The organism is Zobellella sp. An-6 (assembly GCF_052487945.1).
Genome location: NZ_CP199259.1, coordinates 392,028 through 506,488 on the forward strand (window position 1 = coordinate 392,028; position 114,461 = coordinate 506,488).

Here is a 114,461-nt window from a genome sequence, read left to right on the forward strand (position 1 = left end):
GAACTGCGCAGCGGCGTGCTGGAATACCGGCTGGAAGGGGCCCTGGTGGGGGGCGAGCTGGATCACCCTGAGCTGGTGCAGCAGGTGCTGTTCGCCGAGGAGATGGTGCTGGTGGCGCCGGAAGGCTGTTGCGGGCTGGAGGACGAGCGCATCCGCGCCCTGCTCGGCTTTCGCCAGGGTTGCTCCTACCAGGCCCGGCTCGACGCCTGGATGAGGGAGCTGGGGCGGCCGCCGCTGCGGCTGATGGAGTTCGGCTCGCTCGAGGCCATCCTCGGCTGCGTGGCCGCCGGCATGGGGGTGAGCCTGATGCCCAGGGCGGTGGTGGAGCACCGGGACTATGGCCGGGGAGTGCGGCAACTGCCGGTACCGGAGCGCCTGGCCCGGATCAACACCTGCTTTATCCGCCGCAGGGACATGCCGCCCAGCGCGGCGCTGCAGGATCTGCTGGCGCGGCTGGGCGGTGTGGCATAGTCAATATCGGGCCCGGACGCGACACCGGCGCCATCAGGTTCTGAAGCTCGACACCAGTTGCGTCAGCTGGCGGCTGAGGCCGGTCTGCTCGCCGTAGGCGCCTTCGACGTCGGTGGACATTTCCTGCAGCCGGTTGGCCGACTCGCTGATCGCGAGGATGTTCCGGTTGATGTCTTCGGTCACCAGTTGCTGCTCTTCGGCGGCGCTGGCGATCTGGGTCGTCATGTCCCGGATCTGCTCGACCGACGCCTCTATGGCTTCGAACGCCTGCCTCGTCTCATCGGACAGGGCGATGGCGGCGTCGGACTCGCCGAGGCTGCGTTCCATGGTCACGGAAACCGTCCGGGTACGGCTGACCAGCAGGCCGAGGATGTTGTTGATCTCCTCGGTCGACTGTTGGGTGCGGTTGGCCAGGGTCCGGACTTCGTCGGCGACCACCGCGAAGCCGCGGCCCTGCTCTCCGGCGCGGGCCGCCTCTATGGCGGCATTCAGGGCCAGCAGGTTGGTCTGACCGGCGATATCCTGAATGGTGGAGATGATATCGTTGATGTTCCCGGTCTCCTTCTCCAGTTCGAGGATAACGGTGTTCGCCTGGCGGATGCTTTCACCCAGCCGGCCGACGCCGGTGGCGCTGCGGTCGATGATCTCCTTGCCGTCGCGGGTCGCGTCGAGGCTCCGATTAGACACGTCGGCGGTGTCGTTGCAGTTGCGGGCGACCTCGTTGGCGGTCGAGGCCATTTCGGTCACGGCGGTGGCGATCTGCTCCAGGGAGTCGCGTTGGTGCCCGATCGCGTCGGCCATCTGGCTGGCGCTGGCGTTGGTGCGCGCCGAAACCCGGTCCATGCTGGTCGAGGTTTCCTTGATGGCGCTCACCAGGTGCTGGGTCGAGGCCACGAACTGGTTGAACCAGCGCGCCAGCTCGCCGGTTTCGTCCCGGCTGTCGACATCGAGCCGGGTGGTGAGGTCGCCTTCGCCCTCGGCGATGGTTTTCAAACGGCCCTTGACCGCATTGATCGGATTGACGATACGGCCGGCGATCACCAGTCCCAGAACCCCGAACAGCAGCACCAGCACCAGGCTGACGATCAGGGTGGTCCGCGTCAGTTGCTGCGCGCCGGCGTACACTTCGTCGCGCTGCATAAAACCGACGAACTTCCAGCCCAGTCCGGGTGATTGGTAGACATTGGCCATATAGTCGACCCCGTCGATGGAGACTTCGGCCAGGCCGGCTTGCTGCGCCCCGAGCGCCTTGAAGTTTTCGAGTTCGGCCAGGGGCTTGAAGTTGTTGGCCGGATTGCCGCCATCGACCAGGACATTGCCGTTGCCTTCGACGATCATGATAAAGCCGGTCTCGCCGAAACGGATCCGCTGCACCATGTCGGTGAGCGCCTTCAGCGAAACGTCGATCGCCACCACCCCCTCGAAGTCGCCGCGCTCGTCCTGGAAGCCTTTCAGCAGGGAGACATAGACCGAATCGTCACCCTCCCAGTAATAGCCGTCGCGCCGTACCAGCTGGTAGTTGCCGTCGCGACCCAGGTCGAACCAGGGGCGCTTGCGCGGATCCCAGTTGCCGTAGTTGTCGCTGCCGGGCCATTCCAGATAGCCGCCGTGCCGGTCGCCCATATAGACGTACCCCAGGGTCGGGTTGTTGTTGCCGATGGCGCTGAACAGTTCGAACAGCCGCTGCTCGCGGCCGCCGTTGGCCATGGCGACCTCGGCGGGCTTGCGGCCCTCGTTGAAATAGGTGCTGATGGCGCCTTCGCGCGTCTGGCTCAGGATCGGATAGTCCGCCATCATCGACACCACGTGGCCCATGGTGTCGAAGAAGTTGCCGAAGGCCTGATCGACGATGGCGATGTCGAGGCTGCTGGCTTCTGCGAAGCGCTGCTTGGCGTCCAGGTTGACGTTGCGCAGCGTCAGCGCCACGACCACGATCACCGGCAACAGGGTGGTGCAGAGAAAAGCCGCGAGCAGTTTGGTTTTAATGCTGGTCATGGAATCGAACTCCGTAAATAGAACGGCGGGAGCGGCGGGGCGCCTGCGTGCCCGAGCGGATCTTTTTTCTCTTGAGCAATTATCGTGCCTATTGTGGGGATTGATTGGGCTTTATTTGGACCCTCGTTTGCGGCGAAACGAGGCTGGCAGGGGAAGCCCGGGTGGCGAGCCCGGCAATGGGCCGCCGATGGATGTTGCGAAGCCGTTCATGCGCATTTCTCCCTGTGAATGATTCACTGCGGTGTTGAGTCAGGGCTCCTTCCCTGGCTGCCGTTCCAACGGCGAGGTGACAGCTATGACGTGGTAACGCGTGTTGCTCGAAACCGAAAATATTTTGCTTCATCACCGGATTGACAACAAGCCCTGTCCGCGATGATCGTCGATGGCCATCCGCCGGACGCATCCCTTATGCCCCCGGCGTGAACGGACCCGCGTCTTCGGGAGGGATCCCCGTTTTGTCCTTGATTGCCGCATTCTTGAGGAGTTTGGTGCCGGGTGGTTGCTTAAAAACGACATGGAAATGTCCGTCAGCCCCATCTTGGTCAAGAAACAGCCGGTGTCGGGACGGGTGAGCAAGCGCCGGCTGCCAGGTCACAGGCGAAACCGTACCGTCGGCACTCATCATGGTCGAAGCGGGGCGGGGAAGAGGCAGAAAGCGGATGAAGCCGTCCCCGCCCTGTGCCAGTATCGGAACCTGCGTTCACGACAATGGATTATCAGAGGGGATCTAAGGTGATAACAGTACATCATCTGAACAACTCCCGTTCTCAGCGCATCCTCTGGCTGCTGGAGGAACTGGGACTGGAGTACCGGGTCCAGCATCATGAGCGGGACCAAAAGACACAACTGGCACCAGATAGTCTGAAGCGGATCCATCCGCTGGGCAAGGCGCCGGTGATCACCGACGGCGACCTGACCCTGGCCGAGTCCGGCGCCATCGTCGACTACCTGGCCCAGACCTATGGCCGTGAGCTGCTGCTGCCGGCGGCGGACTCCCCCGCCTGGTGGGACTATGTGTACTGGCTGCATTACGCCGAGGGCTCGCTGATGCCGCCGCTCTTGATGCGCTACGTGTTCGACAGGGTCAAGGCGGCGCCGGTGCCCTTCTTCGTCCGGCCCGTGGTCAACCGGATAGTGGCGGAGGTGGACAAGGCCTTCCTGCGGCAACAGATCAAGACCCATCTCGACTTTGTGGAAGATCACCTGTCCTGCCACGACTGGCTGGTGGACGGCCGTTTCGGCGCCGCCGACATCCAGCTGAGCTTTCCGCTGGAGGCGGCCCTGAGCCGGACCGGCATGGGCGAGCGCTATCCCCGCATCCGGGCCTATGTGACGCAGTTGCAGGCCAGGCCCGCCTACCTGCGTGCACTCGAGGCCGGCGGCCCTTACGCCTACGGTCCGGCGGCGACGGGCTGAGCCCGGCCCGCCCTTGACGGCGGGCGTCATACCCTTAGCCTAAATAACTGATCCTAATAGTGCTACATCAACCGGGCTCCGTACGCAGACACGCCGTGAACCGATCCCTGGGGGCTCCGCCGCGGCATCCCTGGCGCGGAGGGTCTGCTTAGCGGAACCCAGTCGCTGTCGGTAGTGATCTACCATTCGGAACAGTTATTTAATTTATATATTTTTCATGCTGTTACCGGATTCTCTTAAGAGACGCCATGAGCGATATCGGCATTTCAGGCGATATGTATCAAAAATAAGACATCTTATGCGACTGCCCTCTTTATTAAACAAATCATATTACCAATTGGTTGGTTGATACTCAGATTTGGTACATCACCATTTATTTTGCTCCGCTAACCTTTGAAGCAGGGTTAGACAGAAAGACCCTGAGATCGCCCAGGATACCGGATGTATGCAGTGGCGAAACAAACTAGACACTAAATGAAGAAAGAGGGATTTTACCATGTCTATTCAAAAGAAAACCTTAGCTGCCTTGATTGCCATCTCTGTGGGTGCCTCCTTCGGTGCCGTAGCCGGTTATGACGACCATCGTGGCGGTAAAAAAGGTGGCGGCGGCGACACTGAAATAAAGAATGATGATGGTAACCAAGCTGTCGATAAGAGCGTAATTGTGGACATCGATAAAAATGTTCACGTCAAGAAAACCAATGTCACCAAAATCGATATCGATAAGACCTATGTATACGACTATACCTACAAATTCGATATCCAGAAAGCAGAGCAAAAAAACATCACCTTCCAAAGCGGAAAAACCGGTGACGTCAAGGCCGACTCTGACGTGAAGGCCGCTGCCTTTTCCTCCAGCGCCAACTTCGGCAAGGCTGATCAAGACAGCACCAACCTCGGCCTCGGCCTCGGCCTCGGCCTCGGCTTGGGCGTTGGCTTCGGTGCCGGTGCCGGTGCGGGTGCCGGTGCAGGTACCGGTACCGGTGTAGGTCTGGGCCTGCTGGGTCTGGGTCTGGGCCTGGGTGACGGCGATGGCGTGGGTATCGGCATCGGGACCGGTACTGGTACTGGTTTGGGTGCCGGTGCGGGTAATGGTGCGGGCTTTGCCATGCTGAAGCCCGACCAGGATCTGGATCAGAAGTCCGCCTCTTCTTCCTGGGTGAACGTCTACTCCGTATCCATGGTTAAGTCTGGCAATAATACCGTCGGTAACACCGCTGCTACCCACGGTATCAACGTCCAGCAGGCCATCTCCGGTCAAAGCGCTATGGGTAACCAAAGCGTGAACGTGAACGCCAGTCTGCAGTTCTAACCCTTGGGCCGGCCCTTCGGGGCCGGTTTATTGCCGGAGGGAACCATGAAGAAGATAATAATAGCGTCGGTTTTTCTCGCCTCATCTTCTTTTGCCGGTCAGGAGTTTGATATGCTGCCGGTGATAGAAACCGAGGTGCTGAGTGAAAGCCGAGGCATGATGCAGCTCTATGATCAGGAAAACGACACCGCCCAGGGCGGTATTGTGGCCGGTAACGGTGTTAATAACAGCCTGACGGGTTTTAATGCCATAGCGCCTGGTGCTTTTGTCGGAGCCAAAGGGATAATGCTGATTAACCTGAATAGTGGCAACGCCAATATCACCAATATGAGCGCCTCGGTTAACGTTATTACGGCGAAATAAACTATGAATAAAAAAATACTACTGCTAGTAGCTCTTTTTCCGGCGGCAAGCTTTGCGCTAAGCTTGCCCGGTTTTAAGGTTCCGGTAAAAAGCTATTCGGAAATACAGTTCGGTGAGGTAGTCAGGCAGCAGTATGACTTTAGTTGTGGCTCTGCCGCCCTGGCTTCGCTGTTGTCTCACCACTACGATCTTCAGTTCACGGAGGAACAGATATTCGAAGAAATGTATCGTTTGGGTGATAAGGATAAAATTGAAACACAAGGGTTTTCCATGCTGGATATGAAAAAATTTCTGGCGAGAAGAGGCTTGGATTCGGAAGGCTATAGGATGAACCGGGATGACATTATAAGCATGGGCATACCGGCAATCGCTTTGGTGAACTACGAGGGATATAACCATTTCGTAGTGGTCAAGGGCATTGACGAAGATAAAGTCTTGATTGGTGATCCCTCCTTGGGAATGCACATCATAGACGGAGAAAGTTTCGATAAAAGCAGTAATGGCGTTTTTCTCCTGATAAAAGACAAGGTGGAGCTTGCCAAGGCCAGCTTTAATAAAAAAGAAAATTGGGAGCATTCCTTACCCAATGCCCCGACAAGCATGGCGTTAAGGCAGCGATTGCCACACCTGACCGATCTGATGTTGCCGGCGGATAAGCTTTATTAAACGAGGGAATGATTATGAAATGGCTTATGGTGCTTGCTCTAATGTTACCTGCTATAGCCTTTTCGAAGAGTTATGAAGAGTATCATCTTGATAACATGGCTGTTGTACCGGAAAGTGAACTGGCACAGCAAAGAGGGGGCTTTTTGTTACCTGGCCTTAACTATTCAATAGGACTTAGGATAGAGGCGTTGGTCAATAACAAGAGTGTTTTCTTTAGTAATGTCTTCGACATGCGGGATAACAGACTGGTGTTGCCTGCGGTCACTGGTTTGCCGGCAGGGCTTAATATCACCCCCCTGGCAGATAAAGGACAGATAGGCTACATAATTAAAAACTCGGCAAATGGGATAAGGACGGATGTTAATCTTAATATCGATATCGTCACACCACGGGCGATGGAAACATTCAAGGTGAATCAAGGTGCGGCCAGCCGTATCCATTCGGCCATACAACGGCAAGGCTATTGAATATGTCGAAATCTTATAGCTTGGCTCAGCCCATATGAACCTTACCCCATGTTCATATAAGGGCTGAGCTCGGCAGCTGTTAAGTCCTTTCTCCTTTATCATGTCTCCCCTTCCCTGATCCTGATAGTGCCGCATCGACCGGATTCCGCACGCAGACACGCCGTGAGACCAGTGGCAAGTCGCAGTAGCGGCGACAAGAGCGTTTCCCCGACATCGGTGCGGTGGCCGAGCTTGCGCCGTGACAAGCGGTTTCGGCCTGATTGAGCTAGCGAATGCTCGCAGCAGACCGAAACGGCGAGTATCTGGCCACTCGGTAGCTGTGCCAGGCGCTTCGCTCCCCTGGCGCGAACTGCTTAGCAGCCCGGTTCATTATCTCCAATGACTAAATAAATAACTGATCCAAATAGTGCTACATCGACCGGATTCCGCACGCAGACACGCCGTTAACCCGTCCCTGGAGGCTCCGCCGCGTCATCCCTGGCGCGAAGGGTCTGCTTAGCGGAACCCAGTCGCTACCGGCAGTGATCTACCATTCGGACATTCGGAGCAGTTATTTATCTGTTCCGAATGGTAGCTCACTGCCGGCAATGGTTAATGCCGTTATGAATGGTCAAATGGATCAAGCTTGAGAGTGAGGCTGGATTTGCGGCGTGTCTGACATCAATAAAAACAGCCTATATTCCCTTCAACAGGAATATAGGCTGAGTGGTAAGGATTGGTTAAAACATAATGGGCATACTGAAGTTTACCTGAACATCGGGTGCATCCTCGGTCAGGCCGGCCTGGGCATTCATGTTGAGAGTGGTTCTTTCGGTCAGCGCCAATGAAAAACCCATGGTCAGGCTGTCCAGCTGCAACATCTTGCTGCCTTCCGCCTTCCTGCCGTTTATTTTCGAGGTGAACACCGTTCTGTGGTTTACCCCCAGACTAAACGACAGCCTGTTGTTAACGGCGAAGCCCATCCCCATGCCCAAAAAGAAGCTGTCCCCCAGGCGCACTTCGTCATTCGCCAGGTCGTCTCCGTTAAGATCCCTGCCGGCCGTGACCTTGAGGTTATGAGTGTAGCCGGCGGTACCAAAGATAACGGCGGGATCGCTCGGGTAGATCAAGGTCATGCTGGGTTCAATTGCCCAGGTACCGGTTCCGGTTGGCGGGCGTTTGAAGATATCATCGGCATCCAGCTCTTCATCAAATGGGGAGCGACCCGTGTCGGACTTCAACCTTAGCCCGCCAATCCAGAATGGCGCCGTGTCGAGGTTGAACTGATACCTTACTGAGCCTTCAATATCACCAAGGGCACCGCCCGATGAGGTGACCGTTCTTGGGGTGTTGGTCGGCTCGGCTTCCCTGAAGCGGTAGCTGTCATATCGGTAAACCCAAGGGGCTCTCAACTCCAGCTCTATTCTTTCGGTTAAGCCGTACCGGCCGGCCAGGCCAAAGGTAAAGGTGGCCAGGTCCTGGTCCTCTGCCTGGATCAGCCCCACCACAATGGCCGGCAATACGCTGTAACCCAGGATAGAGACGCGGGTCGAGGTATTCTGTCCGTAGCTGAACGAGGGTTCAAGTTCAAATTTTCCTTGAGGTGTCAGCAGCCCTTGACTGTCGAGGGAGCTGGCTACGGCCTCCACCACTTGCCTGTCCTGGGCATGTACTGTGCTTGCTGCAGAGAGCAGTAGGCTGGCAAAAATAATCCTTTTTTTCATCGTTATCTCCTGATTCCATACCTAGCGATAAGACGGTGTAGCGATGCTCTGGAAATACACAGCAATTCTGCAGCTCTACCAGTACTGCCGGAGACGAGGTCGAGCACTCTCTCTATGGCAAGGGCGTCGGCTTCTTCCCTTGCCTTTCGTAAGCTCAAGTTATGATGGTTGACAACCAGGCTTCCTTCCAGGCCGATGAGCTCGGCGCTCAGATAGTCTGTATTGCAGTCAGCGACGCCTTTCTTGATTCGTTCTACCAGCTCGGTGATGTTGCCCGGCCAGGAGTGTCTGTCGATGGCACTTTCCGCCTCGTTGGTGAAGCCAAGAATATATTTACCGTGCGTCCTGCTTATTTTGTACAGATAATGTTTTGCCAACACGGTTTTGTCCTGTCCCCGTTCTCTCAGTGCGGGTACCTTGATCCAGCTTTTCCTCAGCAGGATTGAGAATTCAGGGGTGAAGTGGTAGCTGTTGTCCAGTGAATCCGGATCCAGGCTACAACTGAAGATAAGTTTGAGGTTTTCGGTGATGCCGCTTTTGGTAATGTGTTTCTGAAGCTTTTCGGAAATGAAGTCTATATTCCTCAAGTACAGGCAGGTTGGCTTGGAAAGGCTGTTGGATACCGCGGCGTCGAAATGAGAGATACAGTTATCTTGATCGGTTTGGGAGATGTCTATTTCCAGGAATTGAAATCCTTTCATCTCAGACAGGCATTTAGCCAAGAGGCTTTTCCCTGTTCCTGGCTCCCCCGATATCGTTAAATGCTCGCCCTGATGATTTTGAAGATATATCAGGATGTTTTGAAATTCTTCATGGTGTCCGACCACGTTGAACTTCTTGAACGACAGGCTCAGGTTGTTTCTAATCCTGGACATGCCATAGGCCCGCCCTATGGTGATAGACAATAACTCTTCCAGCACGGGGGCGGTATGGTAGTCATAACAATGCATGGCAACGAAGAGTTGCCATGCCGGTTGCAACAACTGGCCCTGGGATACTATGGCTATCCAAAATACGCCCTGGTAATTGTCCAGCCAACGTTTCAGCTTGGTGTTGGGCGTTTTTAAATTCCTGCAATCGACGATGCCTACCGATGTTCCCGAACCATTCAGATACAAGCCGGCCGTTTCCAGGCTGCTATGCCGCACGATGAGCCAGTCTGGGCGCTGGTTGTTCCATATCCGCAGACCCGAAGACTCGGGGGAGAGTTGCAGGACCAAGACTTCCCTTTCCGAGGCCATTCCGTACCTCCATGTACACATCATCCAAATGATGCCTATCACTATAGAACAGAATGTGATGCTAGTCGGGAGATCGCAAGGTATCTTGCCTATCCTATTGAAATGTAAATAAAAATAGTAGAGTCAATAAACTATGAAGGCTGCAGTCGTCTCGCTCATGGCCGCATCATCACGCCTTGGATATAAAGCCGGTTTCTTAATGGAATGCGGCCGAATGTTGAATAATTGTTTCGTAACTTGGGGGGAGGGGGAGATGGAGTATTGTGGCTCGGTCTTGCCCCGCTAATCATCGCATCGCCCTTATCGATTATTTTTTGTATTCATTGAAGGCTTATTGCCGATGCGCAGGCGGTATTTCTGCAACTTGCGCACCACGCTCGGCTGGCTGATGGCCAGCCGCTCGGCGATGGCGTAGGTGCTGGGCAACTGAGTGCACAGCTCGGTCAGTATGGCCCTTTCGCATTCCTCCAGTGCCGCCTTCAGGCCCTGTCCCGGCGGCAGGGCGGGGGCGGGGGCCGACGGCTGGGGTGCCGGAACAGGGCCCGGCTCCCGCGCGCTCTCCGCCGGGGCGCCGATCAGCTCGCCCGAGGCCGACAGCCAAGCCCGCTCCACCCAGTTTTCCAGCTCGCGCACGTTGCCGGGCCAGTCGTTGCCCATCAGCACCGGCCAGACGCCGGCGTGCAGCATCTTGTGGCCACCGTAGCGGTGGTTGAGCCGTTGCAGCTGCAGCTCTACCAGGGCGGGGATGTCCTCCCGCCGCTCGCGCAGGGGGGGGATGGTCACCGGTATCACATTGAGCCGGTAGTAGAGATCCAGGCGGAAGGAGCCTTCCTCCACCTGCCGGGCCAGGTCCCGGTTGGTGGCCACCACCAGCCGGAAGTCCACCCGCCGGGGCCTGGTGTCGCCCAGCCGGGTGATGGTGCCGTCCTGGATCACCTTGAGCAGCTTGGTCTGCATGGCCAGGGGTAGTTCGCCGATCTCGTCGAGAAAGAGGGTGCCGCCCTCGGCCTGCTCCAGCAGCCCGGCCTTGCCCTGGCGGGCGGCGCCGCTGAAGGCGCCGGGCTGGTAGCCGAACATCTCCGACTCGAACAGGGACTCGGGAATGGCGGCGCAGTTGACGTCGATAAAGGGCCCCTGGCGGCGTTGGCTCCAGCGGTGCAGCTGGCGGGCGAAGGCGGTCTTGCCCACCCCCGATTCGCCCAGCATCAGCACGGTGGCGTCGGTCGGCGCCACCCTCTTCAGCAGTTGCGCCACCTCCCGCAACAGCTGGCTCTGGGCCTCCAACTCGTCCAGCTCCAGCTCTTCCCCCAGGGAGGGGGCGTTGCCCCGCTTGAGGTGTTCGCTGAAGCGGCGCTGCAGCAGGGCGTATTCGTCCTGCAGCAGTTGCAAGTCGGTGAGATCCCGGGAGCGGCTGACGACGCGACTCAGCCGGCCCTGCTCGAAGATGGGGTAGGCCTCGGCGATCACCCGCCGGCCGGTGGCGGTGTGCTGCATCAGCTGGGCCGGGCGACCGGTGCGGATCACCTCCAGGGTGACCGAGGGCGAGAGCACACCCCGGCGCTCCAGCTCCTGTACCGTGGTGGCGCACAGCTCCTCCGGGCTCAGGCCGTAGACGGCGGTGCTGCCGGGGCTGACCTTGAGCACCCGGCCTCCGGCGTCGGTCAGGAACAGGTGGTCCTGGGCGGTGGCGATGATGGTGTCGAGCACCAGGCGGTCGGTTTGCGACATGGTGACGTCCTGCGGGTGATGCATGAATGAATTAATGATACAAATATGTATCGAAACGGGCGAGCTGTCGATTCAATATTGCATCATTAAATTTTTAATTCCTTTAAAATCAATAAAATAAAAATTGGCACGCTAACTGCTGTATCAGGGGAAAGGAAACCACGGCCTCAGGCACAGTGCCCGGCCCGCTGCAGGAGAATCCCATGAGCAAGCGTGAACCCCCCTTCAACCAGCCCCTGGGCGGCAACGAGATGCCCCGCTTCGGCGGCCCCGCCACCATGATGCGGCTGCCCACCCAGCCGGATGCGGCCGGCCTGGACGCCGCCTTCGTCGGGGTGCCCTTCGACATCGGTACTTCCAACCGGCCCGGCGCCCGGCTGGCGCCGCGCCAGATCCGCGACGAGTCGCGCATGCTCAGGCCCTACAACATGGCCACCCGCGCCGCGCCCTTCGACAGCCTGCAGGTGGCGGACATCGGCGACGTGCCCATCAATACCTTCAACCTGCAGAAGAGCATGGGCATCATCGAATCCTTCTACGATCAGGTGCTGGAGCACGGCTGCCGGCCGCTGACCCTGGGCGGCGACCACACCATCGCCCTGCCGATACTGCGTGCCATGAAGAAGAAATACGGCCCGGTGGGATTGATCCACGTGGACGCCCACGCCGACATCAACGATCACATGTTCGGCGAGAAAATCGCCCACGGCACCCCCTTCCGGCGGGCGGTGGAAGAGGGGCTGCTCGACGGCGAGCGGGTGGTGCAGGTAGGCCTGCGCGGCACCGGCTACGCGGCGGACGACTTCGACTGGAGCCGGGAGCAGGGCTTTCGGGTGGTGCCCGCCGAGGAATGCTGGCACCGCTCCCTGGTCGGGCTGATGGAGGAGGTGCGCGCCAAGGTGGGCGGCGGCCCCGTCTACATCAGCTTCGACATCGACGGCATCGATCCCGCCTACGCGCCGGGCACCGGCACCGTGGAGATCGCCGGCCTGACCGTGCCCCAGGCGCTGGAAATCATCCGCGGCTGCTGGGGGCTGGACATCGTCGGCGGCGATCTGGTCGAGGTGTCGCCGCCCTATGATCCCAGCGGCAACACCGCCCTGCTGGCGGCCAACCTGCTGTACGAAATGCTGTGCGTGCTGCCCGGGGTCGAGCGGCGCTGAAGGATGTTGCCGCCGCGCCCGGCGGCAACCACTATAAACAAAGGAGTGTAATCTGATGTCTTCTTCTTCTCTGGAGGCCGCCGGCGGCCGTGCAACGACCAAGGGCGGCGGTGTGAGCCGCCGTGGACTGCTCAAATTCCTGCTGCCCTCGCTGCTCGGGGTCGGCATGTTCCTGGTGCCCATCAGCCAGGGGGACCAGGTCACCATCGGCCTGGGACTGATGGCCGACTGGCTCAAGGCGGCCCTGGACGACAGTCTGCCGACGGTGGCGGTGGCCATCCTCTGCCTGTCGGTGCTGCTCACCGCCCTGGTCAAGCTGGCCAAGCCCGGCTGGGCCCGGGACGGGGTCTGGCATGAGGTCTTCGACGTGGGGCCGGTCTGGTTCGGCCTGCGGGTGCTGGGTGCCCTGTTCGGGCTGATGGCCCTGTTCCAGTTCGGGCCGGAGTTTATCTGGAACCGCAATACCGGCGGCGTGGTGCTGCTGGATCTGGCGCCGGTGCTGCTCACCTTTTTCTTCTTCGCCGCCCTGCTGCTGCCCTTCCTGGTGGACTTCGGGCTGATGGAGTTCATCGGCGCCCTGGTGAGCAAGCCGTTCCGTTTTATCTTCCGCCTGCCCGGCCGCAGCGCCATCGACGCCACCGCCTCCTGGCTGGGCTCGGGCACCGTCGGGGTGCTGATCACCGCCCAGCAGTACGAGAAGGGCTTCTACACCCGGCGGGAGGCGGCGGTGATCGCCACCAACTTCTCGGTCGCCTCCATCGCCTTCAGCCTGCTGATCACCACCTTCGTCGGCCTGAACCACATGTTCATCCAGTTCTACTTCACCGTGGTGGTGGCCGGCCTGGCCGCGGCGGTGATCATCCCCCGGCTGCCGCCCCTGTCGCGCAAGCCCGACACCTACTACGAGCCGGCGGGCTGCCAGATCGCCGAAACCGCGCCCGGCGGCAAGGGCGTGCTGCGCTACAGCCTGGAGCTGGCGGTGGCCCGCGCCGAGCAGGCCCCGGGGCCGGTCCGGCTGGCCCGGAGCGCCCTGTTCAACGTGGTGGACATCTTCCTGGCGCTGCTGCCGCTGGTGATGGCCATCGGCACCGTTTCCCTGGTGCTGGCGGAATACACCCCGTTGTTCACCTGGCTGTCCTACCCCATGATCCCGCTGCTGGAGTGGCTGCGCCTGCCCGAGGCGGCGGCCGCGGCGCCGGCCACCCTGGTGGGCTTCGCCGACATGTTCCTGCCGGCGGTGCTGGCCAAGGGCATCGAGAGCGAGCTGACCCGCTTCGTGGTGGCCTGCCTGTCGCTGACCCAGCTGGTGTACATGTCGGAAGTGGGCGCCCTGCTGCTGAAGTCCAGGATACCGCTCAAACTGTGGGAGCTGCTGGTGATCTTCCTGCTGCGCACCCTGATCACCCTGCCCATCATCGCCCTGATGGCCCACCTGTTCTTCTTCTGAGGGAGTGACCATGACCCAAATCGACACCACCTGCGCCGACCTGCTGATCCGGCTGCTGCGCGACCGTTACGGGGTGGACACCCTGTTCGGCATCCCCGGCGTGCACACCATAGAGCTGTACCGGGGTCTGGCGGAGAGCGGCCTGCGCCACCTGACGCCCCGCCACGAGCAGGGAGCGGGCTTTATGGCCGACGGCTACGCCCGCGGCAGCGGCAAGCCCGGGGTCTGCCTGATCATCACCGGCCCGGGCATGACCAACATCGCCACCGCCATGGGCCAGGCCCTGGCGGACTCCGTCCCCATGCTGGTGATCTCCAGCGTCAACCGGCGCGACACCCTGGGGCTGGGCCAGGGCCGGCTGCACGAGCTGCCCGGCCAGCAACAGCTGATGGCCGGGGTGGCCCGCTTCAGCCACACCCTGCTCGACCCGGCCACCCTGCCCGAGGTGCTGGACCGGGCCTTCGCGGTGTTCAACGGCGCCCGGCCGGGGCCGGTGCACATCGAGATCCCCATCGATCTGCTGCCGGCGCCGGTGCGGGCCGCCGTGCCCCGGCCCGCGCCCGTCCTGTTCCGGGCGGCGCCGGACCCCCGCGGGCTGGCCCAGGCGGCGGCCTGGCTCGGCGAGGCGCAGCGGCCGCTGCTGCTGCTCGGTGGCGGCTGCGTCGAGGCGCCGGAAGCGGCCCGGGCCCTGGTGACGCGGCTGGATGCGCCGGCGGCGACCACCATCAACGCCAAGGGCCTGCTGGGGCGGGACCATCCGCTGGATCTGGGCGCCAACACCGCCCTGCCGGCGGTGCGCACCCTGGCCCGGGAGGCGGACGTGATCCTGGCGGTGGGCACCGAACTGGGCGAGACCGACTACGACGTGGTGTTCGACGACGGCTTCCAGCTGGACGGCCGGCTGATCCGTATCGATATCGATCCCGAGCAACTGGTGCGCAACCAGCGCCTGGCGCTGGGGCTGGTGGCCGACGCCGGCCGCAGCCTGGAACTGCTGCTCGAGCACTTTCCCGCGCCCCTGCACCGGGGCGGGGCCGAGCGGGTGCGGGCCGTGCACCAGGAACTGGCGCTGGCGGCGGAGCCGGCCTTCGCCCCCTATGTGCCGCTGTTCGACACCCTGCGCGAACTACTGCCCGAGGCGATACTGGTGGGGGATTCCACCGCCACCGTCTACGCCGGCAACCATCTGGTGAGCCAGCCCGAGCCCCGGCGCTACTTCAACGCCTCCACCGGCTACGGCACCCTGGGCTACGGCCTGCCGGCGGCGCTGGGCGCGGCCCTGGCCAAACCCGAGCTGCCGGTGGTGGCGCTGGTGGGCGACGGCGGCATCATGTTCACCCTGAGCGAGCTGGCCACGGCGGTGGAGGCGGGCATTCCGGTGGTGATACTGCTGTGGCACAACCAGGGCTACGAAGAGATCCGCCGCTACATGGACCACCACGGCGTGAACCGGGTAGGGGTGGACATCTGGGCGCCGGACTTCCAGCAGCTGGCCTCCGGCTTCGGCTGCCGTGCGACCCGGGTGGACAACCCGGCGGCGCTGGCCCGGGCCCTGGCCACGCGGCCCCTCGACGGCCCCCTGCTGGTGGAGATAGACGCCGCCGGCTGGAGCCGGGCGGTGGCGGAGTAAGGAGGACGCATGCAGACTCTGGACCGGCAGTTTATCGACAACCGTTGGCAACCGAGCCGGGGCGAGCGCCGGCTGGCGGTGGTCAACCCCTATACCGAGGAGGTGATCGCCGAGCTGACCGGCGGCCACCCGGACGACGTGGACGCGGCGGTGGCGGCGGCGCGGCGCGCCCAGCCCGGCTGGCAGGCCCTGGGCGGCGTCGGGCGGGCGCCTTATTTGGAGGCGATGGCCGACGGCCTGGCCCGGCGGCGGCAGGAACTGGCGCACTTGTCCAGCCGCAACAACGGCAAGCCCCTGGCCGAGGCCCGGCTCGATCTGGACGATGCCATCGCCTGCTACCGCTACTACGCCGGCCAGGCGCGGGCGCTGGACCAACGGCAGGGGCAGGAAGTGGCCCTGGCCCAGCCCGGGCTGCAGGCCCTGGGCTACCTGGATCCGGTGGGGGTGGTGGCGCTGATCACCCCCTGGAACTTCCCGCTGGTGACCAGCGCCTGGAAGCTGGCGCCGGCGCTGGCGGCGGGCTGCGCCGTGGTGTTCAAACCCTCGGAGGTGACACCGCTGCCGGAGCTGGCCCTGGCCGAACTCGCCCTCGAGGCGGGGCTGCCCGCCGGGGTGTTCAACCTGGTGCTGGGCGACGGCGAGGGCGTGGGGGCGGCGCTCTCCTCCCACCCGGACATCGACAAGGTGTCCTTCACCGGCAGCAACCGGGTGGGGGAGGCGATCATGGCCGCCGCCGCCCCGGCCAGCCGGGCGGTGGCCCTGGAGCTGGGCGGCAAGTCGCCGATCCTGGTGCTGGAGGACGCCGACCCGGAACGGGCCGCCGAGCTGGTGATGGCGGGCATCTACTTCAACGCCGGCCAGATCTGCTCGGCCACGTCCCGCCTGCTGGTGCACCGTTCCCTGGCGGAGCCCCTGTACCGGGCCCTGGCCGGGCGCATCGACGCCCTGCGGCTGGGGGATCCCCTGGCCGAGGGCACCGACATGGGGCCGCTGGCCAGCGCCCGCCAGCGCCGGGCGGTGCTGGACTACCTGGCCGTGGCCGAGGCGGAAGGCCTGGCGGTGGTGCGCGACGGTCGCCACCGCGCCCTGCCGGCGCACGGCTTCTTCTTGGCCCCGGTGCTGTTCCGGGACGTGCCCGCCGCCAGCCGGCTGTGGCGGGAGGAGATCTTCGGCCCCGTGCTCTGCGGCCGCAGTTTCGACGACGAGGAAGAGGCGGTGCGCCTGGCCAACGACAGCGACTTCGGCCTGGCGGCGACGGTGGTGAGCGGGGATCCGGAACGGGCCCGGCGGCTGGGTCGCCGGCTGCGGGCCGGCACCATCTGGTACAACAGCGTCCAGGTGGTGCCGTGCGAAACCAGCTGGGGCGGCTTCAAACGCAGCGGCATCGGCCGCGAGCTGGGCCCCTGGGGGCTGAACGCCTTCCTCGAGGTCAAGCACCTGCTGGGTCCGGCGGACTGAACAAAGCAACTGATGACAAAGCTCATCACCTGTTTTTCGCCAGGGACTTCCCTTTATCACCGCTGTTTAATAGTGGTCATCTCCGCGAAGGCGGAGATCCATGAAATATTGCACTGGACTCCCGCCTTCGCGGGAGTGACCGCAGAGTCACTCAATGGTTTGCCAACTGTCTGAACGGCCGGCTTGGCGGCCTTTGTCGCGAAGCCGTCGGGGTGCCTGCGCAAGCATTAGAAATGGCCGTAAACGGCGCTTCCCGCCGCCAGCAGGGCGGCGAGCTTCTCCAGCGCATGCCGATACTGGCTTTCCTCGGCGATCGACATCAAGGACAGGCGGATCGCGTTGTCCGACCGGGGCCCGACCCGGAAAAAGGAGGCGCTGCTGACCAGCATGTTTTGCTCTCGTGCCGCCAGGGCCAGGCTGTCGGCCTGCCAGCTATCGGGCAGCTGCAGCCAGAGGTGGTAGCTGGTGGGCTGGCGGCTCATGTGGCAACCCTGCAGGATGCTTCCGGCGATCCGCTGCCGGCGGCGGGCGATATCCTGTTGCGCCTTGGCCATCTGGTAGGCATCGCCGGAACGGATCAGGCCACTGGCTACCTCGAACATCAGGGGCGGAGGTAACCAGACCGTGGCGCGGATAAAGGCGGCCAGGTGCCCTGCCTGGGAGGCGGGCGCCCTGATAAAGGCGCAACGGAGGCCCGGACTGATGGCCTTGGACAGGCCACTGATATGAAATCCCTGTTGCGGTACCCGGTTGGTGATGGCTTCCATCCGGTTTTCGTTAAGGAAGCCGTAGATATCGTCTTCAACCAGCCACAGCCGGAACCGCTCGATAACGGTTGCCAGCGAGGTCCTGCGCCGTTCGGACATGGTGGCGCCGGTCGGATTCTGGTGGGAGGGGAGCACGATGACCATGGCGATTTTTTGCTGTCGGCACAAGGCTTCGAGTGCTTCCGGGAGCATCCCCTGGTCGTCCATTGTTACGCCGGCCAGCCGCCTGCCGAGCAGATGGGCGATGGACAAGATGCCGGGGTAGGTCTGGGCCTCTACGGCGATGGTGTCCCCGGGTTTGGTATACAGCTGTATCAAGGAGGAAAGGGCATGTTGGGCACCATTGGCAAGCAGCACCTGGTCCGTAGAGGCGGTCTCGAGTCCGTAGTGGCGTGCCCACGCCATGCCGCTTTCTCGATGACGCCGCAGGCCCGTATTCTCGGTGTAGCCGAAGAGATCGGGCTCCGTGATATTGCTAAGGCAGGATGATATTTTACTGGTCAGTTTGTCGATATTGTATGCAATGCAGGGTTGCAGGATCGACAGGTTCAGCACCTGGGCATCCTGCCTGGAATGGATCACCTGTTCCAGCCTGGTATCGCTGCAGACAAAAGTCCCCTTCCCGACAAAAGATTCAATTTCCTCTTGTGCTATCAATACCTTGTAGGCCTTCGCCACTGTCGCCGGGGTGGTTGCCAGTTCTAGTGCCAAGGCGCGATGAGTAGGGAGTTTGCTCCCTTTGGAATAGTCCCCGGATGTAATGCGAGCCCTGATAGTGTTTACGATATCAAGATACTTGGTGTCACTCATGGTGATGCCCTGCTGTCTGACGGCAACGGCAATCATACCGCTTCTGCACCAGCCCTTCTATGTCAATTCAATCATTGACTTATGGCTCAATCGTGAGATTGACTCAATTGACATATGTCAATTGGTGGTTGTAGTTTGGACCCATCTCTGGTTCGTTCTTTTTTCATCAATCCACCGGTTTTAAAGGGGAAAATATAATGGCTAATGTTGCCTTTATCGGTCTTGGAGTTATGGGCTATCCGATGGCGGGGTATTTGCAAGAACATGGGCATACCACCGTGGTTTATAACAGAACGGCAGACAAGGCCATCAAGTGGGTGGAGGAATATCGGGGCCGTATGGCGTCTACTCCAAGAGAGGCTGCCAAAAGCGCGGATATCGTCTTTATCTGTGTAGGCAACGATGATGACGTGCGCAGTGTGATCCATGGCGATGACGGTGTGCTGGCCGGCATGGAAAAAGGCACGACCATCGTCGACCACACCACGACCTCCGCCGATCTGGCTATCGAGCTGAGAGACGCCTGCCTGGCTGCGGGTGTCTGCTTTATGGACGCCCCCGTGTCCGGCGGACAGGCCGGAGCCGAGAATGGCTGTCTGACGGTGATGTGCGGGGGTGAAAAGAGCACATTTGAAAGCGTATTGCCGGTGCTCGAGAGTTATTCCAGGCAGGTGCAATGGATGGGAGAGCACGGCCAGGGACAACGCTGCAAGATGGTGAATCAGATCTGCATTGCCGGGGTATTGCAGGGGTTGAGCGAAGCATTACTGCTGGCACAAAGTGCGGGGCTGGATGCCCGGCTTGTGGTTGAAACCCTGAAGCATGGTGCGGCCGGATCATGGCAAATGGAAAACCGGGCGGTCACCATGTCGGATGATCGATTCGATTTTGGTTTCGCCATCGACTGGATGAGAAAAGACCTTGCCATTTGTCTGGCGGAGGCCGGTAAATACGGGCTCGAGTTATCCATGGTGAAGCGGGTCGATAACATCTATGCCGGACTGCAGAAAAATGGACTGGGCCGGATGGATACGTCTGCCTTGATCGTCGGCGTTAAGGGGTAACCCGGCAAGCTGAGGTTTTAATCTTGTTACAGACAATGCCGATATTACGGTCTCGTCAACCCCGCGACACCCACTCTCGTCATCCCCGCGAAGGCGGGGATCCATGAAAACCCGCACCGGACTCCCGCCTTCGCGGGAGCGACGGAAGGATTGGCGCCGTTCGTCACACGGCTTCAGCCGCGGGATCCCACAGACGGCATGGGATCGGCACCGCTCGCCACACTACCTGTGGCCTGATGTGCGCAGGCACAGAGGATCTTCAGGTTGAGCTTCATGCCGGGAGACAGTGCCGAGCCCAGGCACAAGCGTACGGCCGTATTCTGCCTGTCATCGGGAAAGAAAATACCACTGCCGGCGATATGGCACCCCTGCTGTTCCGCCAGGGATGCCAGGGTGGACATATCCGTGTTGGCTGGCAGCAGCACCCAGTGGATGAAACCGCCTGCGGGCGGGATATAGCTGGATCCTTCCGGAAACTCCGTGCGTACCAGAATATCGAGATAATCCCTTACCGCGGCGAGCTTGTCCTGCAACCTTGCGCTGTGCCGTTCCAGATAGCCGCGCTCCAGAAAGACGTTCAGAACCTGTTGGGCAAGGCTGGAAACCGACAGATTGCGCGCGAACATCTGTGCGAGGATGGCGTCCCGGTAGTCTCCCGGCACACACCAGCCGACCCGGTAGCCGGGAGCTATGGTTTTGGAAAAGGAGGAGCAATAGAGGGTCCGGGAGCCTGCCGCCAGGCTTTTCAGGGCGCGTGGACGTGTCTTCCCCGGTGCCAGGTCGAAGAAAATATCATCCTCGATAATGGGAATGCCGGCGGTGTGGGCCAGCCGGGACAGGCGGGCACGGGCGTCGTCCGGCATGATAAAGCCCTGCGGGTTCTGCAGGGTGGGGTTGAGGTAGATGGCCGCAATCTGTTGGTGCTTCAGCGCCTCTTCCAGATGATCTACATCCATGCCGGTACGAGGATGGGTACGGATCGGTAGGGCGCGCATGCCGAGCCGCTCGATGATTTGCAACATGCCGTAGTAGGTCGGCATTTCGATGGCGACCACGCCACCTTGGGGCGCCACGGCTTCCAGGGCCAGCTCCAGGCCGATGGTATCGCCGGAGGTGATCAGAATGTCATCCGGTCCGCAGACCACGCCGCGGGTGAGCATAAGCGCGGCGAGCCGCCGCCGCAGATCCGGCAGGCCCGGGGGCGGTATGAAACCGGTGAGCAGGCTGTCATACCTGTCGGCTACGGCGGAAAGGCACTTTTTCAACAGGGTATGGGGGATCAGATCATCATGCAGGACCGCAGAGCTCAGGGAGGCGGACTTGAGCCGCCCGGCGCGTGAGAGCATGGCCACGACGGCGTGATTGACATTGACCGCGACACTGGCAAACCCCGTTTCATCTGCTGGTACGGCCTGGGTTTTGGCGGCGACAAAGTAGCCGGTTCTGGGCTCGGCACGGATATAGCAGCTGGATTCCAGATCCCCCAGCGCACGCTGTACCGTGGTTACACTGGTATCGAACATCCGGGAAAGTGCGCGAATGGACGGCAACTTCATTGTTTCCGGCCATTCGCCACTATTTATTTGGCGAACGATCCAGTGCCTTATCGTTTTCCAGCGGGGTTCGTTCCGTTGTTCAATACAATACATGTTTTGTCATAGCCATTAAGAACTATGACATGTATAACAAAATGCTTCCGGCCGCGGCAACGATCACTATGCTGAGCACCACCAGGCCGAAGGCAAATCGGATCAGGCTGTGTTCCTCCTCTCGACTGGCGGCAGCCAGGCCGGTGATAAGGGACAGGATCGAAAGCGAACCCAGGGCGCCATGCCCGGCCGCACTGTTGACCATGGCGGCAAGCCAGGGACCCTGTGTCGTCTCCAGACCTGCAATGGAAGGCATGATCAAGGTGTTTCCTCCCACATTGGAGCCCGTGACGTAGCCGGCAATACCGGCAATGGCGGCGACCATGGGGCCCAGTGCGATGCCGGTCAGCGATTGTAACCCCTGTTGGGCTTGCAGCAGAAAACCGGCCTTGACCATGATCTGTGACATCAACAAGAAGAAAAGGATGGTGGCCACCGGACGTTTGGCACGGGCAAATAGCTGGCTCCAGGGGAATTTAACATGGAGTTCAGCTTGCTCGCGTTGCCGTATGGACATCATCAGTGCCACCAATGCTAGCGCTACTCCCGGCGACGCCAGCGGTTTCCAGGCCACGCTGTCGCCGTTGATTTCCCAGTAGCTGTCCCAGCCAGTGGCGAGGAAGAGCCCTCGCAGGGCAACGATGATGGCCAGAAGAGCCAGGTAGGGCCATGCCGCACCTGGCCAGGCAACCAGGCGCCTGGTGCTCAGGAAGGAGAAGACCAATCCCACGCAAGAGACAGCAAGGCCGGCCATGACTCCAGCGATTTCCGGTCCTGTCCACCGGCTTGTCATATAAAGCACGGCAACAAAAAGGGCTGTGACAACAAAGAGGGCGAGCCAGGGACCAAGGGTACGGATACCGGCCAGCCATAAGGCGATGGCGGCCAATACCAGGAAGACGGGGGCGCTGATCAGAGCGGAGTGGCTTGCCAGTACCTCGGATGGCTGGGCGGCGAGGAGAGCCCCTATCAGGGTTGCCAGGCCCAGGGTCCCCCAAGGCATGATGACCATACCGGACAGGGCAATGCGCAGACCAAGCTGCCGGGAAAACAGTCCCATGAAGAGCGGGACGGTGGCGATCAGGGAAACACCGAAGCCCGTCATGGCTTCAAGCAGCGGAGCCAGACCAAGCACAATAAAAATAACTTGTGCGGCGGGCGGCCACCCCAGCTCTTTCACCCAGGCGCCGATGGCTTGTGGCGCTCCCTGTTTTTCCACCAGGATGACAAAGGCCAGCCCCGGCACTATGACGCCAGCGGTGCTGAGAAACAGGACTCCCGTATCCGTGGCGATGGCCAGGGCTACGGCCCGGGATAAGGGAGCCGCGACCCCCAATCCCCACAAGAGTAGAACGAGGACCACGCCGATGAGTGCTGCCTGTACGGGCGGTCGGCGGAAAGCCAGGATCAGTGCCACCACCATGCCGATGGGGGACATCTGGAGAAGCAGTGTCGTTGCCATGAGTGTCTCCTTAGTCCTGGGTTTGCCCGGAATACACCGTGGCCAGCATGGAAGGACGTTTCCGGAATTCCCGGTACCAGTCGGTCAGACGCGGGCAGCCGGAAAAATCCGGCAGTTTGCGGAACAGGATCCAATCGATCGCCGTAGCCAGGGCGATATGGCCGATGGTCATGGGACCGTCCAGGGGAACCCTTTTTTCGATGAAGTCATAGGTCGTCATGAGCTTTCCCGCCTGCCCCTCGGCGTAAAGCGCATAGCGAAACGCTTCCGGCCGGCGTTCTGTCTCGGAGCGCAGCCGGATGCCCGCATCACAGATGCCCTGCGCCAGAGCCTCGAGGCGTAGCGCCGCCCAGCGTGCGGAGCCTTGCTCCGGGATGAGCCGGGGTCCGGCATGCAGGCTGTCGAGATAATCGCAGATCACCAAGGAGTCGAATAGCGACGAGTCATCCGGCAGTATGAGAACCGGCACCTTGCCGAGCGGATTCATCCGGTAGACTGTTTCGTTGCGACGAACGGGGCTGGTCTCGTGGTGAATAACGTCCAGCCCGGCGGCCTGGCCGGTTTCATGGGCGAAGACCAGCACCTTGCGGGCATAGGGGGAGTGTGTTTGGTACAGAAGCTTCATTGACTCGGACCCAAAGTTATTGTGGATTTACACAGAAATTTTCATTCTGTTGGAATTTGACCCGGTAAAAATCACTGCCAGACAGGATTCCCCGGGGCAGGCCGAATCAATATGCGTGATGGGGGCTAACGAAGAGATAGACAGATCATGAGTTTTTTTCAGTACAGGTGTGATTTCAGAAGAACTCCGGTTCGGCCCTGTACCGGCGTCCGCGGCCTTCTTTACAGTTTCTTTATACCCGCCCCCGCAATCTAAACACCCTTCTTATGCGCGTTTTCGTAGGCTTGGGGCATGGCTTACGGAGACTTCAAACCATGGCAAAAAAACGTATTGCGGTGATCGGCCTGGGCCGGTTCGGCTCCGCCTTCTGCCGGGCGGCGCGGGGCGCCGGCCTGGAGGTGATGGCGATGGACTCGGATCAGGAGCGGGTGCACGCCATCGCCGATGACGTGGCCGAGGCCATCATCGCCGACGGCACCGATCCCAAGGTGACCGCCAGCATCGACTGGCGGCAGTTCTTCGCGGTGGTGGTGGCCATCGGGACCGATCTGCAGAGCAGCCTGATCACCATCCTCAACCTGAAGGAGGCGGGGGTGGAGACGATCTGGTGCAAGACCCGCGACAGCTATCACCACAAGCTGGCGCAGAAGATGGGCGTGAGCCGGGCCATCAACCCGGAGCAGGCCATGGGCGAGATGGTGGCGGCCTGGCTGGGCCACCCCGAGCTGCTGACCCGCCAGGTGCTGTCCACCGGCCAGGTGATGGCGGAGCTGGAAGTCAATGCCAGCCACCTCGAACGCAACCTGGTGGGCCTGCTCGGCCGCCATCATGTCCGGCTGTTGGGCATGACCCGCTACAAGGACTACCAGCCCGAGCAGCTGATCCAGAGTGCCCGCCTGCAGCCGGGCGACAAGCTGCTGCTGCTGGCCGACGTGGAGCAACTGGAAACATGTCTGCGCAGCTTGTCCTGACCCACAAACGGCTGGGCTCGCCGGCGCTGCTGTTGTTGCAGGGCTACCTGGCGCTGGCCCTGGCCGGCAGCCTGCTGTTGCTGCTGCCCGCGGCCCGGGTCACCCCCGTGGGCTGGCTCGACACCCTCTTTACCTCGGTGTCGGCGGTCACCGTCACCGGCCTGGTGGTGGTGGATACCGGCAGTGCCTATTCGGTTCTGGGCCAGGCCATCATCGGCCTGCTGATCCAGCTCGGCGGCCTGGGCTACATGACCCTGGGGGCGGCGGCCATGCTGTCGTTCAACGCCAGCGTGGGCCTGCGCAACCAGGCCATGCTCAGCTCCTTCTGGCAGCTGGGGCCGGATCTGCGGCTGTCGGACGTGCTCCGCTTCTCCCTGCTGTTCAGCCTGGGGGTGGAATTGGTGCTGACGGTGCTGTTCGCCCTGCACTGGGTGCCGCTGCTGGGCTGGCAACGGGGCCTGGGCACCAGCCTGTTTCACGCGGTGTCGGCCTTCAACAACGCCGGTTTCGCCCTGTTCGGCGACTCGCTGATGTCGGTGTCGCCGGGCTGGATGGTACTGGCCCATGCGGCGGGCTTTATCGTCGGCGGACTGGGCTTCGCGGTGCTGTTCGAGCTGCTGGTGCTGCGCCGTTGCCGCAGCGTGCATACCCGGCTGGTGCTGTGGGCCACCCTGACCCTGCTGGCGGTGGGCACCCTGCTGCTGCTGCTGTTCGAGCACGACCACAGCCTGGCCGGGCTGGGCTGGCGGGAGCGCCTGCTGCACGCCTTCTTCCAGAACGCCTCCGCCCGCACCGCCGGCTTCAACAGCCTGGACATCGCCGCCATGAGCCCGGCCGGGCAGAGCTGGCTGATGCTCAACATGGTGATCGGCGCCGGCCCCGGCTCCACCGCCGGCGGCATCCGCGTCACCACCTTCGTGCTGCTGATCACCGGGGTGGTGGCGGCCCTGCAGGGCCGCACCGAAACCCGCATGCTGGGGCGCATGCTGGGGGTGGAGTTCATGCTGCGGGCCGCCGGCATCCTGGTGATCACCCTGAGCCTGCTGCTGCTGGTGACCCTGCTGGCCTTCTATCTGATGCCCGCGGCGGATCCCTTTGCGATGATCTTCGAGCTGATCTCGGCCCTGGGCACGGTAGGACTGTCGACGGGCATGACCGGGGAGTTGAGTCCGGGGGGCAAAGTGCTCATCATGGCAGTCATGATGATTGGCAAGCTGAGCCCGGTGTACCTGTTTACCGCCCTGGCGGGCAGCCCGGAGCGTCCGCTGCGCTACGCGGGAGGCCGTATTGCCCTGGGATAATCCACGCCTGCCGCCCTGGCTGCCGAGCCTGGGCGGCCCCTTGCTGGCGGCGTTGCTGTTGCTGCCGCTGCGGGGCTGGCTCACCACCACCGACATCGCCATGGCGCTGCTGCTGGTGGTGGCGGTGATCGCGGTGCGCCAGGGCAGCCGTTTTGCCAGCCTGGCCACGGTGCTGAGCGTGCTGCTGTTCGATGTGCTCTTCGTCGAGCCCTACTACACCCTGCACGTGCACAACCTGGACTACCTGGTCACCTTCGCCGTCATGCTGGCGGTGGGCCTGCTGATCAGCCGGCTCAGCGGCCAGTTGCGGGGCCGGCTGGAGCGGGTGCGCCAGCTGCTGCGCCAGCTCAGGGGGATGTTCCTGCTGGCCCGGGGCCTGCCCGGTCACGGCCGGCCCGAAGCCATGTACGAGTTCGTGACCCAGTTGCTGGGCCGCCGGCTGGGCTGCCCGGTCAGCGTCCGCCCCGAGCCGCCGGCAGCGGGCGAGGCGCTGCCGGTGTTCGACAAGCAGCGGCTGGTGGCCTACCTCTGCTGTGCCGCCGGCCCCTACAAGGCCAACCGTACCCTGCTGCGGGTGGCGGCCTCGTTGCTGGGCCAGTCCCTGACCCGGGCCCGCCTGGCCCGGGCCGAGCAGGAAGCGCGGCTGGAGGCGGAGCTGGCCAGCGGCCGCAACGCCCTGCTGCGTTCCCTGTCCCACGATCTGCGTACCCCGCTGGCCAGCATCATGGGCAATGCCAGCATGCTGGCGGACCCCCAGGTGCGCCTGGGCGAGGCGGAATACCGGGAGATTGCCGAGGCCATCTACCAGCAAAGCCGGGTACTGAGCAGCCATTTCGACAAGGTGATGGAACTCAACCGGGTGCAGCGCCAGGAGCAGCCGAGCCTGCAGGTGGTGATGCCGGAGGAGGTGGTCAGCGCCGCCCTGCGCCGGCGCGGCAACCTGTTCGACGCGGTGCGCTTCGACTTCGCCATCGACGACGGCACCCCGGTGCAGGGCGACGCCACCCTGCTGGAGATCGCCCTGGCCAACATGCTGGAGAACGCGGTGCGCCACGGCCGGGCGCCCTTCCGGCTGGAAGGGCACTGGCACGGCGAGCTTTACGCCTTTACCCTGAGCAACGGTTGCGGTGGCCGGGCGCCCCGGCCGCAGCGGGACGGCGGCGCCGGCCTGGGGGTACCCATCTGCCGGGCGGTGGCGGACCTGCACCAGGGCGCCTTCTACCTGACCGAGAGTGATGACGGACACACGATGACGGCCCGCCTGGTGTGGCCGGCCTGGAGAAAAGCAGCATGACGGCCAACCAGCCCCATATCCTGATCATCGAAGACGACGCCTCCATGGCCCGTTTTCTGCATACCCTGCTGCGCAGCCACCAGTACGGGGTGGAGGCGGCGGCCGGCGGCGCCGAGGGGTTGCGCTGCCTGAGTGGCCGTACCCCGGATCTGGTGCTGCTCGACCTGGGCCTGGGCGACATGGACGGAGTGGCGCTGCTGCGCGAGCTGAGAGCCTGGTCCGCGATGCCGGTGATCGTGATCTCGGCGCGGGAGCGGGAGGCGGAAAAGGTGGAGGCGCTGGACGCCGGCGCCGACGACTACCTGACCAAGCCGTTCGGCGCCCAGGAGCTGCTGGCGCGGATCCGGGTGGCCCTGCGTCGCCCGGGGCGGGACGCCGAGCTGCCCCTGCAGCTGGGGGACATCACCGTCGATCCGGTGGCGCGGCGGGTCTGCAAGGGCGGCGAACCGCTGCACCTGACCCCCACCGAATACAAGCTGCTGCTGTTCCTGTTGCGCCACGCCGAGAAGGTGGTGACCCACCGCCAGATCCTGAGCGCGGTCTGGGGCCCCGCCCACGTGGAGCACCACGAATACGTACGGGTGCACATGTCCCAGCTGCGCCAGAAGCTGGAAGCCCAGCCCGCCCATCCCCGCATCCTGCTTACCGAGCCGGGCATCGGCTACCGGCTGGTGGTGCCTTAAGCTCGCGGCGAACGGCGCCGGTTCCCAAAATCCGTCATGCCCGCGAAGGCGGGCATCCAGGAGCGGCCAGCACAGGTCTTGCTCCCGGCAGGGGTTGATGGACTCCCGCCTTCGCGGGAGTGACAGGAAGAGTGGCGAACGACGCCGTTCCTGTGTTGCCGGCGGATTCCCGCGGCTCAGGCCCCGCCCAGCAGCAATGCCAGCAGCAGGATATTGCCGAGCAGCAGCAACAGCGACAGCCCCCGCCAGAAGGCGAGGGGGTGGCGTTCCACCAGCGGCAGCTGCTCCTCGCGCAGGTAGGCCGGGTTGGGTTTCCTGAGGTCGGCCTCCAGCTCGGACAGGGCCGGGTAGCGCTGGCCGGGCGGCAGCGCCACCGCCCGGGCCAGGGCCCGATCGACCCAGTGGGGCAACTGGGGCTGGTACTGGCGCAGGGAGGTGTAGCGCAGCCGGTTGAGCTGGCCCCGGCCGCTGGCGGCGGCCAGCCGCTCGCCGTAGGGCAGCCGGCCGCTGAGCAACTGGTAAAGGATGCAGCCCAGGGCGAACTGGTCGGCGCGGGCGTCGACCGGCTCGCCCAGCAGGTATTCGGGGGCGGTGTACTGCTTGGTGCCGAGCAGGGCCTTGCGGGCGATGGGGGTGGCGATATCGGCGATGCCGGCGATGCGGGCGGAGCCGAAGTCGATGATCTTGGCCACCCCTTCCGCCGTCACCAGTATGTTGCCGGGCTTGAGGTCCTGGTGCAGCATGTCCAGCCGATGAAAGGCGCGCAGCCCGGCCACCAGCTGGGGCAGCAGCCGGCGCACCTGCTCCAGCGGCAGGGGACCCTCGTCGTCCAGCATCTGCTCCAGGGTGCGGCCCTCCAGGTACTCCAGGACATAGTAGAGAAAGTGCCGGGGCCGGCGCTGCTCCAGCACCCGCACCACATGGGGGTGGTTGATGCGCCGGCCCACCCACTCCTCCAGCTGGAACCGCTCCAGGTAGGCCGGGTCGTCCTCGAAGTTGATCGAAGGAGTCTTGAGCACCACCTGCTCGCCGCTCTCGGTATCCACTGCCAGGTAGAGCTGGCTGGTGGAGCTGGCGTGCAGCTCGCGCAGGATGCGGTAGCCGTCGAGCACCATGCCCGGCTCCAGCTCCGGCGGAAAGGGCAGGTCGGTGAGGCGGGCGACCACCTCGTCCATCTCCGGCTGCGGCAGGGCGTCGATGTACAGCAGCTGGCAGCTGAGGTTGTCGTCGCTGCCGCCGGCCAGGGCCGCCTCGCAGATGGCGGCGGCGCAGGCCTCCGGGTCCGGGTGCCGGTGCAGCAACCGCCTGATCTCGGCGTCGGCCAGGTGCTCGTAGACGCCGTCGGTCAGCAGCAGGAAGCGGTCGCCGGGCTCGGCCGGCAGCGACTTGTAGTCGATCTCCAGGCCGTAGTCCACGCCCAGGGCCCGGGCCAGGTATTCCCGGTCCGGGCCCAGGCGGATGCGGTGATCCTGGGTCAGGGGTTCCAGGTCGCCGTTGCGCCACAGGTAGATGCGGCTGTCGCCCACGTGGAACAGGTGGGCGGTGGTGGACTTGAGCACCAGGGCCGAGAAGGTGGTGGCGGCGGAGCGGGATTCGTTCAGGAACTGGCTGCCCTGGCTGCACAGCCAGAGGTTGATGGCGGTGAGCACCTTGGCGCCGGACTGCTTGACCGACCAGCTGTCCGGGGTGCTGAAGTAGTCGGAGAGAAAGCCGCGCACCGCCGACTGGCTGGCCAGGGCGGCCTGGTCACTGCTGCTGATGCCGTCGGCCAGCACGCAGGCCAGGCCCTTGGCGTCGAGCAGCCGGGGGTTGTCCGGGGCGTAGAAGCCCAGGGCGTCCTGGTTTTCGGCCTTGCGCCCGGCCAGCGAGTGCTGGCCGCAGCGCACCTTGAGGCTGTTGGTCAAAGGGTATCCCCGGTTGGGTTGCTGGGCGGTGTTTTAGTGTACATCTATCATCTGCACGGTGCCGTCGGGCAGCACTTCCGCCATCTGGCCGCGCGGCTCGTCCATCAGCTGCACCGCCACCATGGTGAAGGCGGCCACGGTGCAGATCACCCAGAAGAACACCTGGGGCGAGACGAAGGACAGCACGGTCAGGAACACCACCCCGCCCACGTTGCCGTAGGCGCCGGTCATGCCGGCGATCTGGCCGGTGAGACGGCGCTGGATCAGCGGCACCACGGCGAACACGGCACCCTGGCCGGCCTGCACGAAGAAGGAGCAGGCCATGGTGACCAGCACCGCCAGCACCAGCGACCAGCTGCTGTCCATCAGTCCCATCAGGAAAAAGCCCATGGCGGCCCCGGCCAGGCTCAGGGTCAGGGTCTTCTTGCGGCCGAGCCGGTCGCTGAACAGGCCGCCGCAGGGGCGAGATACCAGGTTCATAAAGGCGAAGGCCGAGGCCAGGATGCCCGCCTGCACCGCGCTGATGCCGAAGGTGTCGCTGAAGAACAGCGGCAGCATGGACACCACCGCCAGTTCGGCGCCGAAGGTGGCCAGGTAGCCCAGGTTGAGCACCGCCACCTGCTTGAACTTGTAGCGGTGGATGGCCGGCACCGGCTTGTGGAAGACGTCCTTGTTGACCTTGACGATGTGATACAGCTGCCAGGCGAACAGCGCGGCCAGCAGGGCGTAGATCAGCTGACTGGCGGTGGCGGACAGCAGGGACACGCCGGCCGGCGACAGCTTCCAGGTGAGCAGGGCCAGGGCGGCGTACAGGGGGATGCTCATCAGGATGTAGAGCACGAAGTCGCCCTTGCTGGTCACTTCCATGGCGCCGGTCTTCTTGGGCTTGAAGTAGGTGGAGCCCTTGGGGGTGTCGGACACGCTGAAGTAGTAGATGAAGGAATACACCAGGGCGATGGCGCCGGTCAGGCCCAGGGCGTAGCGCCAGCCGTTATCGCCGCCGAACAGCAGGGCGATGGCCGGCAGCACCATGGCGGCGGCGGCGGAGCCGAAGTTGCCCCAGCCGCCGTAGATGCCTTCGGCCAGGCCCACCTGCTTGGCGGGGAACCACTCGGAGATCATGCGGATGCCGATGACGAAACCGGCGCCGACAAAGCCCAGCATGAAGCGGGCCAGGGCCATCTGCTCGAAGCTCTGGGCCAGGGCGAAGAAGAAGCAGATCAGGCTGGACAGCCCCAGCAGCAGTGAGTACATCACCCTGGGACCGAACTTGTCCACCAGCATGCCCACCACGATGCGGGCCGGTATGGTCAGGGCCACGTTGAGGATCAGCAGGGTGGACACCTGCTGGCTGGTCAGTCCCATGCTGTCGCGGATGAACACCAGCAGGGGGGCGTGGTTAAACCAGACCACGAAGCTGATGAAAAACGCCAGCCAGGTCAGATGCAGGATGCGGCTGTTGCCGCTGAAGGAGAGTAATTTAAGTTTGGAAGCAGACATGTAGGTGTTCTCGCTAAGCCCGTTACAACAATGTTGTACGCACTTAAGCCGGAATCATGCCAAGCTGGCAATGCCTTGTTTTTCTTGATGATTGTGCTTTAAGGACAGGGGGAAGGGGCGAGCCGGTAGCACCAAATCAAGGCGCCCCGGCATCGAAATGCACGATCTCTGTGCAGAAAAAGGCTTATTGCACCAAAGTAGTACCCATAAAGTGGTAGTTTTGCGCCATGAAGGTGCTGTGCCTGGCGTGCGAGAGGTTGATTGAAATCGACGGCACGGGGCCCTGGCCAGGGTTGTAGGGTCGAATTTATTCGACCAAATCAGGGCTGGTTGCGGAAATGGTCCATTGAAATGGACCCTACCGATTACCTCCGCGGCTTCAGTCGCGTGGCCGGCAACGCAGCCCTAAGCGCTCTTCTGCCGGTCCCGCCACAGCAGCCAGAGCCGGGTGTCCAGCTCCAGCTGGTGATAGGTTGGTTCCATATGGCAGCACAGCTGGTAGAAGGCCTTGTTGTGCTCCTTCTCTTTGAAGTGGGCCAGTTCGTGGACCACGATCATGCGCAGGAATTCCGGCGGCGCCTCCTTGAACAGGGCGGCGACGGTGATGCTGTTGTGGGCCTTGAGCTTGCTGCCCTGCACCCGCGACTGGTAGGTGTGCATGCCGAGCGCCTGCTTGAGCACGTTGAGCTTGCTGTCGTAGCGCACCTGGCTGAGCGGCGGGCTCTTGCGCAAGTACTGGCTCCTGAGGCCGTTGATGTAGTCGTACAGCGCCCTGTCGCTCTGGATCTGATGGCGGGCCGGGTACTTGCGCTGCAGGTAGCCGCCGAGGCGGCCGCTGTCGAGCAGCTCGCCGGCCTGGAGTTGGATGCTTTCCGGATAACCGGCCAAATATTTGAGGGTATTCACCAGAGAAGCCCCGTACCGCATAAACCGAGGCCCATTATACGCCGAAGCCGGGCGGCTTGTCCCCGTTGCGTCAGCGCGGTGGAAAACCGTAGAGCCGGGCCGGGTTGTCGACCAGGATCTGCCGCCGGATGTGGTCGTCCGGCGCCCAGTCGGCCAGCAGGCCGAGCAGGGCGGCATCGGTGGGCATGGCCCGGCCGAAGTGGGGATGCGGCCAGTCGGAGCCCCACAGCATCCGCTCCGGGTTCGCCGCTATCAGGGCGCTGGCGAAGGGGATGACGTCGTCATAGGGCGGCAGGGGCTGGTTGGTGATGCGGTAGCTGCCCGAGAGCTTGACCCAGGCCTGTCCCTCCCGCACCAGTTCGAGCAGGCCGCAAAAGCCCGGGTCGTCCAGGCCCTTGCCGACGTTCATATGGCCCATGTGGTCGACCACCACCGGCACCGGCAGGCGACGGATCCGGGGAACCAGCTGCTCGAACCCGGACACGTCGATCAAAAACTGCAGGTGCCAGCGGCGTTCGGCCAGGCGGCGGGCCAGGGCCTCCACATCGGACCAGGCGATGCCGCCCTTGAACAGCAGGTTCATGCGCACGCCGCACACCCCGGCGCGGGCCAGTTCGTCCAGCTCGGTGTCGGACACGGCCGCGTCCACCACCGCCACCCCCTTGTAGTGCCGTCCCTGCTCCCGCAGGTAATGCAGGCTGTCCACCATCAGGCGGTTGTCGGTGCCGTAGACGCTGGGCTGGACCAGCACGCCCCGCTCGATGCCGAGGGTGCGATGCAGCTGCAGGTAGGCGCCGGGCGGTGCATCGGGCGGGGTATAGGTGCGGTGAGAAACATAGGGATAGCGTTCGGCGGGGCCGAACACATGGGCATGGGTGTCGCAGCTGCCCGCCGGGGGCGCGAAGGACGCCGGGCGGGGGAAGGGATCCGCCGCCGCGCACAGGGGAATCACATCAGACGGGCTCATACAGCCTCCTGCTGGCCGTGGAACAAAGGGGAAGGACCGGCATCCGGCCCTTCCCGGCGCGATGGCCGCGGTTTATACCCGGCGCAGCATCCAGTCGGCGATATGGCCGGAGAACCGGATGAACAGGGGGTTGTCGTCCAGCATCCACTCGGTGTGGCCGCCGCCTTCGAGCAGGAACAGTTCCTTCGGCCCCGGGTAGGCGGCATAGAGGGACTTGGGCTCGGTCACCGGGTGCAGATCGTTTTCGGCGCCGTGGGCGATGAGCAGCGGCACGCTGGCGAAGCGCTCGTCCAGGTGGGCTTCGGGCTTGAAGCTGATCAGCGAGTCGGCGAAATCGAAGTTGGAGGTCACGCCGTAGCCCGGGGCCTTGACCAGTTCGGTGAAGACGTACTCGCGGCTGACCGGATCCAGCGGATAGATGTCGAAGGGATCTATGCCTTTCGGCTCGCCGCCCAGGGCCAGGCGCTGGCGCTCTTCGGCCATGAACTGCTTGAAGGCTTTCCAGCCGTGCTCGCCGCGCAGGGCCTTCTGTACCCGCACCGCGTCGAAGAAGCCGTTCATCGCCACCAGTGCGTCCACCTGGCCTTCGACCAGGCGATAGGCGTCGAGGATCAGGCCGCCCGCCATGCCCCAGCCGGCCAGCACCACCTTGCGGCCTTCCGCGTCGGCCCGCTGGCGCACCACCGCCACGGCGGCGGCGATATCCCGCACCTGCTCTTCCAGCAGCACCTTCTCCCGGGTCCCCTCCGACTCGCCGAAGCCGCGGTAGTCGAAGCCGAACACGGTGAAGCCGCGCGGGGTGAAGGCACGGGCATAGCGTTCGGGGTGGATGTTCTTCTGGCCGGTGAAGCCGGAGCAGACGATGACGATGGGCAGGGCCGGGTTGCTGTTGTGCTCGTCGGTGAAGAAGGCGCCGTCCAGCACCAAACCATCGCTGTAAAACTTAACTTTTTGCTCGATCATGGTCTCTATCCCAAGTGAGAGTGGTAGGGTCGAGATGCATGATGCGGTAACACCCAGGTTAATTAACTGTTAATATCCGACAATGTTGCCAAAAAAAGCGACATCGGTGATTTGGGCATAATGCGTAAGGAGTACAGGGTGACAGAACCTCAGGACGTGGAGCACATCGGTTTTTTCCTGGTGCCGGAATTTTCCATGCTGTCCTTCGCCGCGGCGGTGGAGCCGCTGCGCATGGCCAACCGCATCCGGGACGAGTCCCTGTATTGCTGGCACCTGTTCAGCCGGGACGACCAGCCGGTGCCGGCCAGCAACGGCATGCCCTTCGCGCCGACCCGCCGCTTCGAGGACACCGACGGCATCGGCACCATGATAGTGGTGGCGGGCATCGGCGCCGACATGGTGAAGGACGAGGGCCTCAACCGCTGGCTGCGGCAGCTGTCCCGCAAGCAGATCACCCTGGGCTCCACCTCCACCGGCAGCCTGCTGCTGGCCCGGGCCGGGGTGCTGCGGCAGCACTCCTGCACCATCCACTGGGAGAACCAGGAGAGCCTGCAGGAAGAGTTTCCCGATCTGCGGGTCACCGGCGAGCTGTACGAGATGGACGACAGGATCATCACCTGCTCCGGCGGCCTGGCCGGGCTGGACATGATGCTGCAGCTGATCGCCCTCAAGCATGGCGAAGCCCTGGCCAACGCGGTGGCGGAGCAGTGCATCCACCCCAGCATCAGGCCCGCCCACGACAGCCAGCGCATGGCCATCCAGACCCGCCTCAACATCCACCACCCCCGCCTGATCCGGGCCATCGAAGTGATGCGCAGCCACCTGGAGGAGCTGCTGAGCTGCCACCAGGTGGCGGATCGGGTCGGCCTGTCCAGCCGGCAGCTGGAGCGACTGTTCAAGCAGCAGCTCGGCACCTCGCCCGCCAGTTTCTACCTGGAGCTGCGGCTGGAAAAGGCGCGCCACCTGCTGCTCCAGTCCAGCCTGTCCACCCTGCAGGTGGGCATGGCCTGCGGCTTTGCCTCCTCCTCCTACTTTTCCCGCTGCTACCAGCAGAAGTACGGCTGCAGCCCGCGCCAGGAACGGCAGGCCAAGCGACAGCCCAGGTCCTGACCGGGCCCTTCACGCGGTCTGCAGAGTCGCTTTTGTCGGTTAATATGTCGGATTATTGCGATTTGCCGTTGGGGTTAAGGGTTAGAGTGCTGTTAACTTAATGTTAACCCTGCCGCTGCGGCAGCCGTCCGATGGCATGGACATGCCGGAAATGATCAGGAGGTGGTTTTGGACGTTCTCGCGTTTTTCCTGGACAACTGGGGGCAGGTGCTGCGCCTGACCCTGGAGCACCTTTCCCTGGTGGGGGTGGCGGTGGGCCTGGCGATCCTCACCGGCGTGCCGCTCGGCATCGCCATCACCCAGAACGAGAAGGTGGCGAGCGCCGTGCTCTACGTCGCCTCCATCATCATCACCATACCGTCCATCGCCCTGTTCGGCATCATGATCCCCATCCTCTCGGTGATCGGCCAGGGCATCGGCTACCTGCCGGCGGTGATCGCGGTGCTGCTTTATTCCCAGTTGCCGATCATCCGCAACACCTATACCGCCATCAACAACGTCAGCCCCGCCCTGCGCGAGGCGGCCCGGGGCATCGGCATGAGTCCGCTGCAGCGGCTGCGGATGGTGGAAATCCCCCTGGCCATTCCCGTCATCATGGCCGGGGTGCGCACCGCCGTGGTGATGAACATCGGGGTCATGGCCATCGCCGCCTACATCGGGGCCGGTGGCCTGGGCACCTTCATCAGCCGCGGCATCTCCCAGAGCGATCACCGCCAGCTGATCGTCGGTGCCATCGCGGTCAGCGTGCTGGCCATCATCGCCGACTACCTGTTGCTGTGGGCGCAGAAGAAACTCACCCCCAAGGGCCTGAGCCGGGCCTGACTGGGCCGGTCCTCGTTGCCGAAGAAGAGATGACATCATGATCAAGATCGACAACCTCACCAAGATTTTCGAGACCGCCAACGGTGCCGTCACCGCCGCCGACCATATCAGCATGGAGGTGCCGACGGGGGAAATCTGCGTCCTGCTCGGCCCCTCCGGCTGCGGCAAGACCACCACCCTCAAGATGATCAACCGCATCATCGCGCCCACTTCCGGGCGGGTGTTCATCAACGGGGAAGACACCACCGGGATGGATACGGTCAGCCTGCGGCGCAACATCGGCTACGTCATCCAGCAGATCGGCCTGTTCCCCAACATGACCATAGCGGAAAACATCGCCGTGGTGCCCAAGCTGCTGGGCTGGAAGCCCGAGGCCTACCAGCGCCGGGCCAAGGAGCTGCTGGAGATGGTGGCGCTGGATCCGGGCGTCTTCCTCCGGCGCTATCCGGGCGAGCTGTCCGGCGGCCAGCAGCAGCGGGTCGGCGTGGCCCGCGCCCTGGCGGCGGATCCGCCCGTGATGCTGATGGACGAGCCCTTCGGCGCCATCGATCCCATCAACCGGGAGGTGATCCAGGACGAGTTCCTGAAGATGCAGCAGGAGCTCAACAAGACCATCATGTTCGTCAGCCACGACATCGACGAGGCGGTGAAGATGGCCAACCGCATCGCCATCTTCCGCGGCGGCAAGCTGGTGCAGTACGACACCCCGGACGATCTGCTGGCCCACCCCAAGGACGACTTCGTCGAGAGTTTCGTCGGCGATGACCGGGCCCTGAAGCGGTTGCGGCTGGTGAAGGTGGATCAGGTGCTGGTGACCGATACCCCCAGGGTCAAGGCCCGGGACTCGCTGCAGCAGGCGCTGCGGCTGATCGAGGAGCACGGCTACAGCGACGCCATCGTCATGGTCAACGACGCCGGCCAGCCCATAGGCTATGTGCCCAAGGGCATCGCCGGCACCGTCAAGGGCTACTGCGGCGACCACTATGTGGGGCTCAAGGGCACCGCCGGCATCCGGGACGACCTGCGCAAGGTGGCGTCGCTGATGTTCACCCACGACACCACCTGGCTGCCCTGCGTGGACGAGCAGGGCCGCTATGTGGGCGACGTGACCCAGCGCGGCGTGACCCATTACCTGAGCGCGACCTACAAGCCCGGACACGCCGGCGGGAGCCGCGAGGCCGCCGAGGGGATGGTGTGCAACCTGCGGAGCGTATTATGAGCAAATGGTCTGTCACCCGCACCCTGCTGCTGGCGCTGCTGGCGGCCATGTTCCTGCTGGGCGCCGTCACCGGGGGCAAGGGGTTTATCGACGAGCTGCTGTACTACCAGGACGATATCCTGTTCCTGACCGGGCAGCACCTGGAGCTGACCCTGATCTCCGGCGGCATCGCCATCCTTATCGCCCTGCCGCTGGGGGTCTGGCTCAGCCGGCCGGCCATGCGCCGCCGCGCCGAGGGGCTGATGCAGCTGCTCAACGTGGGCACCACCATTCCCACCCTGGCGATACTGGCGCTGGCGATGAGTTTTCTCGGCATCGGCACTGTACCGGCGGTGTTCGGCCTGACCATCGCCACCCTGCTGCCGATAGTGCGCAATACCTATACCGGCCTGCTGGAAGTGCCGGCCCACCTGAAGGAGGCCGCGGCCGGCATCGGCATGACGCCGGGGCAGATGCTGCGGCGGGTGGAGCTGCCCAACGCCCTCTACGTGATCTTCGCCGGCATCCGCACCGCCCTGGCGGTGAACGTCGGTACCGTGCCGCTGGCCTTTCTGATCGGCGGGGGCGGGCTGGGCGAGCTGATCTTCACCGGCATCGACCTGAACGAACCCATGATGATGCTGGCCGGCGCCATCCCCACCTCGCTGCTGGCGATACTGGTGGACATGGCGGTGGCGGCCCTGGCCTTTGTCTTTGTACCTAAGGGTGTCAATCCGCTGCGTTTGCGCACGGCCTGACTTTTGGAAAACTGAAAAGGAAATCGAGAGGAAAACCTTATGTTGAAACATCTTCGTCACTGCCTGTTGGGGGCGCTGGCCCTGGGCCTGTCCACCACCACCGCCCTGGCCAACCAGGTGGTGGTAGGGGGCAAGAACTTCACCGAGCAGCAGTTGCTGACCGCCATCACCTCCCAGTATCTCAAGGCCAAGGGCTACAGCGTGCAGGAGCGGGCCGGCATGGGCAGCTCGGTGCTGCGCTCCGCCCAGGAAAACGGCCAGGTGGACCTGTACTGGGAATACACCGGCACCTCGCTCATCACCTACAACAAGGTGGAAGAGCGGCTGAGCCCGGAAGAGACCTACAGCAGGGTCAAGGAGCTGGATGCCAATATCGGCCTGGTCTGGCTCAACCCTTCCAAGGCCAACAACACCTATGCCCTGGCGATGCGCCGGGCGGATGCCGAGCAGCGGGGCATCGGCTCCCTGTCCGAGCTGGCGGCGGCCATCAATAATGGAGAGGAGCTGCGCCTGGCGGTCAACGCCGAATGGTACGCCCGGCCCGACGGCCTGCGCCCCCTGCAGGAGGCGTACGGCTTCGAGTTCGCGCGCCGCGACGTCAAGCGCATGGACACCGGCCTGACCTATGTGGCCCTGAAGGAGGGCCAGGTGGATGTGGCCCTGGTGTTCGCCACCGACGGCCGTATCCCCGCCTTCGACTTCATGGTGCTGGAAGACGATCGCCACTATTTCCCGGCCTATGCCCTGACCCCGGTGGTGCGCGAGGAAACCCTGGCGGCCAATCCCGAGCTGGCGGATCAGCTCAACCGGTTGTCCGCCCAGCTGGATGACCAGGTGATGGCCGGGCTGAACGCCAGGGTCGATGTGGAGCGGGTCGCCATCGAGGCGGTGGCCGAGCAGTTCCTGAAGGAACGGGATCTTATCTGAACGCGGCACGGCGCCGGGGCCATCCGCCCCGGCGCCGTGGGAGTAACATCATGAGAGACGACAACCTCAGGGTCGCGGTGGCGCAAATCAACCCCGGCCTGCTGCAGATAGACGCCAACCTGGCCCTGCATGCCGACTATATCGGCCGGGCCCGCCGCCTGGGCGCCGAGTTGCTGCTCTTCCCCGAGCTGTCCCTGACCGGCTACCAGCTGGGAAGGGACACGCCGGCGGCGGCGATGGCGGCGGACGATCCCCGGCTGCGGGAGCTGGCCGGCCAGGCGCCGGAGCTGCTGGTGGTGGCGGGCTTTGTGGAAGAGGCCGGGCCGGGCGAATACTACAACGCCGCCGCCTACCTGCAAGGCGGCCGGGTGGTGGCGGTGCACCGCAAGCTCAACCTGCCGACCTATGGCGGCCTGGAAGAAGGCAAGTGGTTCCACCGCGGCGACCGCATCCCGCTGGCCGAGTGCAAGCCCGGCTGGCGGGCGGTGACCCAGATCTGCGCCGACATGTGGAACCCGGCCCTGGTGCACTGCGCCATGCTGCGCCGGCCCGAGCTGCTGCTGAGCCCGATCAACTCGGCCTCGGCCATCGTCAGCGACGAGTTTTCCAACGAGCGCAACTGGCTGACCAACGTGACCTTCTACGCCATGCTCTACGGTGTGCCGGTGCTGATGGCCAACCGTTACGGCGCCGAGCGGGACGCCTGGTTCTGGGGCGGCAGCCGCATCCTGGGCCCGCGGGGCGAGGTGCTGGCGCAGGCGGACGACCAGGAATGCCTGATCGACGCCGTGCTGGCACGGGACGCCATCGCCCGGGCACGCTTCGATCATCCGGCCATCCGCGACGCGGACAGCCCGCTGATCCGCAAGCTGCTGGAAGGCTGATCATCCTGTACCAGGGGGGCATGAAGCCCCTTTTCATTGTTTCTGTCGGAACCTCCATGGACTCCATTCTCGACTTTATACACGAACTGCGCTTCGAGGCGCTGCCGGCCACCGTGGCCGGGCAGGCCTCCCGCTGCCTGCTCGACCTGATCGGGGTGGCCGTCGCCGGCCGCGCCACCCGGCTCAGCCGGATCATGGGCGACTTCGTCTGCGGCCAGTATCCGGGCGAGGTGCCGCTGCTGTTCGACGGGCGCCGGGCCAGCACCTGCGGGGCCGCCCTGTACGGCGCCATGCTGATCGACAGCGTCGACGCCCACGACGGCCAGGTGTTGACCAAGGGTCATGTGGGCGTGGCGGTGCTGCCGGCCCTGCTGGCGGCGGCCCATGGCCGGTCGCTGGACGGGCGGGAGCTGATCACCAGCCTGGTGGTGGGCTACGAGATCGCCACCCGGGCCGGCATCGCCCTCCATGCCAGCGCCTGCGATTACCACACCTCCGGCGCCTGGAACGGCCTGGGCGCGGCGGCGGTGCTGGCCCGGCTGCATGGCCTGGACCGGCAGCAGAGCCGGGAGGCGCTCGGCATCGCCGAGTTTTACGGGCCGCGCAGCCAGATGATGCGCTGCATCGAATATCCGACCATGCTCAAGGACGGCTCCGGCTGGGGCGCCCTGGCCGGGGTCAGCGCCGGGCTGCTGGCGCAAGCCGGCTTTACCGGTGCCCCGGCCGTCACCCTGGCGCGGGATCCCGCCGGGATCTGGGCGGATCTGGGGCGGCGCTGGTATATCGAGGAGCAGTACTTCAAGGCCTATCCGGTCTGCCGCTGGGCCCAGCCGGCGGTGGAGGCGGTGCGTGAGTTGCGGCCCCGGCTGGACGCCGATGTCGGCCGGATCCGGGAAGTCCATATCCATACCTTTCTCGAGGCCACCCGCCTGCATACGCGGCAGCCGGCCACCACCGAGCAGGCCCAGTACAGCCTGCCGTTTTCGGTGGCCAGCGCCCTGCTGGACGACGACATCGGCCCCGAGGCCATCGCCGAGGACGATCACGGCCTCCGGCACCCGCTGCGGCGCGCCCTGAGCGAAAAGGTGCGGCTCCATGAAACGGCCGGCTACAGCCGGCTGTTCCCGGGCCAGCGCTGGGCCCATGCCCGCATCCTGCTGGACGATGGCCGGGAGCTGGTGTCGGAGCCGGCCGTGGCCCGGGGCAACCCCGAAAATCCCCTGAGCACGGCGGAGTTGTCGGCCAAGTTCGAGCGTATGACCCGGGGTCGGCTGCCGGCCGGGGTCGGCGAGCAACTGCGTCGGCAGGCCTTGGCGGTGGCCGGGCTGGACGGCGCGGCCCTGGCCCGCTTCATCGGGCTGCTGGCCACGCCGGTGGCTCAGGCGTAACGCCGGCCCAGGGCCACGCAGGCCACCACGGCCAGGCAGATCCAGATGGCCTGGGCCGAGATCGGCTCGCCGAGCAGCAGGGCGGCGAACCAGAGGGCGCCGAAGGGCTGCAGCAATTGCACCTGGCTGACCTGGGTCACGCCGCCCAGGGCCAGCCCCTTGTACCAGAAGAAAAAGCCCAGGAACATGCTGCAGCTGCCGAGGTAGAGGAAGCTCAGCCAGCCCGCCGGGCTGGTGAGGGCCGGCTCGGGGCGGCTCAGCCAGATCAGCGGCGTCAGCAGCGGCAACGACAGCACCAGCGCCCAGCAGATCACCTGCCAGCTGCCCAGCTCCCGGGTCAGCCGCGCCCCTTCCGCATAGCCCAGGCCACACAGCACGCAGGCCAGCAACAGCCACAGATCCGCCAGCTGCCAGTGGCCCTCGGCCTGTTGGCCGGCGTAGAGCAGCACCAGCGCCGTGCCCGCCAGGGCGCACAGCCAGAAGACGGGCTTCGGCCGGTGGCGGTGCAGCCAGGCGCCGGCCAGGGCGGTGCACAGGGGCAGCAGGGCGGTCACCAGCACGCTGTGGGTGGCCGACACCGTCTCCAGGGCGAGGGAGGAGAGGATGGGAAAGCCGAACACCACCCCCGCGGCCACCACCGCCAGCCGGGCCCACTGGCGGCCGCTGGGCAGGGACTGGCGCGTGGCCGCCAGCAGCAGCAGGGCCAGAACCCCGCCCAGGCCGGCGCGGCCGGCACCCACGAACAGCGCCGGCATTTCCTGCACCGCGATGCGGGTGGCGGGCAGGCCGGCGGAAAAGGTCATGACCCCGAGCAGGCCCCAGGCCATGCCGAGCAGGGGGCGGGTATCGAGGGACGGCGGGCTGGTGGTCTTCATGGCGGGCTCCGGTTGCTTGCTTTTGGCCAGTTTAGTCGCTTTACTACCAGACAATCAGGACACTTCCATTGAAACTGACCCAAGTGTACAGGTAGCAACACCATGACAATTACCGCCGCCGACTGGGCCTTCGACAAGGCCGACAGCCAGCCCTTCGTGGAGCAACTGGTGCGCCACGCCACCCAGGCCATCGGCGAGGGACGCTGGAAGCCGGGCGAGCGCCTGCCCTCCATCCGCGCCCTGGCCGAGCAGATTGCAGTGAGCCGCTTCACCGTGGCCGACGCCTACGAGCGGCTGGTGGCGGCCGGCCTGGTGGTCAGCCGCCAGGGCAGCGGCGTTTACGTGGCGCGCAGCCCGCAAACCCGGCGGCTGGTGCTGGAGGTGGATGCCTCCGCCAGCGCCATGGCCCAGGAGGTGGCGCTGCTGCGGCTGGTGATGGATACCGAGCGCTTCCGCTACAAGCCCGGCAGCGGTTGCCTGCCGGCGGACTGGCTGGGGGATCAGGACATCCGCTCCGCCCTGCGCGAACTGGCCCGGCAGCCGGCGCCGCTCACCGAATACGGCAGCGCCCAGGGCCATCCCGCCCTGCGCAGCCAGCTGGCGCTGCGGCTGGATCAGCACAATATCCAGGCCGAGCCGTCCCAGATCCTGATGACCGCCAGCGCCTCCCACGGCGTGGACCTGGTGCTGCGTGCCCTGGTGCGACCCGGCGATCGGGTGCTGGTGGACGATCCCGGCTTCTACAACTTCCTCGCCGCCCTGCGCCTGGCGGGGGCGGTGCCGGTGCCGGTACCGCGGCGGCTGGAGGGGCCGGATCTGGCGGTGTTGCGCCAGGCCCTGGCCGAACACCAGCCGGTGCTCTATATCACCAACTCGGTGCTGAGCAATCCGGTGGGAACCAGCGTCGGCCGCGGCCGGGCCTACAAGGTGCTGAGCCTGCTCGCCGAGCACCGCTGCTGGCTGCTGGAAGACGACATCTACGCCGACTTCGACCCCCAGCAGAGCCTGCGCTACACCAGCCTGGCCGGCTTCGAGCGTACCCTCTACCTGGGCAGCCTGTCCAAGACCCTGTCGGCGGACTTTAGGGTCGGCTTTATCGCCGGCAACCCGGCGATGATCGCCGAACTCACCGATATCAAGCTGATCTCCGGCATGTCGACGTCACCGTCGGTGGAAAACGTCGTCTACCGGCTGCTCACCGGCGGCCGCTACCGCCGCCACCTGGAGCAGCTGCGGCGGCGGCTGGACGAGGTGCGCAACCCGGTGCTGGAACGTTTCGAAAGCCTGGGATTCGGCATCGGCCACCGGCCCGCCGGCGGTTTTATCTGCTGGCTGCGGCTGCCGGACGGCATCGGCGCCGGCCGGCTCAGTCGCTACGCTGCCGAGCAGGATCTGCTGCTGGCGCCGGGCGGCCACTTCAGCCGACAGCCCGACGCGGACAGCCATATGCGCATCAATATCGCCCAGTGCCAGCATGAAGAAGTCTGGTGCAGGCTGGAGCTGGCACTGGAGCAGGCCGCTCAGTCCGCGGCCAGCTGAGCCCGCACCAGCTCGCGCAGGCGCCGGTCCCGGTTTTCCGGGTGCTCCCGGACGCAGGTGGTGCAGTAACGGCCGCCCTGGGTGGTGTAGAAGCGGCAGCAGCCGGCGCGGGTGCGGAAGCTGCGCCGGGCCGGCTCGCGGCCGGGGTGGTCCGGGTCCGGCAGGACGATGTCGATGAAGCCGGTCTTGCGGTTGTACAGCGGGGAGTCGGGATCCTTGAGCACGGTCAGGGCGAGGGCCTTGGCCCGCTCCTCGCAGCCGAGCCGCTGACCCGCGTGCAGGAAGGCCTGTGCTACCGAATCCGCCACCAGGCACCAGAGCCCGCGCTCGGGCAGGCCGCAGCGCCGGTGCAGCAGGCTCACCAGCGGTGTCATATGCGCCTCAAGCCCGAGTCGCAGCCGCCGTTCCGTCTCTTCCCCGGCGTCGGCCGGGTAGCCGGCGGCAAAGCGCAGCAGCAGGCGGCGGGCGGTGCCTTCCTGGCCTTCATGCCGCCATTGGTACTCCTCCATTTTCAGCGCCAGCTGCGCCGGGCCGAAGCCGGGCAGTCGCCCGCCCAGCAGTAGCAACCCGGCCAGGGGCAGGGCCAGGTACCAGGCATAGCGGCCGAGCAGGAAAGAGCAGCGGGTCTTGAGATCGGTGTCGGGGTAATGGCTGCCCTCGTGTTCCAGCCAGGCCTCCAGCAGCTCGGAGCCGGGCGTCATCAACGCCTCGGCCGGGGTCCAGTCCGGGCCGGCGGCGCCGCACGACCAGCCGCTTTCCCCCAGCCGGGCCGACAGCTCGGCCAGCTCCTCGGCCAGGGAAGGGAGTGCCAGGGGGATCCGGAGGGATGGGCTTGCCTGCATGGGGTCCTCGTCGGGAGAAAAGGGCGGCCGGGGCGGCCTGAATCCGGCAACAAATATTAACGATAATTGTTTTTATTTCAATGGTAGCTTTGGCAGGGATGATGACGGAGCTTGGCGGGTGCCTTGCCGGTCGTTCCGGGCCGCACCTGGGGAGCAGGGATGGGTAGATGGTGGGGCGAGGCGGTGCCGACGTTGTGGTGGGTGTTCCGCAACGCATTCACCGCCCTGGCGGCTGGACAAAACCATGCGGCGCTGTTCGCGCCGGGGGGGCTGCGAACCAGGCCGAGGCCTGTCCCTGCCTGTCAGAGGTCAATCACCCCATCTGTGACTGCAGGTAATTCTGCAGCCCGACCTTGTCGATCAAGCCCAACTGTTTTTCCAGCCAGTAGGCATGGTCTTGTTCCGTATCGGCCAGCATCTGTTCGAGGATTTCCCTGCTCTGGTAATCCTTCTGGTCCTCGCAGAGCTTGATCGCGCTTTTCAGTGCCTTGTCGACGTCGTATTCGAGTTGCAGGTCGTTCTTGAGCATCTGCGGAACATCCTTGCCTACCTTCAGGCCGGCGCGCTGGGTCATGTCCGGTATGCCTTCCAGAAACAGAATGCGTTCGATCAGCGCCGCCGCATGGCCTTTTTCGTCGTCGAATTCGTGATCGATACGTTCATACAGCTTGTTCAAGCCCCAGTCCTGATACATGCGGGAATGGATAAAATACTGATCCATGGCCGTTAACTCTCCGGCCAGCAGTTCATTCAGGGTGTCGATGACCTTCTTGTTGCCTTTCATACCCAAGTCTCCCTACATCTGTGCCTGCAGATAGTTTTCGATGCCTATGTCCCGTATCAGCCCCTGCTGGGTTTCCAGCCAGTCGACATACTCTTCCTCGTCTTCGAGGATATCCTCCAGTATTTCCCGGCTGACGAAGTCCCCCTTGGACTCGCAGTAGGCAATGGCCTCGCGCAGCAGGGTCAGCTGTTCCATCTCCAGGGCCAGATCGCATTGCAGCATCTCTTCGGCGTGCTCTCCAATCCTCAGCAGGTCGAGCTTCTGGAGGTTCGGCAAGCCCTCGAGGAACAGTACCCGCTCGATCACCGCATCCGCCTGCTTCATATCCTTGATCGATTTCTTGTATTCTTTTTCATCCAGTGCATTCAGCCCCCAGTTTTTGTACATACGGGCATGGAGAAAATACTGGTTGATGGAGGTCAGTTCCGTCGTCAGGACCTGGTTCAGATACTCGATGATTTTTTTGTCGCCTTTCATGGGAAGCCTCTCGTGGCAACTGGGGTGAAGGTGTGGTTCGGTCGCAATTAAATCCTAGGCGGGAAATCTGAATATCTCCATAAAACCTACCACCGCCGGATTTACCAGGGTAATGCATGCGGCTCCCGCATCGGGTGGGTTGCGGCTCTCATTACCGGACGACTGCCCCGTACGGAAAACTCGGGGATGGCGGCACCGTGGCTTGGCGTCCACAAAACCAGAAAAAAGTTCCCTTGCATATTGCAATAACAAGTCAAATGCAAAATAATGCCCAAACAAAAATTATTCTCATTTGATTTAAGGTTACTTTTATATGCCAGGGAACAGCGCGCCTTCATCCCCCTTCCGTCATCGTCGCCGCCTTGGTGTCCTCATCGACCGGGCTCTGTTGCCCGGCCGCACCCGTATGCCGGAAGGCTTTTTGACGTTCTGACCCATCGCAAAGGACGGGCGGAAGAGGAGGAAGGTCGCTCTTCGCCTGCCCATGGATATCGGCCTTCAGCACAGAGCAAGGATTATATGAGCAAGATAAGCAAGGTATCGCCGGTGCTGGCGATGATGGTGGCGGCCCCGCTGGCGGTGGAGGCCCAGGCGGCAGAGCCCTACGAGCTGGAAACGGTGGTGGTCAGTGCCACCCGCCAGGGGATGGAGGCGAGCGAGCTGGCCCATGCGGTGACGGTGATCGACCGCGAACAGCTGGATACCCAGCTGCAAACCGCCCGCAACCTGGGGGAAGTGCTGGCGAAAACGGTGCCGGGCATGGCACCGGCCAGCCAGACCCTGACCAACTTCAACCAGACCCTGCGCGGGCGCAACCTGCTGGTATTGATCGACGGTATTCCGCAGAACACCAGCCGTAACATCAGCCGCGACCTGATGAACATCGACCCCGCCAATATCGAGCGCATCGAGGTGCTGCGCGGCGGCAGCGCCGTCTACGGCAGCGGCGCCGCCGGTGGCGTGGTCAATATCATCACCCGGCGCAACCAGGACGAAGCCGTGACCAAGGTCGGGGTGCAGAGTTCCCTGTCCCGGGTGACGGGTGACGGCCTGGGCTATCGCGGCGAACAGTCCCTGGGGGGCGGCAACGAGACCTTCGATTACGGGTTCAACCTGGCCTGGGAGCACCAGGGCGCGGCCTTCGACGGCAATGGCGATCGCATCGCGCCCGAGCCCAGCCAGGGTGACCTGTCGGATACCGACAGCCTCAACCTGGCCGGCAAGGCCAGCTGGCACCTCGACGCCGGCACCCTGACCCTGTCCGCCAACCATCTCGACGCCAAGCAGGACACCGATTACGCCTCGGATCCGGCGGTCAATGCCGCGGCGCCGGGAGATGTCCGGGCCAGGGCCATTTCCGGGTTGCAGCTGGACGAGCAGAACCGTACCCGCAACAGCCTGGTGAACCTGGCCTGGAATGCCGACCAGACCCCGCTGGGGATGGTGGACGCCCAGCTGTACTACCGCGACTACCACGCCCGTTTCACCCCCTTCGATGCCCGCAACATCGCCAGCTGGGGCAATAACCTGGCACAGACCTACCTGGACAGCGAAACCCTCGGCAGCCGCCTGACCATCAACTCGGCGCTGAACGACAACAGCCTGCTGCGCTGGGGGCTGGATCTGAGCCGGGAAAAATCGGAAATGCCGGTGACCACCTATGATATCGCGGCCTACGACAACAGCGGCGGCCTGGTGTTCGTCGATACCGGAGACCAGTTGTTCATGCCGCCGCTGACCCAGCGCAATATCGGCGTCTTCGCCCAGCTGGAATACGACTTCAGCGAACGCCTGCGCGGCGAGGCCGGCACCCGCTACGAGCACGCCAAGGCCTCCTTCGGCGACTTCACCACCCTGGGCGGCAACGCCATCGAGGGCGGCGACGTCAGCTTCGACGACTTCCTGTTCAATGCCGGCCTGGTGTACAGCCTGACCGACAGCACTGAGCTCTACGGCAACTTCTCCCAGGGCTTCGAGCTGCCGGATCTGGGTCTGCAGCTACGCGTCGCTCCCGCCGGCTTCAACGTGAACGACTCCGAACTCAAGCCGATCAAGACCGACAACTACGAGCTGGGCTGGCGGGGCGACTGGGGCTATACCCAGGGCAGCCTGGCCCTGTTCTACAGCACCTCGGATCTGGGCCCTGTGGTGATTCAGGACTTCGCCTTTGCCCAGCGCCGGGCCAAAGAACGGATCTACGGGGTGGAAGCGACCCTGGATCACCGGCTCAACGAACAGTGGCAACTGGGCGGCCTGCTGACCTGGATGGAAGGCGAGAGCTACGACGAGGCGGCGGGCGAGTGGAAGGCGCTCAACGGCTACCGTATCCCGCCGCTGCAGGTGCGCGCCTATGTGGAGTACCACCCCCATGATCAGTGGCTGCACCGGTTGCAGGCCAACTACAGCGGCTCCCGGGACGACGCCTTCAAGGATCAGGTGGGCTTCGGCAGCCGCCAGGTCGACAGCTATACCACCCTGGATTACAGCACCCGCTACGACCTGGGCCGGCACGGCTTCAACCTGGGCGTGGAAAACCTGCTGAACAAGGATTACTACCACGTCTATGGCCAGTTGCTGCGGGACGGCAAGAACACCAGCCATATCCCCGCCAGCGGCGCGACCCTGAAGCTGGGCTACCAGTACCGGTGGTAACATGGCTCTTCCTGCCGCTGCTGGTGCTGCTGCACCCGCCGGCCTGGGGCGAAAAGGCGGCCGAGTGCCGCCTTTTGCCACATGCCATGGGCGAGAGCTGCGTGCCCGCACAGCCCCGGCGGGTGGCGGTGCTGGATACCGGCGAGCTGGACATGGCCCTGGCGCTGGGGGTGACGCCCATCGCTGCCACCACCCCCTATCAGGTCGGGCAGTTCCCCGCCTATCTGGCGCCGGCGGTGCCGCCGGTATCCTTGGGGGTGGTGCAGGAGCCGGATCTGGAACGGCTGATGCAACTGCAGCCCGATCTGATCCTGGGCAGCCGGCTGCGCCATGGCCGGCTTTATCCCCTGTTGTCCGGCATGGCGCCCACCGTCTTCAGCGAGAACGTCGGCGCCGGCTGGGCGGAGAACTTCCTCCTTTTTGCCAGGGCCCTTGGCCGCGAGCCGCAAGCGGAGCGGCGGCTCGCGGCCATCGATGCCCGCTGCCGGCGCATCGCCGCCCTCCATGCCCGCAAGGGCTATCCCACCCTGTCGCTGGTGCGCTCCATGCAGACCCACGTCCGGCTGTACCTGCGCGACTCCTTCGTCGGCAGCCTGCTGGCGCGTTGCGGGCTGGACCGGCCTGCGTTCCAGGCGGGGGGCGGCTTCGCCCGGCAACTGGCGTCGCCGCGCCATATCGCGGCCCTGGACGGCGACATCATACTGCTGAGCGAATACGCCCCCGAGAAGGGGTCCCTGATCCGGCGCTGGCGGGATTCCGCCTTCTGGCCACTGCTCGGCGGGCGGCTCTACGAGGTGGACGACGGCTACTGGATGCTGGGCATAGGCCCGCTGGCGGCGGAAAAGGTGCTGATGGATCTGGAGCGGATTATCGATGACTACTCGCCCCGTTAGTCCCTGGCGGCGTTGGCTGCCGCTGGCCGTGTTGCTGCTGTTGCCGCTGGCCCTGCTGCTCGGCGGGGATAACCTGGCCGGGTCCGGCTGGCGCTGGCTGTTGGGTGGCGGCGAGGCGATGTCGCCCGTCGATTACCTGGTGCTGACCGAACTGCGGCTGCCCCGGCTGCTGGCGGCTCTGCTGATCGGCGCGGCCCTGGGCACCGCCGGTTGCCTGCTGCAGCGGCTGACCCACAACCCCCTGGCCAGCCCCGGCCTGCTCGGGCTGAACCAGGGCGCGGCCCTGGGGCTGGTGTGCCTGCTGATCTCGCCCTTGCCCTTTACCCTGTGGCATGCCTGCCTGGCCGCCCTGGGCGGGGCCGCCCTGGCCATGGTGCTGGTGTTCGGCGTGGTCAGGCTGGCCACCGGCCGGCTGGCGGCCGACAGCCTGCTGCTGTTCGGCGCCCTGCTCAGCACCCTGCTCGGCGGCCTGGGAACCATGCTGCTGCTGCTGGATCAGCACGCGCTGGACGTGATCCGCTTCTGGTTGGCGGGCTCCCTGTCGCTGGTGGTGCCGGCCCAGCTTCCCCCCCTGGCCGCCCTGGTCTTTCCCGCCCTGCTGCTGGCGCTGCTGTGCGGCCGGCCACTGGAAATACTGGAAACCGGGGGCGACACCGCCCGCAGCCTGGGACTGAACCCGGTGCTGGTGCTGCTGGCGGTGTCGGCCGTGGTGCTGCTGCTGACGGCGGCCTCGGTGGCGGTGAGCGGCCCCATCCTGTTCGTGGGCCTGGTGGTGCCGCACATGGCCCGCTTCTGGTTGGGCGAGCGGTTGCACCGGCAACTGATCGGCAGCATGGTGCTGGGCGCCGGCCTGCTGGCGGCGGCGGATGGCCTGGTGTTGGCCGTCGACGAACAGGACCGGCTGCCGCCGGGCATGGCGCTGGCCCTGCTGGGGGTGCCCTGGTTCCTGTGGCTGGTACGACGGAGGTACCTCGAGCGGTGAAGCGACATCTGCGTCATTACGGTTATCTGTGGCTGCTGCCGCCGGTGCTGGCCTGGTGCCTGCTCAACGGCAGCGTCGACACCCTGTCGTTGCTGCTGGCGCCGGAGCATCGCGGCCTGACGTTGCAACTGATCGGCGAGCTGCGCCTGCCGCGGGTACTGACCGCGGCGCTGGTGGGGGCCGGGCTCGGGCTGGCGGGGCTGCTGCTGCAGACCCTGTCCCGCAACCCGCTGGCCGATCCCGGCATCATCGGCATCAACCAGGGCGCGGCGCTGGCGGTGGTGCTGGCGTTGCTGCTGATACCCGGCCTTTCCCCCCAGTGGCTGCCGTTGCTCGGGCTGCTGGGCGGCCTGGCCAGCACGGCCCTGCTGTGGTGGCTGAGCCGGGGCACGGCGGCGGTGGCCCTGATCCTGATGGGAATCGGCTTGAGCAGCCTGCTGAGCGCCCTGATCGGCTGCCTGCTGATCCTGGCCGACAGCCAGCAGATCGCCATGGTGATGACCTGGCTGGCGGGCAGTTTCGCCGGCAGCCACGGCGACCCGGCGCTTACCACCCTGGGCTGGGCGGCGCTGCTGCTGCCCGCCGGCTGGCTGCTGTGCCGGCAACTGGCGCCGCTGCTGCTCGATCCCCTGAGCAGCCGCATGCTGGGCACCCCCGTCGCCCTGCTGGAAAGCCTGTGCCTGCTGCTGGCCTGCGGCCTGAGCGCCATGGCGGTGGCGGCGGCCGGTACCCTCGGCTTCGTCGGCCTGCTGGCGCCCCATCTCGCCCGGGCCCTGCATCCGCCCCAGCCCGGCAAACTGGCGCTGCCGGTGATGGGCTACGGCGCCCTGCTGACCCTGCTGGCCGACTGGCTCGGCCGCAGCCTGTTCGCGCCGGTGCAACTGCCGGCCGGCCTGCTGCTGGCCTTGCTGGGGGTACCGGTGTTTGTGCTGTTGCTGCTCTGGCAACAACGTTTGCGAGGAAAATAAGAGATGAACGAGGATGCCATCAGGGCCGAGGGCCTGAGCGTCGGCTACCGTGGCCAGCCGCTGATCGAGCGGCAGGACGTGGCGATACCGGCGGGCCGCATCTCGGTGCTGCTGGGGGCCAACGGTTGCGGCAAGTCGACCCTGCTCAAGACCCTGGCCGGTTTGCAGCCCGCCCGGGAAGGGCGCATCCGGATCGGGCAGGAAGAGCTCGCCGCCATCCCGGGGCGCCGGCTGGCCCGCCGGCTGGCGTTTTTGCCCCAGCATCCCGCCGCGCCCGATACCCTGACGGTGGCGGAGCTGGTGATGATGGGCCGTTACCCTTACCGCCGTCCCCTGTTGCCGCCGGCTCCGGCGGACCATGGGGCGGTGGCCGAGGCGCTGCGGCAGACGGACATGGCACCCCTGGCGGAGCGCCGCCTTTCCGCCCTCTCCGGCGGACAGCGGCAGCGGGCCTGGCTGGCCATGGTGCTGGCCCAGCAGACCGACATCCTGATGCTGGACGAGCCGACCAGCTACCTGGATCTCAGCCACCAGTACGAACTGCTCAACCTGCTCCGGCGGCTGAACCGGGAGCAGGGCAAGACCCTGGTGCTGGTGCTGCACGATCTGAACCAGGCCTTCGAGTTCGCCGACCACCTCATCTACATGAAACAGGGTAGGCTGGTCGCCGAAGGCTCGCCGGCCGAGACCGCCACCCCCGCACTGGTCGACACCATCTTCGGCCTGCACTGCGACATCCGACCCCATCCCCGGGCTGGCTGCCCGCTGCTGATCCCCCTGGCGGGGTGCCGCTAGCCGGCTCCATTGTCACCGGGTCCGTGGCCCAAGCCGGGGAAGGGACTCAGGCTTGCCGGAGCACCATCGCCGGTTTCAGGACGGCGTATATCAGTCCGGTAACGATGGTGCCGGCGGCGATAGCCACCAGGTACATTCCAACGTTGCCGACCGCGTTCGGGATGGCCAGGACGAACAGTCCGCCGTGTGGCGCCATCAGGGTGCATCCGAACAACATGGACAGGGCGCCGGCCACGGCGCCTCCCGCCAGAGTCGCGGGGATGACGCGCATGGGGTCGCGGGCGGCGAAGGGGATGGCCCCTTCGGAGATGAAGCACAACCCCAGAATGAACGAGGCCTTGCCCGCTTCCTGCTCCGCGGCCGTGAACTTGTTGCGGGCCACACAGGTGGCCAGTCCCATTCCCAGCGCCGGTACCATACCGGCCGCCATGATGGCGGCCATCGGCAGGTAGGACTGGGAGGCCAGCAATCCCACCCCGAAGGTATATGCCGCCTTGTTCACCGGGCCGCCAAGATCGAAGCACTGCATGGCGCCAAGCAGCACGCCCAGCAGAATGGCATTGGCGGAAGTCATGCCGGAGAGGAATTCGGTCAGGCTCGCCATGACCGCCGCCACCGGGCCTCCAATCAGGTAGATCATGGCCAGGCCGGTGATCGCGCTGGAGAGCAGGGGAATGAGCAGGATGGGCTTCAGGGCTTCCATGGCGTGTGGCAGCCGGATGCGCTGCACTAGCCATTTCGCCGTGTAGCCCGCCAGAAAACCGGCGACAATACCGCCCAGAAAACCGGCTCCGCTGGTACTGGCCAGCATACCGCCGATCAGGCCCGGCGCCAGTCCGGGGCGGTCGGCGATGGAGAAGGCGATAAAGCCGGCCAGCATCGGCACCATCAGCGCAAACGCCGATGTTCCGCCGATCTGCATCAGGGCCGCCGCCAGGCTGCCTTCTTCCCTGAATGCCTCGATGCCGAAAACGAAAGAGAGCGCGATGCACAGCCCTCCCGCCACCACCAACGGCAGCATATGGGATACGCCGGTCATCAGATGCTTGTAGATGCCGGGAAGCTCTTCCTTGCCGTATGTGGAGCCCTGCCCTGGCGTCGGATCCGGTGTCGTCAGCGCTTGTTCCATGACCTGGGCCGTTTTTTTCAGGGCGGCGCCGGTGCTGGTTTTATACAGCCTCTTTCCGGCGAAACGGCTCAGGTCAAGCTCGATATCCGCCGCGATGATCACGACATCCGCCCGGGCAATCTCTTCCTCTGTCAGGGCATTGTTGGCGCCGACCGAGCCGCGGGTTTCGACCTTGATCCAGTTTCCCCGTTTCCGGGCCTCCAGCTCCAGGGCTTCGGCCGCCATAAAGGTATGGGCGACGCCGGTGGGACAGGCGGTAACAGCAACGATACGTTCACTCATAATAGGGTCCTGCGTTTTCTTGTTGGGTTTGCAAGGCCGCCGTCGCGACGGCCTGGGATGACGAGGCGGACTCGCCCGTCAGCCTCTCGCATGGCGGGCCGCCTGCCGGAACAATTCGTCGCCGGGGCGGATGCCGGTATAGAGCGCAAATTGCTCGACAGCCTGGATGGCGAACACGTCGCTGCCGGTAATGACGGTCTTGTCCCGGGCGCGCGCGTAGTGGATCAGGGGGGTGACCGCTGGCAGCGCCACCACGTCGAAGACCACGCTGGCGTGGTCGACCTCGGCTCGGGTAAAGGCCAGCGTGTCTTCCTCGGGGCCACCGGCCATGCCGATCGGGGTCGCGTTGATCAGCACGTCGGCCCGCACCCCTTCCATATTCGGAACCCACTCAAAGCCATACTGCGCCGCCAGCGCCTTGCCGGTCGTCGCATTGGTGGCGACGATATGGCCGCGGGTGAAACCGGCATCCCTGAGGGCGCAGGCCACGGCCTTGGCCATGCCACCGCTGCCGCGCAGGGCGAAGGTCCGATCGGCTGGCACCCGGTACCGTGCCAGCAAGGCGGCGATCGCGATGTAGTCGGTGTTGTAGGCCTTCAGGTAACCGTCGGTGTTGACGATGGTGTTGACGGAGTGGATCGCCTGCGCCGAGGGGGCCAGCTCATCCACCATCGGGATGACCTCCTCCTTGAACGGCATGGAGATGGCGCAACCCCGTATGCCCAGGGCCCGGACCCCCTGGATGGCCGCGGCCAGATCCCGGGTGGTGAAGGCCTTGTAGAGATAATCGAGATCCAGCGCGTCATACAGGAAGTTATGAAAACGGGTGCCGAAATTGCTTGGCCTGGCGGCGAGGGATATGCACAGGGTGGTCTCTTTATTGAGCTGTCTGGTCATCGGTTTGACTCCATGGGGTAAACAATCTTCAACGGCAGCGGCGCGCCGGTGGCAAGGTGACGGGTTGCCGCAGCACTCATCCGGTTAATTTGCAGAGCAATAACCTTTGTCGGTGAGCCAAGGGTGGCCTAAATTGAGGTAATCAAAAATTGCTGGATTTGAGAAAAATGAGTTCCTCTTTTATGCCCACTCGTCGCCTGGAGCAGCACTACCTCAAACTGCGTCGTTGCTTCGGGGCCGAGCCGGTCGCCGTCACCCTGCAGGAGCTGGCGGATCGGCTCTGTTGTACCAGGCGCCACATGCGCAACCTGCTGCTGCAGATGCAACAACGGGGCTGGATTGCCTGGCAGGCGGAAGCGGGGAGGGGGCGCCGCTCGCGGCTGGCGTTGCTGCGCGATGAGCGGCAACTGCTGAGTGACAAGGCGCAAGGATTGCTGGAGTCGGGCCGGTTCGACGAAGCGCTCGGCCTGCTGGGCGAGGAAAAACAGCTGATCGTCCCCTTGCTCGGGGCGAGGCTGGGGTTCAGCGTCCGTTCGGATCAGCAGTGCCTGCGGGTGCCCTATTACCGCACCATGTTGAACCTGTACCCGGGGACGGCGTTGCGCCGCTCGGAATGGCATCTGATCCGGCAGCTGTTCAATGGCCTGACCCGGATAAAAGAGGAAAACGGGGAAGTGGAGCCCGATCTGGCCCACCATTGGCGCATGCAGGATCCGCTGCACTGGTGCTTTTACCTCCGGCCCGCGGTGCAATTTCATGATGGTCGTGAGCTACGGGCGGCGGACGTGGTCGCCTCCTTGACCCGCGCCGCAGCCCTGCCGCTGTTTTCCCACCTCAGGGAGGTGCGCGAGGCCGGGCCGCTGAGCGTCGTCATCCGGCTCGCCGAGCCGGATCCACGCCTGCCGGTGCTGCTGGCCAGCACCTGGGCGCTGATCCTGCCGGCCGATCATGCTGCGCGTCCCGATTTCGCCTCCCATCCGGTCGGCACCGGCCCCTATCGGGTGGCCGACAACGACGAATGGCATCTCCGGCTCAGGGCCTTCGATGGCTATTTCGGACTGCGAGCGTTGCTGGATGAGGTGGACATCCTGATGTGGCCGGAACTGGCCGAATCCGCCCTGGCGGGTCCGCATGCGGTGGCTCGGCAGGAGAACGAGGCGGCGGTGCCATCCGCCGGCTCCGGACGGCAGGGCGGGGTTTCCAGCGAGACGGCCGCCTGGCTGAGCTCCAGCCTCAGTGACGCCGAATATGCCGCCGGGGTGGCGGTGGACCTGAGTGGCAGCCCCGCCGATCCCTGCAAGGAAATGTTTCTCGAACAGGGGGGCTATTTTCTGCTCTGCGACAGCCGCTCGCCCCACTGGCACGGGCTCGAACGGCGGCGCTGGCTGCGGCAGACCCTCAACCCCTATCTGCTGGCCCGGCAGTTGAGTGAGCCGATCCGTCATCTCTGGGTGCCCGCCACCAGCATGCTGCCCCATTGGTGCCACCCCATGGACGCGAGCCCGGCCACCGGCCCCTTTGCCACGCAACCGGGCGACCCCGGCAGGCAGGACTGGCCGGTATTGCGGCTGGCCTATCATGAGCAACATCCGGAATTCCCGATGCTGGCCGAGGCGATGAGCACCCTGCTGGCGGCCGAGCGGATAGCGCTGGAGCTCGTGGAGCTGGACTATGGTCGCTGGGCCGCCGGGGACGCAGAGGTGGATCTCTGGCTGGGCACGGTCAACTTCCCGGTGCCGGTCACTTGGCATGTGGGGGCCTGGCTGCTGGGCTCCCCCTTGTTGCACCACGGCCTTGCCGGTGGCGACGCCGCCCTGCTGGCACAATGGCAACAGGACTGGCGCGGTGAACGGCTCGACTCGGAGCGCCTGGCGTGGCAGGTGCTTCGCTCGGGCTGGCTGCAGCCGCTGTTCCATCACTGGATGCGGCTGAAAGGCCCCGTGCAGGCCCAGGGGATCCACCTGAACAACCTTGGCTGGTTCGACTTCCAGTCGACCTGGCTGGAGCCGGTGTAGCGGGATGGCGGCAGCCCCCGTAGCCGACGGAGGAGCGGCAAGCAAAGGGTGGAGGCGCCGCTTACCGGCGGGCAACCCGGGGGGCACCGGGTTGCCTGTTTTTTTCAGAACTCAGCTTTGTAGCAGGCTCAAGGAGATATTGCAGGTGGGCAGGGGGCCATAAAAGACATGCCTAGTGCTCTTGGGAGGAAACAAGCGCCCTTGGAGGGAAAACTCCCGTACCAGCAGGGGGGTGACCTGCATCGATGGGTGGGTGCTGATGAAATCCACCTCGTGGTAGTCCAGCAACAGGCAAGGGATACGCTTCAACTGCAGGCGTAACGCCGCCGTTCTCCGGTGATGACCATCCATGATGGACAGGCTGTCCTTGTCCAGGGTCAGGGGGATGCGCCAGATCTTTTCGTCCGCTATTTTGTCGACCAGCCAGTCGACCTGCTCGGCATAGACCTCCTCGTTGGGACGGATGGCGTCGATGTCGACCAGAGTTATCGGCTTTGCACAAAGCATGATCAGTGTTCCTCGGTGAAAAACAGTTGCCCGTTGCGGTGGTAAATGCGTGCGGGATGCGGGTGGCTCAGGAAGTCGTGATGCGAGATGTGCCAGCCATAGGCTCCCGTCTGTTCGAACAGGACGAGATCCGCCACGCGCAGCTGCTCGACCTCGACCCGGCGGGCAAGCACATCCTTGGGGGTGCACAGCTCCCCGCACAGGGTGATGTTCTGCCGGGTCACGCCGGGACGGGGGCAGGGCCATGGCCATGACTCGGTCGGCAATACCTGGAAGGGATGGTTGTGTTGCCAGGAGGAGGGCAGGCGGAACTGGTGGCTGCCGCCGCGAAGAATGGCGAAATGTTCGCCGTGGCTGCGCTTGATGTCCGTCACTTCGGTCACGTAGCAGCCGCATGTCGCCGTGACGAAACGTCCGCATTCCATCGCCAGACTGAAGGCGATGTCACCGCTCTCCAGCAGCATTGCCAGCCCGCGGCAGTAGTGCGGCCAGTCGAACTGACGGCCGTCGGGGGCGTAGTCGATGCCGATGCCGCCGCCGATATTGAGGACTTCGACCGGCAGGCCATACCGCCGCTGCCAGGACAGGGTCAGCTCGATATAGCGGCGGACCAGCATCAGGTGGCTGTGGGCATCCAGGTTGTTGGATATCGCATGGAAATGGAAGCCGACACAGCGGAGCTGTGGATACCGGCCCAGGGTGTCCAGGATTTCCTCGATCTCGTGCTGATCGATGCCGAACTGGGTGGGCTTGCCGGCCATCTGCAGGGTGGCGTCGGGCAGGGTGAAACGGGGATTGACCCGCAGCAACACCTTCACCGTTTTTCCCGCCCTGGCGGCCAGGGTATTCAGCCGGACCAGTTGGAGGCGGCTCTCGATATGGTAGAGCTCGACATCCGCGGCCAGGGCGCCTTCCAGTTCCGGCCCGGTCTTGCCCGGACCGCCGAAGGCGATGGGGCTGGCGGGCGCGGCGCGGCGGGCCTTGTGGACCTCTCCCAGCGAGGCGACTTCAAAACCATGGATGTGCGGGGCCAGGGTCTGCAGCACCGGGGTGTCGGAGTTGGCCTTGATGGCGTAGTAGAAGCGGACGTTATCCGGCAGTTCGCCGACGATCGATTCGATTCGCTGCTCCAGGTGATCGAGATCGTAATAATAGGCGCAGGCCGGCGCGTTCTGCCCCGCCAGGTAGCGCCGGAGCGGTTCGATGGAAAATGGCAGGGTCATGATATTTCCTTGTGAGTTTGAAGATGAGCCTGGTGAGCCCGGCGCAGGATGCCCCTGTCGTCACCGAGCACGAACATGGCGACGCCTTGCCGACGCCAGTGCCGGATGGCTTGCGGGTCGCGCGGCAAGGCACAGAATGCCTTGCCGGCCGACCGGGTGATGACGAACATCCGCTCGATGGCCGTGTGCACCTCGGGGTGCTGGGTTTGCCAGTGCAGGCCCAGGGACTGGGACAGATCCGCCGCGCCTTCCAGGACGACGTCGACGCCGTCGACCCCGGCGATGGCTGCAAGATGGTCGAGCCCTTGCCGGCTTTCGATCATTACCACCACCAGGGTGTCGGCCGCCGCACCCCGGGTGTATTCTGCCAGGTCGTCGGCGCCGTAACGGCTGGCCCTGGTCGAGTTCAGTCCCCTCAGCCCTCGCGGGGCATAGTGGCAGAGCTCGACGGCCTGCCTTGCCTGGTCGGCATCCTCGACGCGGGCGAAGACGATGCCCGCCGCCCCGGCGTCGAGCAGGGGCACCACCAGGTGCGGCGCCCGGGGCGGCACCCGCACCAGGACATCCAGGCGTTGCGCCCGTGCCGCCAGCAGCATCGTTTCCAGCTGTTCGGGGCTGATCAGGGTGTGTTCCAGATCGATGATGACGAAATCGTACCCCGCCACCGCCAGTTGCTCCAATGCGACGGCAGAGGGGATGGAGCAGAACAGGCCGAAACATGCCTCGCCGGCAAGGAGGCGGCTCTTGAGGGAACTAGTGGCCATGATGGTGCTCCTCCTCGCATAGCGGATTGGCGACCGGCATCACCCGCAGCCGGACTTCCGGCAGGAAACGGCGGCTGGCCAGTTGCTCGACATCGATACGGTCGGCAAAAAAGTCGAACAGCCGGAAACGCGGGGCGAGATCCGGGTGGTCCGACTGGTATTGCCGTACCACATGCCTTGCCAGGGCCCAGAACTCCTGCTCGGCAAAGTGGTAGTGCTGGGTCAGAAACCAGGCCAGTTCGGCAAGGTTGACGAAGCACAGGGCGTCCTGGGTAAAGTCCCGTAACTCGTTGGCGTCGTCCGTTTCCAGAAACGAATTCGGGTTCACCCGGGCGTGGGCCTGTGGCGCGTCGGTGAGCGCGGGAAGCCGGACGGCATCGCGGAGCAACGATTTGCTGTAACGCACGCCGTCGTGGAAATCCTTCAGCGCCACCCTGACCGGCATGCCCTGCTCATGCACCAGCAGCATATTCTGGGCATGGGACTCCAGCGCCGTGCCGTGATACCAGAGCATGTGCATGACCGGCAGATAAACGCGTTCGAGCAGGGCGGTCAGCCAGGCGCCGATGCCGTATTGCCGGATCCAGGGATCGATAAGCGGTCGTTGGTCGATGTCGAGCTGCACCAGGGCGGTCACCGGGGTGGCCGACTGCCGCTCCGACAGATGGCGGTAGACGCTTTCACGCCAGATGCAGGCGAGAGCGCCGTACTGCTTTTGCAGCGGGGCGGGAGGCGTGATGCCGATGCCGGCGATCTCGCGCAGTATGATGGGCTTTCTGTCCTCCGGCAGGCGATCGTCGGTCTGCACCAGGTGCCACAGCCAATCGCTGATCCTGGCGGCATTGCTGACGGTATGGGGCGCGAGCACCCGGGATGTGGATGTATTCAGCAGGCTCATGGCCAGTTTCAGCGAGGGTGCGCCCAGGTCGCTGATGTCGGACAGGGTCCGAATGGACTGCTGTGGCAGGTAGTCCGGGCCGGTGACATCCAGCTTGATGATCCTGGCCCGGGTGAGCATGTCCTGGTAAAAAATCCGGATGACCTTGCGCCACTGCCAGGGATGAACGGCAAGCAGCACCATGTCTTCCGGTTTGTTGCCCGCGGCGCGGATCTGGCGGTGAATGGCGCCGTATTCCTCGCACGAAAAATGCTGGCGGTACAGGGCCTCCAGGCTGGTGGAGCGGCTGACTCCCAGATGGGCCAGTGCTCTGTCGACGGCCAGCCAGACGAGGGGGAAGCCGGCCGACAGCTCCGGGCCGTAGCGCTTGTTTTCATCCAGATCGAAACCCACCCGGGATTTGAAGCTGGGGTGGTACAGGTGGCCGTTGTTGATGCGCGCTTCCTGCTCGAAATAAGGCAGCTCGCGCAGGGGGGCGACGGTGCTGTGCTGCAGCGTCTGGGCATGCTTGACCAGGGTCTCCGTGAGTTCCTGGTGGAATTGCTGCCAGCGTTCGGCATCGGCCTCCACTATCCGGCCGATATCCGTCATGAGTTGCCTGAGCGATACCGGGCCGGCCTGCCCGGATTCTAACCGCTGCACGGAGCCTGGCCGGATCCGGACCCGGGAAAAACTGGCGCTGATCCTGGCCTGGCACCGGTAGCTCAGGGTCGCCGACACGGGAATGAGCAACTCGTCCTGTTCATGCCGGCAGGGGAGGGCCTGCTCGTACAACAGGGCTTCGAGCAACTGATGGACGACACGCTGCTCCGCCTGCCGGTAGGCGGTGGCATCATCCGTTTCGGCCAAGGGGGTGAGGCCACGATAACGATAGGCACTGAGGGGGTTGGGAATATTGACCCAGGCGGGGTTTTCCCCGGTGCCGTTAAAGGTGCTCAGCATGTTGGCTTTTGCCGGCAGAGACCGGGCCAGCAGCAATTCCTGGGCGTAGCTTTGGGCCCGGCCACCGAGGTTCGCGTCGACCAGTGCCTGCCCGGTCGTCTGCCAGAGCCGGGCCTCACTGACCGGAAACGACCTGGCCAGGGCGCCGATTAGGTGGGCGATGTGGTTGACCACGAGATAGTACTTGAAGCGGAACCAGGCTTCGTCGGCGGAGTACCATACCGAGCTTTCCGGGCCGACGGCGGTGCAGCGTGGCGCCAGCATGGAGTCGCTGGCGACGCTCACCCCCTCCATGTCGCGCACCACGAGCTGGACGGGGGTGCCCTGGCTAAACCGCATCAGGCTGTTCTGCAGGTGGGCTTCGAGGCTGATCCCGGTGGTGGCAAACAACTTCAGGGCTGGTAACAGCGAGACGTTGGTATATTGGCGCCACCAGTCGGCGACGAATGCAGCGGTGATGCCTTTACCGGCAAGCTCGGCGGCTTGTCGCACATAATGACCCAGCGGCAGAGCTCCGGTCATCGGGCACTCCTCCACCAGGCTTCCCAGGATCCGGGTCTGCTCAAGCGCCTCATCTTCCAGGCCGGCCCGGTAAATGATGCCGAAAGCGGCCTCCAGCCCTGCCAGCTCCAGGGTCTGGGCGGCCAGTTCGGGCAACAGGCGCAGGGCGTCGTCGGTTTCCCCCGGCGCCAGTTGGTGCAGCAGGCGGCTGGCGTCGATCGCCCGCACCATCTGCTCGGGGGGATTGTTGCGGATGAAGTTGGTGATACGCACATCCAGGGAAAGTTTGAGGAACAGCCTGCTTTCCGGCATCCATACGGTACGGACCGAAGAGGTCGGCCAGACCACCTGTCCCAATGGGCCGAGCGAAATAATGAGATCCTGTTCGAGCTTTTGACGGACTTCGGGTTGCTCCAGCAGGAAATTGGCCTGCCAGGGATGACAGGGGATAAGCTGGTACTGGTCGGCACTGGCTCCCAGCAGCCTGGCCGCCTCCTCGCGCGCCGCCGGATCGAGCAGTTGGGAAACATCGGCACCGCTGGACAGGGTTCGTACCAGTTCTGGCGCCACGGCGAAGTAGTGGAGCCTGAACGAAGCGCCCAGTTCGGGGCTGTAGCGTTTCATGTCTTCTTCCGAAAACCCCATGCTGGCCTTCGAAGTGACATGGAAGGGATGCCCGAGCAGCATGCCCTGTTCCGCGGCGGTGAAGTCCTCGGTTACCGACAACGCCGCGACCTTCTCTTTTCGGGCATTCAGGAAAAAGCCGGACTTCTCGACGCTGTTGCACATCTTTTCGTACAGGTCTGCGGCCTTTTGCCGCTGCTCGGGCCCCTGGCCGGCGTTCAGGGCCAGCTGCTCGCAGATAAGCCTCAGCAAGGGCCGGATCTCGTCCAGCGTCTCGGCCATGCCGGCGCCGTTTTGCTGCAGCAGGAAGGTGGTGCCGTAGCGGTGATAACCGGTCAGGGAGAGATGGCTGATGGTGCCGTAAAGGATCTTGTCCGAGGCGGTAAAGTGATAGGCAAAGCCAAGCTCGTCATCGCTCATCGCCAGTTGATCGGCATAAGGGTGGTCCTGGTATGAAACCAGATGCCGATGGATATCGAGGCCGGTCTCTCGGAAAAAGGTGTTCAGGTATTGTTCGAACAGTTTGTGGTGCCAACGGCTGTCCATTGTTGACGTCATGGTCTGGTTGCCTCTGTACAGGTTGAATAAGCGGGGTGTTTGTTGGTGAGCAGCAGGAGACCGGCGGCAATAAAAAGAGCCGCGCTGGCCGCCATGGCGCCACTGGCGTGAAAGAACGGATAGACGGCCGCCACCGCCAGCGGCCCTATCAGCTGACCCGAGACCAGGGCGCTGTTGGCGGTTCCGATCGCCTGTCCCTGGTGGCGGGGGTTGACCCGGTTGCTGACGATATAAACGACCGTTTGGGTGAGGGCGGCCAGGCAGAAGCCCTGCACCAGCCGAAGCAGGGCGAGCTGCCATAGGCTGTTTGCAAAGATCATGGCCAGGATGGCGCTGCCGCATCCGGCCGAGGCCATGATAAAGCTGCCCCGGGCACTGCCCCGGTCGTTACGCTTCCCCCAGTAGCTTCCGGCCAGGAAAGTCGCGGCCCAGGCCAGTGCATGGAGTCCTCCCGTGAGGGTGGCGGCGGGAAAGCGCGGGTCGCCGAGCTCGCTGACATAGAGGGCAAAGCAGGTGACCAGGGCAAAGGCGCCGCCTTGGGCCAGCGCCCCCGCCGCCAGCCAGGACAAGGTGGGCCACCGGCAGAACCAGCGTTTGAGCAACGGCGGCTCGGGTTGGTCCCGATGGCAGGAACGGGGCGAGGCGTCATGAAGACAAAGCGCGGCGGCAATGAGGGCGACGCAGGTCATGGCCGCAGTCATATTGAGCAAGAGTTCCATTCCCCAGCGGTCCATGAACAGCCCTCCGAGCAGGGGACCGCTCAGACAGGCCAGTGCCATGGCGCTTTGCAAGCGTCCCAGCAGCATGCCCTTGCCGGAAGGTTCCGCCATATGGGCGGTATAGGCCGTGATGACGAGGGATATGCCACAAAAGCCAAGCAACAGCCGGGCGGCAAGGAACTGGGCCAGGGTGCCGGCAAAGGACATCAACAGCAGCGAACCGCAAAACCCGCCCAAGGCCAGGAACAGGATGGGGCGGTATCCCCAGCGGTCGGCCAGGCGCCCGAGCAAGGGCGCAGACACCATGCCGCCGATGGCGGGAGCGGCCAGGGCGATACCGGACCAGAGCATCGCGGTGCTCATGTCGTCCGCCAGTTTTTCCAGATACAACGGCATGACCGGGATCAGCACCATGACCCCGAATGTCGCCAGGAACTGGCAGCACAAGAGGACATGGATAGCGTTAGGATGCTTCATGCACGGGTTCCGCCGTCAGGGGCCGGGGTGCCGGGAGCGGCAACAGGGGGTTGCAGATCCTGCCCATGGCGCTCGGCATGCCTGTCGAGGCGCCGGGCTGCGTCAACAGGGGGCCGAGCACCTGCTTGAAAGGCCAGGCCTTTGCGTTCAGCAGGCTGTCGGACAAGATACGCCCGAGCTCCTCGTCCTGCAGGGCTGCCGCGTAATCTTCGATACAGGTCCGTACCCAGCGCCAGAAGTCCGCTTCGGTCCTGTTGCTGTGCCGGAGTGTGGCCAAGGCGATAGGGTACAGGTTGACCTGCAGTCCCAGTGTCGTGAAATAGGCGAGCAGTTCCTCCATGGAGGCCAGCACCAGCGAATTGGGTGTCGTCCAGTCGATCTGATAATCCGGCAGTGGCAATCCCAACCGGGTGAGCCGGGCGGGACAGATGCGGAGGGTGTCATGATCCCGGAGAACAAAGCCGTGCAACTGCCGGTGTCGATAGCGTGCAAGTACGTTCTGGCCATGGCACTCCGGCATCACGCCCTGACACCACAGGTTCAGGAAGGTGTTGATAAAACAGTGGCTCAGGTCCTGGAGGGCCTGCCAGGGGTCGGCATCTCCATCCAGGAGCCGCCGCCAGACCGGCTCGTGCGGATAACTCAACGCCGACATGGCGAGCAGGCGGCTTGAAGGGGCCTCGTCGAACGGCGGCAGAAAACGGATCTGGCAACCCAGGAGGCCCGGATTCCTGACCAGCACCTGTTCCCGTCCGGCAACCCACCAGTGGTTCTCGTCACACAGGGTGATGGCCGAAGTCAGGGCACTGTCCCGCTCCAGGATCTGCGTCAGCAGGCGGCAAGCCTCATCGCCATTGACCAGGTAGCGGGGCGGCATGGAACGGATAGCCCCCAGGGTGCTTGCGCTGGTGGAAAGCTTGATATGCATCCTTTCGTTCCGGGCACTCGCCAGGGTGCGCAGGGAGGAAGTGGGAGAGCCGGTCGCGGTGGTGAAGATCAGATCCACGGCGCCGAAGGTATTGCTTTCCGACAACAGGAGCCGATGCTGGGTGGGGAGCAGGGGCAAGGCGACGTAACCGGGCGCCAGGTGCCGAAGGCGGACACTCAGCGCCGCCTGCTCCGCTTCACTCAGCAGCAGCTCGGCCGGCTGCCGGGACTGTTTGCTCAACAGGCTGCCGGGGGGCAAAGCCCACCAGTGAAGCCGTGGCGAATCGGTGACCAGCCGGGCGAGCGCGCCTTTCGCGTGAGCAAAGGGATGGAAGGGGCGATCGGCCATCATGGCGAAGCATTCGCTGGCCGCCAGGGGCGAGGTGGCGGCATCGCGGGCCACTTGGAGCCGGGCGGGCAGGTGCTCGAGAAAATCGAAGCACTCCTTCCACCATTGCACCGCCCGTTCCCGGCCCGCCTCGGGCCACCAGGTCGCCTTCACCAGATAGGGCATGACCTCTCGGGGGGATATCCGGCACCGCGTACCCTGCCTTTCGTCTTGCAGGCGGACATCGTCATCCTGTACCTGATAGGGCCTCAGCCCCTCTTGCATCCGGCAAGAGAAGCCAAGGCTCATCGTGTCGTCGAGCCGGACGGTCAGCACGGCGCCGGAAAAGCGCAAGCTGTCGCAAAAACCGTCGAAGCTCTCCATGTAAAGCGCGTCGACCAGCTTTTGTAGTTGGTCCGTATAGAGTTGCCGTAACATAAGCGTTTCCTAGAACAAGGGCAGTTCGGTACCCGCGTTTTTGCTTTCTGCCGCCAGATAGAACCAACGGGCGCAGACAATGTCGTCGATGGCCATGCCCATGGGGTTGAGCAGTATGATTTCATCATCGCTGTGCCGGCCTGTTACCTGACCGAGGACGATCTCGCCCAGCTCGGCATACAGCTGTTCACGGCTGAACAATCCCTCTTCGACCAATTGGTTGATCACTTTTTTCTCGCGGTTTGATTGATCCCAGTCGTCGACGATGACTTTGTCCGCTTTCAGGAAAACATCCCGCTCTATATCCATGATCGAGATATTGGAAATAAAGCAGCCTTTTTTTATCCATTCGAAGGGGATATAGGGTTTGTCGGAAACGGTGCAGGTCACCAGCACATCGGCCTGCTCCACCGCGGAACGGGCCGAGTCATGAATGATGAAGCCGACGTCTGGGTATTTGGTGGCAAACTGGCTGATCAGGTTGTCGGCGGCGGCCTTATTGATATCGAACAGATGTACGGTGTTAATCTGCTCATATTGTTCGAGCAACGTCTTCACCTGCATTTGTGCTATGGGGCCGCATCCGATGATGGAGATATCGGAGAAACCGCTTCTGGCCAGATACTTTGTCGCCACCCCGGTAATGGCAGCGGTACGCATGGCGCTGATCAGGCTGCCTTCCATTATCGCCACCGGGTAATTTGTTTGCGCGTCGTTCAGGATAATGAGGGCGCTGGCGCGTGGCAGATGGAAACGAGTGGGATTGTGTTGTCTGGAGCCGATCCACTTGATGCCGGCGATCGGATTATCCCCTCCCAGGTAGCAGGGCATGGCGATGATACGATCGGCAATATGGTCGGCACCCGGCCAGCGTAAATAGGGTTTCAACGGCTGAATGAAATGCCCCCCGGCGTGAAGCTTCAAGCCTTCCTCTATCGCTTCGATAAAGGCGTTGCTGTGGTCTGCGCCCAGGCCGAGCAGATCCGATTGGCTGAGGTAGCGGAGTTTGACGTGGTTCATGATCATATTTCCTTTTTATTAGGCAATCTTTCTTTGGAGAGGAGGGGTGTTATCAAAATGACGCTGTCTGACCATATCGAACCAGTCTTCGTCGTAAACCAGATCGAGGTAGCGCTCGCCACGGTCCGGCAACAGGGTCAGGACGCACTTGCCGTCGGGGATGTCTGGCAGCAGCTTGCCGATGGCGGAAACCGACGAACCGCTGGATCCGCCGGCGAGGATCCCTTCTTTTGCAAGCAGTTCCCTGCAGCCCAGGGCTGATTCGTAATCGTCGACATAGATGACGTTGTCCACTTCCTCGGGAGACAGCAACTCGGGGACGCGGCTCGCCCCTATTCCCGGTATTTCCCTCGGGGAGGATTTCCCGCCAAATAGGACGGAGCCTACGATATCGACGGCGATGACTTTCATGGCCGGAAAATGCTCCCTGAGACGGCGGGAGACTCCCATCAAGGTTCCGGATGTGCTCGCCCCTATCACCAGATAGTCAATATCTCTATCCGTCTGTCTCAGAATTTCATCCGCTTCTCCATGGTAATGGCTGCGCCAGTTGTCGGGATTGGCATACTGATTTACCCAGACCGAGTTGGGGATTGACAGTAGCAGTTGTTTGACGGTGTTGATCCGGGTAAGCAGATAGCCATCGTTTTGATCTTTTTCTGTCACCGAGACGATATTGGCGCCATACAGCCTGAGCATTTTCAAATTGGTGGGGGATATCTTGGGGTCCACCACGGCGGTGAAGGGCAACCCTTTCAGCTTGCAGGCCATGGCCAGGGCGATAGCCAGGTTGCCGGAGGAGCTTTCGATGATATGGCTGCCGCTGTTAATGGTGCCGGCCTGAATACCGGCCTCGAGCATATACTTGGCCGGCCTGTCCTTGATGCTGCCGCCGGGATTCATCATTTCCATTTTTGCCAATACGGTGACCCTCTCCCGAGGGAAAAGCCGCGACAGGCTGACGAGCGGAGTATTACCTACACAGTCCGTAATGTTTTTGCAGATCATCGTTGAGCCTCCTGAAAAGTGGCTCCCATAGTACACAAATGATAATCACTATCAACATCATTTTTATTGTGTTTTTGTTGTTGCGACAGGAATCTTCGCCATTGAAGAGAAGAAAGGCATGAGCGGTGGTTTGCTTAAATGGCTGGTCCGAATAGTAGAACACTACCGGCAGCGACCGGCTTTCGCTAAGCAGACCCTCCGCGCCAGGGGGCGAGCTTGCTCGCCGTGACGAGCGGTTTCGGCCTGACCGAACATCCAGTGAATGTTCACAGCAGGTCGAAACCGCGAGTGTCATACCTTACACGGCGTGTCTGCGTGCGGGGCCCAGTCGATGTAGCACTATTAGGATTGGTTATTTAATGCCGTTCAGTGGAGGAGATGGAGTATTTCCCGGCGGCTAAGGTGACGGCCATGGGAGCGAGTGGCGGAGGAGGATACCGGCTGGCCACATGCCGCCTTGCCGGGCAGCCGGGGGGCCAGCAATGAATTGCCGGTGCTCAGCCGGCCCGCCAGCCGCCGCCGAGGGCCTTGAACAGGTTGAGGGCTCCGTCCAGCCGGTTCTGGCGCAGGACGGCCAGCTGCTCTTCGGCGCTGAACAGGGTGCGCTGGGCGTCGAGCAGGGCCAGCAGTTCGTCGGCGCCTTCCCGGTAGCGGGCCTCGACCAGACGCAGGGTTTCCCGGGCTTCGTCGACGATCAACTGCTGCTGGGCTTCCTGGTCCCGGAACAGGGCGGCGTTGCCGAGGGCGTCTTCCACCTCCTTCAGGGCGGTGAGGGCGGCCTGGCGGTAGCCCTCGGCCAGCTCCCGCCGGCGGGACTCGGTCAGCCGCACCTGGGCGCGCAGCCGGCCGCCGTCGAACAGCACCTGGCCGAGCGAGGCGCCCAGGCTCAGGGTGCGGGTGGGATCCGCCAGCGACAGCAGGGCGGAGCTTGCCAGGCCGGCGCTGCCAGTGAGGCTGATCGCGGGCAGCAGGGCGGCGCGGGCCGCCGCCAGGTTGGCGTCGGCCGCCAGCAGCGCCGCCTCGGCGCTGGCCAGATCGGGGCGGCGGCTCAGCAGCTCCGACGGCAGGCCGGGGCCGACCGCCGGCACCGCCAGCGCCATCAGCGCGCCGGCGCCGAGTTCGAACGACTGGGGCGTGCGGCCCAGCAGTATGGCCAGGGCCGAACGGCTCTGTCTGGCCTGCTCCCGCAACGGCAGCAGGGCCGCTTCCTGGCTCAGCACCAGGGTGCGCTGGCGGCGCAGGTCGCTCAGGGCGGCGGCGCCGTAGCGGTACTTGGCGTCCACTATCGCCAGGTTGTCCCGGGCCAGGGCCAGGTTGTGTTCGTTGATGCGGATCCGCTCTCCGGTGGCCAGCCACTGGAACCAGGCGCTGGCCACGGCGGCGGTCAGGGTCAGGCGGGCGCTCTCGTAGTCGTGGCGGCGGGCGTCGAGGCCGGCGTCGGCGGCCAGCCGTTCGGCCCGGTTCTTGCCCCAGAGATCCAGCTCGTAGCCCAGGCTCAGCCCCAGGCTGCTGCGTTCGCCCACTTCGCCCGGGTTTGAGTCGTTGCGGCTGCTGGCGCCGCTGGCGTTGAGGCTGGGGAAGAGCGAGGCGCCGGCGGCGGTCAGCTGGGCCTCGGCCTGGGTGATGCGCTCGGCGGCGATGCGCAGGTCCGGCGCCCCGGCCAGGGCCTGCTCGATCAGGGCGTCCAGGGTGGGCGAGCCGAAGCCCCGCCACCACTGGCGGTCCAGCTCGGCGCCGCCCTCGACCGGGCTCAGCCATCGCTCCGCCAGGGGCGGCGTCGGCGGTGCGCCGCCGTCGGGCAGGGCGCAGCCGGTCAGGCTCAGCAGCAACAGCAGGGACAGGGGACGCAAGGGGGTGGCAATCATCGAGGTTACTCCGAAGCCAGGGCGATAACGGGGTCGAGCCGGGCCGCCTTGCGCGCCGGCAGCCAGCCGAACACCAGGCCGGTGGCGAAGGCGCAGCCGAAGGCGAGCAGCACCGGCGACAGGGAGAAATACACGGGGAGATCGAAGCGGGACAGCAGGGCGGCGGCGCCCAGTCCCAGCACCACGCCGATGGCGCCGCCCAGGGCCGAGACCACCAGCGCCTCGGTGAGGAACTGCTGCAGTATGTGGCGGGTGCGGGCGCCGGTGGCCATGCGGATGCCGATCTCCCGGGTGCGTTCGGTCACGCTCACCAGCATGATGTTCATCACCCCGATACCGCCCACCAGCAGCGAGATGGCGGCGATGGAGCCGAGCAGCCAGGTGAAGGTCCGGGTGGTGGCGGAGACGGTGTCGATGATGGAGGACATGTTGCGGATCTGAAAGTCCTCCACCCCGTGGCGGGCCAGCAGCAACCGGTGGATCTCGGTTTCGGTGTCATCGATGCGGGCCACCTCGTCCACCGACACCGTGATGGTGCGCAGGAACTGCTGGCCGAACAGCCGCAGGCCGCCGGTGGTGTAGGGCACGAACACCACGTCGTCCTGATCCTGGCCCCAGGGCGAGGCGCCCCTGGGCGCCATCACCCCTATCACCTGGAACAGGATGTTGTTGACCATCACGTACTGGCCCAGGGGATCCGCCTCCGGGAAGAGGGCGTCCACCACCGACTGGCCCAGCACCGCCACCGTGGCGTAGCGCTGCTCGTCGTCCTCGGTGAAGAAGGTGCCGGCGCTCAGGGCCCACTGACGGGCGGCGGGGAAGTCGGCGGAGGTGGCGTTGATCTCGGGGCTGTGATCCAGGTTGCCGACACGCAGGGTGGCGGAGCCGCCGATCTCCGGCACCGCCGCCGCCACGTTGGCCACTTCCTTGATAGCCTCCATGTCCGCCGCCACCAGGGTGGAGGTGGCGCGCCGGCCCCACTGGTTGGGGGCGCCGGGACGCACCAGCAGCAGGTTGCTGCCCATGGCGCTGATGCTCTGCACCACCTGCTGCTGGGAGCCGTTGCCGATGGCCAGCATGGTGATCACCGAGGCCACCCCGATGACGATGCCGAGCAGGGTGAGGGCGGCGCGGAACAGGTTACTGCGCAGGGAGCGCAGGGCGGTGCGCACCGCCTCCAGCAGTTCGGTGGCCAGCGAACCGGCGCGGGGGCGGGCGGGGGCGGCGTTGCCCGTTGCCGTCGCCGGCCCCGGATCGGCGAGAATACGGCCGTCGCCGATCTCGATGATGCGATCGGCCCGGGCCGCCACCTTGGCATCGTGGGTGATCAGGATGACGGTGTGGCCCCGGCGGGCCAGGCCGGTGAGCAGGGCCATCACCTCGGCGCCGCTGTGGCTGTCCAGCGCGCCGGTGGGCTCGTCGGCGAGGATGATGTCGCCGCCGTTCATCAGCGCCCGGGCGATGGACACCCGCTGCTGCTGGCCGCCGGACAGCTGGCTGGGCCGGTTTTCCAGGCGGTTCGCCAGCCCCAGGGTAGTGAGCAGTTGCTCCGCCCGGTCCCGGCGCTCGGCACGGGACAGCCCCGAGTAGATGGCCGGCACCTCGACGTTCTCCCGGGCGCTCAGCCCCCCCAGCAGGTGGTAGCTCTGGAACACGAAGCCGAAGGTGTCCCGGCGAAGCGCCGCCAGTTCATCGTCGCTCAGGCTGGCCACGTCCCGGCCCAGCAGCCGGTATGCGCCGCCGCTGGGCTGGTCCAGGCAGCCGAGGATATGCATCAGGGTCGACTTGCCCGAGCCGGAGCTGCCCATGATGGCGACGAACTCGCCCCTGTTGATCACCAGATCGATGCCGTGCAGCACCCGGGTGGCCAGCTCGCCCTCGCCGTACTCTTTGGTGATGCCCCTGAGTTCGATCAGTGGTGTGTTCATCAGAAACGCATCCTCATGCCGGACCGGCGTTCATCGCCGTCGGCGGCGGCCGGCGCCACCTTCAGCACCACCTGCTCGCCGGAGTCCAGCCCGGACCGGACCTCGGCCTGGATACGGTTGCTCACGCCCACCTCGACCCTCCTGGTTTCAAGGCTTCCCGCCGCAGTAAGCACCTGCACCTCCGCCTGGCTGCGGTCGCGCCGATCCGGAAAGGTCAGCGCCGACATGGGTACCAGCAGCACGTCCTGGGCCTCGGCCAGCACGAAGAACACCTGGGTGGTCATCTGCGACATCAGCCGGCCCCGGGGATTGTCGATGTCGAACAGGGCGTTGTAGAGCACCACGTTGTTCTCCACCACCGGGCTCGGTTCCACCTTGCGCAAGCTGCTGTACCAGCGCCGGCCGGGGTCGCCCAGGGTGGTGAAGTAGACCTTCATCCCGGGGCTCAATTTGCCCACGTCGGCCTCGGACACCTTGGCCTGCACCGTCATGGTGGCCAGGTCGGCGATGCGCATCAGGGTCGGCGCCTGCTGGTTGGTGTTCAGGGTCTGGCCCTGGCGCGCCTCTATGCTCACCACTGTGCCGTCCATGGGGGCATAGATGCGGGCGTAGTCCAGGTTGGCCTCGTCGGCGCGCAGGCTGGACTCGGTCTGGCTGATCTGGGCCCCGAGCGCTTCCACCTGGGCCTCGGCCGAGCGCAGGGCGGCCGCGGCGGTTTGCAGCGCCTCGCGGGAGGTGGCGTTTTCCGCCATCAGGTTCTGCTGGCGCCGGTGCTGGAGCCGGGCCAGGGTGAGCTGGGCTTCCCGGTCCTTGAGCTGGGCCCGCTGGTTGCGCAGCTGGGCGCGGCTGGCATCCACCTGGGCCAGGTAGACGGTGGGGTCTATCTCCGCCAGCAGATCGCCGGCGCGGACCTTGTCGCCCACTTCCACGTGGATCACCTTGAGCTGGCCCGAGACCTGGGCGCCCAGGTCCACGTAGTCGCTGGGCTGCAGTATGCCGGTGGCGGTCACCTGGTTGATCAGTTCGCCTTCTCGCACCGCCACCGTGACCGGGGCCGCGGCGGCGTCGCCGCCGAACAGGCGGTCGGAGAACAGATAGGTGCCGAGGGCGATGACCAGCAGGGGCAGCCCCAGCCAGAGGGAGGTGGTCTTTTTCATCTTGTGCGATCCCGGGTGAACATCGGCGGTGTTGGACCATGGTTGATGGATGAGATGCGGCTATTCAAACGCTTAAATGTCACCAAAGTTTGTCAGCGCCTCACAAAGTGCCACCGCTTTCTATACTGGGGCTGAACAGGCTGAGCGAGGAGGCCGCCATGGACAATCAGACTCCCGATTTCGTCGACCAGGATGCCTTCACCCTGGACCAGGCGCTGGTGGAGGGGGTGATGCGCGAAGGCGCCGCCTGGGCCCGGCCCGGGCTGGAGCAGTACGGCCGCTGGATCACCCGCCCCGAGATCATCGCCGCCGGCTTTGCCGCCAACCGCTGGCCGCCGGTGCTGCACGGCCTGGACCGGCAGGGGCGGCGGCAGGACCGGGTGAGCTACCACCCGGCCTACCATCAGCTGATGGCCCATGCCCTGGAGGCGGGCCTGCACGCGGCGCCCTGGCGCGAGCCCGGTACCGGTGCCCAGGTGGCCCGGGCGGCGCGCTATTACCTGCACAGCCAGGTGGAGGCCGGCCACGGCTGCCCGGTGACCATGACCTTCGCCGCCGTGCCGGTGCTGCAGCGCTACCGGCCCGACTGGCTGGGCAAGGTGCTGGCCCTGGGCTATGACGGCGACGACAAACCCCACGAGCAAAAGCGCTGCCTGACCCTGGGCATGGCCATGACCGAGAAGCAGGGCGGCTCGGACCTGCGCGCCAACACCAGCCGGGCCGAGCCGCAGCGGGACGGCAGCTACCTGTTGCGCGGCCACAAGTGGTTTATGTCGGCGCCCATGTCCGACGCTTTCCTGGTGCTGGCCCAGGCGCCGGCCGGGCTCGGTTGCTTCCTGGTGCCGCGCTGGTGGCAGGGGCGGCGCAACGGCCTGGAGCTGCAGCGGCTGAAGGACAAGATGGGCAACCGATCCAACGCCTCCGCCGAGGTGACCCTGGCGGGGGCGAAAGGCTGGTTGCTGGGGGAGGAAGGCCGGGGCCTGCCCACCATCATCGAGATGGTGGCGCTCACCCGCTTCGACTGCATCCTGGGCTCGGCGGCGGGCCAGCGCCAGGCGGTGGTGCAGGCGGTGCACCACGCCCGCCATCGCAAGGCCTTCGGCGAGCGGCTGATCCGCCAGCCGCTGATGCGCCGGGTGCTGGCGGACCTGCAGCTGGAGGTGGAGGGCAGCCTGGCATTGGGGCTGCGCCTGGCGCGGGCGCTGGACGACAGCACGGTGCCCGGCGAGGCAGCACTGGTGCGCCTGGGCACGGCGCTCGGCAAATACTGGGTGTGCAAGCGCAGCCCACAGCACGCGGCCGAGGCCATGGAGTGCCTGGGCGGCAACGGCGCCATGGAGGACTTTATCACCGCCCGGCTGTACCGGGAGGCGCCGATCAACGCCATCTGGGAAGGCTCGGGCAATATCCAGGCGCTGGACGTGTTGCGGGTGCTGGACAAAAATCCCGATGCCCTGGCGGCGCTGCGTGGCGAACTGACCCCGGCGCTGGCGGCCTTTCCCCGCCTGGCCCAGGCCTGGCGGAGCCTGGCGCCGCTGCTGAAGGATCCGGCGCCGGAGCAGGCCCGCCATGTCGCCGAGCGGCTGGTGTTGCTGTGGCAGGGTGCCATCCTGGCCCGGGGCGCACCCGAGGGCGTGGCCCAGGCCTTTATCGACAGCCGGCTGGGGGAGGGGGGGCTGACCTTCGGCACCCTGGCGCCGGGCTGCGACCTGGAGCTGCTGCTCGGCCGGGCCCTGGCCAGCGACTGATCAGGCCAGGCCCAGCAGGTTGCGGGCGTCAGCCTGGGCGGCCTGGCCGTAGACCCCGGCGATCACCCGGCTTCTGAGCGCCATTCGGCTGCCGTCCGCCATCTCGTTGGCATCCGGGGCGTCGTCGTCCTTTTCCCGCCGGCCAGAGTCGGGCCCCGCCGTGGGGGAAGAGGCGGATTCCGGTTGCTGCAGTTCGGCCTGGGCCTCCCTGATGTGCTGATCGGCCCGGGCGGCGGCGGCCTTGTCGGCCTGGGAAGGCTCGGCCGGGGCCAGGGCCGCGGCCTTGACCTGCTGCATCTTGTCGATGGTGGCCCGGGGATCGCCGGGGATGGGGGCGATGTCGATCTGTACCTCGCCGCCCACGGCATACTGCTTGCCGTCGGGGCCGGTTTCGAACTCATAACTGGGGGCGCCGGCGTACTGGCCGCCCACGCTGGCGTGCAATTGTTCGTGAATGCGTACTTCCCGGTCGCGCTGCTGCAGCTCCTGCAGTTGCTGCACTTCCTCGGCGCTCATTTCCTCGCCGGACGGCTTGGTCGGCCGGGCGGGCTCACCGCCGGCCTCGGTTGCTTCGCCTTCGGCGGCGTCATCCGCCGCCTGCCCGGTGGCGCCGTTGTCCTTGGCATCGGCCGTGTCGCCGGTTTTGCGGCCACGGGCATCGTACAGCTCGATTTCCCCCGGGCTGCCGGCCTGCTCCCGGCGCGGGTCGGAGCCGGCAAAGGCGTCGGCCTGGTCGGCGGGCGGGACGCGCTCGCGCTGCTGGTTGTCCTGGCGGGCCTGAGTGGAGGCGGGCGGCGCCGGGGTAAAGGCGGCGTCGTGGAAGGCGGTGCCGATCTGCATGGCTAGACCCGGATGTCGATCAGGGTGCCCAGCATGTCGCCGGCGGTCCTGATGCTGTTGACGTTGGCCCGGGCCTGCAGCTCGCCCTGTTTGAGCTGAACCAGGCCGTCGGTTGCGGTTTTCCGGCCCGCATCGACGAACCGATCCGGGTTGACCTCGGGCGCGGTGTCGGACTGGTTGGCGACCCGGTTGAGGTGCTGCCGGCTGATATTGACCGAGGCCTCGGTCACGCCGTCGGCGGCGCGCTGGTAGCCCTGCAAACCGGCGGAAAAGGCGGACTGGATGTTCATCGGACCTCGCATGGGGTTCGTTCGGAGCGTTTAATTATTCACCATAACCGCCGGGCACGGCAAGGTCCGGGTTCCATTTCCTGCAACAGCCTGTCTCAGCAACGCGGCTACAAAAGGAAAATGATAACGATTATCATTGTCCCCTCAGGTATGCCGGTCACCCCGCTCCGCTTATCGCACGCATCGCTTCCTCCGCCCGGCGGCCGAAGCGCGGGCAGCCGCTTGCCCGTTTGCACTCATCCGCCGCCGCGGCCTTGCCGCGCGGCCCGGGAGCATCCGGTATCGAAAACGGAACAGCAGATCACTTTGTCATCAAGGAGTCAACACCATGTCCGAGCCTTCCAACGCTCCCCTGCCTTTCGCGAAGCATGCCCTGGCCAACGCGCTGGGCCTGGCACTGCTCACCGCGGGCCCCGCCGCCGTGGCCGAGGATTACACCGCCCTGGATACGGTGGTGGTCACCGCCGCGGGCTTCGAGCAGAACATCGCCGATGCCCCCGCCAGCATTTCGGTGATCAGCCGGGAGGAGCTGGAGAAGCAGTCCTACACCGATATCACCGACGCGGTGAAGAACATTCCCGGCGTCTACGTGACCGGTGGCGGCAAGATGCAGGACATCAGCATTCGCGGCATGGCGCCGAGCTACACCCTCTACCTGATCGACGGCAAGCCGGTGTCCGCCGGGCGCGCGGTCAACACCAACGGCTCCGACGGCGGCAAGCAGATCGCCCTGCCGCCCATCGCCATGATCGAGCGGATAGAGGTGATCCGCGGCCCCATGTCCTCCCTCTACGGCTCGGAGGCGATGGGCGGGGTGATCAACATCATCACCCGCAAAACCGGCGATGCCTGGAGCGGCAGCATCGGCACCGAGTACACCAAATCGTTCAACGACATCAACAACGACGCCCAGCAGGTCAGCCTGTTCGCCGGCGGCGCCCTGATCCCGGGGCTGCTCGGCGCCCAGGTCAACGGCAGCTGGCAGGGCACGGATGAAAGCGACTTCGTCGGCGCCGACGACTCGGCGGCCAGCACCCCGGAAGGCCGGCGCAAGAAGGGCGGCGTCAAGCTGATGCTGACCCCGGACGAAAGCAACGAGATCGGCCTGTCCTACGACACCGCCGCCCTGGACGAAAGCAGCACCCCGGGCAAGAGCGTGGCCGCGACCGCCACCGGCTCCGACACGACCTTCCACAAGGACGTTTACGTGCTGTCCCACGACGGCCACTACGGCGACCTGCAACTGAGCAGCTACCTGCAGCACGACGTCTCCGAGCGGGTGCAGGACAGCACCAAGAAAGAGGAGGTCAGCATCTTCAACACCCAGGCCAGCTATTTCTGGCGGGAGCATGTGCTGACCTTCGGCGGTCAGTACAAGTTCGAAGATTTCACCGACGAAACCAACGGCCTGCTCACCAGCAATGTGCCTGGCGCCGTGGCCCAGGTGGACCGTTGGATCGCCGCCCTCTACGCCGAGGCCGAATGGTCCCTCACCGACGAGCTCAACCTGACCACCGGGCTGCGCTACAACGACGACGAGCTGTTCGGCGGCCACCTGTCGCCCCGGGTCTACGCCGCCTACCACCTCACCCCCGAATGGACCTTCAAGGGCGGCGTGTCCACCGGCTACAAGCAGCCGGGGCTGGCCGAGGCCACCGAAGGCTTCGGCCGCGGCACCGGCGGCGGCGGCTCCCCCGCGCCCCATCCCCGCGCCCTGATCATCGGCAACCCGGAACTGGAGCCGGAAAAGAGCACCAGCTACGAGGCCGGCTTCGTCTACCACAGCCACCGGCTCGGCCTGAACAGCAGCCTGATGCTGTTCCGCACCGACTTCAAGGACAAGATCGCGGAAGATCGCCTGTGCGAATCCCCCGCCGGCGATCGCAACGATCCCGGCACCTGGAGCTGCCCGTTCGGGGGCAACAATTATCTGTTCCTGAGCACCCGCAAGAACATCGGCGAGGCCATGATGCAGGGGGTGGAACTGACCCTGGATTACGACTTCACCCGGGATCTGCGCCTGAGCTCCAGCTACACCTTTACCGACTCCGAACAGCAGAGCGGGGAATTCCAGGGCCAGCCGCTGAACAAGGTGCCCAGGCACATGGCCAACGCCAGCCTGGACTGGCAGGCCACCGATACCCTGGACGTCTGGCTGCAGGGCAATTACCGGGGCGAGACCAGCGATTACCTGAGCCGCACCACCATGTCCGAGGGGACGCCGGGCTACACCTTTGTCGATCTGGGGCTGGTGTATCGGCTGGCCGACAACACCAGGGTCAAGGCCGGTCTCTACAACATCACCAACAAGAAAGTCACCAGCGAGGACTACGAGGCGGTGCTGGACGGTCGCAGCCTCAACCTGGGCCTGACCATCGACTTCTGACGCGTTTGCGGTGCCTGGCGCCCGGCCGGGCGCCCTTATCGGGCGTCCGGATCCCCCGCCGGGCGCCCCTCCCTTCCCGACGGCGCCCTCTCGACCTACTTAAGAATAAGAATGCGTCGTAAATGCATTACTTTATCTCTTAAAATACACTCCCGAATCGTTTAGGATGGCCCCAGACAGGCTGTTCCGAAATATGGAACATTGAACGGGGCGGCCATCACCCAGCAGCAACCGCGCTCTGCCATAAGGATCGCAGCCGGCACGCGCGTTTCAACCCATGGTGTGCAGATGCACGATTTACTGGAACTGGAAGGGTTTACCACCGTCATGGCCTGCGGCAGCCTGACCAAGGCGGCCGCGCGGCTGGGGGTGCCCAAGTCGACCCTGAGCCGGCGCCTGAGCCAGCTGGAGGAGCGGCTGGGGCAGCCCCTGCTCAACCGTCGGGGCAACCGGCTGCAGGCCACCGAGGCCGGGCTGCTGTTCGAACGCTACAGCCGGCAGATATTGCGGCTGGCCGAGCAGAGCCGGCAGGCGATGGACGATCTGCGCGAGGAAGTGAGCGGCGAACTGGTGGTGCGGGTGCACAGCAGCTGTAGCCGGAGCTGGTTTCCCCTGGCGCTGGAGGCGTTTCTCGCCAGCTATCCGGGCATGCGCATCTCGCTGCACACCGAAACCCGGCCGCCGCGGCCGGGCGAGGGCCAGGGCGAGATCTGGCTGTGGGTGGGCAAGGATCCGGAATGCGGCCTGCGTCACGAAGTGCTGAGCTACTGGCCTTGCGGCCTCTATGCCAGCCCGGGCTACATCGCCACCCGTGGCCTGCCGGGCCATCCCCGCGAGCTGCCGGCCCACGCCTGGGTCGACTGGCTGGGCGAGGCGGGTGAAGGGCTGGTGCTGCGGCACGAGTCCGAAGGGGAATACGGCTTCCAGCCGCCGCCTTCCCGCCTGATGGTGGACAACCTGGTGCTGCAGATGGATGCCATCACCCGGGGCCAGGGCATCGGCATACTGCCGGTGCAGTTCGCCGAGGGCTATATGGCGGCCCATCCGGGCAACCTCATGCGCTGCCTGCCCGACTGGCGGCTGCCGTCACGGCCGGTAGGCCTGCTGTATTCGTTCGGGCGCCAGCCGCGCAAGGTGGGGGCGCTGCTGGCGCATATCCGCAAGTCGATGCCGGACGCCTGGCGCTACCAGGAAGAGCAGGCCTGCTAGAGCGCCGGTTCTTGGAGCGCAGGTCTTGTCCTCCGCAGGGAGGGCGGCACGCCTGCGCCCCACCAAGAGACCTCGCCAAGGATGCTTCGATTCAATACCCGTCATCGCCGTATTTAATACCCGTCATCTCCGTATTTAATACCCGTCATCTCCGTATTTAATACCCGTCATCTCCGCGAAGGCGGAGATCCACGATCGCTTGCACTGGACTCCCGCCTTCGCGGGAGTGACCGGAAAAATCGCGGGAGTGACCGGAAAAATCGCGGGAATGACCGGAAAAATCGCGGGAGTGACCGGGTAATACGAAGGTTGTCAGCGGTCTCAGCAGCACAGCCGCTGGCGTTCGGGCCTGTTGCCCATGTGCGCCAGCCGGGTGCGGGCGGGGGCGATGTAGTCCTGATAGTGGCCGAAGGTGTGCTGCAGGATGGCCAGGGCGCCCGCATCCAGCGCCGGCGACAGACGGTAGTACACCCACTGGCCCTCGCGCCGGTCGGCCAGCAGGCCGCTCTGGCGCAGCAGGGCCAGGTGGCGGGAGATCTTGGGCTGGCTCTCCTCCAGGGCGTGGGTCAGTTCACAGACGCACATCTCCTGCTCGGCCATGATCATCAGCACCAGCTGCAGCCGGGTGTCGTCGGACAGGGCCTTGAACAGGCCGAGGGGCTGTCGTTCGGTTACCACAGGGTTTTCTCCTGGCGATCCTGCACCAGCACCAGCAGCTTGATGCGCTCGTAGATTTCATGCACCACCTTGGTGGCCTCGGGTTGGGAGCAGCAGGAGGCGTCTTCGAAGTGCCAGGCCATGAAGCGGGCCGCCGGCACCGCCTGGGCGGCGGTCTCGACCTGTTCGCACAGGCTGATCACGATATCGAAATACTGATCCGCAACCCTATCCAGCCCTTTGCTATGGAGCCCCTCGGTGTTCACGCCAAGCCGGTGCAGGGCGGCCAGCGCATTGGGCTCTATATCAGAGGGCTGGAGGCCTGCGCTCGTCGCCTCGTAGCGGTCGGCCGCAAGGTGTCTGAGCAGGGCCTCGGCGATAGGAGAGCAGATGGCGTTGCTGTGGCAGACAAAAAGCACACGAGTCATGGCGGAATCTGTATCCTGAAAGATGGCAACATCATATATTCGGACTGCCGTCTGTCAACGCCGGTTTCATCCAATTGTCATCTTGCTGGGCTATGGCCGGCGCCGGCAAGGGGCTTGCGGGTTGTCATATGCTGCCGTGGTTGCCACTCCCGGCCCCTTGTCTTGAGCGGATCCCGGGGCTTTTATTGAAAGAGGGGGGGGGGGCCGGCGGATTTTTTAATGCTCAAACGTTTGCGCGTTTTTTGTACCGGTGAGCCGGGCGCGGCTTTTTGCTAGACTCCGCCGACCATTGCTTTGAGGTAAAGACAAATGAAGTTTCCCGGCCAGCGCAAGCACAAGCATTTCTTTCCGGTGGAGGCCCGCGATCCGCGCCTGAGCGAACTGCTGCCCCAGAACAAGCCGCTGTCCGGCCACATCTGCGGCATCGACCAGGTGCTGGTGGACATCGAAGCCCAGGTGGACGACGCCTTCCTGGCCCGGCACGGCCTCTCGAAAGGGCACTCCATGCTGCTGCCGGAAGACAAGGCGCAGGCCCTCTACCGGGAGCTGCTGGAGCGGGCACTGATCGTGTCCGAGTTCGCCGGCGGCACCATCGGCAACACCCTGCACAACTACTCGGTGCTGGCCGATGACAGATCCGTGCTGTTCGGGGTGATGAGCGAGAACATCCGGGTGGGCAGCTCGCCCTACCGCTACCTGTGCACCACCTCCTCGCGGGTGGATCTGAACTACCTGCAGCCGGTGGCCGGCTCCATCGGCCAGTGCATCACCCTGATAAGCCCCGACGGCGAGCGCAGCTTCGCCATCAACAAGGGCATGATGGACCACCTGGCGCCCGCCCACCTCGACCAGGGCCAGATCCAGAGCGCCTCGGCCCTGGTGCTGACCGCCTACCTGATGCGCTGCGAAGAGCACGAGCCCATGAAGCAAAGCGCCCTGCAGGCGGCCGAGTGGGCACGCCAGGCGGGGGTGCCGGTGGTGCTGACCATGGGCACCCGCTTTATCGTGGAAGACCGTAAAGACTGGTGGCAGCAGTTTATCCGCGACCATGTCACCCTGGTGGCGATGAACGAGGAAGAGGCCCTGGCCCTGACCGGCATCGCCGATCCGCTGCTGGCCTGCGAGCGGGTGCTGGAGTGGGCCGATCTGGTGTTGTGCACCGCCGGCCCTGCCGGGCTCTACCTGGCCGGCCATGTGGACGAAGCGCACAAGCGGGAGACCAGCCGCACCCTGCTGCCCGGCGCCATTCCCGAATTCAACCGCTACGAATACTCCCGCCCCATGCGGCGGGCCGACTGCGCCGCGCCGCGGAAGATCTACACCCATATCTCGCCCTACATGGGCGGCCCCGAGCGCATCAAAAACACCAACGGCGCCGGCGACGCGGCCCTGGCCGCCCTGCTGCACGACCTGGCCGCCAACGACTACCATCGCCACAACGTGCCCGGCAGCGCCAAGCACCGGGCCCGCCACCTGACCTACTCCTCCCTGTCCCAGGTGAGCAAGTACGCCAACCGGGTGAGCTTCGAGGTGCTGGTGCAGCACTCGCCCCGGCTGTCCCGCGGCCTGCCGGAGCGGGAAGACTCGCTGGAAGAGGCCTACTGGGACCGGTGAATGGCCGGCCCGGCTTGTTGCCGGGCCGGGTTATCTGTTACAAGTGAAGGGCGCGTACCGGCATTAGGGCAACAGGATGGATTTTCCCGCACGAGTGAAGCAGCAGAGCTGCATGGATTGCCTGAGCGGCCAGTCGCTGGGGTTTGACATCAGGATGGCGTTCCAGCCCATCATCGACTGGCAGCGGCAGGAAGTGTTCGCCTACGAGGCCCTGGTGCGCGGCCCCGACGGCCAGGGTGCCGGCTGGGTGTTCGAGCGCATCACCGACGACAACAAGTATTATTTCGACCAGTCCTGCCGGGTCAAGGCGATAGAAACCGCCAGCCGCCTGGGCTGCGACAAGCTGCTCAGCATCAACTTCCTGCCCAACGCGGTGTACAACCCGGAAACCTGCATCCGCGCCACCATAGAGGCGGCCACCCTGTTCGACTTCGATCTGCGCAAGATCATCTTCGAGGTGACCGAAGGCGAGCAGATCCTGAGCCAGGACAAGCTCAGGCGCATTTTCGAGTCCTACGCCAGCCACGGCTTTCTGACCGCCATCGACGACTTCGGCGCCGGCTTTGCCGGGCTGGACTGGCTGCACGGCCTCAAGCCCGCCATCCTCAAGCTCGATATGAGCCTGATCCGCGACATCCACCGGGACCCGGCCAGGCAGCAACGGCTGGCCGAGGTGCAGCGGATCTGCCACGAACTGGGCGCCATCATCCTGGCCGAAGGCATCGAAGCGGAAGAGGAACGGGATTTCCTAGTGAACGCCGGGGTGCGCTACCTGCAGGGCTACCTGTTCGCCCGCCCGGCCCTGGAACACCTGGCCGGCCGGGACGAGATCAACGGCTGGCAACAATCGCCGTACTGGCCTGTTTCGTAGACGCGAATATTCGCGTGACCCAGCAACATCATGACCACCTTTTAAGCCTGGTCGTTCATCAAGGTGCTCATGCTCATGGCTACATGGCGCAGCGATTCCACTTCGGGTGATTTGTCGCCCTTGCGCCATGCCAGCATCAGCGGCGAATAAATGGGGAGGTCATCGAGTTCATAGGCAACCAGGTTGTCATCTCCCTTTGCCAGTATGCTGGGCATGATGGCGTAGCCCATGCCCGTGGCCACCAGCCCTCGAATAGTGATGTCGTCATGACACTCCTGCACGATATGTGGCGTGATGCCTGCGTGACGAAAATATTGGTCAATACGATCGTAGCTACCCGGAGTCGAGTTGCGGTTAAAGCAGATAAAGGGAGCCCCGGCAAAATCGCGCAGTGAGGTCGGAGTCTTATCCAACAGGCTGGGGTGACGGCGAGTTATCACCGCCATACGGAAATTGCCAATCGGCAGCGTATCCAGGAGTGGTTCATCATCCGGTTCGATGAACAGGATACCGGCATCGATGTTTCCCTGCAGGAGCGCCGTGGTCTGGGGGCCGGACAGCATGGATTCGAGTGAGAGCCGAATGTCTGGATACTGCGTACGGAATCGAGTGATCAATCCTGAAATGCTGGGAATATACGGATGTATGGTGGTGATGCCGATGGACAGGCTGTCGATGTAACCATCCGACATGGCTTTCGTCTTCCTGGCTACGTTATCAAAGTCGGCCACCAGGCGCACGGCATGGTCATACAGATATGCTCCCGCCCGGGTAAGGACTACTCCCTTGTGATTTCTGTCGAGCAACCGGGTCCCCAGAGCTTCTTCGAGCAGTCGGATTTGTCGGGTTAATGCCGGCTGGGCAATGTGAATTTTTTTCGCCGCCGAGGTAATGGAGCCCTCATCGACGACCGACAGAAAGTACTTCAGTTTTCTTATATCCATGGTGTTATCCCGCCCTGAGCCGCTTGTGGCATATCAAAAAGGCATGTCCCTATCGAGAAGAAGTATTTTCCGGCCACTAACCCGTTGAATATGATGAAAAACGCCTTCCAGTGCAATATCACGGGACGGCAGTTGAATGGACTCTTTCCCCTGGGGAAGCGAGGCTCGTCGGAAGTGCGAGCGCCGCTCTCGGGGGAGAAAGCCAGTATCTGGCAACGACAACAGAGGGATCTACCCAATGAAAGAGCGTGATGTAGAGCGCATGATTGCCTTTCGGCGAGAGCTTCACCGCTTTCCTGAACTCTCCTGCCACGAGCATCAGACCGCAGAGCGGGTGGTTGGCATGCTGCGGGAAATCGGTGTCGACGAAGTTCATCAGGGGATCGGTGGTCACGGTGTGGTCGGCATTATCAACGGCCTGTCCGCCGGGCGCAGCGTAGGGTTGAGGGCCGACATGGATGCCCTGCCGTTGGTGGAAGAGAACAGCATGGCGTATTGCTCCAGCCATCGGGGGGTGATGCACGCCTGCGGTCACGATGGACACACCGCGATGCTGATGGGGGCCGCGCTGGATCTGGTACAACAACGGCCCGCCTTCGGACGCGTAGTGCTTATCTTCCAACCGGCCGAAGAACTCGGCACCGGGGCGCCGGCCATGCTGGAAGACGGCTTGCTGGAGCGCTTTCCCATCGAGGCGGTTTTCGGGCTGCATAACTGGCCCGGTGTGGAGGCCGGCTGTTTTGTGGTTCATGACCGGCCGCACATGGCCTCGAGCGACGACTTCGAGGTGTTGTTCAATTCCGAAGGCGGCCACGGCGGCATGCCCCACCTGGCGACGGATCCGGTCTTTGCATCCGGGCTGTTTGTGACCGCGTTGCAACAAATCGTCAGCCGTAATACCAATCCCGAAGATATCGCCGTCGTTAGTGTCGGCAGCCTCCAGAGCGGTCATGCCAGCAACATTATTCCCGCCACGGCCAGGCTCAAGGGCACCGCTCGCAGCTTCAAACCCGGCGTAAGGCAGCGGATCGAGAAACGTATCCGCGAGATCGTGGAAGGGATCGGTCTGGTAACGGGCTGCTCTCCGATCCTTGATTACCGACCTTCGACCCCGCCGGTGGCCAATGATCCCGCTTGTGTGGCTTTGTCTCGGAGCGTAATTGAAGAACTGTGGGGCAAGTCCTCGCTGGTGGATCATCCGATCAGCATGGGTGCCGACGATATGGGCGCTTTCCTTGAACAAGTGCCAGGCGCCTACGCCTGGATTGGTAATGGTTGCGGCGGTTCGGCTCCTCAGCTGCACCAGCCGGATTATGACTTCAACGACGACATACTGGAGAAAGGAAGCCGCTTTCTTTCCCACGCCGCTCGACGTTTTCTCGACGGCAACCGGTGAGTCAGGGGGATAATATGAATCATTCAGACAGAACCACTGCGTTCGATACCACAGCACGCTGGCAGCTTGGGTTTCCACATATCTTCGTGGTCTTGTTCTTCTTTATCTGCGTCGCGGCCGTAATGACCCATCTCATCGATGCGGGAAGCTATGAGCGAGTGCTCTCCGAACAAGGTAAAACCGTGGTGGTACCCGGCAGCTACGGCGCCATTGACGGCCAGAAGGCCGCGTTGCTCACCCCTTTTATTGCCGTTTTCGAGGGCATGAAAGAAGGCAGCAGCATCATTTTCTTCATTTTTATCTCCGGTGGCGCCTTTGGTGTGCTCAAGGCAACGGGGGTGTTGCAAAAGCTGGTGGCCAGCATCAGCCGCAGCCTGTCGGGCCACGACATCATCCTGATCCCGCTGCTGATGCTGTTGTTCGCCATTGGGGGCGCCACCTTCGGTCTGGCCGAGGAAACCATAGCGTTCATTATCATCCTGGCCCCCATGATGAGGATGCTGGGCTATAACGCCATGGTGGCCGCCGCCGTTCCGCTGGTGGGAGCCGGTGCCGGATTCTCCGCTGCCTTCATGAATCCTTTTACCGTCGGGGTGGCCCAGGATATCGCCCAGTTACCCATGTTTTCGGGCATGGGCCTGCGGGTCGTTTATTGGTTGGTATTTGTCAGCGTGAGCATCGGCTTCGTGACCTGTTATGCCGCCAAGGTGAAATCGCCTCCGGTGCCGGGGACCTCAGGGAGCCGGGACGCACTCAGCGAAAACCCGCTGACCCATGCCGATCGTTTGATCCTGTCGACTTTCGCCGGCGCCATACTGCTTATTGCCTACGGCGTGATCCGACATGGCTGGTATATCGGTGAGATGTCCGGGGTATTCCTGCTGATGTGCATGCTGGTCGGCGCTTTTGCCCGCATGAGCCCCAACGAGATCGCCGAGCATTTCGTCAACGGGCTAAAGGAAATCGCCATGGGTGCGCTGGTGGTGGGGTTTGCTTTCGGCATCCTGATCGTGCTCAAGAATGGCAGCATTCTCGATACCATTCTCTACCACCTCGAGCGGTTGCTTGGCGGCATGCCACCGGTGCTGACGGCCGTCGGCATGTTCCTGGTGCAGTTGCTGCTCAACTGCCTGGTGCCTTCCGGCAGCGGACAGGCTGCCCTGACCATGCCACTGATGGTGCCGCTGGCCGATCTGGTGGGCGTGACCCGCCAGACCGCGGTGCTGGCCTTCCAGCTGGGCGACGGTATCACCAATATCATCACGCCGACTTCCGGCTATTTCATGGCCGGGCTGTCGGTGGCCGGGGTGTCCTGGAGCAAATGGATCAGGTGGATCCTGCCGCTGTTTATTATTCAGCTGACGCTGGCCGCGGGCATGGTCACCCTTGCCTATTATCTCTCCTGGTCTTGAAAGGAAGTTCTCTTATGCAGATTAAACAGATCACCGTCTATGGCGTGCGCTTGCCACTCAAACAGCCCTTCAAGATTGCCTACGATACCTACGAGGATATCGAAAGCATCCTGGTGAGGATTGACTCCACCTCGGGCGAAACCGGTTGGGGAGAGGCGGTCGTCGATCAGCATGTATCCGGGGAAACCTGGCAGTCCGCCCGCCAGATCATGACCAGGGAATTGGCCCCGCTGCTGCTGGGACGCACCTTCGACGGTATCGGCCCTTTCCACAGGGCGGCGGAGGCGCGCATCCGCCACAGCCCTTCCGCCAAGGCCGCCCTGGATATTGCCCTGCACGATTTGCTGGCCCGGCACTGCAAGGTGCCGCTCTATAGCCTGCTTGGCGGGCGCAGTCATGTCCGCCTCGAGCTGCCCTGCGTGATCAGCATGCTGGCACCGGAGGAAATGGCGCGCCAGGCGCGGGAAGCCTGTGCTCGCGGTTATGGCTCCATCAAGATCAAGCTCGGCGATGCGCCGGAGCAAGATGTAGAGCGCATCGCCCGCGTCCGGGAGGCGATGGCGCCGGGTGTGGCCCTGCGGGTGGATGCCAACCAGGGTTGGAGTGCCAAGCAGGCCCTACAGGTGATCCGGCAGGCCGCACCCTACCGGGTAGAGTGGTTCGAGCAACCGGTTTCTATTGAAAACCTGGATGCGCTGGCCCGGGTTACCCAGGAGACCGAGGCGTTGATCATGGCCGACGAGCCCATCCACGGTGTGCGTGACATGCTGGAGGTGGTCCGGCGCCGGGCGGCGGACATGGTTAATATCAAGCTGATGAAATCAGGGGGCCTGCATGCCGCCCGGGCCATGGCCGAACTCGGCCTTGCCGCCGACATACCTTGCCAGATTGGCTCCATGGTGGAATCGTCGGTGGCGACCCTGGCGGGAGCACACCTGGCGCTGGCCCACAGCAACATCGTGGCCAACGATCTGGTGGGACCGGCGATGATCTCCCGTGATGTTGCCGACATGCCCGGCAGTGAGACCCATATAGAGTTGTCCGACGCCCCCGGATTGGGTATCCGGATAGACGAAGAACGGGTGCGGGCAATGAGCATTTTTGAAGATAGAGTCGACTGATGCCGTGACGAGCTTTGGGCAGGGTTGAATTCCAGGCCTGCTGCTTGAGCGGAAACATGAAAAAGCCCCGGCGCCAACGGCGCCGGGGCTTTGTTTTCGATGGGTCAAAACACGGGCCCCGCCGTCACTCGGCAAAGGCCAGGTCCCGCAGGAACAGGGCAATCTGCGGGAAGGCGATGATCAGCCCGGCGGCGACAACCAGGATGAAGATAAAGGGCGGGGTGCCGCGGATCACCTCCATATAGGGCCGCCTGAAGATGGCGATGGCGGTGAAGATGTCGCAGCCGAAGGGCGGGGTGGCCGAGCCGATGGCCACCTGCAGGGTGATCAGCACGCCGACCAGCACCGGATCCAGCCCCGTGGCCTGGATCGCCGGGGCGAAGATGGGGGTGAGCACCAGGATCACCACTATGGGGTCGACGAACATGCAGGCGATAAAGAAGGCCACGCAGATGGCGATCAGCACGCCCACCGGGCCGGCCTGGCTGATGCCCACCGCCTCCAGGATGGTCTGGGGGATCTGGGCGAAGGAGATGATCCAGGAAAAGCCGTTGCCCACGGCCACCAGGATAAACACCACGGCGGTGATCAGCCCGGTGGACTTGGCGATGCGGTAGATGTCGGGGAGGCGGAGCGAACGGAAGATCAGAAACTCCAGCACGAACGCGTAGAGCACGCACACCGCCGCCGCCTCGGTGGGGCTGAAGATGCCGCCGTAGATACCGCCCACGATGATCACCGGGAAGAACAGCGGCCACAGGGCATCCCGTACCGAGCGGGCACGCACGCTCCAGCTGGCCCTGGGCTCGGTGGGCACCCGGTGTCTATGGGCGTAATACAGGCAGTAGAGCGAAAACAGCACCAGGATCAGCAGGCCCGGGCCGATGCCGGCGATAAACAGCTCGGCAATGGAGGTTTCGGAGATGACGCCGTAGATGATCATGCCGATGCTCGGCGGGATCAGGAAGGCGATGTCGCTGGCGTTGATGATCAGCGCCAGGGTAAAGGAGTCGGAATAACCGGCCTTGAGCATTTTCGGGCGCAACGGGGAGCCGACCGCCACCACCGTGGCCTGGGTGGAGCCCGACACGGCCCCGAACAGGGTGCAGGAGGTGGCGGTACTGATCGCCAGCCCGCCCTTGATGTGGCCGATAAAGGCCATCACCATGTTGATCAGCCGGTCCGCCGAGTGGCCGCGGGTCATGATGTCCGCGGCCAGGATGAACATGGGCACGGCGATCAGGGAGGCGGGGCGGATGCCGGCCATCATCTGCTGGATGAAGGTGCCCATCTGGCCGAAGCCGTCGAACATCATTACAAAGCCGACGACGGCGGCCGTCGTCAACGGGATCATCATCGGAAAGCCCAGCAGCAGGAGCCCGATCATGATGAACATCAATATCGTTGCCATGATGAATGCCTTGTGTCGTCTGGTCTGAAAGCGCCCGGGGCTAGCGCTTCGCGTCGGTGTCGGCGTAGTCGTCCACCACCTGGGTGGAGAGGTACACCTGGTCACCGGTGAAATTCTTGATGGCCGTCAGCAGATACTGGATGCCGGTCACGGCGAAGCCGACCGGGGCCCAGACATAGATCCACCAGATTTCAATACCCAGCGCCGGCAGGATGCGGCTGCGGCCGTACAGGGTTTCGATGTAGCCCAAGGAGTGATAGCAGAGGAAAAACATCACCACCGAGGTAAAGAGGGCGATGCAGATCATCAGCACCTTGCGCACCGGCGGGGGAAACGCATCGTACAGGGCCGACATGCGGATATGGCGGCCGTGGCGGGCCGCGTAACCGAGGCCGGCGAAGGTGATGAAGATGATGAGTATCCGGTTGATCTCACCGGAGAAAAACAGGCCCTCTCCGAATACGAAGCGGGCCACCACGCTGACACAGGTGTTGACTGCCATCAGGATCACCCCGGCGGCCAGCACCACGGCCTCCATCCTGGCCATCCATTCATCGACAAGGCCCAGCCAGCCGGGCAGGCCCGACCGGTAGGCGGCGGTGTCGTCTTCTATTTCGGGGGAATGCTCGGGCATAGGGGGTTTGCTCCAGAACAGCAGGCTCCCGGGGCGGGAGCCTGCTCAACCTCAGTCTTGCTGTATCTCTTGCAGGTCTTGCTTGAACTTGGCCAGCAGCTGCTGGCCGCGCTCGCCGGTCATCTCGATGAATTTCTCTTCCACCTGCGGGGCGCGTGCCTTGAAGGCCGCTATCTGCTGGTCGTCGAGGCGGGTCACGGTGACCTTGTCGCTGTTGTCGGTGATCTTCTCCAGCGCCCGATCGGCCAGGCCGTCGATATGCTCGATGATCTCTTCAAAGGCGTAGTCGGCGGCGTCCCGCACCAGCTGTTTGTCTTCGTCGGACAGGCCGTTGTAGAAGTCCTGGTTGGCCATCATGGCGGTGGTGAACCAGCCGTGGCCGGTGAAGATCAGGTTGGGGGACACCTCGTACAGGCCGCCGGATTCAATCCAGAAAATCGGGTTTTCCTGGCCCTGGATCATGTTGGTTTGCAGGGCGCCGTACACTTCGCCCCAGGGCAGCGGGGTCGGGGTGGCGCCGAAGGCGGAGTAGGTTTCCGACAGCAGCGGGTTGGTCATGACCCGGACTTTCTTGTTGCTGAGCTGCTCGGGCGAGGTGATCGGCTCGTCGAGGGTGATCACCATTTCCCCTTCCGGATACATCTTCAGCAGCTCCAGCCCCTTCTCGGCGTACAGCGCGGGGAAGTCTTCGTTGATGGCTTCGCTGTTGCGGAAAAAGCTGATCACCGTGTCCATGTCGGTGGGCATCAGGTAGGGGATGAAGAAGATCTGGGCTTCGGGGATCAGGGCGCCGGTAAAGCCGGGCGACTGGTTGACGAAGTTGAGGATGCCGTCCTGGGTTTGCTCCATGATGTCGTCGGATTCGCCCAGCTCGCCGAAGCGGTAAACCTGCAGGGTGTGATCCGAGTTTTCTTCGATGTATTCCTTGAACTTGTAGGCGTAAACGTCCTGAACGTCGCCTTCGTACTCTTCGTGGGCGTAGCGCCAGTTGGCGGCGCTCACCGAACCGGCGGCGGTGATGGCCGCCAGGGCCAGCGTCGGCAGGCCGGCCCCGTTGACGAGTTTGCTGAAACCGTTCATCGCGTGATCTCCATCTTTTCGAGTTGTAACTTTCCGGATGTCATTAAAGACTGACAAAATAAAAGGCTAGGCGCAAGCAGATATCGCCATGAAAAGACCGGGTTTTAATGGTTTTTCTCGTTTCAATTGATTGAATTTATGGTGTGTTTGTTGTTTTTTGGGGGGCGTGATAACGATGTGGAGATAGGCCGTAAGCCGTTGCCGAATGGGGCTGTGGCGGCGATTTTGCTGGATTTTGATGGCGAGAATAACGGCGTTTATAATTTCGATGCTAACCATTTGGTCGGTGATCCCGCCGCCATCGGGCGCTGGGCTTTGTCAACAAACTAAAGCCCCGGCGCCATTGGCGCCGGGGCTTGGTTTTGAGGCTTATGCCTGTTGCAGGGGCGGCGTCGGTCGGCCGCCGCCGTTTACTTGGCCAGCTCGGTCACGCCTTCGGCTTGGGCCTTGCGCGGCCAGAGGCCGATGACCACCTGCCAGCTGACCGCCAGGGCGCCGATGATGAATACGATGTCACCGAAGGTGCGCACCCAGCGCAGGGTTTGCAGCAGGCCCTGCTGCATAAAGCTCTCGCTGCGGGCATACCACAGGCCCTCGCTGGCGCTGGCCACGAACTGGATGACCCCCACCGGCAGCACGCTGGTGAACAGCATCAGCACCAGGCCGCCGTTCAGCCACCAGAAGGCGGTTTTCATCAGCGACTCGTTGAACACCAGGTTGGGGCGGATGTAGCGCAGCACCAGCAGGCTGAAGCCCAGGGCCAGGAAGCCGTACACCCCGAACAGCGCCGCGTGGGCGTGGGTGGGCGTGGTGTTCAGGCCCTGGATGTAGTAGAGCGCGATGGGCGGGTTGATCATAAAGCCCAGTACGCCGGCGCCCAGCATGTTCCAGAAGGCCACGGCCACAAAGAACATCAGCGGCCATTTAATGTTGGCCATCCAGGGGGCGCGGTTTTTCAGGCTCCAGTTTTCCCAGGCTTCATAACCCAGCACCACCAGGGGTACCACTTCCAGCGCGCTGAAGGTGGCGCCGACCGCCATGATGGGGGTGGTGGTACCGGAGAAGTACAGGTGGTGGAAGGTACCGGGAATGCCGCCCAGCATGAACAGCGAGGCCGAGGCCAGGCTGGCGGTGGTGGCCATCTTTTTGGACACCAGGCCCATGCTGCAGAAGATAAAGGCCAGGGCGGTGGTGGCGAACACCTCGAAGAAGCCTTCCACCCACAGGTGCACTATCCACCAGCGCCAGTATTCCATCACCGAAATGTGGGTACGCTCGCCGTAGAAGAAGCCGGCGCCGTAGAACAGGCCGATGGCGGCGCAGGAGGCGGTGAGCAGGGCCAGCAGGTGCTTGTCGCCGGGCTGGCGCAGGGCGGGCACCACGCCGCGCAGCATCAGCACCAGCCACAGCACGATGCCGATGAACTTGCCAATTTGCCACAGGCGGCCCAGATCCACGTATTCATAGCCCTGGTGACCCAGCCAGAAGTTGAGGTTGGCGGGCATGACCTGGGCGATGGCCAGGTAGTTGCCGGCGAAGCTGCCCACCACCACGGCGATCAGCGCCCAGAACAGCACGTCTACCCCCAGTTTCTGGAACTTGGGATCCTTGCCGCCGTTGATGATGGGGGCGAGGAACAGGCCGGCGGCGAGGAAGCCGGTGGCAATCCAGAACAGGGCGCTCTGCAGGTGCCAGGTACGCACCAGGGAATAGGGCAGCCACTTGGACAGCTCGATGCCGTAGAAATGCTGGCCTTCCACCGTGTAGTGGGCGGTGGCGCCGCCCATCAGCACCTGGAAGGTGAACAGGGCGACCACCAGGAACACGTACTTGCCCAGCGCCTTCTGCGAGGGAGTGAGTTTGAAGCTGGTGAGCGGATCCCGGGCCGGGGCGGCCGGCTCGTGCTCCTCTTCCTTGCGCAGGAAGGCCCAGGCCCAGATCAGCCCGCCCACGCCGGCGATCAGCAGCACCACGCTGACGATGGACCAGATGATGTTCTCGGCGGTGGGCCTGTTGTCGATCAGCGGCTCATGGGGCCAGTTGTTGGTGTAGGTAGCCTCTCCGCCGGGGCGTTCGGTGGCGGCGGCCCAGGCGGTCCAGAAGAAGAAGTTGCTTAGGTCGGCACGGCGCTCGGCGCTCGGCAGGGTGTTCTCCTTCATGGCGAAACTCTGGCGGGTGCCCTGCATGGACGGCGCGTCGCCGAACAGCTGGTCGTAATAGGCGGCGGTGTCGGCCATGGCCTGGGCCCGGCGCTCGGAGATCACCAGCACGTCGGCGTCGGCATCGTAGCTGTTGAAGCGGTATTCCTGCTTCAGCCGGTGTTGCAGCACGGCCTGTTGCTCTTCCTCCAGGTTGCCGTAGGCGGTGCCGAACTCGTCCTGCGCGGCCAGCTCCAGCCAGGCCAGCAGTTCACGGTGCAGCCAGTCGGCGGTCCAGTCCGGTGCCTGGTAGGCGCCGTGGCCCCAGACCGAGCCCAACTGCATGCCGCCGACCGATTGCCAGGCGGTCTGGCCGTCGAGGATGCCGTCCTTGGTGGTGAGCAGGGTGCCGCTTTCGGTGACCACCTGGGCGGGGATGGGCGGCGCCACCCGGTAAACTTCTCGGCCGAAATAGCCGAGCACAGCAAAGGTAATGCCGAGAACGACGAGCAGTATCGTCCACAGGCGACGATAGTTAGCCATGGTGCACCTCCTGGCGCGGGGATGGTTGGAACAGGATGTTGTTTTCCAGATGGATGTGTTGCATCAAATCGGTGTGCAGCTCTTCCAGGCCGGTGTAGAGCGCCTCCCAGGTGGCGCAGGCCTCCGCCGGCAGGGTGAGGTTATCGGTCAGTTCCAGCAGCCGGGCCAGGGCCTGGCCGTGGTCGTCGTGCTCCATGCGCATCACGGTGATGGGGCCGCGGGCCGGATCGAACAGGCCCCGGCGCAGCATGGGGAACAGGATCTGCTCTTCCTTCTGCATGTGGCTTTCCAGCTCCTGGCGCATGGTATCCAGGTGATCGGCCAGGCCGTTGGGGCAGTCGGGGCTGTCGCCGTGCACCGCTTCCACCCGGCGGGCCAGGCGCAGCAGCTCCACCAGCTGCTCCCGGTGCACGTCGTGGTAGCGGGCCAGAATGTGGTCGATCAGCGCCTCGGTGTCGGCCTCGGCCCAGTTGCACTCGCCGGCCTGGTGCGCCGGCAGCGCCTCCAGCCGGGCCAGCAGCTCGGCGGCGTTCAGGCCGCGCTCGGCCAGGGCGTCGCGCAGCAGGGTCTGGCCGCCGCAACAGAAGTCCAGCCGGTACTGGTGAAAGATGCGGCTGGCGCCGGGAATGTCCCTGGCGATTGAGCCGAGGGAATGGTCAAGCAGGCTCATGGTATTGCTCCTTGATTGGGGTATTATGGTTGCCTATTTAGCAATGCCTGTGCCAGTTTTTAATCTATTGATTTTTAAGTAATTAATATTTTTGTGGTAAAAAATACCCTGGTCGATTAGGGTAAATAAAACCCTGTTAAGGTAAAAAATACCCATGCTCTACGAGATCCTGCTCGCCGACCTCACCACCGAACTGCCCAGCGCGGTGCGACTGCAAAGCCTGGTGCGCACCCTGCGCGAACATTTCCGCTGCGGCGCCGTGTGCCTGCTCAAGCTGCAGGAAGAGGTGCTGAGTCCGGTGGCGGTGGAGGGCCTGGTGCGCGAGGCCCTGGGCCGGCGCTTTGTGGTGGCCCAGCACCCCCGGCTGGCGGCCATCCTCGCCAGCCGCAGCACCGTGGCCTTTCCGCCCGACTCGACCCTGCCGGACCCTTACGACGGCCTGCTGGAGCACCATGTGGGCGAGGCGCTGCCGGTGCACGACTGCATGGGCATCAGCCTGTATCTGGAAGGGGATTTATGGGGCGCCCTGACCCTGGACGCCCTGGAGGCGGGCACCTTCGACCGGGACGCCCGCGAGCAGTTGCAGCGGCTGGCGCTGACGGTGGAGGCGGCGGTGCGGGTGACCCGGCTGGAGCAGGACATCCGCGGCCTGCGGCTGGCGCGGCAGGACGCCCCGGCGTTGCAGAGCGAGCGGATGGAAGGGGAGATCTTGGGCCAGAGCGCCCAGCTCAAGCGGCTGTTGCAGGAGCTGGATCTGGTGGCGGACTCGGAGCTGCCGGTGCTGCTGACCGGTGAAACCGGGGTGGGCAAGGATCTGTTCGCCCGCCGGCTGCACCAGCGCTCCCGCCGCCGCGACCGGCCGCTGGTACAGGTGAACTGCGCCGCCCTGCCCGAGTCCTTGGCCGAGAGCGAGCTGTTCGGCCATGTGAAGGGCGCCTTTTCCGGCGCCGGCAACGCCCGGCCCGGCCGGTTCGAGGCCGCCGACGGCGGCACCCTGTTCCTGGACGAGGTGGGCGAGCTGCCGCTCGGCATCCAGGCCAAGCTGCTGCGCACCCTGCAGAACGGCGAGATCCAGCGGCTGGGGGAGGACGAGCCGCGCAAGGTGAATGTGCGGGTGATTGCCGCCACCAACCGCCAGCTGCACGACAGCGTGCGCGACGGCCATTTTCGTGCCGACCTGTATCACCGGCTGTCGGTGTATCCGGTGCCGATACCGCCGCTGCGCGAGCGGGGCAGTGACGTGCTGGTGCTGGCCGGCCACTTCCTGGAGCTGAACCGGGGCCGGCTGGGGGTGCGCAGTTTGCGCCTTTCGCCCGCCGCCGAGCAGGCCCTGTGCCAGTACGGCTGGCCCGGCAACGTGCGCGAGCTGGAACATGTGATCAGCCGCGCCGCCATCAAGGCCCTGGGCCGGGGTGCGGCGCGGGAAGACATCATCACCCTGGAGCCGGAGCTGCTGGACCTTTCCGGCGACCTGCACCGGCCGGAGAGCAACGCCATCACCGCAACGGCGGCCCCGACCGGCCAGGCGCCGACCCGGCCCCCGGCCAGCCTGCAGGAAGCGACCAACCAGGCCCAGCGCCAGGCCATAGATCAGGCGCTAAACGCCAGCAACCGCAACTGGGCCGCCGCCGCCCGCCTGCTGGAAATAGACCCCAGCAACCTGCATAAACTGGCGAAACGGTTGGGGATGAAGTGAGGGGGGTGGAAGAGAGCCCCGCTGCGGGAGCGGGGTGGGGGAAGGAACGGGTAGGTTTTTTGGTGTGAAAGGGCTACTGTTCGTGGGTAACTCGGATGCCTAACGTTTGGTTAAGGGGCGGGCTTTAGCCCGTCCCAGTGAGCGAAGCGAACGATTTGAACCACTTGTATGTTTACGACTCCTCTAGAGAAGTCAAGTCCTCAACATCGGCCATATCAGCCAGCATTTGAGTGTACTTAGTTAACATCATCTGAAGTTCCTCAAGCTCTTTTCTGAACTCTGCGCACTTAACAGGGTTGTCAAAACTGCCACTTAGTGACTCTTTATGCCATTTCGCTGTAAATGGCCGAATAACTTGGTTTAATACCACCACGGCGATTTTCGTAAACTCAATACAATGACGACCGTTCTTTTTTATCACTTCTCTAGTGATTCGAAACAAACTGTATATACTGTCCAAGGCAGAACTCTCATTACCAACATCTGTAGGTAAACTTTGAGTTGTAATTCTAGTTAATAGTTCAATATAGAGCTCCCACGCAGCTTCTTTGTCTTCATCTTTGGGGCTCCAATCCATTTCTAGAAAAGGGGCTTTTATTTTTAAAGATGTCATGCCCCAGTTTTCTAACCATTTCTTCATTTTCATGATTATCCCCCCTACGCGCTCCAGTCTAAGTAATTATCTAGTGGGTGTCCTGATTTGCTGTGGGATTCTAGAGCAACCTCTAAATTGTCGCTATACGAACGATCTTCCTTCCAATCCCTCACTATTTTTTCGATGTATTCATTAAGACTTCTAGTCCCTCTGATTATTGAGCCAATGGCCAGGTATTCAGGCAAGCTCACATCACCTTTTAATTTTAGACTGCTAAGTTCCTTTCCTGATTTTTTAGCATATCCTAATTCAAAAGGAACCCACCAAGAATTAACAGTATCTTTACTAACTAAACACATAGTATGTGTTGACTTCGTTATCCCACTTTCTATAAATTCTGTTATTTTTTTTGCATCCTGAGCGCCTGCTGCTTGTTGTAACCCTTCATCGTATATGTCTAGATAAATATCTATATCAGCATAATTCATGATGTAGTTACCTATTTCTATAGCAGATGTTTTGTCGACAGATATGTGAGACAAGAAAATACAAGGCCTATCAACTCCTCTACTTGCAGACTTGTTGAAAGAATAACTTTCAAACATTGGGGTGGGTTTGGCTCTATTAATTCCGGCCATTTCAGACTTCCTTTTAAGTTAATAAGTTAGATGATGAAAAGGTACAAACATAACAAATAAGCTAACTAGCAGACAAAAGCGCAGATTTTGGCTGTCCAGCGAACGAAGTGAAAAAATTTGAGCGGTTTGTTATACGGTGAAAGCTGTTAACTAGTGTGGCATGGCTTACAGCAGTAGTAGCAGCCGTTGATTCTTAGGGTTAGCTTACTTAGCAGCAGCAACAGCTCCACGACAATCCAAGTGATAACCCAAGGGAACCTGATTATTTGGGTACGGCATGAAGCTGCAGCCAGTGGTTGCGTTATGCACTTCGAAATCGCCATTCGATTGCTGATTTTTTTTAATTATAAAGTTTTGCATATTTAGTCCTCTTTCCTTGTGGATATTGATCTACGTCTCTCGACTTGCTGTATAACGCCCCAACATGCGCAGCTTTGGAATGGAGCCGAAGGTTCACTGGAAAAGCTTGTCGCTGTGATTAGCCTGGATAGCTGGGTTAATAACTTACGGATTCATAGGGAAAATCTGGAGGCTAGGCAGCTTGGCTCTGACACCACTGTAGGACAGAATCGCCCAACTCTATCAAGTGCTCGTGGGATTCCATATGGATGTCATGACGCCGCACAAATGCATAAAACTCTTCAAACTCTTTTTCTAATGACTCGAATGCTTCCTTTGATAAGCCTTCCCCGGGAAGTACAACGAAAAGAGCGGCATCTTCACTAATTTTGTTCTTTAGTGCTGTCTCGACAGAGCGAAATCCTTCATATAGTTGACTCTTTACTCTATAGGGGTCTGCATAAGCTGCAGAAGCCAGAGTCGCAACACCTTTTTCTTTTTGAAATGGTAAATAAAGCTTTTCGCGCCCGAAAGAATCATTGACTTCCGTATATGGATTATTCGGAACATGCCGCTCATAATCCAACTTTAATGATTTCTTTAGGTGTACCTTCAAAGACTCATAAGCGACATCACGAGAAACTGGAGAAAACGGTTTTTTCTTCCCTTTTACGGGACGAGGTTTGCCCAAGGTGACAACTTCGGAGTAAAGGCGTCCAACAATACTCTGATTGTCAGACCCTTGCGCGAAGCCCCGATCGTCGATAGTGATACCAGCCAGTAAATTACCACGACGGTAAGGGTTTGCACGCAGGCACTCCTCAACTACTTGGCATGCAAGCTCGGCGTGAAATGCTGCATTTCTAGAATCGAATAGACACTCCAATCGACAGAAATCATTTAATAGCCTAAGAGTCAAGTCGCCTTCGCTCGAAACAAACCCAACACCGATATTTAGCACCTCTCCTGTCGCTATATCGGGTTGCCAGCGAGCGGCGAACCAAGTTCCTTGAATACCAGCCTTTGGGGCTGCTTTCTCAAAGAGTTCTTCGAGACCGTTCATTTTACACCGCCATGAGATAGAAATTTGAGCTGAGCCTGCTATGACCTTCCGCAGCCCTTATACGTAAAAAGTCTTCAATGGCCTTGTGCCTAGATGGGTCACTAGATAGAAACTGCTCCCACCAATATCCAAGCTCATGAATAATGTCATTATAGGCATCAGAGTGCTGGGTTGCAGCGACCGCAATCGCACGCTTTTGTGGCAATGTGCCACCTTGAGCTATCTGGAGAATATCAATAAGAATATTTCTATATTTTTCATATGGTTGTAGATCAGATGCCGACCAATTTGGTTTTACAGGCAGATTTGAGTGATCAATCAAGTAGATCTTACCTGGCCCATCCACCACAATATTTTGGAGATTACGATCAGTGTTAGCAGTCCAATCATCAAACGCAATAGTATCGTTTAGCTTCGACCAACCTCGCAGCATCCCTATAACAGCGTCCAGCTGTTGGTTCGTAATGGGATCAGTGATCTGGCAGATAGTTGTTGGTGTTCTCCCGGGCGCTTCGCTCACGACAAATGCATGAGGAAGGAAATCATCTTGATTTTCTAATAGCCCTTTTGGAACCCTAATGACCCCCGCATGGGTAGGAAGAGGTAATTCGCATGATTTGGCCAACAGATAACCAGTAATCTCATTCAGCACACCAAGGGGCAACGACTTATGAAACATTTTGAAGTATGTGCGCCGAGGTTTTCCATCACCCCAGACAACTGACACTAGCAGGGTCGATGCCGTGCACCCTTCTCCAACTATTTCAAAAACATTCGCCAAACGACTTTCGTGGAGAACTTCTATAATTCTTTCCATAGGACAGTCCTAATTCGTCAGGGCATCCAAAAATCCCAATGCCATTGTAGACGTGTATCTTATTAATCGCCTAATTCACCCTGAATCTCAGCAACCGGTGCACCATATCTGTATCTCTGGAGCAGAAATTGGTCAGCAGCTAAAAATTGTATATTGACCTGGCTCGATTTCACTCATCGTTCCAGTTTTCCTAAATATTACTAACGATTTGATATTAAAAGAGAAATATAAATGGTTCGTATCCAGACCGCTGCAAGAATCGGGACGGCTCAATAACTCCTGCATCAAGCGCGTTTGTGCCTGCAGTTAAAGTTTAAGTGATTAATATAAAAAGGTTTTTATACGTTTCGATGGAGAAAACGAGACATCCGATGAGCGCTATCGAGACGTGTACAGCACTTTATGCCATTAACACTGTATAAGTTGTTAAAATTTTCGACGCTACCGCCCGTCGCTGATCCTGGCATAAGCGCATCCCTGCTTCCCCGTTTGGCTCTTATTGTTAACCGCCCGTGCTGCAAAAGGCAATGCAAAATAGTCCCTTTGCCTTGGGTGGTGGTGGGACTGTGATCAGCGAGACAGTTGCTCGGTATCCGCCCTTGAGAGGCGTGCCGGCTGGCACAAACCGGCGCAAGGCTGGGGGAGCAAATGAGGGGCGTGGAGGTTAAAGCGACGGTCGCTGATACCTAATCTTTAAAGATCAACGGCGGGCGTCCGGCCCGGCGGCGCAGCCAGTCCACGCCCTGGCGCACGGAGGGGATCATAAAGATCCGGCGCTCCAGCCGGTACTTGCCCGGAAAGTTCAATAACACCAGGGCGATCAGTATGGTCAGCAAGCCCTGCCCGGGTAATACCAGCATGGCGATGCCGACCAGCAAAAACACCAGGCCCAGCAGGTTCTTCAGGATCAGCAGCAGCCAGCGGATCACCGGGTGCTGCTCGGCCCAGGGCACCGGGTGGCGGTACTCGCCGGAAAAATAATCCACCGGGATCCGCCGCACCAGCCAGGGGATCACCAGCAGGGAGCCGATAAAGCACACCAGGCTGACAATGCCCAGAGTCCAGATCAGGGACGGATTGCCGAATATTTGAACCAAGTTGTCCACGGGGTAAGGGTGCTCGTTGAAGTGAAAGCCAATGCTCAAGTGATGTAATTATGATGGCAAAAGGCCATGCCAAACAACGACCTTGCCGGCGGTTATCCGGGGCGGCTGTTCAGCGGAGCCGCTTTTTGATGTTCCAGCCCTGTCCGGCTCGGGGTAGGATGTCCGGGGTCGGACAGCTTCCGTGCTTTGCGGTGCACCTTGGGGGACAACATGAATCACACCGAGCAGCCATTTCCGGGCGAGCCGGACGCCGGGATCGAACCGTATCCGGGAGGGTTGGAACATGAGCGCTGAACACCCCCTCTGGCTCGATATCCAGCAGGGTGAAGGCAAAACCCTGGAGTTCAAGCGGCAGTTGCCCAAGGGCGAGCAGTTGGCCAAAACCATGGTGGCCTTTGCCAATACCGCCGGCGGTAAACTGGTGCTGGGCGTGGACGATCAACGCCAGATCGTCGGCCTGCAGGCGGATGAATTCGAGCTGATGGATCAGATCGCTTCCCTGGTGCACGACCTTTGCCAGCCCACGCTGCTGCCCAATATCTACCTGGAAACCCTGCAAGGCCAAACCCTGCTGGTGGTGCAGGTTCACCGGGGCAGCCAGTTGCCTTACTACCTGAAACGCCAGGGGCGCGAAAAGGGCGTTTTTGTGCGGCTGGGCGCCACCAACCGCCAGGCCAGCCAGGAGATGATCCACGAGCTGGAACGCCAGCGCCTGCACCAGAGCTTCGACGAGCAGCCAGCCTGGGATAGCACCCTGGAACAACTGGACCTGGGCCCCTTGCAGCAGGCCTTCCGGCAGATCGGTAAGCCGCTGGACCGGCAAAAGATGCATGGCCTTAAGCTGATCAAGACCGAGCAGGGCCGGGAGTACCCGACCCACGGGCTGATGATCCTGCTCGGCCGGTACGAACAGGTGGAAATCAAGTGCAGCCGGTTCAAGGGCACCGACATGACGGTGTTTCTGGACAAGAAGGAATACACCGGCGACCTGTTCGGCCAGTTGGCCCAGGCGGAAGGCTTTATCAAGAACCACCTGCACCTGAAAGCGGAAATCCTCGGCCTGCAGCGCACCGAAACCTACGAAATTCCCATTGCCGCCATCCGCGAAGCCCTGGTCAACGCCGTGGTGCACCGGGATTACAGCAATGCCGGCCGGGACATCAAACTGGGCATCTACGACGATGCCGTGAACATCGTGTCTCCCGGCGGCCTGCCCAATGGCCTGACGCTGGATGAAGCCCTGCAGGGCCGCTCGGAGCTCCGCAACAAGGTTATCGCCCGAGTTTTCAAGGAGCTGGGCTACATCGAACAGTGGGGCAGCGGCATCGCCCGTATCCGCGCCTTGTGCACCCAGGCGGGCAACCCGGAGCCCACTTTTGCCGAAACCGGCGATTTTTTTGATATCGAGTTTCACCGAGCCGGACTTGACGCAATAGGTGGCTCAATCGGTGGCTCAGAGGTGGCTCAAGCGGTGTTGACTGAACGCCAGCAAGCGGTGCTGGAGCTGATCAAGCAAAACCCCCGCATGCCGTACCGTCAGATGGCCAGTGAGCTGGGCATCAATGATTCCGCTGTTAAAAAACACCTCGAAAAACTGAAAGAAGCCAACGTTATCGAACGTATTGGCGGCACTCGGGGGTATTGGAAGGTGAAGGACTAGAACGCCATAAAGTTTAAAACTTAGGCAGAGACGCTTCTTGGGGCGCGGGCGGCCCGCCCGCATGAGGGTTCGCGCTGCGCGCAAAGGCAGGCGGGCCGCCTGCGCTCCACCGGCAAGATCACCGCCCAGCCGATGCGGGAAACAGCTTCTTCGGTATCCACCATAGAAAGGCGACCATGCCCAGCAGTTCGATCAGGGACTGGAACACGATGGCGACCACCGCCAGCTCCTGGCCGGGGGGCAGGGCCAGGGCCAGCGGCAGCACCACAAAGGAGTTGCGGGTGCCCAGGCTGAAGGCCAGGGTCCGGCCCTGGGGCACGGGCAGCCGGAAGGCGCCGGCCAGGGCGCGGGCCAGGGCGCGGGCCAGCCCGGCCGCCAGCAGCAGAAAGGCGATGTAAATGCCCGCCAGCGGCGGCAGCAGGCCGAGCGAGGCGCTTACCAGCTGCACCTGGCCGGCGGCGATCACCAGCAGCACCAGGGCCAGCAGGGGAATGGGGCACCAGGCCAGGCGGTCGATGAGCTTCCGGCGGGGCGCGGCCCCGGCCACTCGCCGTTCGGTGACAACGGCGGCCAGCAGCGGCAGCAAAATCAGCCCGCCAAAGGCCAGCAGCATCTCCTGCCGGGCGGCGGCGGTGGCCACCGGCTCGCCCAGCAGCAGCCAGAGGTAGGGCGGCAGCAGGGCCAGTTGCAGCAGCAGGCTCACCGGCGAAAAGGCCAGCGCCCGGCGGGCGTCGCCGCCGCCCAGCTGGCTGAAGGTGATAAACCAGTCGGTGCAGGGCACCAGCAGCACCAGCAAAATGCCCAGCCGCAGCGCCGGTTCGTCCGGCAACAGCGGCAACCCCGCCCACAGCATCAGCGGCAGCAGTACAAAGTTGCCCAGCACGGCGGCGCCGATAAAGCGGCGGTCGGCCAGGGCATGGCGCAGCTCCACCAGCGGCACCTGGGTAAAGGTGCTGTACAGCAGCAGGGCCAGCAGCGGCCACAGCACTTGTTCGCCCAGGGCCGCCGCCGTGGGCAGCAGATGGCCGGCCAGCAGGCCGGTGGCAATGGCCGCCAGGTAAGCCAGCAGCTGGTATTTTTCAAGGGTGTCGCGGCTCGGCAAGCAAGGGCCTCATGGTGTGTAACGGGGGAGGGGAAAGCCGGCGCCCCAGCAGGCTCCCAAGGTACCCGAATCCGCCGGGGTTGAACATGGCCGGCTCCCGCTAAAAGGGCTCATATCTGGTCGGAGTAGTTTCCTGGTTGTTATATATCTTTTTAATATAAGGAGTCATTTGCGCTATTCGAAAATCCTTCCTATACAGGTAGGTCATGTACAGGGAGAGGCCGCCTTATCGTTCTGCGAATTGCCTGTATTTCCCCCTGATAAAATACAGTCTGCTGTTTTTATGCGGCCGTGAAAACGGGTTTGCAGGCTGTCTTTTCATACGTTTCCGTCAAGTCGCCGGAAGTAAGCCGTAATCCAACCATGGTGAGTTTTTTCGGAATATTCCGGACGAACGGGCATGGCCCGCGTTTTTTGTTGGCCAGGCTCTGTCCGTCCGTTTCATCCAATAAAAAAAGCCGGGAGCTATCTTATGACACATTTTACCCTGCGTGATCTTCTGCACGGCAACCCCATGCCCACCCATGCCGATACGCTGGTCGTCGGCGCCGGCATGGCCGGCCTCTATACCACCTGGCGTATTCTGGACTCCGATCCCCAGGCCGATGTCTTTATTATCGACAGTGCCAACCGCACGGGAGGGCGGCTGGATTCCGACGTGGTGAAAATTGGTAATGCCGAAGTGAAGGAAGAAGAAGGGGGCATGCGCTTTACCTTCGACCAAATGGACAACCTGATGAGCCTGTTCATGATGTTGAATATCGATGACCAGATTGTCCCCTTTCCCATGAACAGCGGCGGCAATAACCGGCTGCTGTTCCGCGGCCACAGCTTCAACAACGCCGAGTCGGCCGAGGACGATTTTGCCATCTGGTCGCAGCTGTATAACCTGGAGCCGGCCGAGCAGGGCACCAGCCCCGGCGCCATCATCAATACGGTGTTCAACCGTATCCTGGAAGCCAACCCGGACTTCAGCGCCAGGCCCGAACAGCGGGGCCCCGAGTTCTGGCAGCAGTTCCGCCTGGATTGCCAGTGGAAGGGCATCAAAATGAAGGACTGGACCCTGTGGAACCTGTTCAGCGACATGGGCTATTCCAACGAATGCATCACCATGCTCTACCGGGCGGCCGGCTTCAACGGCACCTTTCTCTCCGAGATGAACGCCGGCGTCGCCTACCAGCTGCTGGAAGAGTTTCCGGCGGATCCCCAGTTCAGAACCCTGGCGAACGGTTTCAGTACCCTGCCCAATGCCCTGGTGGAGCAGATAGGCAAGGAACGCATCTACCTCAAAACCCAGTTGCTGAGCATTGGCAAGTCGGCGTCGGGGCAGGGCTACCGGCTGAAGTACCAGACCACCGACGAGTTCAACCGGGTCAGGTTCGGCGAGATGACGGCCAACAAGGTCATTCTGGGCCTGCCCCGGCTCGCCCTGGAAAAACTCTTCGTGGGCTCCAACCTGCTTAACGAACTGCCGCCGGAACAGTCGGAAAAGCTGTGGAACACCCTGCAGACGAGCAGCAACCAGCCCCTGCTCAAGATCAACCTCTACTACGACAAGGCCTGGTGGGGCAACAAGATGAGCGGCCAGCCCGAGGTGGCGTTCGGCCCCAACTTCTCGGACACCCCGCTGGGCTCGGTGTACCCCTTCTACGCCATCGATCAGGCCAGCTTCGCCGCGCTGGAATACAGCGACTGGCTGCAACAGCAGGGTGAACAGCCGTCGCCCGAGGTGGCCGAGAAACTCGAAAAAATCACCCAGTCGCGCTACCAGCGGCCGGCGGCGCTCACCATTTACTGCGACTACCTGAACATCAACTACTGGCAAACGCTGCAGGGCAACGGGACCCTGTTCGACTCACCGCTGCAGCGGGAATTCACCGAGCGCCGGCCGCAAACCCTGTACGCCGCCTCGCAGGCGGTGGTGGAGCAGGCCACCCGCCTGTTCGGCAAGCTCTTCAACACCCACTACGTGCCCACGCCCATCCTGACCAGCGCCCGGATCTGGAACGGCACCACCCGTTTCAATGTGAACGCGAGCCAGGCGTTCGGCTTTGGTGTGCACCAGTGGGCGGTGGGGGCCGACGATCGGGAGGTGATGGCCTTCCTCTGCGAGCCCATCGAAAACATCTATACCTGCGGCGAAGCCTTTTCGGACTACCAGGGCTGGGTGGAAGGCGCGCTGCGTTCGGCCAACCTGGTGCTGGAAAAGGCCTTCGGCCTGGCCCCCATCAGCCAGGTGTTTGAAGAGCAACACGGCCAGTCGCCATCCTGCGCCGTGCGGGAGGCGTATCAGCAACGGGCCACGGCCCTGATCAGGGAATATATCGATCCCGGCTTTACTCCGGGCCAGGCCCGTGCACGCAGCGAGCGGCCGGCCGGTGCCGAAAATCTGGTGGGGGCGGTCACCCTCAGCTATTTCGATCAGCAATAAGGGGGTCGCCATGAAACCATTCGATACCAACGAGTTCCAGCGCCTCGGCGGCGCCTCCAGCCGGCTGCTGAGCCAGGATCCGGGCCAGCAGCTGCTGGCCCAGGCGCCGGCCGCCAGCCTGACGCCGTCCCAGCTCACCACGCAGTTTTTCAACGACCTCGAAGGCAGCTGGTTCGGCAACAAGGGCTGGAACATCATCGCGCTGCCGTCCAGAGGCTCCACCCCGCAAAGCCAGGGGGCCTTCCGGCTGCTGGTCCTCCCCTATGCGGAGACCCTGGAGGTGCGCAATGCGGGGGCGCCCGCCCGCAACCGGGGCGGCAGCGTCGACCAGTTCATCGCGGCGGCGGAATACCGGCAGCGGGTGTTCAACAAGGACACGGGCGAAGCCCTGCATGTTGAAAACGGCATGTTCATGAACCTGTCCGAGATCGTCGACAACGGCAGCCAGACCCAGCCGCCGCCGGAATTCAACGTCGCGCGCAGCGGCACCATTCCCCACGGCGATGCCATCATGCTGCTCGGCAAGCCGCCCTTCGTCGACCCGGGGGCACCGGCGATCCCGGATATCTCCACCCTGCCCCCGGATATCGGCCAGGGCGCGCCGCTCGGTTATCTCGATCCCTACCTTACGCCGCAGCCGGGCATCAATGTCGGCAACCCGAACGCCACCCTGCGCCATGATCTGGAAATCCAGGCCGGCGAGGGCTTCGAGATCCTGGAAACAAAGACCCTGGTGCTGGACTCGGCCCAGGCCGGCGGCATCAACAATATCCCCTTTATCGTCCAGCATGCCAATGCCACCCGGATGCAGGCGGTGTTCTGGCTCGAGAAGGTCCGCAACACCAAAACGGGGCAGGAATTCGATCAGCTGCAGTACACCCAGATCATCGATCTCGTCTTCCACCTCAAGTTTGGCCAGACGGATCCGAATAACCTGATCACCTGGCCCCACGTCACCATCAACACCATGGTCAAGCAATAGGAGGCGGGAATGGAACAGGAGATCACGGTCGCCCAGTACCTCAAGCTCAGGCTGGAACAATTGGGGCTGAGGCAGATGTTCGGGGTGGCGGGTAATTACACCGCCCCCCTGCTGGATACCATACTGGCCGACGACAATTCGCCGATACGCATTTCGGGCAATGCCAACGAGTTGTGCGCCGGCTATGCCGCCGATGCCTATGGCCGGCTGACGGGGTTCGCCGCCGCCTACGTCACCTACAGCGTGGGCGCCTTCAGCATGCTCAACACCCTGGCCGGCTCGTTCGTGGAGCAGGTGCCGGTGCTGCTGATCAACGGCGCGCCGACCAACAAGGAGGACAGCACGGAAAAGAACACGGGGCTGCTCTATTCCCATACCACGGGCTACGAGTTTGTCGACATCAACATGTTCCGCCCCATCACGGTGGCGGCGGAGCGGATCACCAACGCCCGGCAGGCCATCTACCAGATAGACTCGGTGCTGACCGCCATGCTGACGGAGCACCGCCCCGGCTACCTGGAAATCTGCGAGGATGTCTGGCGCGCGCCCTGCCGGGCACCGGTCGGCCGGCTGGGCTCCGGGCGGGAAGACATCGTCACGGTCAGCGAGGTCGACGCCGCCGTGGCGGCGACCCTGGACAAACTGGTCAAGGCCGACAAGGCCATTGTCTGGGCGGGGATAGAGCTGCAGCGTTACGGCCTGCAGGACAGCTTCGCCCGGCTGATGGAGGTCCTCAACCGGACCCTGGCCACCCCGGGACAGCCCATCCATTTCGTGACCAGCGCCTGGAGCAAGTCGGTGCTGTCGGAGCGGCACCCCTATTTCGAGGGCTGCTATACCCTGACCATGGCGCAGATCGACAGCCTGGTCGGCAGCGACGGCATCCTGCTCGGGGTGGGCGCCAGTACCATCGGCAAGGATACCGGGAACCAGAATATCCGCGGTGACCGGACGCTGCTGGCCTGCCAGAACAGCCTCTTCGTCGGCGCCGAGTATTATCCGAGCGTGCTGCTGGGCGCCTACATGGAGCGGCTGATCCAGGCCCTGGAGCAACGGGCCGCCAGCCGTCACCTCAAGGGGTTGCGGCTGGGCCGGAGGGTGCAGGCGAGCATGCAGGCGGGCCCGGTGCAACTGGGTTACGACAGCTTTTTCGACGCCCTGGGCGGCTGGCTGACCGAAGACGACGTGCTGGTGGTGGATGCCGGTTTTCCGCTGATCGGCGCGCAAAGCGTCCCCATCGCCGCCCAGAGCGGCTTCGTCGCCCAGGCGGCCTGGCTGGCCATCGGCTATTCGGTGGCCGCCGCCACCGGGGTGAAGTGTGCCTGTCCGGACAAAAGGGCCGTGGTGGTGGTGGGCGACGGCGCCTTTCACGAAACCTGCCAGGCGGTGTCGGATCACCATGCCTATGGCCAGAACACCGTGGTGTTCGTGCTGGCCAACGGTATCTACGGCATCGAGCAGAAGCTGGTGAACCCGAACCCGTTCCGCCAGGGCGACGGTCGGCGGGACTATCCGGATCCGCTGCAGAACAAGGTCTATCCCTACAACGAGCTGCCCGCCTGGGACTACAGCAAGCTGCCCGAGGTGTTCGGCGGCAAGGGGCACAGGGTCGGCAGCCTGGATCAGCTGGCCTCGGTGATGGCGGAGATCCGGGCCAACCCGGCGCAGAACTACGTGGTTGAGGTGACGCTGGCGAAAACCGATGTGCCGGCGGCGATCGCGGCCCATCTCGACACGGACGTGGGGGAGGACGAAACCGATAATCCCAACTGGCCGCCGGCCGGCATCTTCTGATACCCGGCGGGGGGCCACCCCCGCCGTGCCCCCGCCCATCCGCGGCTCAGTTGCCCGCTGCCGGGCGGCTGCCGGCCGCCGTCCCTTTCTTGGTCCGGTACATGGCGCCGTCGGCGTGGGCCATCAGCTCCTGCTCGCTGCCGCCGTGGTCCGGATACAGGGCCACGCCCAGGCTGGGCCGGATGTGCAGCACCGCTTCGGGCAGGTGGTAGCCGGCGGCCAGCGCCCGGTGGATCTTGTCGGCCACCTGTTCCACCGCCGCTGGGTGCGCCACGTCTTCCAGCAACACCACGAATTCATCACCCCCCAGCCGGGCCACGGTGTCCGATTCGCGCACGCAGCCGCTCAGGCGGACGGCCACCTCCTGCAGCAGCCGGTCGCCGGCCAGGTGGCCGTACCTGTCGTTCACCTGCTTGAACTTGTCGAGATCCAGGTACAGCAGCGCCAGCCGGCCCTGCTCCCGGTGCGCCCTTTTCAGCGCCGTTTGCAGGCGGTCCATGAACAGGGTGCGGTTGGGCAGGTCGGTCAGCGGGTCGTACCGGGCCATGTGCTCCAGCCGCAGCAGCATGCGCTTGCGCTCCATCGCCGTGGCCAGCTGCGCCGCCACAAACTGCAGCAGCTCCCTGTCCTGCTCGCCGTAGGGTAGGTGCCCGGCCGGGCTCAGTACCAGCAGGGCGCCGATGACGCCTTCCTGCGACTTGATGGGCGCGGCCAGCCCGTTGCCTTCCGCCTCCTGCAACTCGCCGGCGCCGAGCAGCAGGCTTTCGCCGCGGCGGATCACCCGCTCCGTCAGCAGGCGCGAGAGCCGGGCCCGCGTTTCGGGCGTGCAGCATTCGGGCCGGGCCCGGTAGGGAAAATCCAGCCGGCCCGTTGCCGTGTGGCAAACGGCAACGATAAAGTCGCTGGCGCCGAGCAGGTCGTCCACCACCCGGTGGATGCGCCCGAACAGCCGGTCCAGGTCTCCCAGTATGTTGGCGGCGTCGGCAATCGCGTAGATGGCCGCCTGGCGATACTCGGCCTGCTTGCGCTGGGTAATGTCCCGGGCCACGGCAATACGGAACTGGTGGGGCTCCGACCAGCGGGCGGACCACATGATGTGGACGGTGCTGCCGTCCTTGCGCACATAGCGGTTTTCAAAATGCGGCTTGGGCTGGCCGGCCATGATTTCGGTCACGGCGTTGCGCGTTCGGTCATGGTCGCCGGGATGGATGAAGTCGAACATGTTGCGGCCGATCATTTCCTCGGGCCGATAGCCGAAGATCCGCTCGCCGGCCGAACTCACGTAAAGAAAGTTGCCCTGCCGGTCCACGATGCAGATGGCATCGAGCAGCAGATCGGTCACATTGCCGAGAGCAAGCTCAGGTAACAGATCCATATCAAAGGCCATTCAGTGGGTGTGCCGTCCGTGGCATGGAGCTCCTCCGTCATACCGCCGCCGGCAGCTGGCGCTGCCGGATGGATCTAGTGTGAACGCATTCCGGCGGTGGGACAAGCCCGCCCGGTGCGTCCCGGCGGGGATCAGGGCTGGTAGATCACATAGAGCTTTTCGCAGGCCTCCACCGTTTCCCACTCGCCCCGGAAGCCGGCGGGGATGATGAAGTCGTCGCCGGGGGCGAGCGTCAGGCGGTTGCCGGCCAGGTCGTGCAGGATCACCTTGCCCCGGAGCAGCTTGCAGTATTCGTGCTCGGTGTAGTTCACCCGCCAGCGGCCCGGCTCGCTGCCCCAGGTGCCCACGTGAAAACGGTCGTCGGCGCTGCTGTAGTGGTTGGCCAGGCTCTGCACCGGGTTACCGGCGACCAGGGTATCGGGGTTGGGGGCCATGGTTTCGGCCGGCACCGGGTGGCGGCCCATGACGATCACATCCGCGAGGCTTTTGGACATAACGGCTCCTTGTTGTCGCTGTCGCTAAAGTGTTTAGTAAAATAAACGAGCGAAGGCGCAAAGGAAAGGGCGCCTTGTTGGTGGAGCGCAGGCGGCCCGCCCGCGCCCCAAGAAACATCATGCTGGCCAACTTTTAAACTGAACGATGTTCTAGCCGGGCCGCGAGGTGCTCCACCGCGCGCCGGGCCCGGGCCGAGAGCGGCCATTCGGCCCTGTGGATAAGCCAGAGGGTATCCACCACCGGCGGGTCGCCCTCCAACACCCGGATGGCGTCCTGCCGGCCAAAGGCCTGGCGGGCGTAGCGGGGCAGCACGGTAAAGCCCAGGCCGCGGGCTACCGGCTCCAGCAGCAGGCCCACCTGGTTGCTGAAGCCGTGGCAGGGCAGGTGGCGAACCCCCGGGCTGCCGGGAAAGCGCCGGCTCAGCAGCCGGCCGGCCATGGCCTGGCCGTCCGGGTGGTCGATAAAGCCGAGCCGGGCCAGGTCGTTCCAGGCCGTTACCTCGGCCCGGACCGGCACCACCAGCTCCAGCGGCTCTTCGGCAAAGTGGCGGGCGTGCAGGCGCGGATCGTCCGGCTTCAGGGTCACCAGGCCCAGCTCGTAGCGGTTGTGCAGTACCGCCTCCAGCACCTCGCTGTCCGGGGCGAAACGGTGTCGCACCCTTAGCCCGGGGTTGGACTGCTGCAGCCCGAGCAGCAGCGGGTAAAGGGCCAGCCCTATGCTGCCGGGGCTGATCAGGCTGAGCTCGCCCTGCTCGGCGTCCGCTTCGCCCAGGCGCAGCTGCAGTCGCCGGCCGGCCCGCTCCACTTCGGCGCAGTAGTCCAGCAGGGCCAGTCCCGCCGGGGTCAGCTCCACCCGGCGCGGGCGGCGGAGCAGCAGGGGGCCCAGCTGCTCTTCCAGGTGACGCAGGTGCTGGCTGACAGCGGCCTGGGTCAGCCCCAGCCGCTCCGCGGTACGGGTGAAGTTGCCCAGTTCGGCCAGGGTGGCGAAGGATCTCAGCCATTGGGGGTTAACCATAATGAATTCTTATCAACGCCATAATGAAAGTGCGGTTCATATTATAGCGTGGTCTCTCTAGTCTGGTGGCCTGTTCAAGCCACCCAGAGATGATGATAATGAGTGCAACTTATCCCCGCAGTTTTTCCCATATCGGCCTGTCGGTGACCGACCTCGACGCCGCCGTTGCTTTTTATACCGAGGTGCTGGGCTGGTACCTGATCATGCCGCCCACCACCATCGGCGAGGACGACAGCGCCATCGGCGTGATGTGTACCGATGTGTTCGGCGCCGGCTGGGGCGCTTTCCGCATCGCCCACCTGTCCACCGGTGACCGCATCGGGGTGGAGATCTTCGAGTTCCGCCACGCCGAGCGGCCCGACAACAACTTCGAATACTGGAAGAGCGGGGTGTTCCATTTCTGCGTGCAGGATCCGGACGTGGAAGGACTGGCTGCGCGTATCGTCGCCGCCGGCGGCAAACAGCGCATGCCGGTACGCGAGTACTTTCCCGGCGAAAAGCCCTACCGCATGGTCTATATGGAAGACCCGTTCGGCAACATCCTGGAGATCTACAGCCACAGCTACGAGCTGACCTACTCGGCCGGTGCCTACCGGCAAGGCTGAATCCCCAGCCATGCCGCCTGCCGGGTCGATGTGGCAGGCGGCATGGCCGGGAAATGAATGCCCCGGCCGGGGCCCGGAGGCCTAACCCTTGCCCAGGCCGGAGGCGATCAGCAGCTCTTCGGCGCTCATCACGGCCTGGCCGTGGCTGCTGACCTCGCCGTGTTCCACCACTATGTCCGCCTGCAGCTGCCCGCCCTGCTGCGTCACGAAGGGGATTTGCAGCAGCAGGGCCTTCATCTGCGGGGCGCTGGCCGCCAGCAGCCGTTGCTGCTCCTGGATGGAGAGGCCGGGGGATTCTTCGGCGAGCATAAAGCTCAGCAACTGCTGGAAGGCGGCGTCGCTGGCCTGGGCCCGGGCGGCAAACTGCAACTGCCGGGGCAGTTGCTCCGGATCCAGTTTGCCGGAGCCGGTGTAGCTCAGGGTGGCGCTGGCGGCGGTGTCGTGGGGATCCGCCAGCGACAGGCTGAGCTCTTCTATGTCCAGCTCCGGCCGGTAGGCCAGCAATTGCTCCAGCAGCGGGCGGATCTGCCGCCATTCGGCTGCCGCGTCCTGGCGGGCATCGAGCCGCGCCAGGCGCTGCAGCAAGGCCTGGTAGGGGGCCAGCTCCAGCCGGTTGAGCGTGAGGCGCAGGCGGCTGGGGCCCAACTGCTGGGCGGGCAGGCTGATGCCGCCCAGCAAGATGTCGGTATGGCTGTTCAGGTGCTGTTGCTCCTGCTCGGTGCGGGCGCTGATCAGGGCGTCTTGCAGGCCGAAGCGTTTTTCCTGGCTGCTGAACCTGAGTTGCTGTAGGGCCAGGGTACCGTCGCCCAGCCAGAGGTGCCGGCCTGCCGCGGTGGCATCCAGGCTCAGGCCGAGCTGCTGCAGGCTGAAGCGCTCGGCGCTGGCCGGCAGGCCGAGGCTGAACTCGCCGATCCGGCCCTGCAGCTGCAGGCGCTGCCGCCGCGGCTGCCAGCGGGCGTCGAGGTGGCTGTCGGCCAGGGCCAGCTCCAGTCGCCCGTCGGCGCCGGGTTGGGCCAGGTGGCCGCGATAGTCGATGAGTTGCAGGCTGAGGCTGCCGCTGCCATCCCATTGCTGCACGCCGGTCAGGGTCAGCAGGGGGGCCTGGCCCGGGTAATTGGGCAGCCAGGCGCGGGCCGCGTCGGGCAGGGGCAGTTGGTGTTCGAGCCGGGCCAGCCCCGGGCCCTCGGCGCCGAGCCAGGGGCCGTGTTCAACCGGCAGGCTGCCCTGCAGGCGCAGCTCGGGCGTGGGTTGCCACTCGGCCAGCAGTGCGTGCAGCGGATGGGTGGGCAGGGGGCGATAGCTCAGGTCGTAATGCAGGGTGCCGCCGCCGAGGCCCGCGTCGTAGTCCAGCCGGGTCACCCGGACTTGCTCGTGGGCGGCGGCCCGCTGCCGCCATTCGTCCACCTGGGCGCCGATGCGGGCGCCGATGTAATACTGGGTGCCGGCATACAGGCCGGCCGCGGCCATGGCGGCGACCGCTACCGTGGAAACAAGTGCTCTCTTCATTATGCTGTCTGCGCCTCTGGGGCGTCAGCTCCGTGTTGTTTTGGGCTCCATATGGAATTAAGAAGAGTATCAAAAACCGGCCGGTGTGCCAGTGCCGGTTGGTTTTTTAGGCACCGGCGAAGGCTGGCTCAGGTCGCATTCGCCCGTGTCGCCGGCCGGGCCGGGTAGCGATCCTGTCCCGGGCGGGGGGAGCAGAGGGCGCGGTGCGCCACGCTTCCCCGTTCCATATCTGGAACCCTTTGTTCCTGCTCCCGCGCCTTTGAAGTGTTAACGCAAACCATTATCATTGGCAGCCTGAAATGCCCGGTCTCGCCGCGCTGCGGCATATTTCGTCGGAAAGCCACCGAGCGCCGCGCCTGTTCCGGCGGCCACCTTTGCTCACCCTCTGTTGTTGGAGATACGTTATGTCAGGAATTCTTCCCGCGCCTTCTGCCCGCCGGCTCACGGCCGCCGCCCTGATGCTGGGGACCCTGTTGTCCGGCCAGGCCCTGGCCGAGCCGCGCGTCCTGGATACCCGCTTCGGCGAGCTCAGCATCGACGGCGAGCCGGCGCGGGTGGTGACCCTGTACGAAGGCGCCCTGGACACCAGCTTCGCGGTGGGCGTGGCTCCCCTGGGGGCCGTGGCCACTCGGGGAGGCGAGGGCGTGGCCGGCTACATGCAGGACAAGGCGGGCGAGGTCGCCATAGTGGGTACCGCCCGCGAGACCAACCTGGAGGCGGTGATCGCCCTGCAGCCCGATCTGATCCTGGCCTCGTCCTCCCTGCCGGAAGAGCAGTACCGCCTGCTGGCGGCAGTGGCCCCGACCGTGGTGCCGGACATCGACATGTTTGAGGACGGCGCCTGGAAGGAGGAGGCCCGCCTGTTCGCCCGGGCCCTGGACAGGGAAGCCGAGCTGGACCAGGTGCTGGCCGAGCTGGACCAGCGCACCGCGGCGCTGGCGGAACGGTTCGGGCAGGCGGTGCCGGCCGACGGGCGCAAGGCCGCCCTGGCCCGCTGGATGCCCCAGGGCGCCATGATGATGTCGTCCCGGCTGTTTACCCCCGGCCTGCTGAAGGCGGTGGGTTTCGAGGTGCGGGACGGCGGCATCGTCAAGGAAGGCCGGCCCCACAGCTCGCCCCTGAGCCAGGAAAACCTGGCGCTGGTGGACGGCGACTGGCTGTTTATGGCCACCCTGAACCACGACGGCCGCGAGGCCCTGGCCGCCGCCGAGAAATCGCCCGCCTTCGCCCGCCTGAGAGTGGTGCGGCAGCAGCGGGTGTTCCCGGTCGACGGCCAGCTCTGGACCAGCGCCACCGGCCCCCTGGCGGCCAACGCCATCCTCGACGATGTTGAGTGCGTGCTCGAACACGCGGCGCGCTGACCTCCATGGCTGCTGTCGCCGTTTCCCGGCGCCCGCTGTTTGCGGTGATGCTGGCGGCGGGCCTGCTGTTGGGGCTGGTTTGCCTGGCCAGCCTGCTGCTCGGCGCCGGTCATATCGGCCCGGGCCAGGCCCTGGCCGTGCTGTTCGGGGGCGGCACCGACGAGGCCCGCTTCGTGGTGACCGAGCTGCGCGCGCCGCGCACCCTGGTCGGCCTGGTGGTGGGCATGGCGCTGGGCTGTGCCGGCGCCCTGATGCAGACCCTGGCCCGCAACCCCCTGGCCGAGCCCGGCCTGCTGGGGGTGAGCGCCGGCAGCGGCTTTGCCGTGACCCTAGCGCTGATGCTGGGAGCCGGCGCCGCCACCCTGACGGTGCACGTGGCGCAGCTGGGCGCCCTGGCCGGCTGCCTGCTGGTGCTGGGCGCCGCCCGGCTGCAGGGGGTGGGCAACGACCC

95 protein-coding genes and 1 pseudogene (2 of these 96 cut by a window edge) are annotated in these 114,461 nt (G+C 63.6%); 46 read left to right on the forward strand and 50 right to left on the reverse strand.

Annotation, left to right across the window (positions count from 1 at the left end; translation table 11 throughout):
• Positions 1-471, forward strand: the 3' portion of a protein-coding gene (locus tag ACT7DK_RS01805) for a LysR substrate-binding domain-containing protein (protein WP_445395735.1). 387 nt of this gene lie to the left of the window's left edge; only the last 471 of its 858 coding nucleotides appear in the window; the start codon falls outside the window, past its left edge; it ends in the stop codon at positions 469-471.
• A gap of 33 nt (positions 472-504) precedes the next feature.
• On the opposite strand, the gene ACT7DK_RS01810 is transcribed toward ACT7DK_RS01805, so the two are convergent.
• Complete coding sequence (locus ACT7DK_RS01810; RefSeq protein ID WP_445395737.1) at positions 505-2,466, reverse strand: methyl-accepting chemotaxis protein; 1,962 nt, start codon at positions 2,464-2,466, stop codon at positions 505-507.
• A gap of 732 nt (positions 2,467-3,198) precedes the next feature.
• On the opposite strand from ACT7DK_RS01810, the gene ACT7DK_RS01815 reads away from it, so the two are divergent.
• The 5 genes from ACT7DK_RS01815 (at position 3,199) to ACT7DK_RS01835 (ending at position 6,690) form a co-directional block, all read left to right on the forward strand.
• Positions 3,199-3,882, forward strand: coding sequence for a glutathione S-transferase (locus tag ACT7DK_RS01815; protein WP_445395739.1), 684 nt, complete (start codon positions 3,199-3,201; stop codon positions 3,880-3,882).
• 496 nt (positions 3,883-4,378) lie between these two features.
• Positions 4,379-5,194, forward strand: coding sequence for a hypothetical protein (locus ACT7DK_RS01820; RefSeq protein WP_445395741.1), 816 nt, complete (start codon positions 4,379-4,381; stop codon positions 5,192-5,194).
• 45 nt (positions 5,195-5,239) lie between these two features.
• Complete coding sequence (locus tag ACT7DK_RS01825; RefSeq protein ID WP_445395743.1) at positions 5,240-5,557, forward strand: hypothetical protein; 318 nt, start codon at positions 5,240-5,242, stop codon at positions 5,555-5,557.
• A gap of 3 nt (positions 5,558-5,560) precedes the next feature.
• Entirely contained in the window at positions 5,561-6,223 is a 663-nt protein-coding gene (locus tag ACT7DK_RS01830; protein ID WP_445395745.1) for a C39 family peptidase, read from the forward strand.
• 14 nt (positions 6,224-6,237) lie between these two features.
• Positions 6,238-6,690: a hypothetical protein gene (locus ACT7DK_RS01835; protein ID WP_445395747.1), complete on the forward strand. Its 453-nt coding sequence runs from the start codon at positions 6,238-6,240 to the stop codon at positions 6,688-6,690.
• A gap of 719 nt (positions 6,691-7,409) precedes the next feature.
• On the opposite strand, the gene ACT7DK_RS01840 is transcribed toward ACT7DK_RS01835, so the two are convergent.
• The 3 genes from ACT7DK_RS01840 to ACT7DK_RS01850 form a co-directional block, all read right to left on the reverse strand.
• Entirely contained in the window at positions 7,410-8,393 is a 984-nt protein-coding gene (locus ACT7DK_RS01840; RefSeq protein WP_445395749.1) for a hypothetical protein, read from the reverse strand.
• 2 nt (positions 8,394-8,395) lie between these two features.
• Positions 8,396-9,634, reverse strand: a complete 1,239-nt coding sequence (locus ACT7DK_RS01845) for a VpsR-related response regulator (protein ID WP_445395751.1) — start codon at positions 9,632-9,634, stop codon at positions 8,396-8,398.
• 300 nt (positions 9,635-9,934) lie between these two features.
• Positions 9,935-11,362 carry a sigma-54 interaction domain-containing protein gene (locus ACT7DK_RS01850; RefSeq protein WP_445395753.1) on the reverse strand — a complete coding sequence of 476 codons (1,428 nt, stop codon included), beginning with the start codon at positions 11,360-11,362 and terminating at the stop codon, positions 9,935-9,937.
• A gap of 203 nt (positions 11,363-11,565) precedes the next feature.
• Between ACT7DK_RS01850 and speB the strand changes: the two genes are divergently transcribed.
• From speB to ACT7DK_RS01870, 4 genes are read left to right on the forward strand one after another with little or no spacing between them, the layout of a single operon-like run.
• Positions 11,566-12,525 carry an agmatinase gene (gene speB / locus ACT7DK_RS01855; protein ID WP_445395755.1) on the forward strand — a complete coding sequence of 320 codons (960 nt, stop codon included), beginning with the start codon at positions 11,566-11,568 and terminating at the stop codon, positions 12,523-12,525.
• A 55-nt stretch (positions 12,526-12,580) separates the two neighbouring features.
• Positions 12,581-13,972 (forward strand): YjiH family protein, encoded by a 1,392-nt coding sequence (locus ACT7DK_RS01860; RefSeq protein WP_445395757.1) that lies wholly within the window; start codon positions 12,581-12,583, stop codon positions 13,970-13,972.
• Between the two features lie 10 nt (positions 13,973-13,982).
• Positions 13,983-15,602, forward strand: a complete 1,620-nt coding sequence (locus ACT7DK_RS01865; RefSeq protein WP_445395759.1) for a 5-guanidino-2-oxopentanoate decarboxylase — start codon at positions 13,983-13,985, stop codon at positions 15,600-15,602.
• Between the two features lie 9 nt (positions 15,603-15,611).
• Complete coding sequence (locus ACT7DK_RS01870) at positions 15,612-17,060, forward strand: aldehyde dehydrogenase family protein (protein ID WP_445395761.1); 1,449 nt, start codon at positions 15,612-15,614, stop codon at positions 17,058-17,060.
• A gap of 227 nt (positions 17,061-17,287) precedes the next feature.
• Here the strand turns inward: ACT7DK_RS01870 and ACT7DK_RS01875 are convergent, their stop codons facing one another.
• Positions 17,288-18,673: an aminotransferase-like domain-containing protein gene (locus ACT7DK_RS01875; RefSeq protein WP_445395763.1), complete on the reverse strand. Its 1,386-nt coding sequence runs from the start codon at positions 18,671-18,673 to the stop codon at positions 17,288-17,290.
• Positions 18,674-18,834: 161 nt separating this feature from the next.
• On the opposite strand from ACT7DK_RS01875, the gene ACT7DK_RS01880 reads away from it, so the two are divergent.
• The gene (locus tag ACT7DK_RS01880; protein WP_445395765.1) at positions 18,835-19,701 is read left to right on the forward strand and encodes an NAD(P)-dependent oxidoreductase; all 867 of its coding nucleotides are present in this window, start codon (positions 18,835-18,837) and stop codon (positions 19,699-19,701) included.
• Between the two features lie 173 nt (positions 19,702-19,874).
• On the opposite strand, the gene ACT7DK_RS01885 is transcribed toward ACT7DK_RS01880, so the two are convergent.
• Genes ACT7DK_RS01885 through ACT7DK_RS01895 form a run of 3 tightly spaced genes read right to left on the reverse strand, consistent with a single transcriptional unit; the run spans position 19,875 to position 23,437 of the window.
• Positions 19,875-21,350: an aminotransferase-like domain-containing protein gene (locus ACT7DK_RS01885; RefSeq protein WP_445395767.1), complete on the reverse strand. Its 1,476-nt coding sequence runs from the start codon at positions 21,348-21,350 to the stop codon at positions 19,875-19,877.
• A 22-nt stretch (positions 21,351-21,372) separates the two neighbouring features.
• On the reverse strand, positions 21,373-22,812 hold the full coding sequence (locus ACT7DK_RS01890) for a hypothetical protein (protein ID WP_445395769.1): 1,440 nt from the start codon (positions 22,810-22,812) through the stop codon (positions 21,373-21,375).
• A gap of 10 nt (positions 22,813-22,822) precedes the next feature.
• The gene (locus ACT7DK_RS01895) at positions 22,823-23,437 is read right to left on the reverse strand and encodes a glutathione S-transferase family protein (RefSeq protein ID WP_445395771.1); all 615 of its coding nucleotides are present in this window, start codon (positions 23,435-23,437) and stop codon (positions 22,823-22,825) included.
• A 314-nt stretch (positions 23,438-23,751) separates the two neighbouring features.
• On the opposite strand from ACT7DK_RS01895, the gene ACT7DK_RS01900 reads away from it, so the two are divergent.
• Genes ACT7DK_RS01900 through ACT7DK_RS01915 form a run of 4 tightly spaced genes read left to right on the forward strand, consistent with a single transcriptional unit; the run spans position 23,752 to position 27,686 of the window.
• A complete protein-coding gene (locus ACT7DK_RS01900; RefSeq protein WP_445395773.1) occupies positions 23,752-24,408 on the forward strand; it encodes a potassium channel family protein in 657 nt (218 codons plus the stop codon).
• Positions 24,387-25,709 carry a TrkH family potassium uptake protein gene (locus tag ACT7DK_RS01905; RefSeq protein ID WP_445395775.1) on the forward strand — a complete coding sequence of 441 codons (1,323 nt, stop codon included), beginning with the start codon at positions 24,387-24,389 and terminating at the stop codon, positions 25,707-25,709. Before ACT7DK_RS01900 ends, ACT7DK_RS01905 begins: the two co-directional genes overlap by 22 nt.
• On the forward strand, positions 25,696-27,003 hold the full coding sequence (locus ACT7DK_RS01910) for a DUF4118 domain-containing protein (RefSeq protein WP_445395777.1): 1,308 nt from the start codon (positions 25,696-25,698) through the stop codon (positions 27,001-27,003). Before ACT7DK_RS01905 ends, ACT7DK_RS01910 begins: the two co-directional genes overlap by 14 nt.
• On the forward strand, positions 27,000-27,686 hold the full coding sequence (locus ACT7DK_RS01915) for a response regulator (protein WP_445395779.1): 687 nt from the start codon (positions 27,000-27,002) through the stop codon (positions 27,684-27,686). Before ACT7DK_RS01910 ends, ACT7DK_RS01915 begins: the two co-directional genes overlap by 4 nt.
• A gap of 176 nt (positions 27,687-27,862) precedes the next feature.
• Here ACT7DK_RS01915 and ACT7DK_RS01920 read toward each other — a convergent pair whose 3' ends face one another.
• From ACT7DK_RS01920 to ACT7DK_RS01940, 5 genes are all read right to left on the reverse strand, one after another.
• Positions 27,863-29,590, reverse strand: a complete 1,728-nt coding sequence (locus tag ACT7DK_RS01920; protein WP_445395781.1) for a protein kinase domain-containing protein — start codon at positions 29,588-29,590, stop codon at positions 27,863-27,865.
• 33 nt (positions 29,591-29,623) lie between these two features.
• Positions 29,624-31,090, reverse strand: a complete 1,467-nt coding sequence (locus ACT7DK_RS01925) for a NarK family nitrate/nitrite MFS transporter (protein ID WP_445395783.1) — start codon at positions 31,088-31,090, stop codon at positions 29,624-29,626.
• A gap of 405 nt (positions 31,091-31,495) precedes the next feature.
• Positions 31,496-31,996, reverse strand: coding sequence for a M48 metallopeptidase family protein (locus ACT7DK_RS01930; protein WP_445395785.1), 501 nt, complete (start codon positions 31,994-31,996; stop codon positions 31,496-31,498).
• 70 nt (positions 31,997-32,066) lie between these two features.
• Positions 32,067-32,963, reverse strand: coding sequence for an amidohydrolase family protein (locus ACT7DK_RS01935; RefSeq protein WP_445395787.1), 897 nt, complete (start codon positions 32,961-32,963; stop codon positions 32,067-32,069).
• Between the two features lie 72 nt (positions 32,964-33,035).
• A complete protein-coding gene (locus tag ACT7DK_RS01940) occupies positions 33,036-33,926 on the reverse strand; it encodes an alpha/beta hydrolase (RefSeq protein WP_445395789.1) in 891 nt (296 codons plus the stop codon).
• A gap of 138 nt (positions 33,927-34,064) precedes the next feature.
• Here ACT7DK_RS01940 and ACT7DK_RS01945 point away from each other — a divergent pair, with 138 nt between their 5' ends.
• The 7 genes from ACT7DK_RS01945 to ACT7DK_RS01975 all read left to right on the forward strand — a co-directional run bounded on the left by ACT7DK_RS01945 (position 34,065) and on the right by ACT7DK_RS01975 (position 41,013).
• On the forward strand, positions 34,065-35,036 hold the full coding sequence (locus tag ACT7DK_RS01945; RefSeq protein ID WP_445395791.1) for a GlxA family transcriptional regulator: 972 nt from the start codon (positions 34,065-34,067) through the stop codon (positions 35,034-35,036).
• Positions 35,037-35,204: 168 nt separating this feature from the next.
• A complete protein-coding gene (locus tag ACT7DK_RS01950; RefSeq protein ID WP_445395793.1) occupies positions 35,205-35,858 on the forward strand; it encodes an ABC transporter permease in 654 nt (217 codons plus the stop codon).
• Between the two features lie 37 nt (positions 35,859-35,895).
• A complete protein-coding gene (locus tag ACT7DK_RS01955) occupies positions 35,896-37,077 on the forward strand; it encodes an ABC transporter ATP-binding protein (RefSeq protein ID WP_445395796.1) in 1,182 nt (393 codons plus the stop codon).
• The gene (locus ACT7DK_RS01960; protein WP_445395798.1) at positions 37,074-37,814 is read left to right on the forward strand and encodes an ABC transporter permease; all 741 of its coding nucleotides are present in this window, start codon (positions 37,074-37,076) and stop codon (positions 37,812-37,814) included. Before ACT7DK_RS01955 ends, ACT7DK_RS01960 begins: the two co-directional genes overlap by 4 nt.
• A 39-nt stretch (positions 37,815-37,853) precedes the next feature.
• Positions 37,854-38,741: a glycine betaine ABC transporter substrate-binding protein gene (locus ACT7DK_RS01965; RefSeq protein ID WP_445395800.1), complete on the forward strand. Its 888-nt coding sequence runs from the start codon at positions 37,854-37,856 to the stop codon at positions 38,739-38,741.
• A gap of 50 nt (positions 38,742-38,791) precedes the next feature.
• Positions 38,792-39,625 carry a nitrilase-related carbon-nitrogen hydrolase gene (locus tag ACT7DK_RS01970; protein WP_445395802.1) on the forward strand — a complete coding sequence of 278 codons (834 nt, stop codon included), beginning with the start codon at positions 38,792-38,794 and terminating at the stop codon, positions 39,623-39,625.
• Positions 39,626-39,681: 56 nt separating this feature from the next.
• On the forward strand, positions 39,682-41,013 hold the full coding sequence (locus ACT7DK_RS01975) for an MmgE/PrpD family protein (RefSeq protein ID WP_445395804.1): 1,332 nt from the start codon (positions 39,682-39,684) through the stop codon (positions 41,011-41,013).
• Here ACT7DK_RS01975 and ACT7DK_RS01980 read toward each other — a convergent pair.
• The gene (locus tag ACT7DK_RS01980; protein WP_445395806.1) at positions 41,004-41,888 is read right to left on the reverse strand and encodes a DMT family transporter; all 885 of its coding nucleotides are present in this window, start codon (positions 41,886-41,888) and stop codon (positions 41,004-41,006) included. The genes ACT7DK_RS01975 and ACT7DK_RS01980 overlap by 10 nt on opposite strands.
• Positions 41,889-41,990: 102 nt before the next feature.
• Between ACT7DK_RS01980 and ACT7DK_RS01985 the strand changes: the two genes are divergently transcribed.
• On the forward strand, positions 41,991-43,427 hold the full coding sequence (locus ACT7DK_RS01985; protein ID WP_445395808.1) for an aminotransferase-like domain-containing protein: 1,437 nt from the start codon (positions 41,991-41,993) through the stop codon (positions 43,425-43,427).
• Here the strand turns inward: ACT7DK_RS01985 and ACT7DK_RS01990 are convergent.
• The 3 genes from ACT7DK_RS01990 to bfr (ACT7DK_RS02000) form a co-directional block, all read right to left on the reverse strand.
• A complete protein-coding gene (locus ACT7DK_RS01990; RefSeq protein WP_445395810.1) occupies positions 43,409-44,269 on the reverse strand; it encodes a (2Fe-2S)-binding protein in 861 nt (286 codons plus the stop codon). The two genes, ACT7DK_RS01985 and ACT7DK_RS01990, sit on opposite strands and share 19 nt — an antisense overlap.
• Before the next feature lie 313 nt (positions 44,270-44,582).
• Complete coding sequence (bfr, locus tag ACT7DK_RS01995; RefSeq protein ID WP_445395812.1) at positions 44,583-45,053, reverse strand: bacterioferritin; 471 nt, start codon at positions 45,051-45,053, stop codon at positions 44,583-44,585.
• Positions 45,054-45,065: 12 nt separating this feature from the next.
• Positions 45,066-45,530: a bacterioferritin gene (gene bfr / locus ACT7DK_RS02000; protein ID WP_445395814.1), complete on the reverse strand. Its 465-nt coding sequence runs from the start codon at positions 45,528-45,530 to the stop codon at positions 45,066-45,068.
• 519 nt (positions 45,531-46,049) lie between these two features.
• On the opposite strand from bfr (ACT7DK_RS02000), the gene ACT7DK_RS02005 reads away from it, so the two are divergent.
• Genes ACT7DK_RS02005 through ACT7DK_RS02025 form a run of 5 tightly spaced genes read left to right on the forward strand, consistent with a single transcriptional unit; the run spans position 46,050 to position 51,820 of the window.
• Positions 46,050-48,182, forward strand: a complete 2,133-nt coding sequence (locus ACT7DK_RS02005; RefSeq protein ID WP_445395816.1) for a TonB-dependent receptor — start codon at positions 46,050-46,052, stop codon at positions 48,180-48,182.
• Positions 48,176-49,075, forward strand: a complete 900-nt coding sequence (locus ACT7DK_RS02010; protein WP_445395818.1) for an ABC transporter substrate-binding protein — start codon at positions 48,176-48,178, stop codon at positions 49,073-49,075. The genes ACT7DK_RS02005 and ACT7DK_RS02010 overlap by 7 nt, the downstream gene beginning before the upstream one ends.
• A complete protein-coding gene (locus tag ACT7DK_RS02015) occupies positions 49,056-50,057 on the forward strand; it encodes a FecCD family ABC transporter permease (RefSeq protein ID WP_096780065.1) in 1,002 nt (333 codons plus the stop codon). The genes ACT7DK_RS02010 and ACT7DK_RS02015 overlap by 20 nt, the downstream gene beginning before the upstream one ends.
• On the forward strand, positions 50,054-51,025 hold the full coding sequence (locus ACT7DK_RS02020; RefSeq protein ID WP_445395821.1) for a FecCD family ABC transporter permease: 972 nt from the start codon (positions 50,054-50,056) through the stop codon (positions 51,023-51,025). Before ACT7DK_RS02015 ends, ACT7DK_RS02020 begins: the two co-directional genes overlap by 4 nt.
• 3 nt (positions 51,026-51,028) lie before the next feature.
• Complete coding sequence (locus ACT7DK_RS02025) at positions 51,029-51,820, forward strand: ABC transporter ATP-binding protein (RefSeq protein WP_445395823.1); 792 nt, start codon at positions 51,029-51,031, stop codon at positions 51,818-51,820.
• A 46-nt stretch (positions 51,821-51,866) separates the two neighbouring features.
• Here the strand turns inward: ACT7DK_RS02025 and ACT7DK_RS02030 are convergent.
• Positions 51,867-53,225 (reverse strand): annotated as a pseudogene (locus tag ACT7DK_RS02030) (fructose-specific PTS transporter subunit EIIC); the annotation flags it as partial.
• 84 nt (positions 53,226-53,309) lie between these two features.
• Positions 53,310-54,128, reverse strand: coding sequence for a shikimate 5-dehydrogenase (locus tag ACT7DK_RS02035; RefSeq protein WP_445395825.1), 819 nt, complete (start codon positions 54,126-54,128; stop codon positions 53,310-53,312).
• Between the two features lie 182 nt (positions 54,129-54,310).
• On the opposite strand from ACT7DK_RS02035, the gene ACT7DK_RS02040 reads away from it, so the two are divergent.
• Positions 54,311-56,143 (forward strand): SgrR family transcriptional regulator, encoded by a 1,833-nt coding sequence (locus ACT7DK_RS02040; RefSeq protein WP_445395827.1) that lies wholly within the window; start codon positions 54,311-54,313, stop codon positions 56,141-56,143.
• 111 nt (positions 56,144-56,254) lie between these two features.
• Here ACT7DK_RS02040 and ACT7DK_RS02045 read toward each other — a convergent pair whose 3' ends face one another.
• From ACT7DK_RS02045 to ACT7DK_RS02095, 11 genes are all read right to left on the reverse strand, one after another.
• Positions 56,255-56,650, reverse strand: a complete 396-nt coding sequence (locus tag ACT7DK_RS02045) for a hypothetical protein (RefSeq protein WP_445395829.1) — start codon at positions 56,648-56,650, stop codon at positions 56,255-56,257.
• A gap of 2 nt (positions 56,651-56,652) precedes the next feature.
• Complete coding sequence (locus ACT7DK_RS02050; RefSeq protein ID WP_445395831.1) at positions 56,653-57,873, reverse strand: type III PLP-dependent enzyme; 1,221 nt, start codon at positions 57,871-57,873, stop codon at positions 56,653-56,655.
• Positions 57,870-58,637: an HpcH/HpaI aldolase family protein gene (locus ACT7DK_RS02055; protein ID WP_445395833.1), complete on the reverse strand. Its 768-nt coding sequence runs from the start codon at positions 58,635-58,637 to the stop codon at positions 57,870-57,872. Before ACT7DK_RS02055 ends, ACT7DK_RS02050 begins: the two co-directional genes overlap by 4 nt.
• Positions 58,627-62,160 (reverse strand): IucA/IucC family protein, encoded by a 3,534-nt coding sequence (locus ACT7DK_RS02060; RefSeq protein WP_445395835.1) that lies wholly within the window; start codon positions 62,158-62,160, stop codon positions 58,627-58,629. Before ACT7DK_RS02060 ends, ACT7DK_RS02055 begins: the two co-directional genes overlap by 11 nt.
• Positions 62,157-63,356, reverse strand: coding sequence for an MFS transporter (locus ACT7DK_RS02065; RefSeq protein WP_445395837.1), 1,200 nt, complete (start codon positions 63,354-63,356; stop codon positions 62,157-62,159). The genes ACT7DK_RS02060 and ACT7DK_RS02065 overlap by 4 nt, the downstream gene beginning before the upstream one ends.
• A complete protein-coding gene (locus ACT7DK_RS02070; RefSeq protein WP_445395839.1) occupies positions 63,343-65,049 on the reverse strand; it encodes an IucA/IucC family protein in 1,707 nt (568 codons plus the stop codon). The genes ACT7DK_RS02065 and ACT7DK_RS02070 overlap by 14 nt, the downstream gene beginning before the upstream one ends.
• Before the next feature lie 9 nt (positions 65,050-65,058).
• Complete coding sequence (gene sbnB, locus ACT7DK_RS02075) at positions 65,059-66,069, reverse strand: 2,3-diaminopropionate biosynthesis protein SbnB (protein WP_445395841.1); 1,011 nt, start codon at positions 66,067-66,069, stop codon at positions 65,059-65,061.
• Between the two features lie 18 nt (positions 66,070-66,087).
• Positions 66,088-67,077, reverse strand: coding sequence for a 2,3-diaminopropionate biosynthesis protein SbnA (sbnA, locus tag ACT7DK_RS02080; RefSeq protein WP_445395843.1), 990 nt, complete (start codon positions 67,075-67,077; stop codon positions 66,088-66,090).
• A 497-nt stretch (positions 67,078-67,574) separates the two neighbouring features.
• Positions 67,575-68,942, reverse strand: coding sequence for an efflux transporter outer membrane subunit (locus ACT7DK_RS02085; RefSeq protein ID WP_445395845.1), 1,368 nt, complete (start codon positions 68,940-68,942; stop codon positions 67,575-67,577).
• A gap of 5 nt (positions 68,943-68,947) precedes the next feature.
• Positions 68,948-70,870 (reverse strand): MacB family efflux pump subunit, encoded by a 1,923-nt coding sequence (locus ACT7DK_RS02090; protein WP_445395847.1) that lies wholly within the window; start codon positions 70,868-70,870, stop codon positions 68,948-68,950.
• Positions 70,870-72,027 (reverse strand): efflux RND transporter periplasmic adaptor subunit, encoded by a 1,158-nt coding sequence (locus ACT7DK_RS02095; protein ID WP_445395849.1) that lies wholly within the window; start codon positions 72,025-72,027, stop codon positions 70,870-70,872. Before ACT7DK_RS02095 ends, ACT7DK_RS02090 begins: the two co-directional genes overlap by 1 nt.
• 158 nt (positions 72,028-72,185) lie before the next feature.
• On the opposite strand from ACT7DK_RS02095, the gene ACT7DK_RS02100 reads away from it, so the two are divergent.
• Entirely contained in the window at positions 72,186-73,775 is a 1,590-nt protein-coding gene (locus ACT7DK_RS02100; protein WP_445395851.1) for an acyl-CoA dehydrogenase family protein, read from the forward strand.
• Here ACT7DK_RS02100 and ACT7DK_RS02105 read toward each other — a convergent pair whose 3' ends face one another.
• Positions 73,776-74,615: a putative metalloprotease CJM1_0395 family protein gene (locus tag ACT7DK_RS02105; protein ID WP_445395853.1), complete on the reverse strand. Its 840-nt coding sequence runs from the start codon at positions 74,613-74,615 to the stop codon at positions 73,776-73,778. It lies immediately after the preceding gene.
• Between the two features lie 2 nt (positions 74,616-74,617).
• Positions 74,618-74,905, reverse strand: coding sequence for a flagellar biosynthesis protein FlgE (locus tag ACT7DK_RS02110; protein WP_445395855.1), 288 nt, complete (start codon positions 74,903-74,905; stop codon positions 74,618-74,620).
• A gap of 328 nt (positions 74,906-75,233) precedes the next feature.
• Between ACT7DK_RS02110 and ACT7DK_RS02115 the strand changes: the two genes are divergently transcribed.
• Both ACT7DK_RS02115 and ACT7DK_RS02120 read left to right on the forward strand, forming a co-directional pair.
• Positions 75,234-77,291, forward strand: a complete 2,058-nt coding sequence (locus ACT7DK_RS02115; RefSeq protein ID WP_445395857.1) for a TonB-dependent receptor domain-containing protein — start codon at positions 75,234-75,236, stop codon at positions 77,289-77,291.
• 288 nt (positions 77,292-77,579) lie between these two features.
• Positions 77,580-78,500: a LysR family transcriptional regulator gene (locus ACT7DK_RS02120; protein ID WP_445395859.1), complete on the forward strand. Its 921-nt coding sequence runs from the start codon at positions 77,580-77,582 to the stop codon at positions 78,498-78,500.
• 321 nt (positions 78,501-78,821) lie between these two features.
• Here the strand turns inward: ACT7DK_RS02120 and ACT7DK_RS02125 are convergent, their stop codons facing one another.
• Both ACT7DK_RS02125 and ACT7DK_RS02130 read right to left on the reverse strand, forming a co-directional pair.
• Positions 78,822-79,178: a metalloregulator ArsR/SmtB family transcription factor gene (locus ACT7DK_RS02125; RefSeq protein WP_445395861.1), complete on the reverse strand. Its 357-nt coding sequence runs from the start codon at positions 79,176-79,178 to the stop codon at positions 78,822-78,824.
• Positions 79,172-79,585, reverse strand: a complete 414-nt coding sequence (locus ACT7DK_RS02130; protein ID WP_445395863.1) for an arsenate reductase/protein-tyrosine-phosphatase family protein — start codon at positions 79,583-79,585, stop codon at positions 79,172-79,174. Before ACT7DK_RS02130 ends, ACT7DK_RS02125 begins: the two co-directional genes overlap by 7 nt.
• Positions 79,586-79,894: 309 nt before the next feature.
• Here ACT7DK_RS02130 and ACT7DK_RS02135 point away from each other — a divergent pair, with 309 nt between their 5' ends.
• The gene (locus tag ACT7DK_RS02135) at positions 79,895-81,199 is read left to right on the forward strand and encodes an inosine/guanosine kinase (RefSeq protein WP_445395865.1); all 1,305 of its coding nucleotides are present in this window, start codon (positions 79,895-79,897) and stop codon (positions 81,197-81,199) included.
• 76 nt (positions 81,200-81,275) lie between these two features.
• The gene (locus ACT7DK_RS02140; RefSeq protein ID WP_445395867.1) at positions 81,276-82,070 is read left to right on the forward strand and encodes an EAL domain-containing protein; all 795 of its coding nucleotides are present in this window, start codon (positions 81,276-81,278) and stop codon (positions 82,068-82,070) included.
• Positions 82,071-82,111: 41 nt separating this feature from the next.
• Here ACT7DK_RS02140 and ACT7DK_RS02145 read toward each other — a convergent pair whose 3' ends face one another.
• Positions 82,112-83,014 carry a LysR family transcriptional regulator gene (locus ACT7DK_RS02145; protein WP_445395869.1) on the reverse strand — a complete coding sequence of 301 codons (903 nt, stop codon included), beginning with the start codon at positions 83,012-83,014 and terminating at the stop codon, positions 82,112-82,114.
• Positions 83,015-83,252: 238 nt separating this feature from the next.
• On the opposite strand from ACT7DK_RS02145, the gene ACT7DK_RS02150 reads away from it, so the two are divergent.
• Genes ACT7DK_RS02150 through ACT7DK_RS02160 form a run of 3 tightly spaced genes read left to right on the forward strand, consistent with a single transcriptional unit; the run spans position 83,253 to position 86,943 of the window.
• Positions 83,253-84,410, forward strand: coding sequence for a M20 metallopeptidase family protein (locus tag ACT7DK_RS02150; RefSeq protein WP_445395871.1), 1,158 nt, complete (start codon positions 83,253-83,255; stop codon positions 84,408-84,410).
• Positions 84,411-84,424: 14 nt separating this feature from the next.
• Positions 84,425-85,822, forward strand: a complete 1,398-nt coding sequence (locus ACT7DK_RS02155; protein ID WP_445395873.1) for a YfcC family protein — start codon at positions 84,425-84,427, stop codon at positions 85,820-85,822.
• Positions 85,823-85,836: 14 nt separating this feature from the next.
• Positions 85,837-86,943 carry a mandelate racemase/muconate lactonizing enzyme family protein gene (locus tag ACT7DK_RS02160; protein WP_445395875.1) on the forward strand — a complete coding sequence of 369 codons (1,107 nt, stop codon included), beginning with the start codon at positions 85,837-85,839 and terminating at the stop codon, positions 86,941-86,943.
• 124 nt (positions 86,944-87,067) lie between these two features.
• On the opposite strand, the gene ACT7DK_RS02165 is transcribed toward ACT7DK_RS02160, so the two are convergent.
• From ACT7DK_RS02165 to ACT7DK_RS02175, 3 genes are read right to left on the reverse strand one after another with little or no spacing between them, the layout of a single operon-like run.
• Complete coding sequence (locus ACT7DK_RS02165) at positions 87,068-88,354, reverse strand: TRAP transporter large permease (RefSeq protein ID WP_445395877.1); 1,287 nt, start codon at positions 88,352-88,354, stop codon at positions 87,068-87,070.
• A gap of 40 nt (positions 88,355-88,394) precedes the next feature.
• The gene (locus ACT7DK_RS02170; RefSeq protein WP_445395879.1) at positions 88,395-88,988 is read right to left on the reverse strand and encodes a TRAP transporter small permease; all 594 of its coding nucleotides are present in this window, start codon (positions 88,986-88,988) and stop codon (positions 88,395-88,397) included.
• A 51-nt stretch (positions 88,989-89,039) separates the two neighbouring features.
• Complete coding sequence (locus ACT7DK_RS02175) at positions 89,040-90,068, reverse strand: TRAP transporter substrate-binding protein (RefSeq protein ID WP_445395881.1); 1,029 nt, start codon at positions 90,066-90,068, stop codon at positions 89,040-89,042.
• A 126-nt stretch (positions 90,069-90,194) separates the two neighbouring features.
• On the opposite strand from ACT7DK_RS02175, the gene ACT7DK_RS02180 reads away from it, so the two are divergent.
• The gene (locus ACT7DK_RS02180) at positions 90,195-90,398 is read left to right on the forward strand and encodes a hypothetical protein (protein WP_445395883.1); all 204 of its coding nucleotides are present in this window, start codon (positions 90,195-90,197) and stop codon (positions 90,396-90,398) included.
• An 80-nt stretch (positions 90,399-90,478) separates the two neighbouring features.
• On the opposite strand, the gene ACT7DK_RS02185 is transcribed toward ACT7DK_RS02180, so the two are convergent.
• On the reverse strand, positions 90,479-92,749 hold the full coding sequence (locus ACT7DK_RS02185; protein ID WP_445395885.1) for a nitric-oxide reductase large subunit: 2,271 nt from the start codon (positions 92,747-92,749) through the stop codon (positions 90,479-90,481).
• Complete coding sequence (gene ytfE / locus ACT7DK_RS02190; protein ID WP_445395887.1) at positions 92,742-93,419, reverse strand: iron-sulfur cluster repair protein YtfE; 678 nt, start codon at positions 93,417-93,419, stop codon at positions 92,742-92,744. The genes ACT7DK_RS02185 and ytfE overlap by 8 nt, the downstream gene beginning before the upstream one ends.
• Positions 93,420-93,573: 154 nt before the next feature.
• Here ytfE and norR point away from each other — a divergent pair, with 154 nt between their 5' ends.
• Entirely contained in the window at positions 93,574-95,115 is a 1,542-nt protein-coding gene (norR, locus tag ACT7DK_RS02195) for a nitric oxide reductase transcriptional regulator NorR (protein WP_445395889.1), read from the forward strand.
• Between the two features lie 172 nt (positions 95,116-95,287).
• On the opposite strand, the gene ACT7DK_RS02200 is transcribed toward norR, so the two are convergent.
• The 5 genes from ACT7DK_RS02200 to ACT7DK_RS02220 all read right to left on the reverse strand — a co-directional run bounded on the left by ACT7DK_RS02200 (position 95,288) and on the right by ACT7DK_RS02220 (position 99,673).
• A complete protein-coding gene (locus ACT7DK_RS02200) occupies positions 95,288-95,761 on the reverse strand; it encodes a hypothetical protein (RefSeq protein ID WP_445395891.1) in 474 nt (157 codons plus the stop codon).
• A gap of 11 nt (positions 95,762-95,772) precedes the next feature.
• Positions 95,773-96,348 (reverse strand): toll/interleukin-1 receptor domain-containing protein, encoded by a 576-nt coding sequence (locus ACT7DK_RS02205; protein WP_445395893.1) that lies wholly within the window; start codon positions 96,346-96,348, stop codon positions 95,773-95,775.
• A 532-nt stretch (positions 96,349-96,880) separates the two neighbouring features.
• Positions 96,881-97,750: a hypothetical protein gene (locus ACT7DK_RS02210; protein WP_445395895.1), complete on the reverse strand. Its 870-nt coding sequence runs from the start codon at positions 97,748-97,750 to the stop codon at positions 96,881-96,883.
• A gap of 1 nt (position 97,751) precedes the next feature.
• Complete coding sequence (locus ACT7DK_RS02215) at positions 97,752-98,567, reverse strand: hypothetical protein (RefSeq protein ID WP_445395897.1); 816 nt, start codon at positions 98,565-98,567, stop codon at positions 97,752-97,754.
• 686 nt (positions 98,568-99,253) lie between these two features.
• Positions 99,254-99,673, reverse strand: a complete 420-nt coding sequence (locus ACT7DK_RS02220; RefSeq protein ID WP_445395899.1) for a PGPGW domain-containing protein — start codon at positions 99,671-99,673, stop codon at positions 99,254-99,256.
• A 283-nt stretch (positions 99,674-99,956) separates the two neighbouring features.
• On the opposite strand from ACT7DK_RS02220, the gene ACT7DK_RS02225 reads away from it, so the two are divergent.
• Positions 99,957-101,333, forward strand: coding sequence for an ATP-binding protein (locus ACT7DK_RS02225; protein WP_445395901.1), 1,377 nt, complete (start codon positions 99,957-99,959; stop codon positions 101,331-101,333).
• A gap of 118 nt (positions 101,334-101,451) precedes the next feature.
• Here the strand turns inward: ACT7DK_RS02225 and ACT7DK_RS02230 are convergent, their stop codons facing one another.
• Positions 101,452-102,435 (reverse strand): hypothetical protein, encoded by a 984-nt coding sequence (locus ACT7DK_RS02230; RefSeq protein WP_445395903.1) that lies wholly within the window; start codon positions 102,433-102,435, stop codon positions 101,452-101,454.
• A gap of 472 nt (positions 102,436-102,907) precedes the next feature.
• Here ACT7DK_RS02230 and ACT7DK_RS02235 point away from each other — a divergent pair, with 472 nt between their 5' ends.
• The 3 genes from ACT7DK_RS02235 to ACT7DK_RS02245 are packed head-to-tail and all read left to right on the forward strand — an operon-like array spanning position 102,908 to position 107,642.
• Positions 102,908-104,866, forward strand: coding sequence for an FAD-dependent oxidoreductase (locus tag ACT7DK_RS02235; protein WP_445395905.1), 1,959 nt, complete (start codon positions 102,908-102,910; stop codon positions 104,864-104,866).
• A 10-nt stretch (positions 104,867-104,876) separates the two neighbouring features.
• Positions 104,877-105,848: a heme-binding protein gene (locus ACT7DK_RS02240; RefSeq protein ID WP_445395907.1), complete on the forward strand. Its 972-nt coding sequence runs from the start codon at positions 104,877-104,879 to the stop codon at positions 105,846-105,848.
• A 9-nt stretch (positions 105,849-105,857) separates the two neighbouring features.
• Entirely contained in the window at positions 105,858-107,642 is a 1,785-nt protein-coding gene (locus tag ACT7DK_RS02245) for an alpha-keto acid decarboxylase family protein (protein WP_445395909.1), read from the forward strand.
• A 46-nt stretch (positions 107,643-107,688) separates the two neighbouring features.
• On the opposite strand, the gene ACT7DK_RS02250 is transcribed toward ACT7DK_RS02245, so the two are convergent.
• The 3 genes from ACT7DK_RS02250 to ACT7DK_RS02260 form a co-directional block, all read right to left on the reverse strand.
• Complete coding sequence (locus ACT7DK_RS02250; RefSeq protein WP_445395911.1) at positions 107,689-109,017, reverse strand: diguanylate cyclase domain-containing protein; 1,329 nt, start codon at positions 109,015-109,017, stop codon at positions 107,689-107,691.
• A 143-nt stretch (positions 109,018-109,160) separates the two neighbouring features.
• A complete protein-coding gene (locus ACT7DK_RS02255; protein WP_445395913.1) occupies positions 109,161-109,523 on the reverse strand; it encodes a cupin domain-containing protein in 363 nt (120 codons plus the stop codon).
• A 133-nt stretch (positions 109,524-109,656) separates the two neighbouring features.
• The gene (locus ACT7DK_RS02260) at positions 109,657-110,538 is read right to left on the reverse strand and encodes a LysR family transcriptional regulator (RefSeq protein WP_445395915.1); all 882 of its coding nucleotides are present in this window, start codon (positions 110,536-110,538) and stop codon (positions 109,657-109,659) included.
• 98 nt (positions 110,539-110,636) lie between these two features.
• Here ACT7DK_RS02260 and ACT7DK_RS02265 point away from each other — a divergent pair, with 98 nt between their 5' ends.
• The gene (locus ACT7DK_RS02265) at positions 110,637-111,143 is read left to right on the forward strand and encodes a lactoylglutathione lyase family protein (RefSeq protein ID WP_445395917.1); all 507 of its coding nucleotides are present in this window, start codon (positions 110,637-110,639) and stop codon (positions 111,141-111,143) included.
• A gap of 81 nt (positions 111,144-111,224) precedes the next feature.
• Here ACT7DK_RS02265 and ACT7DK_RS02270 read toward each other — a convergent pair whose 3' ends face one another.
• Positions 111,225-112,649 (reverse strand): YdgA family protein, encoded by a 1,425-nt coding sequence (locus ACT7DK_RS02270; protein ID WP_445395919.1) that lies wholly within the window; start codon positions 112,647-112,649, stop codon positions 111,225-111,227.
• Between the two features lie 404 nt (positions 112,650-113,053).
• Between ACT7DK_RS02270 and ACT7DK_RS02275 the strand changes: the two genes are divergently transcribed.
• Together ACT7DK_RS02275 and ACT7DK_RS02280 are read left to right on the forward strand one after the other, a co-directional pair.
• Entirely contained in the window at positions 113,054-114,010 is a 957-nt protein-coding gene (locus tag ACT7DK_RS02275; protein ID WP_445395921.1) for an ABC transporter substrate-binding protein, read from the forward strand.
• Positions 113,983-114,461, forward strand: the 5' end (the start) of a protein-coding gene (locus ACT7DK_RS02280) for a FecCD family ABC transporter permease (RefSeq protein ID WP_445395923.1). The gene runs 565 nt beyond the window's last position; 479 of the gene's 1,044 nt are visible here — the first part of the coding sequence; it begins with the start codon at positions 113,983-113,985; its stop codon lies beyond the right edge, outside the window. Before ACT7DK_RS02275 ends, ACT7DK_RS02280 begins: the two co-directional genes overlap by 28 nt.

Bases quoted from the DNA above. Each gene is read 5' to 3' on its own strand.
- ACT7DK_RS01940 (WP_445395789.1), bottom strand. From the start codon at position 33,926: ATGATCGAGCAAAAAGTTAAGTTTTACAGCGATGGTTTGGTGCTGGAC.
- ACT7DK_RS02145 (WP_445395869.1), bottom strand. From the start codon at position 83,014: ATGGATATAAGAAAACTGAAGTACTTTCTGTCGGTCGTCGATGAGGGC.
- ytfE (WP_445395887.1), bottom strand. From the start codon at position 93,419: ATGAGCCTGCTTGACCATTCCCTCGGCTCAATCGCCAGGGACATTCCC.
- ACT7DK_RS02100 (WP_445395851.1), top strand. From the start codon at position 72,186: ATGGACAATCAGACTCCCGATTTCGTCGACCAGGATGCCTTCACCCTG.
- ACT7DK_RS02245 (WP_445395909.1), top strand. From the start codon at position 105,858: ATGGAACAGGAGATCACGGTCGCCCAGTACCTCAAGCTCAGGCTGGAA.
- ACT7DK_RS01830 (WP_445395745.1), top strand. From the start codon at position 5,561: ATGAATAAAAAAATACTACTGCTAGTAGCTCTTTTTCCGGCGGCAAGC.
- ACT7DK_RS02205 (WP_445395893.1), bottom strand. From the start codon at position 96,348: ATGGCCGGAATTAATAGAGCCAAACCCACCCCAATGTTTGAAAGTTAT.
- ACT7DK_RS01880 (WP_445395765.1), top strand. From the start codon at position 18,835: ATGGCTAATGTTGCCTTTATCGGTCTTGGAGTTATGGGCTATCCGATG.
- ACT7DK_RS02150 (WP_445395871.1), top strand. From the start codon at position 83,253: ATGAAAGAGCGTGATGTAGAGCGCATGATTGCCTTTCGGCGAGAGCTT.
- ACT7DK_RS01840 (WP_445395749.1), bottom strand. From the start codon at position 8,393: ATGAAAAAAAGGATTATTTTTGCCAGCCTACTGCTCTCTGCAGCAAGC.
- ACT7DK_RS01915 (WP_445395779.1), top strand. From the start codon at position 27,000: ATGACGGCCAACCAGCCCCATATCCTGATCATCGAAGACGACGCCTCC.
- ACT7DK_RS02235 (WP_445395905.1), top strand. From the start codon at position 102,908: ATGACACATTTTACCCTGCGTGATCTTCTGCACGGCAACCCCATGCCC.
- ACT7DK_RS02105 (WP_445395853.1), bottom strand. From the start codon at position 74,615: ATGCAGATCGGCACCGCCTTCCACGACGCCGCCTTTACCCCGGCGCCG.
- ACT7DK_RS02070 (WP_445395839.1), bottom strand. From the start codon at position 65,049: ATGTTACGGCAACTCTATACGGACCAACTACAAAAGCTGGTCGACGCG.
- ACT7DK_RS02090 (WP_445395847.1), bottom strand. From the start codon at position 70,870: ATGAACACACCACTGATCGAACTCAGGGGCATCACCAAAGAGTACGGC.
- ACT7DK_RS01975 (WP_445395804.1), top strand. From the start codon at position 39,682: ATGGACTCCATTCTCGACTTTATACACGAACTGCGCTTCGAGGCGCTG.
- ACT7DK_RS02250 (WP_445395911.1), bottom strand. From the start codon at position 109,017: ATGGATCTGTTACCTGAGCTTGCTCTCGGCAATGTGACCGATCTGCTG.
- norR (WP_445395889.1), top strand. From the start codon at position 93,574: ATGCTCTACGAGATCCTGCTCGCCGACCTCACCACCGAACTGCCCAGC.
- ACT7DK_RS02185 (WP_445395885.1), bottom strand. From the start codon at position 92,749: ATGGCTAACTATCGTCGCCTGTGGACGATACTGCTCGTCGTTCTCGGC.
- ACT7DK_RS02060 (WP_445395835.1), bottom strand. From the start codon at position 62,160: ATGACGTCAACAATGGACAGCCGTTGGCACCACAAACTGTTCGAACAA.
- ACT7DK_RS01905 (WP_445395775.1), top strand. From the start codon at position 24,387: ATGTCTGCGCAGCTTGTCCTGACCCACAAACGGCTGGGCTCGCCGGCG.
- ACT7DK_RS01970 (WP_445395802.1), top strand. From the start codon at position 38,792: ATGAGAGACGACAACCTCAGGGTCGCGGTGGCGCAAATCAACCCCGGC.
- ACT7DK_RS02045 (WP_445395829.1), bottom strand. From the start codon at position 56,650: ATGCTTTGTGCAAAGCCGATAACTCTGGTCGACATCGACGCCATCCGT.
- ACT7DK_RS02135 (WP_445395865.1), top strand. From the start codon at position 79,895: ATGAAGTTTCCCGGCCAGCGCAAGCACAAGCATTTCTTTCCGGTGGAG.
- ACT7DK_RS02270 (WP_445395919.1), bottom strand. From the start codon at position 112,649: ATGAAGAGAGCACTTGTTTCCACGGTAGCGGTCGCCGCCATGGCCGCG.
- sbnB (WP_445395841.1), bottom strand. From the start codon at position 66,069: ATGAACCACGTCAAACTCCGCTACCTCAGCCAATCGGATCTGCTCGGC.
- ACT7DK_RS01895 (WP_445395771.1), bottom strand. From the start codon at position 23,437: ATGAAGCTTCTGTACCAAACACACTCCCCCTATGCCCGCAAGGTGCTG.
- ACT7DK_RS01980 (WP_445395806.1), bottom strand. From the start codon at position 41,888: ATGAAGACCACCAGCCCGCCGTCCCTCGATACCCGCCCCCTGCTCGGC.
- ACT7DK_RS01865 (WP_445395759.1), top strand. From the start codon at position 13,983: ATGACCCAAATCGACACCACCTGCGCCGACCTGCTGATCCGGCTGCTG.
- ACT7DK_RS01985 (WP_445395808.1), top strand. From the start codon at position 41,991: ATGACAATTACCGCCGCCGACTGGGCCTTCGACAAGGCCGACAGCCAG.
- ACT7DK_RS02110 (WP_445395855.1), bottom strand. From the start codon at position 74,905: ATGAACATCCAGTCCGCCTTTTCCGCCGGTTTGCAGGGCTACCAGCGC.
- ACT7DK_RS02265 (WP_445395917.1), top strand. From the start codon at position 110,637: ATGAGTGCAACTTATCCCCGCAGTTTTTCCCATATCGGCCTGTCGGTG.
- ACT7DK_RS02040 (WP_445395827.1), top strand. From the start codon at position 54,311: ATGCCCACTCGTCGCCTGGAGCAGCACTACCTCAAACTGCGTCGTTGC.
- sbnA (WP_445395843.1), bottom strand. From the start codon at position 67,077: ATGATCTGCAAAAACATTACGGACTGTGTAGGTAATACTCCGCTCGTC.
- ACT7DK_RS01990 (WP_445395810.1), bottom strand. From the start codon at position 44,269: ATGCAGGCAAGCCCATCCCTCCGGATCCCCCTGGCACTCCCTTCCCTG.
- ACT7DK_RS02155 (WP_445395873.1), top strand. From the start codon at position 84,425: ATGAATCATTCAGACAGAACCACTGCGTTCGATACCACAGCACGCTGG.
- ACT7DK_RS02130 (WP_445395863.1), bottom strand. From the start codon at position 79,585: ATGACTCGTGTGCTTTTTGTCTGCCACAGCAACGCCATCTGCTCTCCT.
- ACT7DK_RS02170 (WP_445395879.1), bottom strand. From the start codon at position 88,988: ATGCCCGAGCATTCCCCCGAAATAGAAGACGACACCGCCGCCTACCGG.
- ACT7DK_RS02120 (WP_445395859.1), top strand. From the start codon at position 77,580: ATGCACGATTTACTGGAACTGGAAGGGTTTACCACCGTCATGGCCTGC.
- ACT7DK_RS02175 (WP_445395881.1), bottom strand. From the start codon at position 90,068: ATGAACGGTTTCAGCAAACTCGTCAACGGGGCCGGCCTGCCGACGCTG.
- ACT7DK_RS01860 (WP_445395757.1), top strand. From the start codon at position 12,581: ATGTCTTCTTCTTCTCTGGAGGCCGCCGGCGGCCGTGCAACGACCAAG.
- ACT7DK_RS02005 (WP_445395816.1), top strand. From the start codon at position 46,050: ATGAGCAAGATAAGCAAGGTATCGCCGGTGCTGGCGATGATGGTGGCG.
- ACT7DK_RS02275 (WP_445395921.1), top strand. From the start codon at position 113,054: ATGTCAGGAATTCTTCCCGCGCCTTCTGCCCGCCGGCTCACGGCCGCC.
- ACT7DK_RS01810 (WP_445395737.1), bottom strand. From the start codon at position 2,466: ATGACCAGCATTAAAACCAAACTGCTCGCGGCTTTTCTCTGCACCACC.
- ACT7DK_RS02240 (WP_445395907.1), top strand. From the start codon at position 104,877: ATGAAACCATTCGATACCAACGAGTTCCAGCGCCTCGGCGGCGCCTCC.
- ACT7DK_RS02050 (WP_445395831.1), bottom strand. From the start codon at position 57,873: ATGACCCTGCCATTTTCCATCGAACCGCTCCGGCGCTACCTGGCGGGG.
- ACT7DK_RS01925 (WP_445395783.1), bottom strand. From the start codon at position 31,090: ATGTCTGCTTCCAAACTTAAATTACTCTCCTTCAGCGGCAACAGCCGC.
- bfr (WP_445395812.1), bottom strand. From the start codon at position 45,053: ATGAAAGGCAACAAGAAGGTCATCGACACCCTGAATGAACTGCTGGCC.
- ACT7DK_RS02015 (WP_096780065.1), top strand. From the start codon at position 49,056: ATGACTACTCGCCCCGTTAGTCCCTGGCGGCGTTGGCTGCCGCTGGCC.
- ACT7DK_RS01870 (WP_445395761.1), top strand. From the start codon at position 15,612: ATGCAGACTCTGGACCGGCAGTTTATCGACAACCGTTGGCAACCGAGC.
- ACT7DK_RS02035 (WP_445395825.1), bottom strand. From the start codon at position 54,128: ATGACCAGACAGCTCAATAAAGAGACCACCCTGTGCATATCCCTCGCC.
- ACT7DK_RS02210 (WP_445395895.1), bottom strand. From the start codon at position 97,750: ATGAACGGTCTCGAAGAACTCTTTGAGAAAGCAGCCCCAAAGGCTGGT.
- ACT7DK_RS01835 (WP_445395747.1), top strand. From the start codon at position 6,238: ATGAAATGGCTTATGGTGCTTGCTCTAATGTTACCTGCTATAGCCTTT.
- ACT7DK_RS02065 (WP_445395837.1), bottom strand. From the start codon at position 63,356: ATGAAGCATCCTAACGCTATCCATGTCCTCTTGTGCTGCCAGTTCCTG.
- ACT7DK_RS02140 (WP_445395867.1), top strand. From the start codon at position 81,276: ATGGATTTTCCCGCACGAGTGAAGCAGCAGAGCTGCATGGATTGCCTG.
- bfr (WP_445395814.1), bottom strand. From the start codon at position 45,530: ATGAAAGGCGACAAAAAAATCATCGAGTATCTGAACCAGGTCCTGACG.
- ACT7DK_RS02085 (WP_445395845.1), bottom strand. From the start codon at position 68,942: ATGATTGCCACCCCCTTGCGTCCCCTGTCCCTGCTGTTGCTGCTGAGC.
- ACT7DK_RS01885 (WP_445395767.1), bottom strand. From the start codon at position 21,350: ATGTATTGTATTGAACAACGGAACGAACCCCGCTGGAAAACGATAAGG.
- ACT7DK_RS01850 (WP_445395753.1), bottom strand. From the start codon at position 11,362: ATGTCGCAAACCGACCGCCTGGTGCTCGACACCATCATCGCCACCGCC.
- ACT7DK_RS01825 (WP_445395743.1), top strand. From the start codon at position 5,240: ATGAAGAAGATAATAATAGCGTCGGTTTTTCTCGCCTCATCTTCTTTT.
- ACT7DK_RS02260 (WP_445395915.1), bottom strand. From the start codon at position 110,538: ATGGTTAACCCCCAATGGCTGAGATCCTTCGCCACCCTGGCCGAACTG.
- ACT7DK_RS01900 (WP_445395773.1), top strand. From the start codon at position 23,752: ATGGCAAAAAAACGTATTGCGGTGATCGGCCTGGGCCGGTTCGGCTCC.
- ACT7DK_RS02255 (WP_445395913.1), bottom strand. From the start codon at position 109,523: ATGTCCAAAAGCCTCGCGGATGTGATCGTCATGGGCCGCCACCCGGTG.
- ACT7DK_RS02165 (WP_445395877.1), bottom strand. From the start codon at position 88,354: ATGGCAACGATATTGATGTTCATCATGATCGGGCTCCTGCTGCTGGGC.
- ACT7DK_RS01965 (WP_445395800.1), top strand. From the start codon at position 37,854: ATGTTGAAACATCTTCGTCACTGCCTGTTGGGGGCGCTGGCCCTGGGC.
- ACT7DK_RS02025 (WP_445395823.1), top strand. From the start codon at position 51,029: ATGAACGAGGATGCCATCAGGGCCGAGGGCCTGAGCGTCGGCTACCGT.
- ACT7DK_RS02200 (WP_445395891.1), bottom strand. From the start codon at position 95,761: ATGAAAATGAAGAAATGGTTAGAAAACTGGGGCATGACATCTTTAAAA.
- ACT7DK_RS02160 (WP_445395875.1), top strand. From the start codon at position 85,837: ATGCAGATTAAACAGATCACCGTCTATGGCGTGCGCTTGCCACTCAAA.
- ACT7DK_RS02055 (WP_445395833.1), bottom strand. From the start codon at position 58,637: ATGGCCACTAGTTCCCTCAAGAGCCGCCTCCTTGCCGGCGAGGCATGT.
- ACT7DK_RS01875 (WP_445395763.1), bottom strand. From the start codon at position 18,673: ATGATTGCCGTTGCCGTCAGACAGCAGGGCATCACCATGAGTGACACC.
- speB (WP_445395755.1), top strand. From the start codon at position 11,566: ATGAGCAAGCGTGAACCCCCCTTCAACCAGCCCCTGGGCGGCAACGAG.
- ACT7DK_RS01955 (WP_445395796.1), top strand. From the start codon at position 35,896: ATGATCAAGATCGACAACCTCACCAAGATTTTCGAGACCGCCAACGGT.
- ACT7DK_RS02215 (WP_445395897.1), bottom strand. From the start codon at position 98,567: ATGGAAAGAATTATAGAAGTTCTCCACGAAAGTCGTTTGGCGAATGTT.
- ACT7DK_RS02225 (WP_445395901.1), top strand. From the start codon at position 99,957: ATGAGCGCTGAACACCCCCTCTGGCTCGATATCCAGCAGGGTGAAGGC.
- ACT7DK_RS01890 (WP_445395769.1), bottom strand. From the start codon at position 22,812: ATGGCAACGACACTGCTTCTCCAGATGTCCCCCATCGGCATGGTGGTG.
- ACT7DK_RS01820 (WP_445395741.1), top strand. From the start codon at position 4,379: ATGTCTATTCAAAAGAAAACCTTAGCTGCCTTGATTGCCATCTCTGTG.
- ACT7DK_RS02095 (WP_445395849.1), bottom strand. From the start codon at position 72,027: ATGAAAAAGACCACCTCCCTCTGGCTGGGGCTGCCCCTGCTGGTCATC.
- ACT7DK_RS01845 (WP_445395751.1), bottom strand. From the start codon at position 9,634: ATGGCCTCGGAAAGGGAAGTCTTGGTCCTGCAACTCTCCCCCGAGTCT.
- ACT7DK_RS01960 (WP_445395798.1), top strand. From the start codon at position 37,074: ATGAGCAAATGGTCTGTCACCCGCACCCTGCTGCTGGCGCTGCTGGCG.
- ACT7DK_RS01935 (WP_445395787.1), bottom strand. From the start codon at position 32,963: ATGAGCCCGTCTGATGTGATTCCCCTGTGCGCGGCGGCGGATCCCTTC.
- ACT7DK_RS02115 (WP_445395857.1), top strand. From the start codon at position 75,234: ATGTCCGAGCCTTCCAACGCTCCCCTGCCTTTCGCGAAGCATGCCCTG.